This is a genomic window from Nostoc sp. XA010 (genome assembly GCF_020829625.1).
Lineage (GTDB): Bacteria > Cyanobacteriota > Cyanobacteriia > Cyanobacteriales > Nostocaceae > Nostoc.
In genome coordinates this window covers 1-115,343 of sequence record NZ_JAIVFX010000014.1, presented here as the reverse complement: position 1 = coordinate 115,343, position 115,343 = coordinate 1, and the positions used below count along the sequence as shown (strand labels likewise).

The window sequence follows — 115,343 nt, the reverse complement described above, 5'->3', positions numbered from 1 at the left end:
CGGTTAGTTAATGCTGGCGCTTTACCACGTCGTAACGCTCTTGAATCGGAAACTCAGTTAGCTCAAGCCAAAGCCGACCTTGCTAAAGCTGCCAGTCGTCGGGACGTTATCGAGGCAGAAAATCAGCTAAAACGCGCTGATTCATCCGTTCAGGTAGCAAAATCTCGTATCCAACTAAGTAATAGTATTTATCAAACTCGGCTTTCTCAATTGGGAACCCGCGCTGATGCTCAAGGACTTGTTACCGTGACATCCCCAATTTCTGGCAAAGTTGCCGATCGGGAAGTTACCCTTGGTCAATCATTCGAGGATGCGGGTGGGAAGTTGATGACAATTATTGATGACAGTCGTGTTTTTGCCACCGCGAATATTTATGAAAAAGATTTGAATCAGGTAAGAAGTGGTCAACAAGTAAGGGTCAAAGTTGCTTCTATACCTAATCGTACCTTTATCGGACGAATTACCCGAATTGCTTCTTTTGTGGAAGGGGAAACGCGAGTCGTACCAGTGCAAGCTGAACTAGAGAATTCTAGCGGAGTGCTAAAACCAGGAATGTTTGCAGAATTAGAAGTTGTTACAAACCAAACATCATCAGGCATATTAGCAATTAAGAGCGCGGCTGTAGTTGAAGGCAATGGCAAAAAACAAGTTTATGTACAAAATGGCAACGCCTATCAGCCTGTTGAAGTTACTTTAGGTCGAACCTCTGGGGATATGGTTGAGGTCAAAACTGGCTTATTCGAGGAGGATTTGATAGTGACAGTGCGATCGCCTCAGCTTTATGCTCAGTCTTTGCGTGGCGATACTAAGCCAAAAGTAGACGAACACCCGGAAACTCCTCGACAAACTACTAGAGAGCCAGTACCACTGTGGCTGCTGGGAGGAGGGGGAGCAGCATTAGCCACAGTAGCTTTTATCGGAGGTGCTTTTTGGTCTAGTCGTCGCACCAATCAACTTCAACTAGCCAGTTCTGTGCAAGTAGATGCATCGCCAGAATGGGTTGATAACCACCGTGCAGCTAGTGAAGATTCAGAAATCAAGATTCAGAAATAGTCATGCTGAGTGCGATTATTAAATGGGCGATCGCCCGTCGTTGGTTAGTTATTCTGGGTGCAATTGTCGTAACGCTTTGGATATTTCGGACAATTATCCAAATGCCGTTGGATGTTTTCCCCAGCTTTGCACCACCCCAAGTTGAAATTCAAACTGAAGCACCAGGATTAGCACCAGAAGAAGTTGAATCTTTAGTAACTTTACCAATTGAAAGTGCGATTAACGGTACTCCAGGAATCACAGCAGTACGTTCTTCTAGCGCGTCGGGAGTTTCCGTTGTCAAAGTAATTTTTAACTGGGGAAGCGATATTTATCAAGCTCGCCAATTGGTAACAGAGCGATTGCAACAGAGTTCTAGTAAGCTTCCTGAAGGAGTGGAAACGCCACAAATTTCCCCCACCACTTCCCCCATCGGTACTGTACTGCAATACGCCTTTACTTCTGAAAATACTCCTTTGATGGAAGTGCGACGCATTGTCGATTGGCAAGTAACAAATCGCCTTTTGGCTGTTCCAGGTGTTAGTCAGGTTATAGCGTATGGCGGCGATACTCGCCAATATCAAGTATTAATTGACCCAGAGAAGTTACAAGCCTTTAATGTCACTTTAGAAGATGTGCAGGAAGCTGTATCTGCTGCCAATGTTAATGCTCCGGGTGGCTATTTGATTACCCCCGATCGCGAAAAATTAATTCGAGGCATTGGACGGATTGAATCTATTGAAGAATTACAGCAATCAGCAATTACTGCCCGTAATGGTACACCTGTGAAAATATCCGATGTAGCTGATGTCCAAATTGGTGCAGCTATCAAACGTGGTGATGGCAGTTTTAACGGTCAAAAGGCAATTATTGTAATGATTAATAAACAGCCTCAAGCCGATACTCCTACTATTACTCGTGCCATAGAAGAGGCGATGTTAGAAATAAAAGCTGCTTTACCTAAAGATATTAATATCACCCCTACCTTCCGCCAAGAAAACTATATTGATTCTTCTATTGACAATGTTAGAGAAGCTTTAATTGAAGGCAGTATTATTGTTGCACTTATCCTGATTCCGTTTTTGATGAATTGGCGTAATTTAGCTATTTGTCTAACGGCTCTACCATTATCCTTACTAATAGGAGTACTATTACTAAATTTGCTAGGACAAGGTTTAAATACTATGACCTTGGGAGGGTTAGCAGTAGCAATTGGTTCAGCAGTTGATGATGCGATTGTGGATGCTGAAAATGTCTATCGTAACCTCCGAGAAAATAAATATTCTCCGAAACCGCGCCCAGTTTTAGACGTAGTATTTGACGGTTGTCAAGAGGTACGCGATTCGGTATTTGGAGCCACCATAATTACCATAGTTGTCTTCTCTCCAGTTTTTGCTTTGGCTGGTGTAGAAGGTAGTATTTTTATCCCAATGGGATTAGGGTATATGGCAGCAGTTATTGCTTCTAGTATCACAGCATTAACGGTGACTCCGGCATTATGTGCAATCTTATTACCTTACGGTAACTTGCCAGAAACCGAGCCTTGGATAGCAAGATTTTTTAAGAAGCTTTATCATCCCTTATTAACATTTTCTCTGCGACATTCTGGAATTATTTTAATCCTAGCTGCTGCTAGTTTAGTAGCATCTGCTGTAATTGCTCCCTCCTTTGGAAGAGTGTTTTTACCAGAATTTCAAGAGCAAACTTTGGTGAATACCCTCACTCTTTATCCTGGTGTATCTTTGGAAGCTACTAATGTAGCCGGAGAAGCACTTCAAGACGCGCTGAAGGGAGACTCTAGATTTCCCTACGTGCAGTTGCGTTCTGGACGTGCGCCTGGCGATGCAGATGCAGCAGGGGTGAATTTGGGACATTTGGATATTGAGTTGAGTAAAGCGGGGATGGAAGATAGGGAGGCGAGTATTAAAAAACTGCGGGAAGAGTTTGCTAAATTACCAGGGGTAGCACCGAATATTGGTGGTTTTATCTCTCACCGAATGGATGAGGTTTTGTCTGGTGTGAGAAGTGCGATCGCTATTAAAATCTTCGGTTCAGAATTAGAAGAACTCCGCATCATTGGGAGCCAGGTAAATGAGGTGATGAAAACCGTTAATGGTGTTGTTGATTTACAACTAGAGCCTCAAGTACCAGTCGAACAAATACAAATTAAGTTCAATCGTCAAGCCGCTTCTCGATATGGTTTAACAGTAGGAAAACTTTCCGAAATTATTGAAACTGCCCTCAATGGAAAAGTAGTTTCCCAAGTCTTGGAAAAACAACAAACTTTTGACTTAGTTGTGTGGTTAAAACCAGATTCACGTCAAAGTCTGGATACCATTGGCAATTTATTAGTTGATACTCCTGGCGGTCAAAAGATTCCCCTATCACAAGTTGCCATAATTAACAATGGCTCAGGCCCAAATACGATTAACCGGGAAAATGTTTCCCGTTTGATTGTTGTTTCCGCTAACGCTAGCGGTAGAGATTTGCGCTCTATTGTAAATGAAATTAGAGACAAAGTTAATCAACAAGTGCATCCTCCCTCTGGCTACTATATTCAATATGCAGGGCAATTTGAGGCGCAAGAACGAGCCACTCAGAATATCTTAATTTCCAGTGCGATCGCCTTTGTTGTCATTACAGTAATTATGTATCTTTCAGTCAAATCGATCCCTTCTACCATCATGATTATGATTAACTTACCTTTAGCATTGGTGGGAGGAGTATTTTCAGTAGCTTTGACAGACGGCGTTATTTCTATTGCTTCTTTAGTTGGCTTTGTCACTCTCTTTGGAGTTGCCACCCGTAATGGTTTGCTACTGGTGGATAATTACAATACCAAATTTGCGGAAGGCATGCCTCTTAAAGAAGTGCTTATTCAAGGTTCAATGGAACGGCTAAACGCCATTTTGATGACAGCTTTTACCTCTGCTTTAGGATTAGCACCATTAGTAGTTGAGAGTGGCCCTGGTAAAGAAATTTTGCAACCCCTTTCGATCGTAGTATTAGGTGGCTTGTTTACCTCGACAGCATTAACACTATTAGTTATTCCTGCTCTGTATTCTCAGTTTAGGAAGTTTCTGGCTCCTAAAAATACTATATTCTTACAAAATATTGATATAGCCAAAAGTCCAGTATTATAATTGGGCTTTTAGATTTGTTTATTATTTATTAACTGGAGTAAATCAATGATTTCACTAAAATCAAGTTTGATTCTTATAGGAAGTGTAGGGCTGATTTTTTTGGGAGCTTGTAGTAACCGTAATCAAGTAGCTACTACTGAAAAAAGTTCAGCTATTTCTACCTCAACTCCAGCTTTGCCTGCTGGCAAAACATCTAGCCAGCATGGTGAATCTAAAGGAGGTCAAGTTGTGGAAACAGGAGCCTATCATTTAGAGTTTGTAGCTGAGAAAGAAGCTAATGGAACTCACATGGATTTTTACTTACAAAAAGGAGAGAATCACGAAGCAATATCTAATGCCAAAGTAAAGGCTCAAGTTCAGACACCTGATGGAAGGCAAAAAACTTTAAACCTTGCTTATGATCGCGAAGGTAAACACTATACTGTTTTGCTCCCAGAAAAATCATCTGGTCAATATCAAGTAAAGATGCTTGTAGATATTGATGGCAAAAAAGTAGATGGTCGTTTTAGCTTTAATAAATAATATGAGAGTGTTGCTAGTCGAAGATGAGCCAGATTTGGGTTCGGCAATCAAGCGTACCTTGAACCTGGAAAAGTATGTAGTTGACTGGGTTTTAGATGGTGATGAGGCATGGGATTATTTAGAAAACCAGTGGACGCAGTACACTGTGGCTATTATCGATTGGATGTTGCCAGGATTGTCTGGGCTAGAACTGTGTAGTCGGCTACGAACACGACGTAATCCTCTGCCAGTTTTGATGTTGACAGCTAAAGATAGGATGGAAGATAAAGTTGCTGGACTAGATGCAGGTGCTGATGATTATCTGGTGAAGCCCTTTGGTATGGCGGAATTGTTGGCGCGGTTGCGTGCTTTGCAGAGGCGATCGCCTCAATTTCAATCCAAGGAGTTAACTGTTGGCAACCTGACTCTCGATTACAGCAACAGTATGGTTGTTAGTCAGAACCATCAAGGGGATAAACAGGTAATTCCTTTAACTAATAAAGAATTCCAGCTACTAGAGTATTTTATGAAGCACCCGCACCAAATTGTCACAACCGAACAGATTCGCAATCAGCTTTGGGAGGTGAGCGCAGAACCCGTTAGTAATGTGGTGGCGGCTCAAATACGTTTGCTGCGCCGCAGATTAGCTAATAGCGGTTGTGGGAATCCCATTGAAACTATGCATGGTGTGGGATATCGTCTTAATATCACCGATGAAAGTCCCCGCTCTTAATGAAATATTTGTCATAGATACTCATTAAATGAAACAGGAAATGCTTTTTATCCTAATCTTGCGGCAAAGCATAATTATGCAGCAGCTACCACATTACGGATGCAAAACTTTCATTAAAAAGTAAGACCAACTATAGCCATTATTTAAGCACTTTTAGCTGCGAGGTTTTATCGACGGTGGCGCATTTTATTACTGGTAAATACCCTAATTTTGCAACATCTTCAAAAGAACTTCTGGGCTGTCCATTTTATCCATCACGACTTCAATGAAAGCAAGTTGGTCGCGATTTTGTTCGGCTTTTTGCAATGCCGACTCCAACTCAGGCTCAGTGCTTACTTTAATACCCCAACCATTAGTAGCAAAAATTTCATGGAGCTTGTGATAATTCCACCGTTGAATGTCGTTATATGGCATGGTTGCACCGTGTATATCACGCTCTATAGTATATCCATCATTGTTAATCAGAAAAATAATTGGCTTCAAGTTATAACGTAATATTGTTGAGAGTTCTTGTGCTGTCATTTGAAAAGAACCGTCACCCACTAGTAGAATAGCTCGTCGTTGTGGTGCTGCGATACAACAGCCAAGTAATGAGCCAACTGAATAGCCAATCGAACCCCAAAGAACTTGCCCAACGAAGGTGCTTCTTTTTGGCAAAGGAATTGCTGAGGCTCCAAATAGACAAGTTCCAGTCTCAGTAACGATAATGTCATCTTCTTTGAGGAAATGAGCTAGGCTATACCAAAAACGCTGTTGTGTAATAAGCGCATCCGTTTTAGGATTGAAGGGAGTTGTGAAACCAGCATCCAAATTCTCCATCGCAGCCTTAAAGTCTAGGGTTTGAGCATCGCGGCGCTGCAAGCGTTTGCTTAAAGCAGATAACACATCTCGCATTGCTACATTGTTGTACAGCGCACGTTTAATCTTTAGATACTGCCCATGCACTTCAATAGTTCGATCTGGATCAAGTTTGGCAGAAAACTTTCCTGTGTTGAAATCAGTCATCAAAGCACCGATACTCAACACACAATCTGCCTCTTCAATACGTTTTCTGACATATTCCTCACTAGCAGCACCATTATATATGCCAATGAATTGTGGGTGCGTTTCCTCCAATAGCCCTTTTCCCATGTTCATAGTGGCATAAGGGTATCCGGTAGCTGCTAGCAACTCTCGCAATTCCCCATGCAGGCGCTCACGATCTACACCAACATCAGCAATAATTACTGGTTTTTGGGCTTTCTCCAGTATAGTTACACAGGCATCAACTGCCTCGTCTAAAGTAGCGCTCGCACTTTGGAACACAGGGAGTATCAATGAATCAGACGGTATAGCTACTTTATGTTGAGCAATATCCATCGGTATGGAGATGTAAACAGGTAATTTTTGGAGAAGACAGATACCTAAAACTCTATCAATTTCTGCTGTTGCATTCTCTATTGTCAAATATGCTTGAGCCGCCGTTACCTTTTCATACATTCGGGCGAAGAGAGAGAAATCACCAGTACCAAGCGTATGATGGACAAGCGCTCCGGATGATTGAAGTTTAGTAGCAGGAGAACCAGTAATTGCTACAATAGGAACGTGTTCGGCGTAAGCACCAGCAACACCATTAATAGCACTGAGTTCACCAACACCAAATGTAGTTACTAAGGCTGCAACACCATTGATCCGACCATAGCCATCAGCAGCGTAGGATGCATTAAGTTCGTTACAGCATGAAATCAACTCAATTTCATCCTGGTTAACAATAGAGTCGAGAAACTCCATATTGTAGTCTCCAGCAACACCGAAAATATGCTTAACGCCGAGCTGCACTAGACGAAGCACTAGGTAATCTCCAACAGTAAAATATGTCATTGTTTTAGCCTTCATTAATTTTCCTAGTATCTAAAATTTTCTTATAGTAGGTACAAAAAGATTGGTGCGTTAGATTTAGAATCGATAATTTCTAATTCTAAGGAACCAATTAATAAAATTTTCAGACTTCCACTAAGTTTATTTACACATTTACCTATTATTTTGTACAGGTTTAAACTTTTTATCATCTGCCATTGGTACAGGATGAACTTGGATTATTTTTGATAACTTAGCAGTTGTTAGTTTTCAAGGCTCTTGCCAAGGACTTTAGCCAAATAGAGTTTAGGGGGTATTGACAAGTTTGACATCCGAGGCAGACTATCACAATTATGAAACTAAACTCCATAATTTAGAACTGAGCAAAAAGTACAAAAACTGAAGCTTAGTTGAGATTTAGACAGTAGAATATCATCTCACCCATCATCTGGAGATATCCTAAAAAAAATCATAAATATATAGTCTCAAGTTCTTAAATACCAATTAGACAGCTAGGCGTTTGGAACCTTAATTCGCTCAATGATGTTTTGTTATGAATCAAAATAAACTCTTTAACTTAACGCGGGTACGCTTGGCTCTGTGGTATGCGTTTGTCATGGCTGTGATTTTAAGCCTATGCGGATTTGGCGTCTACAAAGCCGTATCTCATGCCCATTGGGTAGCATTAGATCGAGAATTGGAATCTGTCGCGGGAACGATACACGACAGTATTGAACTGAAACTAAAGCAACCTGGACGCATTGAACCAGTTGTACAACAGCTTTTACCAAATATTTGTGTACTTGGGGAAAGCTGTATTCAACAGCAGTCAAGTTCTAAAAGGCATATTCTCAGCGCCATCCATCAAGGCTACTACTATGTACGTTTTTTTGATAATTCAGGACGCTTGATTGCGATCGCAGGTTTTCATCCAGAGGGACTTTCTCTAGTCTTTAACAAGGAACTTTGGCAAACTCTCAAAGACAGTAAAGGCAATCCATATTATCAAATTTCTTTTGTACTACACACTCAAGACAATCGTGATTGGGGATACATCCAAGTGGGGCGAAGTCTGGAAGATTTCAATAGTTATCTGGATGCTGTTAAACTAATTTTAGCCGTGGGATTGCCTACAACGATGGTTGTAGTTAGTGTTGCTAGTTGGTGGTTAGCAGGATTAGCGATGCAACCTATCTATCAATCCTATAGACAAATCCAACAATTTACAGCAGATGTAGCACATGAGTTGCGAACACCTTTGTCTGCAACCCAAGCAACGGTGGAATCAGCCTTGTTGATGCCGAAACTAGATGAAGTCGAAGCGCAAGACATTCTAAAAACTATACAGCGTCAGAATCATCGACTTACTTCTTTAGTTGTTGATTTACTCCTCTTAGCTCGTCTAGATCGGCAACCTCTGCCATTACGACATGAATGTTGCTTAAATGATATTGTCAATGACTTAATAGAGGAATTTGCAGCGATCGCATTTTCTGCTCAGGTGACACTAACATCTGCAATCAGAGTCGAGCAACCTCTAAATATCGTAGGCGATTCTGACCAACTCTATCGTCTGGTTTCTAATTTAATTATCAATGCAATTCAATACACGCCACAATTTGGAAAGGTGACTGTTGTCTTAGATCGCAGTGAAAATTATGCTGTGATTCAGGTTCAAGATACAGGTATTGGTATTCCTCACCAGGAACTGACTCGGATTTTTGATCGCTTTTACCGAGTGAATAGCGATCGCTCTCGTAAAACTGGCGGTTCTGGATTAGGGTTAGCGATCGCTCAGGCAATTATTCAGTCACACCAAGGTAGTTTAAATGTGCAGAGCCAATTAGGTGAAGGTAGCACTTTTACTATTCAATTACCCTTAGATGTCACACCAATTTCCCAATTTAAATTGCTGTATCGTCGCCAGCCTAAATTTAAATAAAATTTTCTTACCAAACTTTACTCATATTCAAAATAAACCCAGGCAATACCGACTCGCCGCTTACACTATCAGGATTATCCAAACATTCCTCTGGGAATCCAGGACGATAAATATAAACTTTACGCTGCTTACGGTCAATCAACCAGCCTAACTGTATTCCTGGCTCATTCATATATTCTTCCATTTTTTCCTTCAAAGTCTGAAGGTTGTCGCTAGGAGATTTGAGTTCGACTACAAAATCTGGACAAATGGGTACAAACTTTTCTTGTTGTTTTGGAGACAGAGAATTCCACCGTTCTAGCTTAATCCAAGAAGCATCTGGCGATCTGTTTGCACCTGTTGATAGTTTAAATCCAGTACTAGAGTCAAAAGTTATACCTGTACTATCTTGTTCCGACCACACCCACAGCTGTCCAAAGATGTTGCCTCCACGGTTGCCTGTTGTCCCACCTGTAGGCGGCATAATTGATATCTCTCCAAATTTATTTCGCTCAATGCGTAAGTCACGATTCATCTGACAGAAATCAAAAAATTGTTCGTCTGTCATTTGCATTGATGACGGAATTTGCAAAACCAAAGGAGATGAAAACATCGGGATTTCCTCCAGCTTTAGATGCCTAGCCAACTGACTATATTCTCACGCAAAAAAAAACAAAGACACAAAGATATAACTTTGCGCCCTTGCTTTTTATCAGAAATCATTCTCAGATTTACTTGTTAGGCTGAGGAGTCATCCGCAGATAGGGTTTGATTTCCTCGTAACCTTTGGGGAATTTCTCTTTGAGTACTTCTGGATCTTTCAGCGAGGGGACAATTACTACATCCTCTCCATCTTTCCAGTCAGCTGGTGTCGCCACGCTGTAGTTATCAGTCAATTGCAGAGAATCAATCACCCGCAAAATTTCATCAAAGTTGCGTCCCGTGCTGGGAGGATAGGTGAAACTCAGGCGGAGTTTCTTATTGGGGTCAATTACAAAAACCGATCGCACTGTCACAGTCGCGTTAGCATTGGGGTGGATCATGTCGTAAAGCTCAGAAACCTTGCGATCCGCATCCGCCAAAATTGGGTAGTTGAGAGTGGTGCTTTGAGTTTCTTCAATGTCTCCCACCCAGCCTTTGTGAGATTCTACGTCATCAACGCTGAGTGCGATCGCTTTGACATTGCGCTTGTCAAATTCTGGTTTGAGCTTGGCAACTGTGCCGAGTTCTGTTGTACAAACAGGTGTAAAATCAGCAGGGTGAGAGAACAGCACAACCCAGCTGTCACCTGCCCATTGGTAAAAATCGATGTCGCCGTGTGTTGAGGCTTGCGTAAAGTTGGGTACTGTGTCACCTAGACGGAGAGCCATGAGAGATTCCCTGTAGTTAAAATATCATACGTGTTCTACTTTGCCATCATGACATAAAACCCCTATTCCCCAATCGGACTTTAGCGGTTTGAAACAAAATTTTAGGTTGTCAGCGCTCTCGGATAAGGAACGAGACAGACATAAAAACTATTGACTAAAGTACACATATATGATTTAAATTATTATGCTTTACCTACAGGTTTTTTTTATATAGAGAATTGCAAGTATCAGGGCGATAGCTGACTACAAGCCATTGCACGTCTAAACTTATTAAGTTGCAACATTTCCACATTATTGCAGAATTACGAAAACCTGTCGTCGCATAGATGCAATATTGTCAAAAGCTCATATACTGATTAAAACTTAATTTCTCTAAAGCAAATAGTGAGAATAAAGACTACAAATATGTTTATTATTTTTTAATTTTAAATTACTTATGATGATATTAATCTTTTTGGTTATTAGTGTTATCTTCAGCACAACTACGAGTTTTGTTTTTGGAGTTCCCTGGTTGATGCCGATTTTAGGTGCTGCTGTCCCCTATCCCATTTTCTTTTCAAAACGGTTCTAGCACCTATTTGGCAAAAACTGCTGTTGTCTGCGTTGGCTTAAATTCATTTGTTTGTGAGAATTTTTTGGTAGGCTTTGATTGTTTGCTTTGCGATCGCATCCCAGCTAAAATTTTCCAATGCATATTTTTGGGCGTTTAATCCCCGTCGTTGGCGTTCTGCGGGATTTTCCAAAGCTTCTTGCAGTAACTCTACCAGTACTTGAATATCTGTTGCACCTACCCAACCCGACTCACTATCACGTATCTGTTGACAAATATGCACTTGGTCAGAAATGACTACGGGTACACCTGCTACCATTGCTTCAGCTACAGCAATCCCAAAATTTTCGTAGTAGGAAGGTAAGACAAATAAATCAGCAGATTGTAGTAAACTAACTTTGAGTTCACCAGTGACAAAGCCAGTAATTGTAGTGTGCGATCGCAGTGGTGAATTTTGAATTTGGGATATTATCTTTTTTTCATAATCTGGATCTTGAGGATTTGTCCCAGCTAAGACAAAATGAAACTTATAACCAACCGCTAACAGCTTCTCTAGCGCCGGAATCAACAAATTTAACCCTTTTTTCGGGTCAATTCGTGACATAAACAATACTAAAGGTACATTCTCTGGTATTTCTAACTGATTACATAAATTTTTAACGGGTGATTGAGGCGGAATCACACCCAAGGGAATTACCAAATCTGGCGTAGATACTCCAAATCTTTCTGATATTTTAGCTTCTTGCTCGCTGGTAAAATGAATAGCTGCCGCACCAGCTAAATTTTGACGTTCTATAATTGCGACATAAACCTGTTTTAATTGTTTTTTCTTCCGTAAATCAGCCGGATCGAGAGTACCCAAAGGACGGAAAATATAAGGTAGCTTTTGCTGACGACACACAATAGCAGCAGCACTACTTATAGGAGAGAATAGAGCATGAATATGTGCTATGTCAAACTCGTGAGCATGACGTTTTAGCCAGTTTAATAAATCTAGGGAAAATTTGTAGCGACGAAATGGGGCACAACGAAAGTAAATTATTTCATAGCCATCTTGTTTAATTGGGCGATTTAAAGGAACATCCAAGGGTGCTTGACCGTTATCTCCATTACTATCAGTTGTGAGAATTGTAACTTCCGCTCCCTCTTTTACTAACGCTGGAGCTAATCCAAGTACCATTTGACTCGGCCCACCGTAAATTAGAGAAATTGAGGGAACAATTTGTAACACTTTCATTTTTTTGTCATTTGTCATTTTTCTTTTATCTTTCGTCATTTGTCCTTTATCATTCACTAATGACCAATGACTAATGACTAACGACCAACTCTTGATAAAACTCTAATTGCTGTTTAGCCAAAGCTTTATTTGTATATTGAATCATTGCTTTTTGATAACCCATTTCACCAAGAGTATGAGCAAAATCTGGTTTATTCATTAATTGAACTAAGCAATTAGCAAGAGCTTGAACATCACCTTCAGGGAATACTAAGCCAGCATCACCAATTACATAGGGAATTTCCCCAGAATCAGAACCAATTACAGGTACTTGGCAGGCCATCGCCTCAATTAGCACATGACCAAATTGCTCTTTCCAGCCAACAGAAGTTAAGGTTTTAAACTTGTAAGTTGTTTCTGAAGGCAGTACTAAAGTACTCATTAAATTGATATAGCTTACAACCTCATCGTGGGGAACACTTTCTATCAAGATTAATCGTTCTTCAATATTGTTTTCTGACGCGATTTTGATTAATTGACTTTGTAACTCTCCTCGTCCCAGTAGAAGTAATTTCCAAGGTTTATCTTTCAAAGTGATTAAGGCTTGCAAAAGCGTTAATAAACCCTTCTCTTGCACAAATCGTCCAACAAAACCTACAATAAAATCTTCTTTTTTAATATCCAACTTAGCTGCTAAGTCTGGTTGAGCTTTGGGAGTAAATAAACTTTCATCTATACCCAGTTGTGGCATAACTTTAATTGCCCCTTTATATCCCCGTTGCCGCAAAACTTCTGCTCCATCTTGATTGCCAGAAATAATGCCGTGGCTGTGATTGAGGTTATATTTTTCTAATAAAGCAACTGGTAATTTCAGATGATATGGTAAATTCCACCAAGTAAAAAATACATTTTTTGCCTTGAGTCCTAACAGCTGATTTAAGACAATCATCTGAGTATAAGCTAGCCCCCTAGATCCTTGTTCAACTTGGATGATTTGAGGACGAAATTCTTTTAACAAAGAGATTAAATCAGCACCAAAGGTAAGGAGTCCCTGATGATTTTGACTAAAATTATAAACGGGAACTATTTTAAATGTGCCTTCATCACGGTATTCAGTTTCAATAATTCTATTTTGTACACCACCGGGTTTCCAGCGCTTTGGGACTACAACTGTTACTTCAATTCCCGGTTCTAGTTGAGATAAAGCACGTAGTTTTTCACAGTTGAGGTCTACGATATAAGTGTGACTAGCAACTAATATTTTCATTAATATTTATTAGTTAATATTTATTCTTTGTCAGCTATCCTTTGGAAGTCCCTAACTCCTAACTCTAACTAAACTTGTTCATCCAAACGGCTGTAAATTTGACCATCGTTCCATAGTGATTGAATTACAGTACCCAAGGCTTTGAAAAAACCCAAAGTGTAGAAAATAGCGCGAGTGGCAATTTTGATGGGCGAACCGCTTTTGTTACAAGGTGGGTGTCCGAGAACGTGACAGTCAAATAAACGGGCGTATAAGCGTAAAGCTTGAGTAGCAGTAAGGTTTTTCAGCCCTAGTAGGAAATGGTTGTGATAAAAGGTGAGTTGATATTTGAGCGATCGCATACTAATATCATGACAACCCCCTGTTTCTTCGCCTAAATGCACCAAATGGGCCTCTGGATCGTACCAAATTTTATACCCCGTCTGTCGCACCCGCAAACAAAAATCTGACTCTTCGCGCACAGCACTACCGCGAAACCTCTCATCAAACCTAAGCCCATACTTAGTAAAGATTTCGCGGCGAAATGACATATTGCAACCCCTCGCTGTCAGTACTTGCTGGGGTTTGATGGTATGTACCAAATCAATATGATACCAAGCAATTCCTGGGTCCATAGCTTGGGGAGGCAGATATTCAATCTCTAAATCTCCTCCAGAATCACCCAATTTCATTCTGTCAAATACCCGACCGGCTACAGCCCCCACCTCTGGATTTTGTAGATAATTTTTCGCATGGGCTGCTAACAATCCTGGGGTTAGCTGAACATCATCATCAATAAATAATATTATTTCACCAGATGACCGCCGCACAGCATAATTCCGCGCTCCTGGCAAACTTGCCCAATCTAAGCGCAACCACTTAATTTTACCTGCCCCCGCCATCTCTTCTAGATAGGCTTGAATTTCTGGCTGGTGTTTTGCGGTTTGGTCTACCACTAAAACTTCAAAATTTGGATAGTCTTGTTTCAAAACATCTACAATACTATCCCGTAGGGCTTCCTCCCGACCATAAGTCGGGATAACCACAGTAATTAATGGCCAATTATCCATGATTTTTATTAAGTGATTTTTCTACTTTGATAATAACCTTATAAAAATTAGTTTTCATTTACTTAAATAAGCTACTATTGCCTTAATTTAAATTCAGTCAATAGCTAAAAATTCTTTATCCTCCCGCCGCTACTGCATAAAGCTCATCAAATAACTCATTTTGCTTTTCAGAGTTATGCACAATTTGTGCTTGAGCTAACGCTCCGGCACTTAAAAATTCGTAATGTTCTCGCTTATCACTTCTATCAAGAAATTGAATTATTTGTTGCAATGCTTGCTCTGCCAAATAATCATAAGTGCTATTTAAAATTTCCCAATATTCATTAGTTTTAGTTTTTTCTTCATACATCCAATTGCTCCAGTGCCTAATTTCATTAATTGGTAAGTTTAAAATATAGCCATTTTCGCCATGACGAATAAACTCTGGTAAAGCGCATACATTCGTTGTAATTGCAGGAGTTGCAACAGAAAAACCTTCAATGATACTATAACCATAAGTATCATGTAATGTCGCCATTAATTGAAAATGACTTTGCGATAATAACTCAATAACTTTGTCATTAGGAAGATTTTTATGAAAGACAACATTATTTAAATCCAATAACTTTAAATCCTCTACATATTTGGTTTTATCAGGAAAATCCGTCGGAACTCCTGAACCATATCCCAGATCGGAAATTATATGAAGAGTAATAGGTAAACCTAATTTTTCAGCTTTTTTAGCAAGTCTTAAAGCAACAACTCCGCCTTTGCGGGCAATGTGATTTCCTATAAATATAAGCTGGAGGTTTTGCTGTTGATGATAAAGTTTCGATTCGTTAACCCTTACTGGAAAGCTTGGATGGATTACATCCAATTTCTTACTTATTTTTTCTTTTATCTTCCAACCTTCTATCCGCTTAATTAATCTCAATTTGGCATAATCTGAGATAGCTATAAGTTTTTGGCAATTTTCTAGTGCTAATCGATTATTTAACAATTCATAAATTGCAGCTTCACCTTGATTTTGAGGATTTCTATATAAAAAACGATGATCCTCAAAGGTGATAAACCAAGGTTTGTTTGTATATAAAATTTTGTTGAAAGAATGAATAGCTTGGTATCTTCCCCATACAGGTTGGCACGCAAAAAAGCTGCTTAAAGGATACCAAATTTTTTCTATAGGATATCTGCCTGTGGGGAAAGGCTTGGGACGGATGAGTATATGTCGAGAATTACGAGGTAAATTTGGAATACTGAGGTGCTTTTGACCTACTATGATAACTTTTGCCATTTTTCTTTAATTTAAATTGTTTTTAGACGTTTTTTCTTATTTTTTTGCTCAGGGTTAGCATCTTCTATATCTTGTTTCTCCAGTTCTGGCAATTTAAAAAGAACTCCCGCAAAAAACCAATAATAGACAGCAACCGGATCAACATCCAGAGGATAGTAATAGGTGTTGTAGCTAATAAACAATATAAACACCCACAAAGCTGCTCCGTAACTGCGGAAATTACGGTTCTTTATGGAGCGATAGGTTTTAAAGCTAATAATTGTTAAACTTGTTACCAAAGCCAGAAAACCTAGCACTCCTATAATTCCAACTTCAAAAAGTACTTTGGGATAGTAGGTTTCCACTAGCTTAGTTTGACCCATTACGCGGGCAGAGTTAGTTGCTCGACCTAAGCCACTTCCTAATGGGCCGTCTACGTTTTTCCAATTTTCTTGAAATTGCTGAACGATAAAATCTTGAGGTGGTGAAGCCTCCCATCGACCTGTAAAACTCTCGGTTCTCTCTTGGACGACAGCAGGGTTAGTCACTATTGCTATTCCCAGAACTAGGGCAAGTCCTATACCTATGGGAATAAATCGTTTAAGGTTGCCAATTTGACCAGTGAGCAATAGCAAAATCCCGAAGCAGATTGGTACTAAAGCTAAGGCGATTCTCTGTCCAGAAATTACAGCATTGATAAAGACTGTCACTAAAGAACCTAAACCGACCAGCCGCCATATTAGGGAGGGGTCGGTGAAGCCGGTGGCAAAGGTAAAAAAGGTGCTAGAAATTAAGAACCATGCCCACTGCCAAGGAGCTACAAATGTCCCTGGTAGGCGAATGACTCCTTCTTCGGGACTATATAAGAGCGCTCCACCAAAATAACACCGGGCTTCTAATGATGTGACAAATAGGGCATTTCCTTCAAGACCTCTAGTGCCTTGACATACACCAGTTAGTAGTAACAGGTATTGAATAAATCCCAGCACGCAGCAAATCAGTATTAGGACAATCTGGAGGCGCGATAAAAATAGAAAATCCCGTTTATCACGAATTAGATAGTAAGCACAACCAATCAAGGGGACATAGCCTAAAAATACTTTTAGTCCCAGAATGCCCATACCTAATGGTATTTCTTGGGGTGCTTTTTCCAATAATCCCACGCTAGGCGGGTTAAACTGCTGTCCACCATTTACAAATAATAGTGTTAGCAGACTACAACCTAAAACAATATAAAGTGGAATTTTAATGCCTTGGGGAATAATTAGGGGTAGCCCCTGTTTACGGCAAGTCTGCCAAAGTCCAATTAAGGCTGGAACATAAAAGGCATCTTTAGCTAATTGGAGTATGGGATTATTGCCCAAATAGTAGGTGATAGTACCCCCAATAGGTACATAAATGATGAAGGTATATAGCGCTTGACGCGGGTATTTGTAGGAAAGGGATATGATAATTATCCCCAAGACACCAGAGATTGCTGCTTTAATTCCAGCTACGAAAAAAAGCACAATGCCAATGAAGACACCGCCAAAGGTGGCGGTGGTCAGTAAACTAATGAGTTCTTTACGTGCTTGGCCTGCTTTGCGTTTTTGAGCTAACTGTTCTTTGAGGTTAAGGGTAAAAGTTTCCTTTTTAGCCTGCTTTTTCGAGTTTTTAGATGGTCGGGATTTTGATTGTCTTTTCGGCATAATGGTGCTGTAGCCTATCACCCTCAGGGAAATATATTATAGTTGACAAACTTCTCTGGATTGCTGTAAGCCATACAATCCGAATTCATCCATAACTGATTGATTTAATAATTTGCGATTAAAAATGTTAAATCTTAATCTTTTTGAATTATCAAAAAGATTTTCTCCTGTATCCAATATATAAACTGCACCTGGGAATGGTAATGATTTAATAGGTTTTGCTCTATTATTTAAAATATCTCTGACTTTAGCGTGGTCTATATAATATCTATAGTATCCATAGCCACGATTATATTCTGCGGCTTCAGGCAAATCATTGAAATCATATCGGATAATGTTACAGCTGCCGCACATTTTATAAAAATTATTTCTTTTAATATATATGTAATTACTACCTTCTTGATATTTATAACCTTTATTTATAAACCATCCATTAGAATCGGGATATTGTTTAATAAATTTGGCTAGATTTTTACTAACACAATCGTCAGCATCAACTGTCATAGTGTGAGTGGGAGAAAATTGACGAGCATAAATCAATCCTTTTAATATTTTACGCCCTTTATCTGTATCTCCTTTTGCTACAGGGTTAGTTTCGTTGGGAGCGGAAAAATCAACTGTAATATATGTGATATGAGAATGAGTGAATTCTATTTGTGGTTTTTCGTGACAAACAACAATAACGTGAAAGTTTGGTGAAGTTTGATTGCAAACTGATTTAATGCATCTTTCAAATAATTGTGTAACACGTTCCCAGGAATTGGAAACTTTTGCACTTTTGAGTGGGATAACAAAAATAAGCATAATATTATCTTAGAATATATAGCTAAGAATCTCGAAATAAATAATAACACGTTCAGAGGAACGCCAGGACTGATTATCTTGACGCGGTGAGTTTTGTTGACAAGTAATAAATCGGGCATGATCTAACAATGCAAATACAAATGTCACAGCTTCTACAAATTAACCAGCTTTGGTCATTAGTAGAAGCTGTGACGTAAAATTGGCGCTTGTTAAAAGCTTAGATAATACCTAATTTAGTCCATCAGATGCTGTTGGACTTTTGAAACTAATTCATTTGTCCAGTAGTTGGTAAGTTCAGCATTGGCAGCTTCTACCATAACCCTGATTACTGGTTCTGTACCAGAGGCGCGAACCAAAATTCTGCCGGAATCACCCATTGCAGCTTCAGCAAGAGCGATCGCTTCTTGCACAGGTTGACAATCTTGCCATCCTAAACGGCGATCGCGATCGACAACTCGCACGTTTCGCAACAATTGCGGATAGGTCTGGAAGCTTTGATCTACTAATTCGCTAAAGGGAACACCCGCCTCTTTCACCAAAGATGCTATGTGTAATGCTGTTAATAAGCCATCTCCAGTTACCGCATAATGACGGCAAAGAATATGACCTGATTGTTCGCCACCCAGCATTCCCCCAGTCCGCAACATTTCGGCTTGTACGTATTGGTCGCCGACTGCGGTACGAATTAAGTTACCACCAATTTTTTGCCAAGCTTTCTCAAAGCCTAAGTTAGCCATAACTGTAGATACAATCAGGTTGTCTGGCAGTTGTTGGTTTTGTTGTAAGTGTCGTCCCCATAAGTAGAGAATGTAATCACCGTTAACTTGCCTGCCAGTATTGTCTACTGCTAAGACGCGATCAGCATCGCCATCAAAGGCAAAGCCGATATCGGCGTTGTGTTCTTGTACTGTGGCTGCAAGAATATCTAGGTGCGTGGAACCGCAGTTAACATTAATGCGATCGCCATCTGCTTCGTTATGCAAGGAGATTACCTCTGCCCCCATTTCTGTAAATACTGATGGTGCTAACCCGACTGCTGCTCCCCACGCCAAGTCTAAGACAATCTTCATTCCCTGAAGATTTAGGGCACCGTTCAAGGGTTTTTTCAATGCCTCGCTATAATGCCCGACTAACTCCAAACGTGAGTAATGCCGTCCGCAATTACTGATAGCAATAGGTGATATTTGGCCACGCAGTCCCGCTTCAATTTCTGCCTGCAATATTTGCGGTAACTTTCCACCATTGGCACTAAAAATCTTAATACCATTGTCTTCTGGGGGATTGTGGCTGGCAGAAATCATCACTCCGCCGATGGCATCACTGATGCTGGTCAGATAGGCAATGCAAGGAGTGGGACATAATCCCAAATACCAGACCTCTAATCCTGCTGCTGTTAACCCTGCACTCAAAGCCATTGCCAGCATATCGCTGGAGTTTCTGGAGTCCTGTCCGAGAATGACTGGCCCTACTTGAGTAGCATGATTTTGTAAAACAATCCCTGTCCAAAAACCAACTTGCAATGCTAGGGGCGCATTTAGTAATTCTCCGACTCGTCCGCGAATTCCATCTGTACCAAATAAGGGATTTGCTGGTAATGGAATTAAATTCAGTGCAAAACTGCTCTCAATCCCTTTGCTCAATGCATCAACTTTGGAAGCAGAATCCCCCGGAATGCCCGGTGTCCGAGTTATAGATGAAACCATATTTTTAAACACTCCACACAATCACACTGAAAAACAGCACTTAAGACTTTATTCAGCAATTTCGACATGCTTTTTCTCTTTAGAAATTCATTCTAGATTAAGCTACTATTACGTAATAATACGTAATTTATGCCGATGTTATTGTAAATCTTTGATAAAGTCAGTATTGGTTTTTACGTTATCAATAAAGCTTCCACATTTTAGCTAATTATTCTTTTTATGTATGCCCTCAACCTTAATCTTGATTTTTATCTGGATTAGTTCACACTTTGCAATGCTACTAACCAAGAACAAGCTGTAATAAATGTTGCGTGTGTTTAATCATAAGTGTTTTTCAGGAGAGCTGAGAATCAAAGCAAAATTCAGCTAATAACAACAAAAAAATCAAAACACCGGAATGCAAAGTTATATCCTCTTACCGTCATTTTTGTATAAAAAAATACAAAAATATGGCGACTTAAAAAATTTTAATATAAATCCTCATCAAATAGTTTTAAGGTAACGTTTTAATGGCTTTTTTAGCCGTTAGTGAATTTAAACTCCGACAGTTAACTTTTTAAAGTTGAGAAATTTAGTATGAGCAGCAATTTAGCAACCAAACTACGTGTAGGCACTAAGAAAGCCCACACAATGGCAGAAAATGTAGGTTTTGTCAAGTGCTTTTTAAGAGGAGTAGTCGAGAAAAACTCTTACCGGAAACTTGTTGCTAATTTCTACTTCGTCTATTCAGCGATGGAAGAGGAAATGGAGAAGCATAGCCAGCATCCAATTCTTTCTAAAATTAACTTTCCTCAGCTAAACCGCAAGTATACCCTAGAGCAAGACTTGGGTTATTACTTTGGTGCTAACTGGCGAGAGCAAATCAAACTATCTTCCGCAGGGGAAGCTTATGTAAAGCGCATCCGAGAAATATCTGCCACAGAACCGGAACTGTTGATAGCTCATTCATATACTCGTTACTTGGGTGACTTATCCGGGGGACAAATTCTCAAGAATATTGCTGTAACGGCGATGAATTTGTCTGATGGACAAGGAACAGCCTTTTATGAGTTTCCAGAGATTCCTGACGAGAAGGCATTCAAAGCCAAATATCGTCAAACTTTGGATGAATTACCCCTCGACGATGCTACCACCGATCGCATCGTTGATGAAGCTAACGCCGCCTTTGGCACGAACATGAAGATGTTCCAGGAATTGGAAGGCAATTTGATTAAGGCTATCGGGGTAATGCTTTACAATAGCCTCACACGGCGTCGTACACGCGGCAGTACTGAACTCGTCACAGCTGAGTAACTGTGTTGAGATTGCGGAGTATGGTGTGTGGAGTCATAAGTTCAGATAGCCTGATGAAAGATAATTCATAGCTGTTTCTGGGGAAAGAGCGATTGACGCTCAAAATGTTTAGGGGCAATAGCCTTGTGACTGCTTTTTATTGGTGAAAGCAAGCATGGGGAGATTGCCCCTCAATTATGTTTAATCAATACCAAATTCAAATATTACACCAGTTTCAAAACCCGCCATAGGTTAGAAACACTATGGCTAATAGCGAAAGTCCTCTCAAGAGGACTAAACTCGTTGATGGCAGGGATTTAAGCTATTAGACAGAGAATAAATTCTCTGGCAGGAGATTGGGCAGATGCAATATCTCAGCTAAACCTCAACTCAACAGTAGCGCCAAAATTTTCAGGCTTACCATAGACTTTCAGCTTAAAATAACTAAGTCAATCTTCAAACCAAGCTTAATCTCAGTATTTAAGTTTGTAATGCGTAAAACTTACCATACTGAGGACATCAGGCAAAAATATGGCTACGAAAATTCCTGTCACAGTGATTACAGGCTTCTTAGGTAGTGGAAAAACCAGCCTAATTCGCCACCTGCTACAAAACAATCAAGGACGGCGTATTGCCGTTATAGTCAATGAATTTGGCGAACTCGGTATTGATGGCGAATTATTAAAATCCTGTCAAGTTTGCCCGGAAGATGGTGAGGGCGACAGTAATATCTTTGAATTAACTAACGGCTGCTTATGCTGCACCGTGCAGGAAGAGTTTTACCCGATGATGCAAGAGTTAATCAAGCGGCGAGATAGCATCGACTGCATTTTGATTGAAACCTCTGGTTTAGCGTTGCCAAAACCATTGGTAAAGGCTTTTCGTTGGCAAGAAATTCGCAACGCCGCCACTGTGGATGCAGTAATTACCGTGGTAGATTGTGCGGCGGTAGCTGCGGGAACATTTGCTAGCGATCTAGATGCGATCGCAGCCCAGCGACAAGCAGATGATAGTCTAGAACACGAAACACCCTTGCAAGAACTGTTTGAAGACCAACTTGCTTGTGCAGACTTAGTGGTGTTAAATAAAATTGATTTGGTAGATGCCGAGACAAAAGCTAGAGTTGAGGAATTGATTAAGCAAGAGTTGCCCAGAGTGGTGAAGATTGTCGAGAGCAATGGTTCTCAACTAGATGCATCTATATTATTAGGATTCCAAGCCGCAGTCGAAGACAATTTAGATTCTCGTCCTAGTCATCACGATACAGAAGAAGACCACAATCACGACGAAGAAATTATCTCAACTAATTTAATTTTGGATCGTACCTTTGATCCAGAAAAGCTGCAACAGGAGTTAGAAAAATTAGCACAAGAACAAGAAATTTACCGGATTAAAGGCTTTGTGGCAGTGCCAAATAAATCCATGCGCTTAGTGATGCAAGGCGTGGGAACCCGATTTGATAAATTTTACGATCGCCCCTGGAAGCCCGAAGAGGCACGGCAAACCCGCTTAGTTTTCATCGGTCGTGATTTGAAGTCTTCCGAAATCGAATCACAACTTGTAGCTTTATAAACATACCCAGATTCCAGACTTTGTAAAATTTGTCGGGATTTATCTTCGGAAAGTTGCGAGTTATGAATCATTAGTTAATTCCACACTTTACAAAAGTATGACTATCTCTCAACTATTTAACGTTGCCAATCTTTTTGTCTTGCCTTTTTGGGCATTGATGATTTTATTGCCAAATTGGAAAGTTACACGGCAGATTATGTCATCATATTTGCCTTTTGTGCTGTTAGCTGGGGCGTATGTGTATTTGTTTATCAACAGCATTACGCCAGAAAATGCTCAAGCTTTATCGAATCCCCAATTAGCCGATATTGCTCGATTTTTTACAGATGAAACGGCTGCTGCAACGGGTTGGATTCATTTTTTAGTAATGGATTTATTTGTCGGTCGCTGGATTTATTGGGAAGGGCAAAAAACAGGTATTTGGACAATTCACTCCCTTGCACTGTGTTTGTTTGCTGGTCCTATGGGATTACTATCTCACATCTTGACTGACTGGATTGTTAAGACATTTTTCCCTAAATTTCAGCAGAATGAAACGGTGACAGTAGGAGAAAAAGCTGCATCATCATCTGGAACATAGATATATATAACAATCATAAATTCTTTGTGAAAAGCCACATCCCCGGCTTCTTTAAGAAGCCGGGGATGTGTAAATAATTAGGAAAAGCGGTGTTGGAGCCGTTTGCTACAAACAAATCACTCTGAAAATTACTACATGAACCCTCTAACTCAAGTGACTTGAAAATAATTAAGCGTTGTCGTGTCTATAGTTAGCATCTAACCAACAGCGTGGTAAAACTTCACCTGAAGGAAAAACGAGATTTTCTTTTTTAAAACTTTCAGGTTGCTGTTCTTCTTGACCTTCTTGGTCTTTTGCGTGAACAACATCATTATTTGGGTCAATTAATTCCTGAATCTCAACAATCTTTACCAATTCGCCACTATCTTTGACTTGTAAAAGCATAGAAATTGCCTCAATGAATTTGCATGAATGTTCAAAGCGAGTCTTAAAATAAACTCGCCTCGCTCAAATGTGAACCGATTTTGAACGCGGAGATTCCTTAGTTAAAGGAAATTTTTATCAGATATCTACACATAAATTAGACGAGATTCATCTGTGTGTATCTGTGGAGTTCATTTTTGTAAAATAAATACAGCAAATATATACCTAATATCGAAGTTAAAATCGAATCAGGGAATGCTGATTAATAAAATTGTCCAACTAAAATAATCTTGGTTTTAGCGATTAGAAATCACGTTGATATTTTTCTAGAATATCTACTAAATTCACTTGGCATTGCAGGGGTAGTAAATCGATTAAGGGAATTTCACGTTTCCCGCCGCCAATTTTTATTGGAATCGATGCCAAGACTTGTAAAACTCGGTCTTCATTTACAGCGTTGGAAGTAATTAAGGGATACAGTTGCTCGGCAACAACTGTATGCAGTTTGGCATTAGATAAATAAAGATGCCATTTGGCAACGTCTATGTAGACGTTTTCGCCAATTTCAGCTGCTAGGGCTTCTAGTAGTTCTGTGGTGTTAGTCTTAGCCATAAAAATAACCCTAAATTAAGAAAAAGTGCGAAATCTCAGGCTTTTTTACATTATGGCTCAATTAACAGCCTAATCCTACTACCAGAGGTTACAATCGCCCCAGCATGAGTAATCCATCTTCAGGTGGATTTTGGCGGAGTTTCGGTGTAGTTAGCGATCGCACTAATATAAATCAGATGCACCAACAATATTCCTGTCCAACTTAAAGTCACCCAAGGCAGCCACTCCCAAGTAGTGCTTTTCAAGATGTGGAAAAACCATAACCCAGAATTGATAGTAGCAGCGATCGCTACATGCACGGCAAAATTCATCCGGTCATCGATCTTGCGGTAATCAGGGTCTTTGCGATCGGGTTTGCGAGGCCAACGAGGAGGCATAAATATTTGTTACAGATTTAAATAGACCCTATTCATTCTAAGGTTTTTGTGGCATTGGTTGCTATTAGACCCTTACAACCAGTCATAATTGAACTGGAAGTCAAGAGCCTGTGGGTTAAATCCTATGACGATCTTTGAGCAAATAGACCCCGATCTCCTTTATCCAGATAGCGACGGCAAACCAATGGCAGACAATACAGAGCAATATCGTTGGATTGTCCTGATTAAGGAGAATTTAGAGATTCTGTTTGCTAATAATGATCGTGTTTTGATTGCAGGAGATTTGCTCTGGTATCCCGTCCGTTCTCGGCTGATTACACCCACTGCACCTGATGTGATGGTTGTCTTCGGTAGACCAAAGGGAAAACGTCATTCTTATCGTCAGTGGCAAGAAGATAATATTCCACCGCAAGTAATCTTTGAGATTCTTTCTTATAGTAATGATACCAAGGAGATGGAGCGTAAGCTGGAGTTTTACGATACTTATGGTGTTGAAGAATACTATTTATACGACCCTGAAAGTTTTCAACTAAACGGCTGGTTGCGGCAAAACAACCATTTGAATAAGCTATGGCAAATGGATGGTTGGCTCAGTCCCCGCTTAGGAATTAGATTTCAAACGGGCCTTGGAGAGTTAGAAATTTACCGTCCAGATGGACAGAGATTTTTGAATTCCCTGGAACTCAATCAACGGGCTGAACAGGCTGAGTTATTGCTAAAACAAGAACGTCAACGCGCTGAACAGTTGGCAGCATATTTGCGTAATCTCGGCATTGATCCTGATAATCTTCCATAATTGGGGAGTGAAATAGAGTAGCTTATTGCTCTGGCGGGGAATAATCTCCTGATTTACCGCCACTCTTACTGATTAAACGAATTGATTCGATTTGAATCGACTTTTCTAAGGCTTTTGCCATATCGTATAAAGTCAGAGCAGCCACAGAAACGGCAGTTAAGGCTTCCATTTCTACACCAGTTTCAGCTTTGGTTTTGACTGTGGCTTGAATTTGATAACCAGGTAGTTTGGGATCGGGTATGATTTCGACTGCGATTTTTTGCAAAGGCAACGGATGACACAGAGGAATTAAAGTGGCTGTTTGCTTGGCTGCCATAATCCCAGCCAATCTTGCAGTTGCCAACACATCGCCTTTTGGGACGTTTCCGGCTTGAATGGCGGCGAAGGTGGCTGGCAGCATCCGCACATTGGCTGCGGCTACTGCTTGGCGGACGCTGGGTGCTTTATCAGACACATCTACCATCTGCGCCTGTCCTTGGCGATCTAGATGGGTTAAGTTGGCAAAATTAGATGGAAAATTATCTTGCGCCATTTAGTTAGAACGTGTTAATATAGATTGTCGGTGAGGGCGTGTAGCTCAGTGGACTAGAGCACGTGGCTACGGACCACGGTGTCGGGGGTTCGAATCCCTCCTCGCCCGTTTTTTAAAGTTAAGAGTTGAAAGTTAGGAGTGATGAGTTAAATTTCATCACTCCTAACTTTTAGGTTGTTCAAGGCGTAGGCATCTGGAGCTAGACCTAGTGCAAAGCGGAGGGAGTTGGATAGGTTTTTGCTCGACTGGGTGAGGAAAAGGATAAGTGCAAGAGAAGTTATCACAGCACCATAGCCAAACATATCGCGGTAGCCTACAAGTTCTGCGATGATACCTAGAAGAGGAGCAGCGATCGCAATTCCCAAGTCAAGTCCAGCTATGCATATAGCAAAAATTTGTCCTCTTTCTTTGGGCAGTGAGCGGTCTGCCATCATCGTGACCATCATGGAGATGAGTGTACCACCACCAGCACCTTCAGCGATCGCAGCCAGTAAGAAAAACATCACGCTGTGAGCTTGCCACAGCAGTATTAACGCTAAAATGTAGCAAAAAATACCAAATGTTATAAATAAACCACGACCAAAGCGATCGCTTGCCTTACCAGCAAACACTCTGATACTAAAACTAGAAATTGCCGCAGCTGTAAAAAACAGTCCGCCATTGAAGTCCACATCGGTGGATTTGAGGAATAACGACACAAAAGTATGTACAGCACCGAGAGACAAACCTACCAACAACATAACTATTGTTGGAACTCTCACCCCTGGAGTGCCCAAAATTTGCCAAAAGTTGCGACCCTTTTCTTCAGTTTGCTGTTGTGTTTGCACTGGCGGATTCGTGACTTGTATGATCTCCAAGAGAGCGACAAAACCCAATTCGGCACAGAAGAGAAATAATATCCCGTAAGTACTTGTAGCTTCCAAATACCCACCCAAGGCAGGGCCAATTGCTAAACCAAGGGGTGTTGCTAAGGTCATGTAACCAATGATTTCGCCACGAGTTTCAGTGGGAGCTAAATCTGCGACTAAGGCACTGTAGCCAGTGGTAAAAGCGGCAACGCTAATGCCGTGAAAAATCCGCACCAAGATTAATAGCCCAAGAGATTGGGTTGCCAAGTAACCAAAGGGTGCGATCGCAGCTACTATCGTACCAATCAACAAGAGAATTTTTCGACCGCGTTCATCGGCTAACCGTCCCAGCATTGGGCGAGATAGCAATAACCCAATGGCGAAACTGCCCATCACAATCCCAATTTCTTGCTTACTTGCGCCCACATTATCGATGTAAAGCGGTAGGGTTGGTAAGAGCGAAGATATGCTCGACCAGAATAATAAACCTGCTGTAAATAAAACCAGCAGGTTGCGCCGCAGTTCGGCGTCAAAGGTATTAAATGCTTTCAAGGTAGATGTAATTTAATAAGGTTTTGTCATTTGTCATTTGTCATTTGTCTAGAGTCAACCAATATTTACTAATGACCAATGACTACTATTGTTACCTTACTTAACATTTTTTGCTACTACTTCTCGCACGCGATAGATAGGCCGTCCTTGGGATTCATGGTATGTACGCATGAGTAATTCTGCTAAAAGGCCGAAGCAAAACAACTGTACTCCAGTTACTAGCAGGAGAACCGCCAAAATCAGCAAAGGGCGATTGCCAATCATCTCGCCTAAAGCCAATTTAACGAAAGTCAAGTAAATTCCGATCGCAGTTCCCGAAACCATTGAAACCAAACCCAACAGCCCAAAAACATGCATTGGGCGGGTGAGGAATTTTTTCATAAATAGGATGGTTAACAAATCCATCAACACACGGAATGTCCGCCAAATCCCATATTTACTGCGACCAAAGCGACGGGCGTGATGGCGTACTGGTACTTCAGTAATTCTAGCTCCTTCAATGTACGCCAAAGCTGGTAAAAAACGGTGTAATTCCCCGTAGAGGTTCATATCTGCTAGGAGTTCTGCACGATATGCTTTCAGCGAACAGCCATAGTCATGAATATTTACGCTAGTAGTACGGCGAATTAGCCAATTGGCAATTTTGGAAGGAAGTAACCTATTTACAGCACCATCTTGGCGTTTTTGCCGCCAACCACTGACCAAATCGTAACCCTCATCCAGCTTCGCTAATAACATGGGGATATCAGCCGGATCATTTTGGAGATCAGCATCTAGAGTGACGATCGCTTTACCGACTGCATAGTAAAATCCAGCAGCCATCGCCGCAGTTTGTCCGTAGTTGCGACGCAAAATCACTGCCTTTAAATCTGTGCGGATTTGCGCCTGTTCTTTGAGAAAATCCCCAGAACCATCTGTAGAACCATCATCTACACAGATGATTTCATAATTTATCTGACTAGAAGATAAAGTAGATGCGATCGCTTCTAGTAAAAGCGGCAAACTTTCCACCTCGTCATGTATCGGCAGCACCACCGAAACATCTGGGACAATAGCCGAAATCGTCCCATTCTCTTCACTCAACCCTTGATCGATCAACCCACTCCTCATAAGCCTCAGCGCCCTCAGCGTCTCTGTGGTTCGTAACTCTTGATAACTCTACCAGCACCTCGCAGCTGCTGATAGTACGACTGACTAACAGCATCTCCCTGTTCCGAGAGAATATCAATGCCAATCCCATCCCGGCCCTGATCTTTCCCAGAACTATGAATGTAATAACCATCCGCCAAATAAAGCCCGACATGGGTTGCTTTTTGACTAGTTCCAAAAAATACCAGATCCCCGGCTGTTAATTCTGCAATAGTAATTGATTGAGTAAATCCTTCCTGCTGATAGGCATCTCTAGGTAGCCAAATACCCACCGAAGCAAACGCCGCCTGCATCAACCCAGAACAGTCATAATTTGGCCCAACCGTACCACCCCAAAGGTAATAATTGGATTGTTGCATCGCTTTTTGGGTAAAGGCGATGACCTCTGCTAGCAGTTTTTGAATCTCAGATTTAGAAAATGTTGCAGCCTGATAATGTACAGTAGCAGATTGTAATGAATCAAAATCTGAAAGGGATACCCATCCGGGATAGTCATCTTCATACAAATACACCTCAACCGCTAAATTTTGGTGATTTGATGTTACCCATAAATGTCTCCCAGATGCAGCTTGAGTTGCTAAACGCGTACATTCAGGAGAATCATATAAATTAAGGTCAGCAATACACTGATACTCCCCTGATTTTGGATTTTGGATTTTGGATTTTAGATTAAAGGACATTACTGGAGAATGATTTTTTTTAATAAAGACGAACAACTGGAAAATCTTGGTAATGGCATTTTAGATGCAACTTGGGCAGAATTTCCGACCTTAGCCCGTAATCAAATTGCCCTGACTTGGGTTGTTTACGATCCACCAGTGCGAGTAAATACTGGTGGGGCGCTGACTCCCAACGCTTTTTGGGATCATCCAGTCCGTGGTTTTACTTATCGTGGTGTTGAACGGATTTATCCCGCCAGTGTAGTCAAGCTATTTTACCTGGTGGCGGTAAACGAATGGCTAGAAAAAGGGATGACTAACACTTCCAAAGAGTTAGAACGCGCCTTGCGGGATATGATTGTAGATTCTAGTAATGATGCTACCAGCTTGGTTGTGGATATTCTGAGTGGTACCACATCAGGGCCAGAATTGCCAACCGGGCCCTTTGAAACCTGGAAATATCAACGTAATATTGTTAACCGCTATTACCAATCTTTGGGTTGGGAAGAAATGGAGACAATAAACGTCTGTCAAAAAACTTGGAGTGATAGCCCTTATGGACGGGAACGGGCATTTGTGGGAGAGTTACTGGAAAATCGTAATATGTTAACAACAAATGCGATCGCTAGGCTACTGCATAGTATTGTAGGTGGAGTGGCGGTTTCAAGTGCGCGATCGCAAGCAATGATGGCTTTACTGAAACGTAATCTCAACGATTTGCCCACTGACAGAGAGGAAGATCAGGTAGCAGGTTTTTTAGGCGGTGGACTCCCTGAAAATGCTCAAATTTGGTCAAAGGCAGGTTGGACAAGTCAAGTTCACCATGATGCCGCGTATATTGAATTACCAGAACAGCGCCCTTACCTCTTAGTGGTATTTACTGAAGGGAAAGCGCAAGCTAAGAGTCGGGATATTTTACCCTTTGTTTCTAAACTAGTTGCCGAAGCGATCGCTAGTCTATAATCCACTCCTGTAAACTTAAGTGAAATCGGCGGTTAGAAACCTCGTCTACACAGGCAAAACCGACCTCCGTGGGTTCAAACCCTCAATTTTTTTAGTACAGCTTTGCGTAAAATCGTAGCGTTTTTAATGCAAGGGAATGCATTGGCATTGTTAATCAATGCGTTGGCATTGTTAGTCAATGCGTTGGCATTGTTAGTCGATGCATTGGCATTGTTAGTCAATGCGTTGGCATTGTTAGTCGATGCATTGGCATTGTTAATCAATGCGTTGGCATTGTTAGTCAATGCGTTGGCGTTGCCAAATTTAATTGGCTACGAATTAATGAAATGCTGTACAAAGTCCGCTGAGGCGGACTTTGTTTGTGTAGCTGCGAATTCTATTACCTTAGCTATTTCAACTTAAATTCATCAAACTTCAATACTTCCGAATCAGGCTTACGAGTATCAAAACGATAACTACTTATCGTACCTGCCTCCGTATCAAAGATACTAAAAACCGTAATATCATTACTCGAAATATAAGGCATTGGCTTTCCATCTTCACCCAATAAAGGGGAAATTGTTGGCACTATCGGTTCTAACCCATTAGGATCGCCAAGCTTAACATAATCCTCTTGATATCCAATTGGCACTTCTCGCTTTCTATCACCCCAAGCAGCGCCGTAAGTATTACCCACATTAGATGTTTCTAGAAAGTGCATTCCACTCTGACTAACAAAGCGGTTCCACAAATGGGAATGCCCATAGAATACCAATTGCACATTAGCTGTTTCAAGTATTGGGATAACATCGCGGATAATGTAATCTGCATCTTTTGGGTACTCATAACGCACTGCTTTGATATTATTATCATCCCGTTCAATTATTTGAACTGGTTCTGTATAAGCAGGAACTATATTATCACCCAGAGTATGAGGTGGATGATGAAACATCACAACTTTGTATTTTGCTTGTTGAAACTCAGGACTGTTGAGTTCTGCCTCTAGCCAGTTGTACTGCTTGCTGCCTTTAGCGATTGGCTCATAAATCACCTGTCCATAACCCCAATCTTCAGGATTATTTAAATCCTTTTTGGCTTCTCGATATCTACCCTTATGCTTTCTACCTAAGCTAGGAGTTCGCCACATATTCGTAGCGTACAGTACTACCAAACGCACATCGCCAAAGCTGACTGCATAATATCTTTTTGCACCCTCTTTACTTTTTGGTAAAGAGAAAATCTCTTCATAAGTATTAGTATTAAAGGAATTATCTATTAATTTGTCTTGGTAGATTTTTTGAGCAATTGCACGAGGAATTGTATCATCAAATTCATCATTTAAACTCCCCGTCCTGGTAAATCGCCCCATCACCTCATGATTGCCAATGCAGGTAAACATGGGTGCATATTGAATTATTTGTCCACCAGTATAGGTTGTCTTTACACCGTCGTGCGTCATTTCATATTTAGCACGACCTTGTAAACCGGGAAATAACGCACCACCACTATTATCATCAAACCATTCTGAGGCGCGATCGCTGACATTGACTAAATCACCGGCAAACCACACTCCATCAACCCGTCCAACCGTTTCTACCACCTTTTGCAGATTTGCTGCTGTCATCGGCTTTAGCTGATGGTCAGAGGTGAGTAAAATTTTTAGTGGTGTATCCGGTTTTGGAGTAGCTGCGAGGCTAAAAACATCACTGCTAACAGTTTCGTCGTCTTCTCGCACACTTGTAATACGATAGTTTACCCGCAAACCAGGAGTTAACCCAATTACCTCAGCCTCATGCCGCCAAATGTCGCGTTGGACGGGTTTTTCATAAACTTGTCCGTCTTTGATTTGGTTTGCAACTCTTGAGTGTTGGTCTTCACGAGTGCGAGTGAGTTTGGTAGTATTTGCCTTAGCAGTTTGTTGAAGATTTTCGCCGTAGGTTACTGTATGATTAACACCAGCAAACTCAGTAAACCAAACTACTTGCACTGAGGTTTCAGTTGGTAGTTGCAAAAATGGGTCGGTGAGCAATTGGGGTGCTGATGTCATAATTCTTTGCCCAAATGAACGCACACTTAACACAGTAAAGCATATAACAAGCACAAGCATAGCTACCGAGAAAATTTTACGGCTGCGTAAGTGTCTGAGCATGAGTAACATACCAAATTTTTTAGAGACACCGACTGAACGCAATTTTATTATTACTCCCTTCCCGCTACTCGCCCATCTAAGCCTCCGGGGTACTCCCGCCACAACGATAAGTTTGGAAAAAAGGGAGGGAAACCACGATTCAAAAAGCGTGGTGATATAAGTTCATTTACTTTCCCGCGTGTCAATTCACCCAAAGGTGGCGCACATCTAACAGATAATATTCTCAAACTGTCCAAGATTAGTGAAATTGAGGTTATCTTACACCGCCCAATCCCAGATGGTTTCGAGATTAAACAGGCGACAATTATCTCTAAAGCAGATGGTTGGTATGTCAGCTTTTCTTTAGAAGATAAAACCGTACCCGATTCTTTACCAAGGGACGAAATTAAAACTGCTACTGGGATAGATGTTGGGTTAGAAAAGTTTTTGACTACTGCTGATGGACAAAGCATTGAAGTGCCACAGTATTACCGCGCATCTCAGTCAGTTTTAGCTCGTGAGCAACGCAAGCTTGCGCGTAAAGTCAAAGGATCTAATAACTACCAAAAACAAGCCATTAAGGTAGCTAGACTTCATTTGCACATTGCAAGGCAAAGAAAAGAGTTTCATTATCATGTCGCTCATTGGTTGATTAATTCATACGACTTAATTGTTTTTGAGAACTTGAACATTAGAGGCTTGGCTAGAACACGGCTGGCTAAGTCAATACTTGATGTTGCGTGGGGCGCATTCCTCCAAATTATGCAAGCAGTAGCGGTAAAACGCGGCAAGCTGACATTTGGAGTTGACCCTAGAGGCACAAGTATTAATTGTTCGAGTTGTGGTGAAAAGTCCGAAAAAACTCTAGGCATTCGTGTTCATAGTTGTTCTTGTGGATTGGTCATTGACCGCGACTGGAACAGCGCATTGAATCTTTTAAAGCGTGGGTCGGTTGGACTACCGATTCCTGGCTGCGGAGGCTTAGACAGTAGTCAGCCCCTGAAGCAGCAAGTCTCATTTGTGAATTTGAGATGCTCCCGCTACACTGCTTGCAGTTAGCGGTGAGAGTTGTCACGAACAATAAGGGTGTTAGGATATCTTTCACCAGCTGAATCTGACTTATGAAATTAGTTTGCTCCCAAAGCGATCTCAGTACAAATCTCTCACTCGTCAGTCGTGCAGTACCTTCACGACCAACTCATCCAGTCCTTGCCAATGTGCTGTTACAAGCGGATGCCCAAACTAACCAGGTAAGCTTAACAGCCTTTGATCTCAGCTTGGGAATCCGCACCAGCTTTAACGCAGAGGTATGGCAAAGTGGTGCGATCGCACTTCCTGCTAAATTACTTGTAGACATCACCTCTCGTCTTCCAGAAGGCGAAATCACTCTAGATGATGAATCAGCCCTCACAGGTGTTACACCCGGTGGAGAAGGGTTAATTGTCACACTCACACCCAAGAGTGGACATTACCAAGTCCGAGCAATGGGACCTGAAGAATTTCCTGAACTACCTGTAATTGAAAATACAGAAGTAATCTATCTCACTACCACCGCATTAATTGAGGGATTACGCGGCTCATTATTTGCTACTAGTGGTGATGAAACCAAGCAAGTACTCACGGGAGTGCATTTAACAGTTAAACAAGATACTCTAGAATTTGCAGCTACCGACGGACATCGCCTATCAGTGGTGGAAACTAGCAACGAGCGTCCTTTAGGTGGAACTAGTCAATTAGAAGTGACAGTACCAGCTAGAGCATTACGCGAACTACAACGAATGCTAGCTCATAGCGCCTCATCAGATGAACCTGTAGCTTTATATTTCGATCAAGGTCAAGTAGTGTTTGCATGGCAAAATCAACGCTTGACTAGTCGCACATTAGAAGGGCAATATCCTGCTTATCGACAACTAATTCCGCGCCAATTTGAGCGACAAGTTACAATTGAACGCCGACAATTTGTCAGCACTTTAGAGCGAATTGCTGTACTAGCAGATCAAAAAAATAATATTGTCAAGGTTAGTATTGATAGCGAAGCCCAAGAAATTACCTTATCTTGTGAAGCTCAAGATGTGGGCAGTGGTAGAGAGTCAATGCCAGCACAAATTTCTGGGGAAAATATTGAGATTGCTTTTAACATTAAATATTTGATGGAAGGCTTGAAAGAGTTACCATCTTCGGAAATTCAAATGCATTTAAATCAAAGCCTAACTCCAGTGATTTTTACCCCATTGGGTGGTTTAAAAATGACCTATTTAGCTATGCCGGTGCAACTTAGAAGTTAACTTATAGCGCTGCTAAGGGACTTCCAAATAAAAAAATACTCAAAAAACTAGCGAAACAACTCTCTCCTCCTTATTTCTCTGTGTTCTCTGTGTCTCTGTGGTTCGTTTATTTGGATAATTTATTTCTTGGAAGTCCCTAAATAATCTCCTCTACGGAAAATACTACTCTAAAACCACAAACCCTCAGTCCACCGTCTGACTCATTCCAGCTACGGCTAGCGCTGCGACACAGTTCTGCGTTGAAACTCCAAGAACCACCGCGTAGCACTCGGCGATTAATATCACCGCCAACTTCCCAAGCTGTTCCATCTGAGGGTGCGTCGCTGTAATTGTTGTGCCACGAATCAGCACACCATTCCCAAACTAGCCCGTGCATATCGTACAATCCGAAGGCGTTGGCGACTTCAAAACTACCGACGTTTGTTGTTTCTTTACGGAATTTGCTTTTTGGTTCGATAGTGCAACTGACTAACTCAGAGGTAATAGTTTCGCCAAAGTGAAAAGATGTTGTAGTTCCAGCCCGACAAGCATATTCCCATTCAGCTTCGCTCGGTAAACGATAGTCGCGTCCAGTTTTTTCTGATAGTCTGAGACAGAATTCTACAGCCTCATACCAAGATACGTTTTCCACTGGTCTATCTAAACCTTTGAATTTTGATGGATGGGGATTTAAAGCTTGTTTGACTTTGGGTAAAGCTGCTACTACTCTCCACTGTGCTTGAGTTACAGGAAATTTCCCCATAAAAAATGGTTCAACGGTAACTTTATGTCGAGGACGTTCGTCAGCATCTCCTTCAAACTCTGGTGAACCCATCATATAAGTACCGCCAGGAATCGATACCATTTCTAATGTGACAGATTTACCCAATTCTTCGGCAAAGAAGTTTGCATTACAACTCACGCGGTTTACTTCTCTACCACCTGTGTCTACTGTCACTACATCAAATTCAAAGTTTTCTAAGGGAGGTAATGGTATTATTACTTTTTGTGGTGGCGGCGATAAAATGGGTTGAGGCATCGAAACAATTTTTAAGGCAACAGGTTCAATGTTCAATGTTGCAAATTTCAAATCGTTGAGAACTTCTGCAGCTGTTTGGTACCTTTCACTTGGTAAATGTTTTAGTAATTTATCTAAAATTTTGCCTAAGTCGTCGCTGATACTAATACCTTTTTCTTGTAACCGTTCGTGCCACAACCACTTAGCGTTCATGGCATCATAAATAGGATCATTAATCTGTCCAGAAGCATCCTGCAAAGGCAAACATCGAGTTAAAAGACGCACACAAGTTACACCCAAAGCATACAAATCACTACCGTGACAAGCAAATCCAGCCATTTGTTCGGTTGGGGCATAACCAAGGGTATAAATTACTGTCGCTTGTCTTCCTATGCTGGTTTGTGTTACCTGTTTAGCACCGCCAAAATCAATTAATACGGGTTTTTGATCGCTTGCACGGCGGATAATATTTTCTGGTTTGATATCCCGATGAATGACATTATGAGTATGAATGAATTGCAGTACTGGCAATAAATCAGCTAAAAGTTCCCAAATTTGTGATTCACCATAAGTTTGTTGCTGAACTTCTTGTAAGAGAGTCTTTCCTTGAATAAATTCTTGTACGAGATATAAACTAGCACCTTGTTCAAAGTAAGCTAGTAATCTGGGAATTTGGGTATGATTTTCTCCCAGTTCATACAACCGAAAAGCCTCTTCTTTAAAAAATTCTGCTGCTTTGGTACGTTGTCCTGTTCCCTGAAACTGGGGGAAAAATTGCTTGATGACGCAAGGCGCGTTTAGTCTGTCTACATCTTCTGTAGCATAAGTTCTGCTAAATCCACCTTCACCTAAAAGTCTCAATACGCGGTAACGGTTTCTTAGAAGTTTGCCAAAGTTGCTTTGTCCGCAACTCACGCAAAATCTATTGCTATCAGAGTTGAATGGATTTGAGCAATTGGGATTTTGGCAGATTTGCATAATGAGGGGGAAATAGCATCTTCTCCAAAGTTAGCCCCAATATTATCTAATTGAAAACAGTTATGTAGAGAAGCGAACACGGAAGTTTATTCATGTGTTTATAGCGGTTTTCAGTTGAGTAGGTACTGAACCCCTCCCCGCAAGCGAGGAGGGAACTATGATAGGAAAAGCTATAAACTTCTTTCCAAACGAAGGCAGAAAGATGAATAAATCCTATATATTTGTTTATATTAGGAAGTTTATAAATATTAGTAAATATCAATACATGGGTATAACAGATGGAGAAAGATTACATTGAAACATCTCTTTTAATATAGCTTTTCTTTTCCACTCAAAAAAGTTCATGGAGAACCAAGTCATCCATAATATTGATTACTATTGCGAGTCTGATTTTCAGTTTTTATTCTCTCCAGAAATGCGAATTAATTCAGCTACAAGAGCAGCGATCGCAGATACTGAAATCAACATGACACTCAATGCGTTAATATCAGGCTTGACTCCGGTTCTAATCCGGCTAAAAATTTCCATTGGTAGGGTGTTATAACCGCTACCAGCAGTAAAACTGGCAATGAGAAAGTCATCTAAGCTGAGAACAAAGGCCAAGAGACAACCAGCTACAATACCAGGCATTAATTGAGGTAATAATACTTTAATGAAAGCTTGCGTTGGTGTAGCGCCTAAATCTAGTGCTGCTTCTTCTAAGTGGGGATCTAAATTGCTCAGTCGTGAAGCAACTACAAGTCCGACGTAAGCTAGACAAAACACGATATGGGCTGCAACTATTGTCCACAAACTCAAAGGTATGGCAAAGGCTGCTAGACATACTAGGGTAGCCACTGCGATCGCAATATCGGGAATAATCAATGGTAGGTAAGCAACACCCCGATACAATTTCTTACCAGGAAATTCGTAACGGGCCAACCCAACCGCCATTAAAGTTCCCAGTACTGCTGAAATTCCCACTGCAAAGCCAGCAACTATCATACTGTTTTGCAAAGCTGATAAGATGCGATCATCACTGAATAACTTGCCATACCAATCGAGAGTGAATCCTTGCCAACCTGCACTGTAAGGTGACTGATTGAAGCTATAAAAGCCAAGTACCAGTATGGGCAGATACATGAACACAAACATCAGCAGTGAGAAAACCGCCTGCCATGAGACACGCGGTTTTTTGATCGATGGAGAGATATTCACGTTTATATTTGATTTTTATTGATAGCAACCTAAAATATCATACTTAATGCAATAAGTCAATAATTTAATTCTCTTTTGTCCCTTATGTCTTCTGATAAACTTTGCAGCTTCTAGTTTAGGTAGCGATCGCACTTAAATATCACATTGGTGTAATCTTACATGTTTTTAGGGGCGCACAGATGTGCGTCCCTACCAAATCAAGCGCTCACCCCATTTTTCCAATGTCTTCGCCTTAACCCCTGGAACTCTTTCTAAGTCTTGTAAAGATGTAAATTTTTGTTGTTGACGGCTAATCACTATCCGTTGTGCTAACTTCTTACCCACACCAGGGAGAGTTTCTAATTCTTCTAAACTTGCAGTGTTAATATTTATTTCTTTAATAGCTTGTAGTTCACTTGATGAAGAACTTTTTATCTGTGGACACCGTGTTTGTTCTAATTTAATTTTATTTTGAATTCCTGGTGGTAAGCCGGGTTTAACTTTGGCATAAAGACGAGCAAATTCGCGCACATAATGGGCAGCAACTATGGGACTTTGAATAACTACAAGCGTCTCATCATTACCATTATTGGCAGCATCTGACCAATTATGAGAACCTGTAATTACTGTTTGATTATCAATAAGACCAAATTTATGATGTAATAAATCGCCTTTGGTTAACACAGGTACACCTACGGTTGTAATTGGATTTTGCCAAGGATGGTTATCAACTTCATATTTACATTTGTTACTAAGAGCAATCCCCATCATATCCAATGCCTCACTATAGGGACGATAGGCAAATTGTGGTTCAATTAGAGCGCGAATTTGCACACTTTGTTGATGACGTTTTTCTAAAATATTGGCAAGACGCTGCTCAGAAAAGACAAATAACGCCATATCAACAGATTTGGTTGCTGAATCTAACGTTTTGCCAATTAAACCATTACTACTGTTACTCCAGGGTTGAGTTGGAGAAGTAGGCGAAAACTGCACAGTAATTTGGGTGTTACCTAAAGTTATTTGTTGAGGCGATCGCATTGGTTTTTGCAAACTAAATTGACTATCCGGCTTACCTCCTGGGCCATCTCCCCACATAATGTTAAACTCTTCTGTAAATAAAGATGCTAATTCTGGGCTGTCAATCTGCAATAAGTTATTGGCATTGCCTAAACTGCTAGAATTTGTGAAATCACCATAAGTATCACTCAAAGTAAAATTGGCTGAAGTAATAATTACAATGCGATTATCCACAATCACAAATTTGTGGTGCATCAAACTGCTACCGCCTGAACCATCCGCTTGATCATCTATCCAGGGAATTTTGGCATTTTGCAAAATTATCAAAGCATCTCTTTGATTTATTTCTGGTTGACTAAGTTGATTATCTTGGTTAATATCGATAAATTTGCGAAATTCGTTGTAACGTTCCTGTTCTCTTTTATCTAACTTACCTACTTCAGCAGATGTTAAGCTGCTCCAAGGTCGGCTATAGGTGTTTTCTAAAATTATCCTGACTTTTACCCCAGCTTTTTGTTTATCAGCCAGTGCTTGGGCAACTTTGGGTAAACGTAATTCTTGCACCGCCACATCTACTGTAGACTTAGCTTGTGTAATAGCATCGACAATCTGTTTTTCTAAATCATCCCCAAGGCGAGTTTGCTGACGGTAAGGTTCCTTGTATTCTGAAGACTCAGAATGATTAAAGTAAACTTGAACTAACGGATCTTGTGGTATACGTGGCAGACGCTGATTGGAAGACTGGACTCGTTGACAAGCAGCAAGGGGAAATATCAGTAAAAAGATATATAAAAAATATCTTTGTCTAGAGATAAATTGCACTGTAATCTGTTAAAAGTGGATTGGGAGTAGACATATTTATCATTCCCAAAATTTTGTCTTCTTAATTAAGTAGAAAAATAACTTTCCAAATAAAGGGAAAAATCCACTGCTAAAGGCATTACAGAGATTTTTTCATGATTTGTCCACTCAAACTGTATATGCTGGCAAGATCAGCTATTACCAACGTGTATTCTCACCATTATCGGTTATATGCAAATTTATCTAGATTACAGCGCCACTACTCCGACTCGAAAAGAAGCGATCGCAGTTATGCAAACAGTCCTCACCGAACAGTGGGGCAATCCTTCCAGCTTACATGAGTGGGGGCAAAGGGCGGCAACGGTTGTAGAACAAGCCAGAGTCCAAGTTGCTGGATTAATTAACGCTGTCGATCCAGCATCAATAATCTTTACTTCTGGCGGTACTGAGGCAAATAATCTAGCAATTATGGGGGTGGCTCGGTTGTATGCTGTTCCTCAACATATTATTATCTCCAGCGTGGAGCATTCAGCAATTTCTGAAACGGTAAAGTTGTTAGAAATGTGGGGTTGGGAAGTTACGCGTCTATGTGTAGATATTAAAGGCAAAGTCAACCCTCTAGATTTAAAGTCAGCATTGCGACATAACACAGTTTTAGTTTCTATAATTTATGGTCAAAGTGAAGTTGGGACTGTGCAACCGATCGCAGAACTGGGTAAGATTGTGCGCTCGCATGGTGCTTTGTTCCATACAGATGCGGTGCAAGCTGCGGGACGCTTACCTATAAATGTGCAACAACTCCCCGTAGACTTAGTTAGCCTTTCGAGTCATAAAATATATGGCCCCCAAGGTGTAGGGGCGCTATATCTGCGTCCTGGTGTCGAATTGATGCCCTTACTGGGTGGTGGTGGACAAGAAATGGGACTGCGTTCTGGTACGCAAGCAGTACCGATAATTGCCGGGTTTGGTGTAGCAGCAGAGTTAGCAGCACAAGAACTGGCTACAGAAACACCACGATTGATTGAGTTACGCGATCGCGCCTTTGCCCAATTAGCTGAAATTCCTGGTTTAATTGCTACAGGTGATGGCTGCGATCGTTTGCCTCACCATATCAGTATGTGCTTAGAATACGCCGATGGGGAAAAACTCAGTGGTAAAACCTTAGTAAGGCAACTAAACCTTGCTGGCATCGGCATCAGTGCTGGTGCTGCTTGCCACAGTGGTAAACTTAGCCCTAGCCCGATATTGTTAGCGATGGGCTATTCAGAAAAAGCTGCTTTGGGGGGAATTCGCATTACATTGGGGCGTGATACGACTGAAGCTGACGTGGATTGGACAGTGATGGTGTTGAAGCAAGTTTTGCAAAGGCTAACAAGCGAATCATTAAAGCAACAGCTCCTTCAAATTCGAGTAAAGTAATAGGATGAATTCGCTAGGTCTTTCGATGATTGAGGAGAACGAGCTTCTGAAGGATATAGGTACTGTTAAGGATTACCTCACTTCATCAAACCGCACACCATTGTTCTTACAGGCTGACAGTTATGCCCTACTAAAGTTATTTCCTGCTGATTGTATTGATTGTGTAATCACATCTCCTCCCTATTGGGGACAAAGAGCTTACATTAATGGAGGAATTGGTCTTGAAGACAAGTGGGAAGACTATATCAATAACTTGCTTGGAATCTTCTGTGAAGTAAAGCGAATTCTTAAACCTAGTGGCTCTTTTTGGCTCAATCTCGGAGATACATATCAGCGTAAATCTCTGATTGGTATACCCTGGCGAGTTGCACTAGCAATGAGCGATAAACAAGGTTGGATTCTTCGCAATAGCGTCATTTGGAATAAAGTAAAAGGCGCACCTGATAATGCAAAAGACAAACTCCGAAATGTGTATGAACCTGTTTTCCATTTTGTAAAGACAGACCGTTATTTTTACGATGTTGATGCAATTCGCTCGAAGCCAAGACAAGCCAAGGTTGTCAATGGTTCCGTAGTCTCTGCAACAGGCGTTTCTGGTGTACGCTATCGTCGGCAAATTGAATTATCTACAGCGCTTAATGATTTGGAACGTACAAATGCTCTAAAGGCTCTTGGTGAAATATTACAGGAAGTGCGACTAGGTAAATTATCTGACTTTCGCATGATTATTCGCGGTCAGCAACGAACTACACACTCCGATTCAGCAAGGGTTTCTGGACGAGCGCGTGAACTTACTGAACGCGGCTTCTATTTTCTCAGATATCACCCAAATGGTAGTAAGCCTAGTGATGTCTGGGATATTTTGCCAGAAGATACTCAAAAACGGAAACTTCATTTTGCACCCTACCCTGAAGATATCTGTAAACTTCCGATTTTGGCTACCTGTCCACAATCCGGTGTTGTACTAGACCCATTTACAGGAACAGGTACAACAAATTTGGTTGCATTTCAACTGGGACGAAGCTCGATTGGAATTGATATTTCAGGTGAGTACATTACTGCTGCTCATGAAAGGTGTGGACTACTGTTATGACTAAAGTTATCGAATTGTAGGGGAATCCTACAAATCAATCACTTATCTGGAGTGATATTGCCTCTAGTCAAAACTGTCCTTTCCTATCTCGCAAATGTCTCAAGAATAGGAAAAGTGAGCCTGATCTGACTATCGGCTCATGCACAGTTTCTTACGGTAGAGAAGCCCGGAATATTATTATCTGTCCGTTTCGACTTCTTGAGCGTAGTCAAATCTTTACAGATTGTATTCATTTATTGACACTTCATGAGCCTGGTAACGAACTTCGGATTGTTCCTGAAATTGCAGTACCAGGAGGCAGCATAGATTACTGTCTTGCTTCTGTACGTTCAGGAAAAGTCATCGATTTTATAGGCATTGAACTGCAAACTCTTGATACTACTGGAACAGTCTGGCCAGAACGGCAACGTTTTCTCCAGCGTCATGGTGTTTCAGTGAGAGATGTGGATGTCGCATCGGGGAAAGGTTTTGGTATGAACTGGAAAATGACTGCAAAGACAATCTTGATGCAACTGCATCACAAAATTCACACCTTTGAACATCTCAGCAAACATCTTGTTTTGGTAGTTCAAGATTGCCTTATCGATTACATGCAACGAGAATTTTCGTTTGAACATATTCAAGATGCTCGTCTTGGAAATCCTATGCATTTTCACTCCTACGAGTTGCTTGCAGAAGCTTCAGGTTATCGTATTCAACTTACAAAGCGTTGGAGTACAGATGCGAATGGAATTGCACAGTGTCTTGGTTTACAAACTAGCCCAAGAGTCGAACTAGAAGTAATGTTAAGGCAAATTGAGGAGAAATTACAACAAAGTAGCTTGTTGTTTGTTGGACAGCCATTACCCGTTTCCACACATGAAGATGTTACTGATGACAGCTAAGGCAGAACCGAGTTCTACCAAGACTTTAAAACACAAGGCTACCAGCACAGTTGGTCGTGGAAAAGTAGTCAACCTCAACACCAACTTAAATTTTTCTGCATAGAATGATCAAAGCGTTGCTCTATATCTGGGTGATAGTCTCGAACATTACAACAATTGGGAGCAGCCTACAGTCATCGTTTCAGATGGAGCTTACGGTGTTCTTGGTTTTGAAGGAAACACTTCAGATCATATTAGATATTTTGCAGTATTTAGAGGCGATTCCACTACTTGTGAATGACTATTAGGTTGCGATCGCGCAAATGGCAACCTTAAACTTTCCTGGTAGGGTATTTTCGATGCTCTGATTTAGGTTTTATCTGATCGGCGCGTCGCTGAAACCCTTAAACAAGTTTTTTACCAACAGGTAAAATTTTGAGCCTGTCTTCTATGCGTAGGCGTAGCCCATCGAAGATATCGCACTTCTTCAAGAAATGGGCAAGCAGTCAGAGAATCACGACTCAGCAGTTTGTTTTACAAGGCTTCTTTGCTATCCTCTAAAAACACTGCCCAGAAATAAACCTATTAGTCTTCTACCCAAGAAAAGCCAATTCAACCAAAATGTAATGTGAATAGCTACTATTACCCAAAATACAACTTGGTATGAAACCTTGCTACTTTTGTGGCGTAATCTTCGTTGGGCGATGAATGCCCCCAACCATCCACCCATAAATTCACATAAATGTAATCTCTTTTCTGATATTCTCCAACGCCCCTGCTTTGCACGAGATTTATCATCCGCATACTGTGCAAAGGTAATAAAACTCATTACAGGATAGAGAATCAAAGGGATTGGGTTGAAAGTCGTAAATGCAAAATGTATTGCTCCCAAAGTCGGTAATAATGATAAAAGCAACACCTCAAATATTAAAGAAGATTTCGCTGTGGGTTTGAATGTTGGTTTCTCTATTACAGAAGGCGAAATTCCCAGTATAGGTTTGGATACAATTCCCTCAATGAAGGCGTTGCAAGCATGAACTCTTCCGTTTTTATCAACCCTTAGCTGATAGCAAATCACATCACCAACTTGTGGACGATGATTTGTTTCTTGGAGTGCAGTGATATGAAAAAAAACGTCTTGATTGCCCTCACTGGAGCGGATGAAGCCAAAGCCCTTGTCATCTTTCCATGTTGTTAGTTGACCTTTACGCAAAACAGGTTTCATAAAAGACGCTGATATTAATACTTTATTATTAAGATTCCCATATCAATACCAACAGACAACATCAATCCTGAACCTGTCTATAGATAACCTTCAAGTTAGGGTTTGCACACAATGTTAGATTCGCCACTGTAGTAAGCATTTCAGCTAGATTGCCGCTCTCGTAAGTCAATAAAGAACCCTACCCCCAACCCCTCCCCGCTCTTCGGTGGAGCAGACAAAGCATAGCTTTGGCGGGGTGGGGTTCTCCGGGTTGAATAAGTAATCGAGCAGATATGATATCAGAGGCGATGTCTACAACGGGCTACGCTTACGCAAAACCCAACGCCCATTAGAACCTTTATATCCTGCGGCTGATCATCATCGCCTGCCTACTCAATCAGAGCTAATACTGGAACAATGGGAGTAATGCTAAACCCACATAATAAACTATGAGTGAACTTCCCAATAGTCTTGAAGATGCGATCGCCCAATCTCGTGTAGCCGTCCAAGCTGCCCTTGCAGATGGCTGTACTCGCATACAAGTTGAGTTCCTGTTCCCAGAACTCAAGTTTATGCCGGTAGCGGAACAATTTCTGCCACTCTTTACAGAATATGATTCCCGTTTGAAGATTTTCTTTGCTGACGCTGGTGCTGCGGCTTTAGCCCGACGCGATTGGGGTGATGCACCATTTCAAATTTTGGATATTGGTACGGGAAGGGCTGCTTCTTTGCAGACAAAAATTCAACCAGAGGATGAAATTTTCTTATTCATCGCGCCCACTTCCGTAGAAGTACCGCAGTTAGAAAAGTTATGTGAAGTAATAGGCGATCGCCCTTTAGTTTTGTTAAATCCCCGCCTAGAAGATGCTGGAACTGTGGGCATTGGTTATACAGCGAGAAAAATCCGCGATCGTTTTCTCAGTACCATTGAATCTGCCTATTACCTCCGCCCTGTAGACGATGAAACCGCCGTGTATCGCTCCTACCCAGGACAGTGGGAAGTTTGGCTTGAAACCAACGGCGAATATCAAAGAATTGCCGAATTACCCAAAAGGCCATCGGGTGATGAGTTGGATTTCATCCTTTTAAAAGGACAACCGCAAATAACAACAGATGCGACACCTGCGAGAAAGCCCAATGTGTTTAAGAGTTTGCAACGTTTCTTAAAGGCATTGAGTAGTTAGTGGAACTTAGACAAAAAACACCCAGAAAATAGTCTCAAACCACATGCACGGTTCTTAGGGAAGTGCGGAGGGGCCACCCTCCAATCTTACCCGCTCTCTTACTAGCTGTTACCTAACTAAAAGCTACTGCTGCTGCCAGAATCACAGCTACTGCTGCTGCCAGAATCATTGCTACTGCTACTGCTGGAGTCACAGCTACTGCTGCTGCCAGAATCATTGCTACTGCTACTGCTGGAGTCATAGCTATTACTGGAATCATTTCCTCCAGTATTACCAACATACCAACTACTGTCGCTGTTAATAAAAGAGTTACCATTGCTTCTACGACTTTTACGGGAACTGTTTCTACCAGATGAAGTAGCACCTTTGATGAGAGCGATGAAGCCCAGTACAATCAGTAAAAATATAATTAAGCTCCACATAGTTTTTATCCTGAGGTAATGATTGCTATAACTAACTTCAATTTCTTTGGCTGTGATTACGAATTTTATCTAACTTGGCAAGCGCTGCCTCGATATCCTGCCACATCAACTCAAGATACAGCAGTTTTGATTTGCATGAAGTACAAAGCTATAGGTTTTGAGGCAGCAGGCAGGAGGCAGAAACTCTGTATATTCTGATTTTAATTCCTGCGTTTTGTACCTCACTTATGCTGTAGCCTATTACGAAGTTTAGTCTTTATCCCACAGCATAATCTGTATACTGCCGGATATAAGGCGGGTGAAATCCAACGACAATATCTTGTTTTGCTACTCCCATCGCCACTAATTGCTCACCAACATCCTCTTCTGTACCATTCCACTGAATCCAAATTTTGCCGTTTTTGATATCAAAATGCATCACAGGGCCAAAAACCCTATGTCTATTTTGCCAACCAATATATATCAATTGGTAATGGTCTTGTTCTCCGTCAAAAATTGTTTGAGCTTCAATTTCATTATTAGAGGAGACACGTTGAGCATATTCTGTAAGTAATTGCCGAATCCACTCTCGATATTTATCTAAATCTGCCATCGGATAATTTCCTCCGTTTCCACATCATAAACTATCAGATTGATTTGACTGCGCTGGATAATAGTTTTAATAAATGGTTTATTTAAAAAATCGTTATAAGTATTGATTGGCACTGCTAAATACAAAACTCGCTCAGAACCTATTTCTTCTAAAGCATATCGATAATTAATAAACTGTCCCACCGCAGTATGAAACTCCGAAATAGTTGAAGTACCGATGAAACTTTTAACTTCAACCGCGATTATTTGTCCCTCTCTTTCTGCTGCAATAATTCTTTCTGCTCCCAAATGAATGTACATATCGGTAATATTTTCTATGCGAATTAGCAAAGGGTCATGAGTAATTCGCCACCCGTCCTTTTGTAATGCCGATTTCACAATGTTGTGAAATTTATCTTTAGCTGACATAAACTGTTTTCTCAGCCTCTATGGGCATTCTAAATATATTTTTTGTTAAAGAGACGCGATTAATCGCGTCTCTACAATTTTTTTAATTCGCTTGCAACGGCGCATTTAAGACTTTCTCGATCCGATCGCGCGTTTCTAACAAGTGCGCTTTGGTGTATTCATCCTCGGAATTAACCCCCTTGAGTTTCTCATCTAATTGTTTTAATTTATACCATGCCAGAGTCCGGGCATCTTCTGGGACATATTCTTTTCGCAACACCATACCAGTCAAAATATCCAGGTATTGCCGTTGCAAGCCTCGCCGCAAACTGGCAATCTTCATTGGTTGACCTTTTGGTTTGATTACTTCTGTCCAGATATCTGATTGCAAAGTGTCAAATAGTTCCGGTAGACTCAGTGCATTTCCTGGCTTCGTTTTCAGTTCAATATCCTTGAGGCGAGAGAGGCGATCGCCTGAGAGTAAATCCCGCAACACAGAACCTTGCATGAACAGCACCAAGTCATGAATTGGAAAATCCAAACGACCAACTTGCGGAGTACTACCCCAATGCCGCCAACGGGAAGGTGCTAATTTATTCAGTAGTTCTGGTGAAAAGCTGAGAGCATCTTCTGCAAATAAATATTTTTGCAGCGTTTCTAAAGCCTGTCGTTGTTGTTCAACTGGTACTGGTTCAAATGGTAATCGTTGTTGGCTAACTCCAGAGGGTATTTCGCTGGGGTGGATGCGATAGAAAGACTGTCCACCAATGTATTTTGTGGTGTAATATATTTGCTGAAAATAGTTACCCAATACTGTGCTAAAACGTTCACTTACATCGCTGTAACTATCACCAGCCATTGGGTAACGCTTATCGAGACGTTCCCACATCACCCGCGAATTATTCAATTGCCACTGGGAATAAAGCAGGACATTGCCACTGTTATCCCAAGCATCAACAGTTGGGTCAAGGTCATACATATCTTCATCTGTGGAATAACTCAACTCTGGCTTATAAGATTGTGCAGCAATTTCTTCCAAAATTGGCTTTTCTGCTATGGGAGTTGATGTTTGAATTGGCATGTAGCCATACTTAATCGCCCATTCATCATAAAGTCCCACCATACTAGGAAAATAATCTCCCTGCTTTGTACCTTGAGGAGCAATATTGGGGGGAATATAGTCCATCACCGAAGTCGTCAGACCTTTGGTTTTGGTAATTTCCGTATTATTCATCTCGTTTGGTGCTAGCAGTGTACTACCACGGAAGTTATGGCGTAAACCAAGAGTATGTCCAACTTCGTGAGCGATGATTAAACGTAAATATTGATTGATATATTCTTTCACCTGGTCTGGAGTGGCCATGGTATCCGGTAGCAGTGACATTGCCAGCGAACCAAAGGCGAACTGGTTAGCAGCTTCCATCCCATAGCATAAATCGTACTCGCCTGCCATTTTCGATAAACGGCTTAATACGCCTTGTTGTGTTTGCCTCTGCTGGGGCACATTATTGTTTTTTGCATCTAAACCATTGGCGCAAAGTAGACGATTTTGCATCAAAGCTGATAGAGTAGTCCGATTTCCAGTTTGGCTAGGTTGGACGATTTTACGATATTCACCCTTAAGTGCCCGCACAAAGCTAGCATCTACGAGAATATCTGCATCCAAAATTTCTCCAGTCAATGGGTTAACGCGAGATGGTCCCAGTGCAAAGTAACCATCGACTGTGTTGATCCAGCGAATCGTGTTGTAGCGAATATCTCCTGGGTCCCATGTGGCATCATCCGGCATTTGGCGGACTTCAATTGCATCCTTGAATCCAGCTTTGAGAAAGGCTTTGTTCCACATTAAAACGCCTTCTTTCATAGCATCGCGGTACTCTACAGGCACAGCGTTATCAATCCAAAAGACAATCGGTTTTTTGGGTGGAGAAATAGCTGCTTTCGGGTCTTGTTTTTCCAAATGCCAGCGATTGATATAGCGGACAAAAGAATCGCCGCGATCGTCTTTCGATAAATCTTGGTAGGCGGTGATGAAATAACCGATGCGATCGTCAGCAAGGCGCGGGCGATAATCTTTATCAGGTAGTTGGGAAAGACTGTAGTGGACGCGCAAGGTATAACCACGGTTATCAGCTAACGACGCAAAGCTTGCCGCTTCACTGTCACCCTTACCGTCACCAGAAAAATTTAAAACTGACTCAATTTCTAAGTTTTGGGGAAAAGCTTTAGCAGTACCAAAATAAGATTGGTCTGTGGTTGCTGGGACTCCTAAACTTGCAGATAATCCACCTAAATCTGTCAGTAGCAAATCTCCTAAGTCGATAAGAAGAGTTTTGCGTTCTGGATGAATACTTTTAAGAGAAATGCTGTAGAGAACAGAATCACTAAAAGACCGAGTTAGCGATCGCGCCTGCGGATCTCCCTCACGAGTGCGAAAATTAACATTGCGGATCACAAAGTTTAATTTATCATCTACCCGTTGGAAATAAAACAAAAAATCTTGCAGAGGCATACCACTGTAAATACCCCGTTCGCCAATACCCGATTCTAGGGTTGCTGTAGCTAGGTAATTTTTATTGAGTTGCTCTGGCTTAATTTCTAAATAAATTTTATTCTTTTCTTTATTACGATATAAAGTAAACAATCCCCCTGACTTTTGGGTATCTTTGATAACTTCATCAAATGGCTCTAAATCATCCTTTGCTGGTGTTTTGCTAGGTTTAGGCTTTTCTGCGGGTTTTGCAACTTGCAAGAATGGTTGCTGTCCTGCTTTTTTAAGGTCTTTTACTACCCAAATAAACGGTTGAGGCTGTGCGTATTTATTCTGGTTAACCACCCAAACTTGCCCTGACGGTAGCTTCTTTTCTTGAGGAATATTGATATTATTTAGCGATAAAGTTGAGGTTTTAGTTGAAGAAGTTTCTCTTGTTAACTGACTATTGGATTTCTCTCCACTTTTAGCTGTAACTACGGCTTCTACAACCCTCACAGCCTTCTGGTTGGCTGACAATGTATCAATGTTAACAGACGGTGACTTAGCACTAGCCGTTGCTATTCCTAAAAACAAACTATGTAACAAAATTATATAAAAAGTTAATCTGTTCTTCATCCCCTGTATCCCCGATAGTTATTTCGTAGTTAATTTTTAACTTTTGCAAAGCTATATAGGCTGCTTTTTGCCGGTTCTCTTAGATGCTTTAGATCAAGAAGTAAAGTTATACTTCAATTTTAGTTGCCATTTTTCCGCAATGTTCACGCTGTTATACAGTGGGATTTTTTCTAACAATTGCAACTCTCACAAACAGTAAATATTATTTTTACATCAGACTAGTAAATATTGTGGGAAAAAAGCATAGCAAATTAGCTAAAGGCGGAAAATTACTTGATTTTTGAAAGATTTTTTCTGAGCACACTTTATTTTATCAAGAGGAGAAGCTTGAGGTTACGACGGGTTAGCGAGAAGCCGCCCTCCAGGAACACCACGAACTTGGTGTAACCCATCGGAGATATCGTCAACCCATGAGATTTTTCGTGTAGTATTTATTGATACTATTAATTTTTGGCAATGGCAAGGAAACTAGCATAAAGAAATTTTTAATTCAGAATTCTCAAAACAGTAATTTAAATGTAACAACGGACACAGAAATGTCAACATATTTATCTCAAGTTTGGCAACTGCTGAGAAATTATGTGAGGGATATAAGGTTAGAAGAGATGCCAAAGACCACATCTGTAAAAACCGAAGCAGTTTTACCTCTAGGAAAAAGTATTAAAGAACCTTATAAAAGTGTTAAATTTGCTCAAGATAATTTACAGGAAGATTTATGGTCTCAAAGATTGCAAGAAAGCTTAGAAAAATGGACAATATCAAAGAGTGGTTTGACTTATAAGATCGGCGATGGGACATCAGACACACTACCTTCTGCGTTCTGCTTTAGAGTGTGCGATCGCCAGATGCATGAAGAGATTTATGATTTACTGGGCAATGGAGCGTTAAAACCAGAAATAGTCAACCAACTGATGGAATTAGTTGTTGGTCAAAAAATTCGCCCAGAACTGCTTTTTTGGCGGCTAGAAGATTTTTATCATCGCTGGTGTCAGGGAGAATTTATCGATAGGACACCAGATGATAACCTACCTCAGAAAACAATGTTAAAGCTAGCGGCGCAAAATATTGCGATCGGGCTGAGACAGGTTGACATATATACAGGGCTAAACGTACTAATTTTACTGTTAGAGTTACACCGCTACGCCCAAGAGCGAGATCAACTCAAACAAAAAATCACCTTCTATCCATCTGCTCAACCAGACACAGACAATTTTTTCACATCCCAACTGCTCCGGGTCATCAACTATAGCGATGCCCTGGAAATCGGCAATTTTAGCAGTATAGTCGGGCAATTTCTCAGAGGCGGCAACTTTAAGGGTGCTTACCTGGGCGATGCCAACCTGACTGGGGCAGACTTTAGGGGTGCTGACCTCAGCCTTGCTTATCTTGGCGATGCCAACTTAACTGGCGTAAACTTTAGTGGTGCTAACCTTAGCGGTGCTAACCTCGGCGATGCCAACCTGAGTGGTGCCAACCTTAGCGGTGCAAACCTGACTGGTGCCGACCTCAGTAGCACTAACCTTAGTGGTGCAAACCTTATTTGTGCCAACCTTAGCCGCGCCGACCTCAACCGCGCCGACCTTAGCAGCACCAACCTCAACCGCGCCGACCTCAGCCGCGCCGACCTCAACCGCGCCGACCTCAGCAGCACTAACTTTAGCCATGCCGACCTAAGTAACGCTATCCTTTTCGGTGCGAATCTGAGTGAAGCCAACCTCCGCAGTACCAACCTTAACCATGCTGACCTCTGTCGTGCCGACCTCAGTGGTGCTGATTTGAGTCACGCCATCCTTAACGGTACTAACCTTAGCGACACAATTCTTTTCAGTACCAACCTTAGTGATGCTATCCTCATCGCTGCTGACCTCAGCTATGCCAAACTTAACGGCGCCAAGCTTAACGACGCCAGACTCAACGGTGCAATGTTCTTAGGAGCAGACCTCAGTGGTGTAGACCTGAGCCGGGTAATCCTCAACGAAGCCGACCTCAGTGGGGTGATTCTTAGCGAAGCCGACCTCAGTGGTGCCGACCTCACCGACGCTATCCTTTTCGGTACAGACTTCAGTTATGCCAACCTTAACAATGCTAACCTCAGTGGCAGTAACCTCAGTGGTGCTATCCTCAATGGTGCGGATCTCAGCCACAGTAACCTAAGTTATGCCATTCTCGGTGGTGCTGACCTCAGCGATGCCAATATGGAAAAGATGACCTGGGGTAAAAAGCAGCAGTGGGATGGTGTGCGGGGATTAGAGACAGCAGTTAATGTGCCGGAGGCGTTGAAGGAAGAACTGGGGTTAAATTGAGATGACGGGGTTAGCTAACAGTAAAACCCAAGTTTTAAACAGCAACTTCCGAGTTCCGAACACCAACTTCCGAGTTCCGAACACCAACTTTCAAGTTCCGAACCCGAGTTTCCGAGTTCTAATCTCAAAAGATGGCGATCTCAGCTTGAGTAATGACCAATACTACCTCAAAATCAGTTCTGAGTATGCTAAGTGTACATCAGAAGCCTGTTCCCGCTTGCTAGAGTGTGAGTAGTTCACGTAAAATATAGTGCCATTGTTGCAGCAGTTCTCATGACCTCATCTGCGTCTTTTGACACATTAGAGTCTTTACAGGCGGATATCGCTGAATTGATCGTTCGCTTACCGACATTAAAAAATCGGCAATTTATTCAGCAAGCACTTGCTACTATTGTTCGTCTAGCTGATACCGAAATTGAACGTCTCGATTGGAAAATCTTGTCGGCTGCATTAGCAGATATGGAACGCGGTTTTCAGCTTTTCTATGATTACCGACACGTTCGCAAAGTCACCATCTTTGGTTCTGCTCGTCTAGCGCCAGATACGCCAGATTACCAAATGGCGCTTGAGTTTGCTCGCGCTGTTTCTCAACTAGGATTTATGGTGATGACCGGCGGTGGCGGTGGAATCATGCAGGCGGGTCACGAAGGGGCTGGGCGAGAAAATTCTTTTGGATTAAACATTCAGTTACCCTTTGAACAGGAAGCGAACCCGTTTATAGAAGGTGATCCTAAGCTAGTTCACTTCAAATATTTCTTTACCCGCAAGCTGTTTCTCCTGAAAGAAAGTGATGCTGTAGCCTTGTTTCCGGGAGGCTTTGGTACTCAAGATGAAGCTTTTGAATGCATGACATTAAGCCAAACTGGCAAATTTGGCCCTGTACCTCTAGTTTTAATTGATCGCCCTGGTGGTGATTACTGGCGGTCTTGGAGCGAATATGTTGATAAGCAACTAGTGCAAAATGGTCTTGTCAGTCCTGAAGACCCCAGTCTTTACACAGTGACAGATAACGTGGATGTGGCTTGCGACGCTATTACGCGTTTTTACCAAGTTTATCATTCCTGCCGATATGTAGGTGGGAAGTTAGTCATCCGTCTGAAGACAGATATATCAGACGCTCAGGTAGAGCAACTCAATGCTAATTTCAGCGACATTATTATTCAAGGACGGATTGAAAAAAGTCAGGCATTACCTCAAGAAGCACAAGATGAAACTGTTGAACTACCCCGACTCATTTTGTACTTTAATCAACGCGACTTGGGACGCTTGTATCAGATGATTGCCACAATTAACCGGATGGGTACTCCTTTACCAGAGGATGCAGCGCATCCAGAAAGAAAGTAAATATTAACTAATTCGTAATTCGTAGTTTGTAATGACGCTCTCTACGTTCGCGCAGCGTGTCGCAGACAGACACTAAAAGCGTAGCTTGCTTCTCTGTAACGAGTACACGGACTCCTTTGTGCTTAACGTAATTTTAGGGTTTGAGTCCCGTATTATATTCTAGAATTGCTGCTTTATTAGTCGGGGTATAAATCCTTAACTAATTCAATTACGAATTACGAATTATCTTTTTCTGAATTATTTTTATGAGATGCGATCGCTTCATACCTGTCCATAAAGTTTTCTTATAACTAATTCATATCATTGCCTCAGCTAGAGATTTTTTATTCCATGTGGCTATCTTCATCAAGAATGGGCATTTTGGCATTGTCAAAGAAGCCGCGAAAACAATATGATTCACCCTACTTACAGATGAGAAAAACAGCAGTTATCATGACTCAATGCTGATTCTTGTAAAAAAGCTTGTATATTAGCACAGTAAACACTGTGTCACATCTTAACAGAGGAATAAAATATGCTGGAATTATTGGGTTCAGGTTTGGTGTCGCTCTGGCTAGAGATGGCCGGGGTACAAATCAAACCTCTAGATGCCTTAGACGCTTTGACTTGGCAAAGTAGCCCTGGCTTAGTTCTTGCGCCTGATCCTAATCCAACTGGGGCTACTACGGTGCAGGAATATCTGAAACAGCTAATAACATCGAAACTGATAGCGCAAAATCTGGCCCAGAGTCAGGGAATTTGGATGCAGTCGGGGCCGATGCTGATGGCAAATCACCAAGGTACAACACCTCTGCCAGCTGCCTCTTTAACCAAAATTGCTACTTCATTAGTTGCTTTGAAAACCTGGGGGCCAGACTACCAATTTGATACCTTAATCAGTGCCACTGGGCCAGTGGTAAATGGCGTTGTACAAGGCGATTTGGTAATTACTGGTAATGGCGATCCGATGTTTGTTTGGGAAGAAGCGATCGCTCTTGGTAATACTCTCAATAAAATGGGCATTAAGCAGGTAAAGGGAAATTTGCTCATTACTGGCAATTTTGCCATGAATTTCCAACGTCAGCCGATGCTAGCAGGTATGATGCTCAAGCAAACACTAAATCGTGCGAGTTGGGGCCGCCCCGCTATTTATACACACTCAATCATGCCCAAGGGAACGCCCAAGCCTCAAGTTGTCATTGCTGGTGCAGTGAAATTTGAGGCGCAACCAAACCCTCGACAAACTTTGTTACTGCGTCATCGCTCATTGCCCTTGAAACAACTAATCAAGGAAATGAATGTTTACAGTAATAACGATATGGCAGAGATGCTGGCAGACTCAGTGGGAGGAGCAGCTGTAGTACAATCAACTGCTGCTCACCTTGCGAGAGTGCCACAAGTAGAAATTCAGTTAATCAATGGTTCTGGATTAGGGCCGGAAAATCGCATTTCTCCTAGGGCTGCTTGTGCCATGTTAATGGCTATTCAAGGGGAAGCAGCAGCCCATCAACTGAATCTGGCTGACTTGTTCCCCATGTCTGGATTTGATCACCGGGGGACACTACACGCCAGACACATTCCCCTTGCGACTGTGATTAAAACTGGTACCCTCCGGGATGTGAGCGCTTTAGCGGGAGTAATGCCCACACGCGATCGCGGTTTGGTTTGGTTTGCTATTATCAACCGGGGGACAAATGTCTGGGGTTTGCGGACTGGACAAGACCAGTTGTTGCAAAGTGTTGTAAAACAATTACAACTACCTCTAACCGTTCCTGTTGCCCTCACTCCCCACTCAGCCATCAACTCTTTACCCCAGCTAGGCGCAGCTAATCGGAATGAAATTTTATTCAAAAGTTAGTTCATCTATAATTCACCATTAAAACAGAGAGTAAGCCTGTCTCATTTGCAATCCAAAAGTTTTATTGATGGGTAAAAACCGAACTTGTAAAGGGTAAATGTCCATAATAGCTTTTGGGTTAAATTTTCCATTAACTTGATTATAGGTAGTTCGCAAAATGCTCTAACCCCATCATTGGGGAGAGCAGGCGAAACCTGAAGTAAAAATAACTGTAAATAGATTTGTCACGACTAAGCAACAATTAAGCTTATAAATCAGGTTGTGATTATGCGATTTCTCAAATTACCCAGGTCTTTACGCCAACTCAGTACTCATATTTTAGCGATCGCGCTAGGAGTTCTGCTAACCGTTAGCACATTGCAAGTGTTGCCCTCCCAAGCCGAACCAGCACCCATAGTAACTGCTGGAGATAGTTCACAACTGATTGCCCAACGGCAATCACCAGGCACTGCTGCGATCGGTAGCACTAGTTTTGTCACAGCAGCAGTGAATCGTGTTGGCGCAGCAGTTGTCAGGATTGATACTGAGCGCACAATTACTCGTCGCGTTGATCCATTTATGGAAGACCCCTTTTTCCGCCGGTTTTTTGGTGAAGGTTCCCCTCAACAGATCCCTTCTGAGCAGTTACGCGGTGTAGGCTCAGGTTTCATTCTTGACAAGAGCGGGTTAGTTCTAACTAATGCTCATGTGGTCGATAAGGCTGATAAAGTAACAGTCCGGCTCAAAGATGGTCGCAGCTTTGAAGGGAAAGTTCAAGGTATTGATGAAGTCACAGATTTGGCAGTAGTCAAAATTAATGCTGGTAGCGATTTACCAGTCGCGCCCTTGGGTTCTTCTAGTAATGTCCAAGTAGGAGACTGGGCGATAGCAGTTGGTAATCCTTTGGGATTTGATAACACCGTTACCTTGGGAATTGTCAGTACCCTCAAACGTTCCAGCGCCCAAGTCGGCATTAGCGATAAACGCTTGGATTTCATTCAAACAGACGCTGCCATTAACCCTGGTAACTCTGGCGGGCCACTATTGAATGGCCAAGGTGAAGTGATTGGCATTAACACAGCCATTCGTCCTGATGCGATGGGTATTGGGTTTGCGATTCCTATTGATAAAGCTAAAGCGATCGCCACACAATTGCAACGTGATGGGAAAGTTGCTCATCCCTATTTAGGCGTGCAAATGCTAACTTTGACACCCGATCTTGCCAAGCAAAATAACACCGATCCCAATTCTCCTATTCAGATACCAGAAATTAATGGTGTTTTTGTAATGCGAGTTGTCCCCAATTCTCCAGCTGCATCTGCGGGTATCCGGCGCGGGGATGTAATTCTTCAAGTTGATGGTAAAGCTATTACCAGTGCTGAACAATTGCAGAACGTTGTGGAAGACAGTCGTCTTGGTCAAGTATTACAGGTGAAAGTCCAACGAGGTAATCAGACACAGCAGCTTTCAGTCCGCACAGCCGAGTTGCAAAATGCTTCTTCTTAAAAGGGCAATATAGCCCAATACGGTTCAGTTAAGGATAATTGTAGGTTGGGTTTCACTTCGTTCAACCCAACAAATGCCCGAAAATGTTGGGTTTCGTTCCTCAACCCAACCTACGCAAATTTATTTTTCTGGCTTAACTGAACCGTATTGCAATATAGCCGATTTTAATAGTGTGGAATAGTAGGGGCACAGCAATGCTGTGCCCTTTGTACATTTTGTATAGCAACCTTATAGTCTATCTGGTCTAATCCTGCAATAACATCTTGGGCTGACTGATACCGAAATTTATTTGTATAGAAATTTGTTAAGGACACACCAGATCACATTATCTCGGCAGAGAAGCAAACTGACAAGTCAGTGCTTGTGCATAGCTTACCCCCGTAAGCATCGCTCTACCACCGATTCAAAATGCCAACAAGTCGTAAAAATCATTTAATCATTTAGCAACAATTAAAACTAGACCTTCACGGGCTAGTATTCCTTCAGGAAAGGCAGATTTAACATCGACTTGAACCTGATCAAGAAAATCATCATGGTCATCTGGGTGATGATGAGAAATGGCTAGCCGTTTAACGCCAGCATTCAGAGCCGCATTCACCGCAGCTTGCCAAAGCAAATCAGCAGAGTCATGGTTGTGAGATGTAGGCGGAGTGTAAGTTGCATTGGCAATCAGCAAGTCAACACCTTGAATGAACTGTAAAATCCGCTCTCGCTCCACTTGATCGGCATTCTGGTGCAAATCCGTGACGTAGGCAACACTATAATCTTGCCAAGTAACTCGGTAGCCAACTGACCTCTGAGTTTGATTAATCAATGCAGTTGTAATGATGACATCATCTAGCTTAACGTCACTGTCTGGAGTGAGATTGTAAAACTGCAATTCCGACTGCATTACCTGTAAAGGGTAAGGAAAGTGTGGCTGGAGCATCTGATCGTAGAGACATTGTTTGATTGAGGCTCCATTTGATGCAGCTGTGCCGTAAATATGGAAGCAATTTTCCCCAATAAATGCTGGAGCAAAAAAAGGAAACCCTTGAATTCTATTTGATTGGCAGTTGGTAAAAAATAAATGGGCTTCTAGTGGCTGTTGCATTTCTTGCCAAGTTTTACCCAGTATGCGTAAGCCAGTACCGCCATCAAAAATCAAGCGTTTCCCAGCTACATGCATTTCTACACAAGCAGTATTACCACCATAACGACTGGTATTGCTACTTGGAGTGGGAATCAAACCTCTTACACCCCAGAATTGCACGATAAATTCACCTGCTGGGCTACTCGGCAGGGTAGATGACTTTTCAGGTACGTAGCTCTGGGAATCCGACAACTCAAAATTTGACATTTTCCTTGAAATTAGACCTTACTGAGCAGATCATCATAGTGCCGCACTTCTAACAGCCTGTTTTTTTCGTCCACAATAACTACCGTAGGAGAGTAACTTTTTAACTCTTCTGGAGTGAACTGCCCGTAAGTCATTATAATCAAGCGATCGCCAATAATGCCTAGACGTGCCGCACCTCCATTTAGCTCAATTATTCCTGAATCGGCTGGAGCCGGGATCGCATAAGTAATAAAGCGCTGACCGTTGGCATTATTAACTACTTGCACCTGCTCATAGGGTAAGATGCCAGCTTTTTCTAAAAGCATTTCATCAATGCTGATACTACCCACATAGTTGATATTCGCTCCCGTAAGGGTGCAGTTATGAATTTTTGCCAAAAGGAGAGTGCGCTGCATTTGAGTTTGGGGTTGGTGGCAGATTTTAAAATCTGTAACAAGCGAAAGTTATAAAAGTGAGGAGTTAGGAGTGAGGAGTTAGAAATAAAAATTTATAACTCTTAACTCATAATTCTTAACTCTTAACTCCTAACTTTCTAACTCTCTAACTCTTCTATTATCCTCTATAAGCTTTGACGGATTTTTCTACTAAAGCTGCAACTTTGTCCACATCTTGCCAACCGAGAATTTCAGTCACCTTTTTTTCCAAATTTTTATAACTACGGAAAAATTCGGCAATTTCATCTAAGCGGTGTGGCGCTAGGTCATTCAGGGATTTGACCTGAGTGTAGCGCGGATCTTTGTCAGGAACACAAAGGATTTTTTCATCGCGATCGCCACCGTCAATCATCTCCAAAAAGCCAATGGGTCGTGCGGCAATCACACAGCCTGGAAAGGTTGGCTCATCAATTATGACCATACCATCAAGGGGATCGCCATCATCTGCCAAAGTATTGGGTACAAAGCCATAGTCATAAGGATATTGTACCGAGGAATAAAGTACTCGGTCTAAAGCAAAAGCTTCTAATTCCTTGTCGTATTCATATTTATTTTTACTTTTGCCAGTAATTTCAATCAGAACGTTGATTAGACCAGGTTTCGGTTGGGCAGGAATACGAGATAAGTCCACAAAAAACTCCTCTGATAACAATGGCTCATGGGGGCACTCAGTCAGCTTCGCTCCCCGTGTAGAATTTTAGGGCAATATGGATCTCTTCCCAACGTATTCATTTTCATTTCACAAGATAAAGCATTGGGAAAGAGGAGGCAGAAGTTCTTTAATTTTGAATTTTGAATTGATTTCTCCCTGATCCTCCCCTGCTCCCCCTGCTCCCTCATCCTCCCCTGCCTCCCATGCTTCCCTCATTTCCCTCATCTCTGCCACTCCTAATTGAAATGGAAAAAGCGTTGTGAAGAAACTTCACAACGCTTTTTCCAAGAGGGTATTATTTTCTACCATCCTTAATTGCTGTTGGAGGGATTTATTTCTGCCCCTACTCTGTCAAGACAACTGAAATCTGGAGTCACACAATAAAGATTTCAGCTTATTCTTGATGAAATACATCCAAATCTAGAGAGATTGTCTCAAAATCAGTTTTCTCCTTTTTTGTAGCTTTTCTGCTGGTGAAATGCTACTGGAAAGCTTTATCAATCTTGACTTCCTTTAAAATTTTGAACCAGGGGCTGCTGGTTATTTGGAACATCAGTTGAAGAATAGTGGCCGATAACAAATACGGGTAAAATGAGAGTTAACAGAGCGATCGCAGTTCCCACAATGTCTGCCAAACGTTGGGAATATGTGTCGGTATTGGCAGACTGGCTATTTGAATTCATACAAAATTGAAGTTCTTCGTAATGCTGTGTAGGTCTACTCTCTGATTGAGAGTGTTAATTGCTATATTAGCTATTTTTAAACTGTAGAATGTGTAGAATCCTACAATCTAAACCAATTCTCTAACTGTCATAAAAGCCTTTTTATACATGGAGTCCTTAATACAAAGTTACAAGTAAACAAATCATGTTTTATTTTGTAATTAATATTTTCAGATGTTTCCCTGTATGGTGTAATGGTTCGCATACGCAAAGCCAATGTTGACAGCATCATAAATTACATTTTTTCGCTGTTTAAAGATTAATTAGCAAAACATATTTGTCTGATACTTCATCATTATAACATCTTAAAACGCCTTTGATAAGGTCATTTTACTGTAATTGCTAATTTGTGATACAGGACACAAAACAGCAATTGCACTGATAAATATTTAGTGCTTTTGATTGTTATACAGTAGTTATACACAAAAAGATTTGACGCTAGACAAGAAATGGATAGGAATAATTTTGTAACCAAGGATAGCTACGGAATAAATACAGATGCATAAACTGCGTGTGCAGTATGGATTCAGTGATACCACTAAACAGATATTTTATAATTTAAATTTTAAAGCTTTTTGATATCACAGCAATTTTGTCAATCTATATATAGGTAGATTTAAAAATATTGTAAAAGGTGGCGTAGAGGTGTAGGAGTTATCGCCAAACTTTGCTCATGTCTGAACAAAATACCCAATCCCAATTTCCAGATTCTAAATCCGTATAAGTATTTTGGATAACAAATTAATCAGCTAAAAAAACCGCCACTAACTATCATAGGGCGGTCTGGATAAGCAATCGGAGGGTAATTACAGATTACTCTGCTAATAAATCAAATTGCTGTAACGAAGTTTGCATTAAATTGGGGAGCCGGGAGTAGGGATTAGGTATGGGTTTATTCTCCCCTTGTCTCCTTCATTTCCTTAGTACAGTGGGCGCGGAAATAAACATACCCTTCTCCTATCGGAGACGCTACGCGAACGGGTTCACCAGTCGCCTGCGGAGGGAAACCCTCCCGCAGCGCTGGTTCACCATTTCAAATGGCGCAAAAGCTTGGAATATAATTCTTTTGACTTTTGACTTCTGCCTTCCGCCTTGCGGTACTACTCCCTTCCATAAACACTCATTGGTTCCTTGATAAATCGGGTATAAAGATGCTTAAACGTAGACTTAATGACGCGGGGCATACCAAAATCGATGGGCATTAACTTGTCTGGTAGCCGCCAATCTTCTATTTTTAATAAGTCAGGATTTAAATGCGGAAACTCTATGTCAGCTAGTTCTGGACAAACTCCTAGCCTTTGGGAAGCTGCAACTGTGGGCACTTGTTCAGGAGGAACATTGAGGATTTCTATCATTGCCCGATCTAAGGCAAATATATCTGATGCGGCCGCTAAAATTCCCAGTTGGCGAGGTTCACCATTACTGGGACCATTTCCTTCATGACCGATGATGCCATCTAATATGGTTAAGTTAGGGTTAATTGCCCTGGCAGTTTCTACTAACATTTCACCAAATCTATTCGCATCTTTTCCTGCTTCCATGTGCCACCAAGCTTTCATTTTGCCGGGAACGCAACCAAATAAGTTTTTTACGCCCAGTGTTAATGTCAACTGCATGTGTGATTTCACTTTAGGTAAGTTAATCACTACATCTGCTTCCATTGCTTCTTTAGACAGCCGCAGATGGTTAAAATTGTCACTAATAGTTTGGTAACGCTGACCGTGAAAATCAATGATGGGAAGATTGAGTTCTTCTAAAATCGGCAGATAGCCGTTTGCTACTGCTACGCCTCTGGCACTGCCAAAAGCAGGACTATCGCCCAAAAATGGCTTACCGCCAACTTCAATTACCATCTGGGCAACTTCGTAAACTAGTTCAGCACGGGTGATACACTCTTTACCAGGACGCGTACCTGTAAGTAAATTCGGTTTGAGTAAGACGCGATCGCCTTTTTTCACAAACCCTGCCATACCTCCAAAAGGTTCCAGGAGAATCACTAAGGATTCTCGTAAAGCCTCTCGTTCGTAAGATGTAGCCCGAATAAGACTAACAGATGGTTTTTGAGTCTGCATAGATTAAATGGGGAGTGGGGAGTGGGGAGTGGGGGAGATAGGGGAGAAGCAAGGGAGCAAGGAGCAAGGGAGAGAAGTTTTCCCCTCTGCCCCCCGCACCCTGCCCCTCTGCCTCTTTCCCATGCCCCATAATCTATTATTCTGTTCTGAGCGGTAAGATACCACTCATTTGTTCTAGATTTAACACTGTAGCTAAATCTGCTTCACTCATCAATCCGCGTTCTAAAACAATCTGCCGTAAAGATTTACCAGTTTCTAAAGATTCTTTGGCGACAGCTGCGGCATTTAAATAACCAATATGGGTATTTAGTGCAGTTACTAAAGCTAAACTACCTTCGGCATAAGCTAAACAACGTTCTTGGTTCGCAGTAATTCCCTGGATGCAGCGTTCGGTGAGTGCGCCGATAGTATTACCCAGAATTTCGATACTGTGAATCAAGTTATAGGCAATTAGTGGCATCATCACATTTAATTCTAATTGTCCGGCTTGTGCGGCTAATGCGATCGCACTGTCGTAACCCATCACCTGAAAACACACCATTGATGTCATCTCTGCCATGACTGGGTTATATTTCCCTGGCATAATCGAAGAACCGGGTTGCACTGGAGGCAGTTGAATTTCTTTCAAGCCTGTTTTTGGCCCCGAATCCATTAGCCGCAAATCGTGAGATATTTTGACTAAATCTTGCGCTAAGTTGCGTAAAGCACCGGAAACATTTACAAATGGGGCCATACTTTGCATGGCTGCCATAAGATGGGGTGCAGGTTCTAAAGGAGTATCAATCAATTCTGAGAGAACTTCTACCACACGGGCGCGATACAAAGGATGAGTATTTAACCCCGTTCCGGCTGCACTACCTCCCAAACCCAGCACCATCAAATCTCCAGAGGCGGTGTAAATCCTATTTTGATGTTCTGTAAGGATTTGCGCCCAAGCCCGAAAATTCTCACCCAAACGCACGGGTACTGCGTCTTGTAAGTGGGTTCTGCCAGATTTGACGATATCTTGAAATTCTACAGCTTTGTTTTCTAAAGATGCGATCGCACCATCTATTGCTGGGTGTAATGTCTTGGATAATGCCAATAATCCACCAATGCGAATTGCGGTAGGAATCACATCATTGGTAGACTGCCCATAGTTAACGTGGTCATTGGGACTAACACGTTTGTAATTGCCCTTTTCTTCACCAATAATTTCTAAGGCGCGATTTGCCAAAACTTCGTTGATATTCATGTGGTGGGATGTTCCAGCACCCGCCTGATAAACATCCACGACAAATTGATCCCGGAACTTCCCAGCCAAGATTTCATCAGTTGCTTGGATAATCGCCTGACTAATATCTTGGGGAATGCAATTTAGTTCTCCATTCACAATTGCTGTAGCTTTTTTAATGATTAATCCAGCATCTACGTAGGTAGCTAAAGGCTTGATGCCGCTAATAGGGAAGTTTTCGATAGCCCGTAGCGTTTGAATGCCGTAATAAACGCTACTAGCAATTTGACGATCGCCCATCGAATCGCGTTCGATGCGGAATTGAGAGTCTGTGTGTTCAGTCATAGTATTGTTTTAAGAGAGCTACAGAAAACAGATTTTCCCACGCAGCCACACTCAGATACACTAATCTGCATAGATTTTGCATATTTGCTTGGCTGCTTGTTGTTTTACAGTTGTTAATTTTGAAGTTTGATTTTTGAATTCCCTATGACCATACCCAACTGGATTACCTTCTCTCGTCTATTGGGGATACCATTTCTGCTTTACGGTTTATATAATCCCACACCTCAAGCTCAGTGGATATGTTTGGCGATTTTTCTCATTGCTGCATTGACTGATTGGTTAGACGGCTATTTGGCGCGAAAACTCAACCAAATTAGTGAATTGGGTAAGTTTCTTGATCCCTTAGTGGATAAACTTCTGGTACTTGCGCCGTTACTGGTTTTTATTGAACTAGGAAAAGTGCCAGCTTGGGGAGTGTTTTTGATTTTAGCGCGAGAATTAGCGATCGCTGGTTGGCGGGTGAATCAAACGACGATTACGGGGGCAAATATTTGGGGTAAACTCAAAACTGTTAGTCAAATAGTTGCGATCGCACTTTTGATTGCGCCTCTGGGTGAAGGGTGGAAAACTCCCTCTGTGATTGCCTTTTGGGTTTCTGTCGCCTTAACTTTAATATCTGGGGGTATTTATCTATTGCCGCAAAAAGCTAGAACTCATGAAACGACAATATAATATTGTAATTTAAAAAATGATTCAACAAAATTTTGTAGGAGTTCTGAGGTATAGTTCTTATTCTTAACCCCTAATTCCTAACTCCTAGCTTTTTTCATGCCATCCAAAATCTTACCACCGCCCCTAAAACCTGGAGACTTACTACGAGTAATTACCCCTAGTGGTGCTTTGCGAGAATTTGAGGCATTAGAACAAAGTGTAGAAATTTGGCGATCGCGTGGCTATCGAGTAGAAATCACCCCTCAGATAGATGACAAATGGGGTTATCTTGCTGGTAAAGACGAAATCCGCCGTAACCAACTAGCAGCAGCATGGCAAGATCCTGATTGCCGTGGTATTCTTTGCGCCAGAGGCGGTTTTGGCAGCACCCGTATTTTAGAAGATTGGAATTGGCCAAACTCAGTGGTTCCCAAGTGGCTCATAGGCTTTTCTGATATCACAGCTTTATTATGGAGCCTTTATACAGCAGGAATTTCCGGCGTTCACGGCCCGGTGCTGACGACTTTGGTAGATGAGTCAGATTGGTCAATTGAGAGATTATTTGATTGGGTAGAAGGTAACTCTTTCGCCCCTCTCAAAGGTTGCGGTTGGGGTGGGGGTGTTGTAACAGGCACTTTATTACCAGGCAATCTCACAGTCGCTACTCACCTTTTGGGTACACCAATCCTGCCACACCTGGATGGTGTAATTCTGGCGCTGGAGGATATTACAGAAGCACCTTATCGGATTGACAGGATGCTGACACAGTGGCGTTTAAGTGGTGCTTTGTCTCAAGTCTGCGGTATTGCTTTAGGCGGTTTTACTCGCTGTGAAGCACCGCCAACTGTGTCTAGCTTTAGTGTAGAAGAAGTATTGCGCGATCGCTTAGGTGATTTGGGGATTCCGATTGTTTCTGATTTACCTTTTGGTCATGATAGCCCAAATGCTGCGTTACCAGTGGGTATAGAGGTAATTTTAGATGGAGATGCGGGAATATTAGCGATAGCGCCATAGTTGAGCGCAAATATTGATTAGTACTATATCAGTTTCTCAGAATTTTTTGAAACCACTCTTCGGTGCGATCGCCCATAGCTTCTAAAGAGTATAAAGTTTCTGCTTGATGGCGACAAGCTTGGCGGTCAATTTCATCCAAATGCTTAATCGCTTCTACCAAACCTTGAACACTATCAGGTTCCACCAAAAAACCAGTTTTGCCTTCTTGGACAATTTCTGTTAAACCACCTCGACGGTAAGCAATTAAAGGTACTCCACAAGCAAGCGCCTCTATTGCTATATTGCCAAATGCTTCTATCCAACGAGGAGTTACTAAAATTGCTCGACATTGGCCTAACTCTTTTTGTAGCTCGACCGTTGGTAAAAATCCTACATATTCTATGGGAGCATCAGGGTATTCTTGACAAATCTTTTCCCAATAAGATACATCCTGTTTTAACCCGAATATTTTGAGTGTAATGCCAGTTATTTCTGCTGCTGCTACTGCATCTTCTAACCCTTTTTCAGGAGCTATCCTACCTACCCATGCCAAGCTCTGAGTTGGTTTGGGGCAAAATTGATAAATAGATAAATCCAAACCATTTAGCAGACAAATACACCGTTCTGCAAAGGTAAAAGTTGCTGCTTGTGTTTGGGTGTAAACACCGATAGTACTGGGAAAATTGATTGCTACTTGTTCAATAATCTGATCCATTGTATCTGTTAAAGAACCCATACTGATAAAATGTGCGATCGGACAGTTAAAAAATGGTGTTAAATATAGTGGCAGCCAATCATAAGCAAAATTTACAATCAAATCATAATCTGCTTGCACTTGACGAGCATAATCCCACATATTCGCTAAAACAGAATTTTTATGCAGCAAAATTGGATCACTACGACTCTGATTTTGCGCTGGTATCTGTATTAGTTCTCCGGTAATTTCTTTAATAGGTAATGAATTGCTGATAGACCCTTGCGGTGCAACAATTTCTAATTTATGTCCTCGCCACAGCATCTCTTTAGCAAGATTATATAGGGTCAACTCTACTCCGCCTCCCAATCCTGAACCTAGCGGGCCCATTGGGGTAGACATAAATAATAATTTATGGTGCATTTTTTGGTACATTTACGTCGTTAATGTATTTTTATAAACATCATTTTTTAACCTAAACAACATAGCTCATTGGGTTTTGCTATGGCTCTACCCCAAAGATATGCAATTAAATTAAACTCTGCTTACGGTAGCAGCGAGTTGTAATTAGGTAAGGGTGAAAAACCTCTAAGAAGTGACTCTGAAGTGTATGAAAAAATGCTTCTACTACTTTAGGATCATCTAAATGAAAAGGGTATTCTTGATTAAAACCTTTAAAGAAATACCAATTCACTATCATCTTACCATCAGAGTTCAAAGCTTGATAAAATTGCAATAACTGCTGGCTAGGATCTAACAAATGCTCTAAAACATCAAAACATAAAATCGTATCAAATTTCTCTTTTTCAGGCATTTCAAAAACAAAAACTATTTTTTTGTCCAGTCCCATTTTCTCAGATCGATACTCAACAAAATCACGATTTATCGGATTAATATCATAATAGATTACTTGCTCAACTTGTGGGCAAAGAGCAGCGCCAAGAGCATGAGTTCCTATTCCACCACCAAAATCTAAGACTCGACCTTGGGCAGAATCTGCAATCAAGCGCAACATATCTCCAATATACTCATGACTTGACAGATGCCAAGCCCCCAATTCAAATAAGTAAATTTATCCTACTTTATCACGATAGAAAGCACTTGCTTCTTGCCAATTAAAATCTTTATGTCCTAAGTTTTTTATTTCCTCTTGTCCTACTGCTAAGTTTGCCTCTGTGGTTTCCGGATCTAAATTTAAAAAACCTTGTAGATAATGTTTTAATTCAAATGAATTTTCTAAAAAGCTACTTAAGAGAGAAGGCGTGGTAGAGTTTACCATAAAAGAATTATATTGCAATCAAATCAACGTATTCTATTTTAGAATAAATGTATACCACTTTGATTTATTACCCCTCGTAAACATTGAGACAGAATTTGGCATGAAAGCTACCCTTTTCCAACCCCAAATTCAGAATTTTTCCCGCCAGTCAACCAATTATACTTGGCGGCTTTCGCTGATAGTAATTATTCTGAGTATATTTTTATATGGTTGTCAGGGGACAATCCAAAAGAATGATAAAGTAATTCATTTGAATCTATGGCAATCAATCAATCCTCCTGCGAATCGGGATATATTTAATAAACTAGTAAATAAATTTAATCAGACTCATACTGATATACAGGTGGAATCTATCTTTATAGGCCAACCCCAATTACCAAAAATATTAACAGCAGTTGTGGGCAATGCGTCTCCAGATATTCTGTCATTCGATCCTCAATTGACCGGTCAGTTTATGGAACTAGGGGCAATTCGTCCTTTAGATAAATGGCTGGACAAATTTCCATTAAAGTCGGAAATTAGCCCCAACTTATGGGAGGAATTAAAATTAGATGGTCATCTTTGGTCAATTCCACTCTCCACTAGCAATATAGGCATTTTTTACCGACCTAAACTTTTCCAAGCTGCGGGAATTACACAAATTCCTAAAACTTGGCAAGAGTTGAGGGAAGTTGCTAAAAAATTGACCATAGACCGGAATGGCGACAATCGACCCGAACAGTACGGAATTTTACTGCCTTTAGGAAAGGAAGAATGGACTGTTTTTAGTTGGTTCCCTTTTTTATTGAGCGCTGGCGGAGAGATTGTAACAAATAACCATCCGAATTTGACGAATCCAGGTGCGATCGCAGCCTTACAATTTTGGCAAGACCTATTAAAAGATGGTTCAGCAATCCTTTCTTCACTAGAGCGAGGTTATGAAGAAGATGCCTTTATTGCGGGCCGCGTTGCAATGCAGATCACAGGCCCTTGGACTTCTATCATGAAGTCTAATGTTGACTTTAACGTATTCCCTATACCTGCGAGTGTCAAACCTGCTACGGTAACAGGCACTGGAAATATGTATTTGATGAAGAGTACACCAGAAAGAGAGCAAGCAGCACTCAAATTTTTAGAGTATGTTTTAAGTGAAGAATTTCAAACAGAATGGGGTATAGGAACGGGTTTTTTACCAGTTAACATTAAATCTGCCCAAAGTCAGGCTTATCAAGAAATTCTCCAGCAAAAACCTGTTTTGAAAGTCTTTATTGACCAGATGCCTGTGTCAGGTTCTCGACCAATCATTCCTGGCTATAGTCGTTTATCTGACAGTTTAGGTCGAGCCATCGAAGCCACCATGCTAGGAGCATCTCCAGAAACAGCGCTTAAACAAGCTCAAGTAAACCTCGATTCAATTTGGGATTCCCTATAATTTAGATGGAATCTAAAATCCATAACTAGCTTAATTTTGATTAACCAGAAATTCCACTCCGGCGATGTGAATTTCTTTTCAAGGTACATAAGCCAATTGCTGGTATAATTCCCAAAATTAATGCAGTAAATACTTGTCCACTCCAATACAGTATAAAAGTACGGTTGGCTTCTGGAATCAAATTTTGCACAACAAAAATCAACCAAATCAAAATAGTGATCAATAAGAAAGAGATTGAGGGTAAAAAGTTCCACCACCAAATGCTTGTTGTGTATCGCCTCAATACCAGCCACTGGCAAAGCCCTAGCCAAATACCAGAAATAATATATGCGATCGCAGACAGAAATCCAAAAATAAAAGTCTGCTCAGGAGATATTTCATTTAACGATATGGCAATACTTGAAAGATAGTTAATCCAGGCTGTAGAAACGCCGTTAGCAATCAGCCAACCTACACTAGTAGCAAATATCCATTGCCAACCCGATAAATATCGGTAAAGGACAAGAGCTTGATCGGCAGCAAAAATCACAGCAAATATAACATTGCTGAGACTTCTGACCAAAATGCCCCATGTTTGTGGTTGGATTGCAACGCTAGGTGAGGTTTGGAGAATAATTTTCTCTAAGGCGATACTGGCAACGCCACCCACAACCCATCCGATCAGGGTCATTAAGGTAAACTGGATAAAGAACCTCTGTCGCTGCGATCGCGGAATCAAAAACTTTCCTGGGTTAGGCTCATTATTAGCAGATGCAACATCATCGGGACTGTTAGAGTCAGTTTGCATAGGGAGTTAAGGGAGTGGGAAGATGAGAAAGCAGGGGAAGGAAATTAATGACTAATGCCCAATTCCCAATGCTCAGTTCAATATTGATTCTTGTTTTATCCTATTTCTCACTCCTTAGTCCCCACTCTCCACTCCCCATTCCCCTTTTACTCCAAACCTGCTGAAAAAGCGTAATCCCAGAATGATAAGCTAAACAGTGGCATAAAATTATGACTTAGGATGAAGTGATAAATGGGTGTTTATTCAACGACTCCTCATCTCTTACGGGCTGCTCGTGGTGAAGTAGTAGATCGTCCCCCTGTATGGATGATGCGACAAGCGGGACGATATATGAAAGCATATCGAGACTTAAGAGAAAAGTATCCTTCCTTTCGCGATCGCTCCGAAATTCCAGAAGTAGCAATTGAAGTTTCCTTGCAACCCTGGAGAGCTTTCCAACCAGACGGAGTAATTTTATTTTCTGATATTGTCACCCCATTACCTGCTTTGGGCATTGACATGGATATTGCCGAAGGTAAAGGGCCAATCATTCACTCGCCCCTCCGCACTCAAGAACAAATCGATGCTCTGCATCCTTTAGAACCAGAAGCAGCTCTACCATTTATCAAGACAATTTTGCAAGCGCTACGTTCGGAAGTAGGCGATAAATCAACGGTGTTGGGCTTTGTGGGTGCGCCGTGGACGTTAGCAGCTTATGCAGTGGAAGGAAAAGGTTCTAAAACCTATTCCATCATCAAAAACATGGCATTTTCAGATCCGACGATATTGCATCAACTGTTAGCTAAATTAGCAGATGCGATCGCTATCTATGCCCGCTACCAAATTGACTCTGGCGCTCAAGTTGTGCAAATGTTCGATTCTTGGGCGGGTCAATTGAGTCCTCAAGATTATGACACCTTTGCTCTCCCCTATCAAAAGCGAGTTTTCCAGCAAGTCAAGCAAACCCACCCCGATACACCTTTGATTTTGCTAGTTAGTGGTAGTGCAGGTGTGTTAGAAAGAATGGCACAATCTGGCGCTGATATTGTCAGTGTAGACTGGGCAGTGGATATGGCAGACGCACGAGCCAGATTAGGTAAGCAAGTCAAAGTTCAAGGAAATCTTGACCCAGGCGTGCTATTCGGCTCTAAAGAATTTATCCGCGATCGCATTCTTGATACCGTTCGCAAAGCTGGCAATTGGGGCCACATTCTCAATCTCGGTCACGGTGTCTTACCAGAAACTCCCGAAGAAAATGTCGCTTTCTTCTTTGAAACAGCAAAAGAACTGAATCTTGCAGGAGTTAAGGGTTAGAAGTTATGAGTTATTAGTTATGAGTTAGGAGTTATGAGTTATAAAGTTATCAGTTGCAAGGTGCAAAGTTATCTTTTATTCTTAATTCCTCACTTCTAACTCTTAACTTTATTAATAATTCCTAATTGGGAACTTTTAACTTAATTCTTAACTCCTAACTACTAACTTATTAAAATCTTAGTATGAGCCAGAAACGGATTTTAGTGACTGGTGCAAGTGGTTGTGTAGGTCATTATTTAACAGAAGCCTTAATTAAGGAAACAGATCACGAACTGTATCTGCTAGTCAGGAACCCAAATAAACTGCAAGTTGATATTAAGGTACGTTCGGGTATCAACGTTTTGCAAGGTGATATGCAAAATATTCGCCAATTTGCCGATTTGCTATCCACAATTGATACGGCGGTACTCACAGCCACAGCTTGGGGTGGTGATGAGACATTTGATATTAATGTCGTCAAGACTATAGAGTTGCTGGAACTGCTAGATCCAGAACGTTGCCAGCAGGTAATTTATTTTTCGACAGCTAGCGTTTTAGATCGGTACAATCAACCATTAAAAGAAGCCGGGGAAATTGGGACAGATTACATCCGTTCCAAATATGACTGCTTACAGAAAAAAGAAAAATTAGCGATCGCACCCAAAATTACCACAGTATTTCCTACTGTAGTTTTGGGTGGTGATGCGAATAAGCCTTATTCTGCTGTCACATCTGGCATTCCAGAAGTGACGAAATATATCAATTTGATTCGCTTTTTAGAAGCAGATGGCAGTTTTCACTTTATCCACGGACGAGATATTGCCAGTGTCGTGCGATATTTAATTGACCATCCTGCCAATAATCAACCACGTCGGCTTGTTTTAGGTCAAGCACCGTTAACTGCTAATCAAGCAGTGAAACAAGTTTGTGCTTATTTTGGCAAAAAGATTTACTTTCGCATTCCCATATCTATAGCATTGGCTAATTTGATTATTGTTCTGTTCCGCATTCGGATGGCCGCTTGGGATCGGTTTTGCATGAACTATCGGCATTTCACTTATGAGAAATTCATCAATCCTGATAGTTTCGGCTTGCCAAATTATTGTGCAACCATGAGTGATGTTTTAAAAATTAGTGGCGTTAAAAGTAAGTAAGTGGATCAGCCCCAACTCTTGGAGACGCTGTTCGCGTTCGGGGATGTAAGAATTCCCGTCCCTAGTTGCCCATTTGAGGCAAAAATATCAATGGTAAAATAAAACAACTTTAATAAAAAGTCAATAACTCTTTATTTTCGTTAGAGTGGGATAACAATCAAAGTGTGAGGATTGATACTACATGCGAATCTTGTTAGTGTATCCAATATTTCCCAAAACCTTTTGGTCTTATGAAAAAATCTTAGAATTAGTCAATCGCAAGGTTTTATTGCCACCTCTGGGTTTAGTAACAGTAGCCGCGATTCTGCCCCAAGAATGGGAATTCAAGCTGGTAGATCGCAACATCCGTGCAGCAACAGAAGAAGAATGGGCATGGGCAGATGTAGTAATCCTCTCTGCGATGATTGTCCAGAAACAAGATTTACTTGAACAAATCCAGGAAGCCAAAAAACGTGGCAAGCTAGTCGCAGTTGGCGGCCCCTACCCAACCTCTGTACCTCACGAAGTTGAAAATGTTGGTGCAGATTTTCTGATTCTGGATGAAGGCGAAATCACTTTGCCCATGTTTATTGAGGCAATCAAAAGGGGAGAAACTTCTGGGACTTTCCGCGCTACAGAAAAGCCTGATGTGACAAGCACACCAATACCCCGCTTTGATTTATTAGAATTGGATGCTTATGACATGATGTCGGTGCAGTTTTCGCGCGGGTGTCCGTTCCAATGCGAATTTTGCGACATTATTGTTCTCTACGGGCGCAAACCACGCACTAAAGCCCCAGCACAACTTTTAGCAGAGTTAGATTGCCTCTATGAATTGGGTTGGCGGCGGGGTGTGTTCATGGTAGATGACAACTTTATTGGCAACAAGCGGAATGTGAAATTGTTGCTGAAAGAGTTAAAAGTCTGGATGGCAGAACACAAGTATCCCTTCCGATTTGACACTGAAGCTTCAATTGACTTGGCACAAGACGCAGAAATGTTGGAGTTGATGGTTGAGTGCGGTTTCTCGGCGGTGTTTTTGGGAATTGAAACGCCGGATGAGGATAGTTTGCAAATGACTAAGAAGTTTCAAAATACTCGCAGTTCTCTAACTGAGGCAGTGGAAACCATTATCAAAGCCGGATTGCGCCCAATGGCTGGGTTTATTATCGGTTTTGATGGCGAAAAAGCAGGTGCAGGCGATCGCATTGTCCGGTTTGCAGAACAAGCAGCAATTCCCTCTACTACCTTTGCCATGTTGCAAGCGTTACCTAACACTGCGCTTTGGCATCGCCTGAAAAAAGAAGGACGACTACGGGAAAATCAAGATGGCAACATCAACCAAACAACATTGATGAACTTCCTGCCCACCCGTCCTCTGGAAGAACTTGCACGAGAATATATTGAAGCATTTTGTACTTTATACGACCCAGTAAATTACTTGGATCGTACCTATCGCTGCTTCTTAATGATGGGTTTGCCAAGTTGGAAAGCGCCAGCAAAAATGCCAGAGTGGGTAGTTGTGAAAGCGCTGCTAATTGTAATTTGGCGACAAGGAATCAAACGAGAAACCCGTTGGAAGTTCTGGCATCATTTGTTCAGTATTCTCAAGCGTAACCCTGGAGTTATTGAGCATTACATCTCTGCTTGTGCCCACAATGAGCATTTTCTAGAGTATCGGCAAATTGTCCGCGATCAAATTGAAAGTCAGCTAGCTGAATATCTTGCACAAGGTGCAGAAACGCCTTATGTGCTAGTGAAGGAAAAAGCGGAGGAAAAAGCGGAAGCGGTAGTCAGTTAGTTTCATTGGAAAATAACAAGTGATATTATCTCCGCTTGATTATTTATTAAGCCTTAAGAACCCCACCCCACCAAAGCTGCGCTTTGTCTCCCTGGCCCCTAATCCCCAGAGGGGGCCCCGAGTTCCCGGCAAGCGGGGAGGGGGTTGGGGGTTGGGTTCTTTTATTATGAATAATTTGGCGGACATGATATTATCTACCGCGATCGCGTTCTAAGTCATCAATCACTTTTTGCAAATACCAGTCGTCTGACATGCCAGGATGGTAATCCTGCTTCTGCTGAATTAATCTTTCGGCAATTTCCCAATATCCGCCAACCATTCGCAAAAGTCGCTGACGTAGTAGGTTATATTTTTGCTTTTTTGACTCTGGACTAAATTTTTGAATTTTTTCTAAGCTACTTAAGACTTGTTGATAATTTCCCCAGTCTTCTTGTTCACAAAAAATACTCGCCGCCCGTTGATAATCTTCTAAGGCATTTTGCATTTCTTCTGTGCAAGTATAGGCAATGCCGCGATTATAGTAAGCTTGAGCATCATCAGGATTGAATTGCAGCGCTTGGGTGTAATCTTGAATTGCACCGAGATAATTACCCATTGCTCGATAGGCATTGCCTCTGGCAATATATACTAAAGGATCTTTGGGTTGGATCTGGAGTGCTTGGTTGAGGTCTGCGATCGCTCCTTGATGATCGCCCAATATAGAACGCGCTTTACCTCGGTTGCGATAGACAATGGCATCTTGAAAATCTAATCGCAATGCTTGATTAAAATCTGCGATCGCTTCTCGATAATTACCCATTTTGCAACGCACAACCCCACGACAACAGTAAGCTTGGGCATCTTGTGAATCGGCTTTTAATACCCAATTTAAATCAGCTAGTGCCTCTTGGGTATCTCCCTTTTCAGCCTTTTCTAATAATTGCGTGAAATATTCATTTGTGGATAAAATGGGCGCATTTGGAGAACGTGATTGCTGTACAACAGGTAATTCTTGGGGTTGTAGCTGTTTAATTTGTTCCAGACACAGACGACAATTGTCTTTATCCTGTTGTTGCAAATATAATTGTGCAGCTTTTTTAAAGCTAGCGATCGCGTCTTGAATATAACCCTGTTTGCGCCGCACTATCCCCCGTAGATAATAAGCTGAAGCATAGTTAAGATTGAGACGAATAGCGCGTTCAATATCATCTAGCGCCCCCGGTAAATTTTTCAGCGCCACCCTTGCCAATCCACGGCAATAATATGCCTCTACACTCTCAGGATTCAACTTCAGAGCTTCGGTATAATCTGAAACAGCCTTAAGGATTGCTCCTGAGTCATAATATGCCAAACCCCGTTGCAAGTAAGCTTCGGTAAAGTAAGGTGTCAGTTGTAAAGCATGGTTAAATTCCTCAATTGCTCCAGCGTAGTCTTTTAGCCTAGCCTTTTCCAATCCTCTATTGTAGAATTCGTCATTCATGGCATTTGTTTGGTTGATTCAGTTAGTTGAATTCCATCACACTTGTTTCCTAGCCTAACCTATACACTTACCCTTAATATTTTTAAGTATTCAGCGTGCCTTTGCTTCCTTCTCGTGTATTAAAAAATGTATCAATAAAAATTTGTGGTTACTCTATCAGGATGATTATTTACAATTCCAAATAAAAAATTGGGGAAATGACTACATTCAATTCCCCATATCTCTCAGATTGTAAAATATTTACAGTTAACTAGAATTATTCTGAAAGTAAGCTAGGAGAAGTCAGTACAAAAATATCCCAACTTCCTTGAGCATCAGTTTGTGGTTTGATGGGATTGGCGAAATGGAAAAACTCATGGTCGTTGACCAATAATAGCTCCCCCGGATTTAGAACTTTGCTAAACACAGGTTTTTCTCTTTTGGCAGTATATAGATGTGTTTCTCCACCTTGAATATTATCTCTACTGACTGAAAAAACGCCAATAAAATCAGTTCCATCTTGATGGATACCTTCAGGGGCTGGACTACCAAAATTCTCTGGCGAACAAATAATTCTAATTTGATGAACTCCGATTTCAGCTTCAGGATGAAGTTTACAAGAATCACTAAATGCTAAGACAAGATTTCTAAAAATATCGAGTTCTATGAGTGCATCATCTAATTCTGCAAACTCTCTTTTTAAGTCGCCCAATAATGGATTATAGTCTTTACTTTGAAAGAAGTAGCCATGAGGTAATTTGATTAACTCATTTCCAGAAACTGTGAACCGAGATAATCTCCTCGAACGAAAGTTGCCTTTGATATAAGGGTCAATAGGCATATTCTTAAAAAATGGCTTGAAACCTTCTAGATTTATCGAATTTACCTTTCTTAGAGTAAACAGAAAAGCATATTCTAATTCCGTTGCTGTCCACACTTTTTGTATAGGATTTACCTCCTTGCATGTTGGAATTCTCCCGGATTTTTCTTTATGGGAGGATTATAATACCTAGTATATGGTACTTTTTATTACTATGTTGTTAATTTGACTACAAAAAATGACACTTTATGATATAGAAAATTACTCAATTTCTGCCACAGGGCGGAGTAGTTGCTGAAAAGATTTGCTGTTGAAAGGTAGGTGGGTAAGGAATCGACGTATATTTACTAGCAGCAACAAGGTTTTATAATGATAGATTGGCTTTACCGTTACCCGCCTTTGTATCCTGGTATTTTACTCAAGCGTTACAAGCGGTTTTTTGCTGACGTTCAACTTACTTCTGGCGAAATAGTGACTGCACATTGTCCAAATACAGGGCCAATGACTGGAGTATCAACTCCCCAAAGTGCGGTACAGCTTTCCAAAAGTGATAATCTTAACCGCAAATTGGCTTACACTTTAGAACTAATTCAGGTACATGACAACGAGCCGACTTGGGTAGGCATAAATACTTTTTTGCCCAATCGGGTGATAAAGCTAGCTTTGGCGGAACATCTGTTTCCAGAATTGGGCGACTATAGCCAAATCAAGGGTGAGGTGGTTTATGGGTTGGATAAAAAAAGTCGAGTGGATTTTTTCTTAACGGGGAGTGATGAGGAACGCCCGATTTATTTAGAAGTGAAAAATACAACTTTGTCTGAGGGGAGACTAGCTTTATTCCCTGACACCGAGACTACAAGAGGACAAAAGCACTTGCGAGAACTAATGGCGCTATTACCTCTAACTCGTGCGGTGATGCTTTACTTTATCAATCGCAGTGATTGTACAGAGTTCTCGCCTGGCGATCGCACAGATCCTATATATGGTAAATTATTACGCGATGCGATCGCTCTCGGTTTAGAAGTCTTACCTTGCCGTTTTGATATTTCCCCCGAAGGTATCCGTTATTTGGGTTTGGCAAAACTAAAAATTTGATTACACCTAATTAAATCTAAACCCATGAAACAACAAATCCATCTAGACAGTATCTAGATGGATTTGTTGGTAGTTGGTGTTTACTAAAAAACATTCAACCAGACTGTAATAGAGAAAAGACTACAGGTAGTCGCCGCCCCAGAAATAGCATTAGCTATTCTGACGTTTGCTTATGCAGGAATCAAAACTGTGTCAATTACGTGGATGACACCGTTATCAGCAGCAACATCTGCCGCTGCAACAGTTGCATCATTGATTTTAACGCCATTAGAAGCGTCAATTTTTACATCTGAACCTTCAACTGTTGTAGCTGTCTTTAGCTTAACTACATCAGCAGCTAGTACCTTGCCTGAGACTACATGATAGGTCAAGATTTTGGTGAGCTTAGGAATATCTTTCAGTAATGCGTCTACTGTACCTGCTGGAAGCTTATTAAACGCTTCATCAGTAGGTGCGAAGACGGTAAATGGCCCGGGGCCTTTCAGTGTATCTACTAGACCAGCTGCTTGGATTGCTGCAACTAGTGTGTTGAAAGAACCATTACTAACGGCGGTATCAACTATATCGGGCATGTGATTTACCTAGTTCTGTGTAATCTGTTACAAATCTAAACTATTTATTTAATAAAATCTATCTATCGTTAGACGTATGCCGAATAATTTTTTTTATTGATATCATAAATAATTGTCTATATTTTTATACAAATAGAGAATTACATATATATTATCTGGGCGGATGAGTTACCAGCACTTCTAGGATGCGTAGTTTACCACCACAGGCATCGCTCCTTTTTTATACAGAGGCAGGAGCGATCGCTATACAATGTCAATAAAAAAAGTACCTCAACATAATTAATAATTAGTAATTCATGATTTAAATCAGTCTTTTTTGACATTATTAGCATTCAACTTTCAAATAATGTTTGCTTAATTTCATAAATGCGATATAGAGGTATTGACAAATACAGTAGCTCTAAACCGATTGTGAGAAAATAATAAGGGTGTAAATTTAACTAAGTATTGGGTGCAAAATGTAGAGGCTTTCGCTAACTGAATTGAACGAAACCTAGCGAAAACCTCGTGAAATCAAAGGCGCATTTACACACAAACTTATAAGGTAATCAAAATGACTTACGATTCAGAAGATGTGCAAAAAATCCTTCAAATAGCACTCGCTCGTAAACAGGAAGGTGGATTTTCACGAGAACAGCTTATAGAAATGGCATCTGACTTAGGTATCTCTTCTGATATTTTGGAAGCAACTGAAAACAAGTGGTTAGCTCAAGAAGAAGAGGAACGTTTGCGACGCACATTTAATACTTTCCGACGCAGAACCTTTAGGGCAAATTTGGTTAGCTTCGTAGCGGTGAATTTATTCCTTATTCTTTTGAATCTAATAACTAGTCCTAGTTATTTTTGGGCTATTTTTCCAGTATTAGGATGGGGGTTAGGACTATTTTTTCATTGGTGGAGTGTTTATCAGAGTAAATCAGAGGGTTATGAAATAGCTTTTCAGAATTGGCGTGCAAAAATTTAACTTTTATCTAAGTCTTATCTACTTTTAAGAATGGAGATGCCAATAAGATGCTTTAAGTTTCAAAAGCAATGGGTTTATCTAACCTTTACTCATTTTATGATCGGAATGCGATTTGATTTTTGAAAAGCCAGTTGACTGAAAGCTTGCTAAATCAAATTTCGGTTCTTAATATACTCCGCAAAACTCAAATCGGATCGGCGGGATTCCCGCCGATTTAGCCATTGGTACTAATGACTCATGACCAATGACTTGAATTGTCGTGAAATATTAAGTTGGATTCCTATAATCTTTTGAGGCGATCGCTTCATTAGTAACTGTGGCGGAAGCTTGCCTGTTGTTAAGCCCCAACTCTTGGAGTCGAGAGTAATCTTTCACCTAGAAATGGAGAAATTTCCGTACTTGATACTTTGCTCACTCCACTACTGGATAAAATTCTCTTACTCCTTGGATGAATTTATCTTTAATAGTCTGCAAATCTGCTTGGGGTAAGGCTTTCCACTGCTCCAGTGTTGCCCCAAAAATGATGAGGGTAATTTCTGTGTGGTCATTGAGGCTAATCCAAACCTCTTTAGCGAGAAATCTAGGATATTCAGCCAGCCCTATTGTCGAAATTTATGCGTCCTTCTGAATAAAATTTTCCCTTAAATTGAAGACAACCTTAAACTTAAGTCGTTCTATAAGCACATCCTGTGATCTCTGTGTTTGCTAATTTGCCAAAATAGAGATGTAGGCTAGAATAACCACGCTTTTAGCATAGCTTGATTTCCTACACTCAGGAGCAATGATCGGCTGGTTTGAAATAATTTAAGAGGAAGGCAGTATGGACAGCAACAACTGGGTGCAACAGCTTATGATGGTGGGTCTTGGCACAACATCTTTAGTAGCAGAAAAACTGCGCCAAGTCAGCGATGATTTAGTTAAAGACGGTAAGCTCAATCCAGAGCAAGCCAAGGCAGTTATAGATGATATTGCCCAGCAGTTAAAGTCGGAGCAGGGAAACTTAGATGTTCAAATGCAACGGCAAATGCGAAATATGATGCAAGATTTGGGGGTAGCTCGCCAGTCGGAAGTGGACGAACTGCGCGGTAGAATTGACCGTTTAGAGCGTCAATTGCGCGATTTAGAAAATAAGCTTTGGCGTTAAGATGTCCTTTCTGATTTAAACTAATTGTGTCCTGTTGGTAATGTTTTTGCCAGGATACCTAAGTAAGGAGAACTGATTTTGAAACCAATTTTCCTCAGCGTGGCGTTCATGCTGGCGTGTGTTGTACTTTTGGCTGTAGGGCAAGTAGGCAGTAAACAGAATACTGCCATTGCTGCCGAGTTAACCCAAACGCTGACAGCGCCCCCAACTGTAACTGAAAATAATACTCTAATTGCGAGCAATACTATGTCTGATGCTAATGCCGTAACCACCCCCTCTGGATTAAAGTATGTCGAGTTAAAAGAGGGGACTGGGGCGACTCCTCAACCTGGACAAACGGTTGAAGTTCACTATGTCGGCACTCTAGAAGATGGTACTAAGTTTGATAGCTCACGCGATCGCGGCCAACCCTTCAGTTTTAAAATTGGCGTTGGACAGGTAATCAAAGGTTGGGACGAAGGACTTAGCACCATGAAAGTAGGCGGTCGTCGTCAGTTAATCATCCCCGCAGAGTTAGGTTATGGCTCTCGTGGTGCTGGTAATGTGATTCCGCCTAACGCCACTCTGCTATTTGATGTGGAATTGCTCGGAGTTAAGTAGAAGCTAGGATATGGGGCATAGGGCATAGGGCATGGGGCATTGGGCATTAGTTATCCTTTTTCCCCGTGCTTCTACTGCTTCCCCTGCTCCCTCAGCCCCCACTGCCGATTCAATGGTTAAATTTTTAAATTTTGAAACTTTGTAAACTGTGGGTTAAATAAAAGTTTCGCAGTACCAGTAGGCCCGTTGCGATGTTTAGCTATAATCACTTCTGCAATGCCGCGATCGGGAGTATCGGGAGAGTAATATTCATCGCGGTACAACATTATTACTAAATCCGCGTCTTGTTCAATACTTCCACTTTCTCTCAAATCAGATAACATCGGACGCTTGTTAGTACGTGCTTCTACCCCTCGGCTTAACTGAGATAGAGCAATAACTGGTACAGATAATTCCCGCGCTAAACCTTTGAGTTGACGCGTAATTTTTGACAATTCTTGTACGCGATTATCACCTGCTCCTTCCATCAATTGCAAGTAATCTATTACAATTAATCCTAATTCAGTTCCAACTTCCGCTTGCAGTCTTCTTGCCTGACTACGCATTTGTGTAACTGTAATATTCGGCGTGTCATCAATATAAATCGGCATTTCAGAAAGGATACCAATAGCACGGCTTAAAGGTTCCCACTGTGTTTGGCTCAGGCGGCCAGTTCGCAAATAACTACTTTCAATTTGCGCTTCACTAGCTAATAAACGTTGCGTCAGCTGCTCTTTTGACATTTCCAAGCTGAAAAAAGCAACTGGTAATTTATAAGAAGCGGCGATATTATGAGCAAGGTTTAAGCAAAATGCTGTATTGTGTACACAGATATCATTAGCAACAAAATTATGTGTTTCTGGGATTGTTAAGTCATAAACTTGTTTGCATCCCATCGATTCAATGGAAACTATTTCATCCCAGTACACATCACTCGCTGCTAACTGTTGAAGTAGCGAATTTTCTAAAGTATTTGCTAATATCCAAAGCCTTTCTCGTGTTAAAGCACGTTTCCCAACATGGATATTTGAATATCCTTGAATTCCAGCACGTTGAGCTAAAAGAGTCCAAGGTTCATTACCTTTAGCTGTTGTTATCTGTTCCCAAATTTCTATTGGAATAAGGTCACGATTAGTTTGATATCTCTTTTTAGCTATTGCATCTGCAACCTTAGTTAATGCCTCTTCTTTGCCAAAAATACCAATTTCTGAGATAAAATTTTTGATACTCTGGGCATCAGTAATATCTAATTGCCAAGCTTGTCTGCGAGTGTCTTTATATTTCACAGAGCGTTTTTTCAGACTGGCAATAATTCCAAATCGCAATAACAAATGTTGTATTTGTCTAGCTAATTTTTCGCTGACAGTACAGTAGCCTAACTGCGATTGACCGCTTGTAAGTAATGTAGCCCATCCATCGGTTGCAAATAAACGATTGAGGAATAAGGAAACTTGCGATCGCTCCAATTTAAAAATGACTTGCGGAATGATTTTGGCATCAGCTTTTTTGCCCCATAGCCCTATGTTTTCCAACCATGTTGTTAAAGGATTCTTTTGCCCTTGAGACATAGCTGCATAGAGTATTGGGGTGCGTTCACTCTTAATTTCTATCCTAACTTTCAACTTGGGTGAAAAGCTGGTAACAGCGTATGTGAAATCATTTTGGATACGAGAGTTAATATTAGTAAATTCTGGTGTTGAATCTGTTAAGCACCCATCACCTATGAAATATGCCAATAATTTAACTTCACACTCGCGGATAGTTTCTGTACCAAATACATTAAGTTTACGAGCTACAGCAATTTTATCCCCTACTCTTAATTCTGAAAGTTGTCGCCATCCATTGAGGGTTAAATAAGGATGGGTGATAGTACTTTCAATATATCGTCCTAAGCGAGTAGTAACACTAAAAACTGGTTTAATGCCGTCATTAACAAAGGCTGAAGCTTGAGTTAGATGAAACTTCCAATCATTTCCTAAAGTTATTAACTCAGCTTGCCGACGATGGTATATTTCTTTAATAGTTGAGATACTCCCGTCACTCAAAAGTATTTCCGCATTTTCATGCAAGCATTTCCCCATTGATGGGCGGCCCGCGACAATAATCAAATCAGAACGCTGAAAGCCGCTAGTCATGGCATCTAAATCGTAAAATCCGCAGGGAATACCTGGTAAGGCGATGCCTTGATTTCGATCTTCAATATCTTGGAAATTATTAATTAGAGTATCAGAAATGTGAATTAAACCCGATTGGGGACGCTCTTGAGTAACGCCAAAAACTTTCTGTTCTGCCTGATCTAAAACCTGTGGTAATTCGGTTTCTGTCTCGTAACCAAGATGTACAATTTCATTGCCAGCTTTAATTAACTGTCGCCGCAGGTATTTGTCCATCACCAACCCTGCTAAAGCGTCGATGTTGACGGCTGACACTGTGCGGTCTACCAGAGTTGCTAATTTATTCCTACCGCCAATGCGGGCTAGTATTTCATGGTCAGTCAGCCAACTTGTGACTGAAAGTAAGTCTGTGGGTTTACCTTGGGTGTGGAGCCTCACAGCTGCTTGATAAATATCTTTGTGAGCGCTAATGTAAAAAGCTTCTGGAAGGAGGCGATCGCTAACTCGACTAATCGCTTCTGGATCTAGTAAAATACCCCCCAAAATCGCTTCTTCCGCCTCAATATTTTGTGGTGGGAGGCGATCGCTACCATCGCCTTGAAAACTCAGTGCTTCAGCCATAAACGATTTTAGTTTTGAGATGAAAGCTATTTGAGAGTATGGGGTTGGGAGTATGGGGTTGGGAGTTAGGAGTTAGGAGTTAGGAGTTAGGAGTTAGGAGTTAGGAATTGTTTATGACCCCTGCTCCCCCTGCTCCCCCTGCTTCCTCATCTCCCTCATCCCCCTCATCCTCTCATCTCCCCCTGCTTCCCCTGCTGTCTCCTAGCTAGCGACGACTTGAATATCGACTTGTGCTGCTACTTCCAAATACAGCTTGATTTCGGCTTGATAAGTACCAAGGTGGTTAATATCGGGGATGGTAATTCCACGCCGATCGATTTCTTGACCGGTGGCTGCCTTAATTGCATCTACAACATCTTGGGTAGTGATAGTACCGAAAATTGCTTCGTTTTCACCAACTGGCTTGGCAATTGTCAAGCTGCCAACTTTTTCCAAAGATTCTTTTTGCTCAAGAGCTTGTTGCCTGAGTTCTAATTGCCGTTGACGCTCTTGCTCACGACGGCGTTCTACTTGCTTGAGAATACCAGGAGTGGCATTGGTTGCCAATTTTTGGGGAATTAAATAATTACGAGCGTAGCCAGGAGCTACTTCCACTAAATCGCCAGATTTTCCCAGCTTGCTGATATCCTGATTTAAAACTAACTGTACGCGTTTCGCCATCGTTTTTCCTGTAAAATCTGATTAATTCGGGTTTGGGTAAGATAGCTCACAATGTCAGTGCTGTATTCCAAGCTTCTTTGCCTATACCCTAAAGCTTACAGATCGTAGCGAAAGGAAGGGTGCGATCGCAACTATTAGAGAAAATTGAATGAATTGGGGAATGGGGAGATGAGGGAGCAGAGGAGGTAGGGGAAGCAGGGGAAGAATAATTAATAACAAATGACAAATGACTAAAAGTTATTTCTCATGTCCCGTATCCGTGCAAAGGTTTGGACTCCATCGCTACTCTTAACGGTTGATTGTAATGATTGCTGATCCCAACGTAAAAAGGGATTTGTTCGCTTCTCCACTCCTAGCAACGAGGGGATGGTAGCTTCTCCTTGGCTACGGTAAGCTTTTACTTCATTGAAGCGTCTTTGTAAGTCGTCATTGTCACCATCAACAGTTAAGGCAAATTGCAGATTTTTTAAAGTGTATTCGTGGGCACACCAGATGCGTGTATCATCGGGTAGAGAGCGCAGTTTGCTTAAAGAGTCTACCATTTGGCTCGGTGTTCCTTCAAACAAGCGACCGCAACCGCCAGAAAATAAGGTATCGCCGCAAAATAAGTCGCCTGTCTCACCAGCTTTTTCTGGGGGAAAGTAGTAAACGATGTGAGCGCGGGTATGTCCGGGAACGAAGATAACTTCAGCTATGCGGTCTGCAAACTCGACGCGATCGCCTTCTTGCAAAAACACCTGTTGACCGGGAATTCTACCACGATCCTCCGCTCCTCCATAAACTATCAGTTGGGGGAATTGTTCTATTAGTTGCTTATTACCACCCACATGATCGTTATGGTGGTGCGTGTTAAAAATTGCTACTAAATCAGCTTTTAATTCTGCCAGTTTCTCTAATACTGGTAGAGACTCCGCCGGGTCAACAACGGCGGCAATATTTTGTTTATGGTCGTGTAGCAAGAATATGTAGTTATCTGAGAGTGCTTCCAGACGGATTACCTGCATTACCTTTGCCTCCCTTACAACATAGATGTTTGGTATCGAGTAGCAATCTTAATTCTAAGCAAGTAACTAGCCTACTTAGATAAATTATTGTAATTATTTATACGAGAATTAGCACAAATGTAATGCTTCATTAACAGTTATGATAATATACAACCGTAGTTTTACCGTAAACATACCATAAGAAAGCAAAATTTATCTGGATTTGTCCGTAAATTTTCTCTGGAAATAACTGCAAATATAAAGTTAGATTTATCTGATTATTTCCTACTCTAAAAATAGCAAAAACTATATTTGATTATAGTGTATATTTCCTTTCATCTGCTAGGTTTAATATAATTTAAATTCTATTATGTTTATAACTTGGTATTTTAAAGCTTAAGTCAATATTATAAATTTTTCTTTTTGAGGTTTTATACATGTTAGTAATCTCGGCAAAATCTGGACAACTAGGCAACAGATTATTATTATCTGCTCATTTTATGGCATTTGCATGTGAAAATAATTTTACGGTTTTAAACCCAGCATTTGAAGAGTATGCTGATTTTTTCGAGTCAACATCTCAAGATTTTTTATGTCGCTACCCTTCTAGTAAACTTTCAATTGCAGGAAATAAATTACTACGCAAATACTACTATAAAATAAACCGTTATTTAGCTGAAAGTGGACGTTTTAACACAATTGAGATTAAGCGTAATCAGCCCTTTAGTTGGAGCAATTTAAGCATTACAAAAGAGTTGAAGCCAGAAAGTATCAACTTTTTTCAAGGGTGGGTATTTCGTGATGGATGGTTTGTAAATGATATATCAAGGTTACAAAAACATGGGGAAAAAATTCGTGCTTACTTCCAGCCTCTAAAGAATTATCAGTTAAATGTAACAAAACTCATATCGAATATTCGTAGCCAGACTGATGTGCTCATTGGAGTCCATATCCGTCATGGAGATTATCAAGAACATCAAAATGGCAAATATTTTTATTTAGTTGAAGAGTATTTAAAGGTTATGGAATCAGCACGAATGCTATTTCCTAATAAAAAAGTGACGTTTTTGATTTGCTCAAATCAGAAGCAAAATGACGAATCTTTTCAACATTTATCTTATGTTTATGGCAATAATCATATAATTGAGGATATGTATTCTTTAGCTGAATGTGATTATATTATTGGCGCTCCTAGTAGTTATAGTATGTGGGCATCATTTTACGGTGAGCGACCTCTCTATATGATTAGAGATGTGAATAAGACTTTAGAAATCGAAGATTTTATTCACTTTTATCAATGGCAAGGAGTTTTTTATTATAACGAAGACTGGAGTAAAAGTTTTTGGGAATGGACACATTAAATTATCTTGACGGACTAGGCTTAAAAGTAATAATTATTTAACTTATTTATGAAAGCACAAAATAGAGGGTTTATTACAATTTTAACTGGGCTTTACTCTTTTCAAGATTGTATTCATTTTTTAGCGGCAGTTAGGAAGTTTCATCAAGAGCCGATCATTATTTTAATTGACCAAGTTCCAATAGTTCTTTATCCCTTGCTAAAGGCGTTCAAAAATGTAATTTTAAAGCCAGCGCCTGCAAATGAAAATACTGTTTTAGCGTCAAGGCAAGCAAAATTGGCTCTATATGCAGCCTCTGAGTTTGATAAAACAATTTATCTAGATTCAGATATTTGCTTACTTTCTGATATCAACGACGTATTTGAGTATTTGGATGAGTATGACTTTTTGTTAACTGAAGATGTGCAACCTTCTATTCTGAAAGCTACGAATTTATTACGTGGTAACCAAGAAGAACTTTTGCCAAATGTTTTGCCAATTCTGCAATCAGTAGGTTTACCATTACAAGCAGATAGTGTGCAGTATAATGGCGGGTTTATGGCTTTTCGGAAAACAAAAGTAACCAAGGTATTTTTTGAAGAATTTCAACATTATTTTGAGATTGTCAAAAATAACCAAGATAAATTACTCCTCAAAGATCAAGGTGCTTTTGCTTCTGCGATCGCATCTGTACGCCCTAATATGAAAATACTACCACCTACCTATAATTATCTCAGCAAATGGGAGGATGCTTATAATATTCAGGATAAAATTAAAGTTCTTCACTGTACCTATGCTTATCGACCTCAATATGCTAAAAACATTACCCGTTCTTTCTACACCAGGGTATTTGACAAATTTGCTAAAGCATTTTTACCCAATCAAGTTACAAATCCCTGGCGCAAAAAATGACATCTTCTGATGAATATGTGCACAAGCCTTTTTCCTGTATTACATTATGAATAATTTTAAATATTTATCAATATTGAAATTGCAAATTTACAGGAGGAAACATCAAAATTGAAAGTTTCATTAATTGTTGGTGATTTATCTGGAGGGGGTAGTATTCGAGCATTTTTACTAGCTCAAGTACTACAAAGTCTCAATTATGAAGTAGAGATTGTTGGTTTTATTTATGGTAAAGAACTATATGCTATTCCTCCGTCTGGCATTTCAGTTGTTTCTCTTCCAGGTACAAATTATCCAGAATTTCTGATATCTGCTCGTCAACTTTTGCAAAAAATAGATGGAGATATTATTTATGCAGTAAAACCCAAGTTTACAAGTTTTGGCCTATCGCTACTGAAAAAATTTATTGGTCGTCGTCCTTTAATTCTAGATATGGATGACTGGGAACTCAGTTGGCACGGAGGTGATGAGTGGAAATATCGTCCTAGTCTTAAGCAATTTTATCGTGATTTTTTCAAGAAAAATGGCGCATTAAAATTTCCAGATCATCCACTGTATCTCAAATGGATGGAAAACTTAGTAGCAAAGGCAGATGCAGTAACAATAGATACTGAGTTTCTGCAAAAACGCTTCGGTGGTGTTTACGTACCTAATGGTAAAGATACCGCAATGTTTGACCCCCAGAAGTATGATTCTGAGACTAGCAGAACGGATTACGGCCTTTCTGAGTATCGAATTCTCATGTTTCCTGGGGCACCACGACCTCACAAGGGGGTTGAAGACATTTTAATGGCGCTCGATTTGTTGGATGAGCCAGATTTAAGATTAGTGATTGTGGGTGGTAGTCCTTACGATGATTATGACGATAAATTGATTCAAAAGTGGGGGCGTTGGATTATTAAATTACCAAGGTGCCCTGTAGAATTAATGCCTAAAATTGTAGCATCTGCTCACATTGTAGTTGTTCCCCAGCGAGATACTTTGACTGCTCGCGCTCAGTTCCCCCTAAAGTTGACAGATGGAATGGCAATGGCTAAACCTGTACTATCAACGTGCGTTGGAGATATTCCCAAAATTTTAGGTAATACTGGTTATTTAGTCGAGCCTGCTTGTCCTGAACAGCTTGCTAAACAAATACAATTGATTTTTCAGAATTTAGAGTCAGCAGAGCAGCAAGGTATCAAGGCAAGAGAAAGATGTGTGGAACTCTATAGCATAGAGACTATGGCTTCTGTGCTCAAGTCGGTAATTGCTCGGTTATAAATCTTGATTGGGATTTGATTTATTTGATGATGAGTAAATTTGACAAGTAAATTGTGAATAATATTAATACATTAAAGTTGCATAATAATACCCAATGTCTACCAGAAAACTATTACTAAGATTTGCTAAACCCTATCCAGGTTTAATTCTGCTAACAATATTGTTAGGATTTTCTGGAGCCTTATTTAATGGAATTAGCACAGCTTTAATTGTGCCAGTAATTTTAAAAATTGTTGGGCAAGAAGTAGATTTAAGTTCTGCCCCTCCCATCCTAAAAAGGTTGATATCTCCCTTTGATAATACCCCAGAATCTTACCGGATAGTAGTAATGGCTGGGACGATTTTATTCACAATTTTTTTAAAAAACTTAGCTACTTATGCCAGCGCCTTGGCATCAAGTTCTTTAACCCGAAAGCTAACATCAGATATGCGCGAAACTGGGTTAAAGCTATTATTAGAAGTTGATATAGATTATTATGCCAAAACAAAGGTTGGTGATTTAATCAACCGTCTTGGTGGAGAAATTGGTCGGGCTGCAAGTGCTATAGGTAGTACGGTCAAGATAGTTATCCTGGGAATCACAATTTTAGTTTTTGTCGGGTTATTACTGTCAATTTCTTGGGAGTTGACAATTGCTTCTACGCTTTTGCTGTTCTTAGTGACGTTAATAAATCAGTATGCCATTTCTAAGTCGAGAACTTTTGGTAAACAGCTTAGTGAAATGTCTAGAGCATATTCAATCTCTGTGCTGGAGACTTTGAACGGAATCCGACTGGTAAAGGCGACGGGAAATGAAGAAAAAGAATATCAACGAATTCAAAAATTAATTCGCGATCGCGAGTTAGCAGATTTCCAATCTCAGGTTAATTCAGAAGCGATTACACCTTTGAGCGAGGTAATGGGTATTACAGCTTTACTGCTGATTGTACTTTTGAGCAAAACCTTCTTTGCTGGCCAGGTTTCCTCTCTTTCCACCGTACTTTTAACATATCTATTAGTGCTGCTGCGAGTGCTGCCATTAATTTCTCAGTTAAATAGTATTCGCAGTAACTTTGCCAGTACCGCCGCCAGTGTAGATGTGGCAAATGAATTTTTAAGTCTCAATGATAAGCCGTTCATGCATAAGGGTAAGCTTCCCTATACAAAATTACAAAAGGGTATATCTTTTAATTCTCTTCGCTTTGCCTACCCTGACCATGAAAAAATGGTACTCAAAGATGTAAGTTTATTTTTACCGCATGGCACGACCTTAGCATTAGTAGGCAGTTCTGGTGCTGGTAAATCCACATTAGCAGACCTTTTGCCCAGATTTTATGACCCAATCGCTGGCAGTATTACCATTGACGGTACTGATTTGCGGGAGTTTGATGTTGTATCGCTGCGAAAGCGAATGGGGATTGTTAGTCAAGATACTTTTCTTTTTAATGACTCGGTGCGAAATAATATCGCTTATGGGCGAGAAGAGGCTACAGAGGATGAAATTCTGACAGCAGCCAAGCGGGCAAATGCTTATGAGTTTATTAGCAAATTGCCTCAAGGATTTGACACCTTGATTGGCGATCGCGGCGTGATGTTATCTGGTGGACAAAGGCAAAGATTAGCGATCGCCCGCGCATTGCTCCAAAATCCAGATATTCTGATTTTAGATGAAGCCACCAGCGCTTTAGATACCGTTTCCGAACGCTTAGTACAATCTGCACTTGATGAATTGAGTCGCGATCGCACAACCCTTGTAATTGCTCACCGCCTTTCCACAGTCCAAAAAGCCGATCAAATTGCCGTATTAGATCAAGGACAAGTGGTAGAAGTAGGAACTCATGATGAACTGTTACCAAAAGGTGGGTACTACTCACGTTTGTACTCAATGCAATTTAGCGATCAGCCTAAGAAAGACTTAATTCAGACAAAAATTTTTAAGGCAATGCGCCTAAACTCAAAGAAATTTGTTGAACATCCTGAAGCCGCTACTAAACACAAGCAAAGCTTGCTCCGCATCTCTCACGAAATTCGGACACAGTTGAACTCAATGATTGGGTTCCTGCACTTGTTACTTGATGATTTAGTAGACAATTCCCAAGAACAGCAGCAATTAATTGAAGATTCTTACAAATCAGCTTGGAGAATTCTCAACACCATAGATGTTTTTGAGGATGTTATTAACTTGCAACTAAATGAAGAATTTATCTCAATTTCTGAAGAAAATCAAGATATTATAAGCAGCTATTATCAGACATTTAATCATCTTTCTAATGAGTTTCGGGCTTCTCTGAATCTCATACTTGGCTCTCTCCGCTCTCTAAGTGATAATTTGATATACACCCCAGAAGAACAAAAGGGATTAATTACTGAAAGTTATGAATCTGCTATATCTCTGCTCGAAAACTTAGAAAAATTTGAAAATAGTATTAATATCTAAATTTATGAAAAACCCTACTTTTAAAAAGCACTATATTTTTTTCATTGGTGAAGAGTTGCCGCAGCCAGAGGCTCACCTAGTGCAGTCTACAAATGCAGCTAACGGCGCTGCCAACTTGGGATACTCAACAGTTTTGGTATATCCTGAAAAAGGAGCAAAAGCTATTAACCCGGCTAATTTAGCTCATCCTTTTCAACCGAGAAAAACACCAACAGAACTGATCAAATATTACAACCTCCATGACAAGTTAAAAGTTGCTCCTTTACCTATGCCTTGGCCGATTGACCATTTTCGGAGCAAATTTACTGACTCTAACACCATTGCCAGCAAGTATTATTTACCATTTCACATACTTCCAACTACTAAAATTGTCCACAGTCGCAACTGGAATTTTGTCAAAGCTGCCATCAAAAATGGCGTTCCAGCAATTTATGAACACCACCACCACGAAGACAAACCGTTTGAGCCAGAAATTGTTAAAAATCCGCTATTGCAAATTGCTGTCACCGTTATAGACACCATCCGCGAAAGCATGATTAAAAATGGTATGCCACCAGAAAAAGTGATTACACTGCACAATGGTTTTAATCGCTTATTTATGGAGAGACAACCAGAAAAAGCAGCAGAATGGCGCCAAAAACTATTGCAAGACGAAAGCCAAAAATTGGTAGTTTATGCGGGGGCTTTACAGCAATTTAAAGGTATTGATCTATTAATTGATGTAGCTCAAGAAATGCCTAATGTGCAATTTGTTTGTGCAGGTGGTAAGCCTAAAGAAGTCGAATATTATCAACAATTGGTAAAAGAAAAACAAGTTCATAATATTAAATTTCTGGGCTATATATTACATAATCATTTAGCCTCTTTGCTACAAGCAGCCGATGTTTTAGCTCATCCTCATTGTTCGGGAAAAGCGGCAACTTTCACATCTCCCTTAAAGCTGTTTGACTACTTGGCTTCTGGAACTCCCATTGTAGCAACAGAAATTCCTTCATTACTTGAGTTTCAAGATACTCACTCAATTGCTGCTTGGTGTGAGCCAGATAATCCCAGCAAATTTGCCGAATGTCTAAAGCGAGTTTTAGAAACTTATCCCAGAAAAATAGAAGGTTATCCAGATAGTATCAATTTTGTTAAGCAGTTCTCTTGGGAAAATAGAGCAGCAAAAATCCTGAGTTATGTTGATGAATCTCTGTTACCCCAACTTGTTGTATAAGCAAAAAAGAATGATATTAGGGAAAATAACTAATGAAAATAATAACTGACTAATAAATAAAATGACTCTTACAACTGTAGGCATGATTAGCAGCTATCGAGGTTTAGAAACTAGAGCCGATTGGCTATGGCAACAAACTCCAAATCAATTTGGAGTTTGGGGCAATATCCAAATGCAAGCATTAAAAGCCAAACCAGATTTTCTGCTGATGTATCAATTTGATTTTCCCCAAGCAGCGCCACCAACATCTTGGTTAGATAGTTTTCGTAAACGGCAGCAAAAATCAGTAGTAAATGTTGATTCTCTACTGCGTGGTCTAAGTAAAGAGCGGATTATTTATTTACTAAGAGAACCGCCTCTAGATGAAATTATAGAAATTACTAATCATAATTACCAAGAAGCCAAAAAGTATTGCGGTTACGTTTCTGGTCCAGATGATTTTGCCCCTATTCCCGACTATATGCCTGCTATTTGGTATCACTCAAATTCATTTCAAGATTTAAATGAAATGCTACCTCCTGAAAAGGTTGCTCCATGTAGTTGGATTACTTCAGGAATTAGCCGCACTGTCAACCATCGTCAGCGTTTAGACTTTTTACAGTCTCTACAATCTAGTGGTATTAAATTTGATTTATATGGGCGTAACTTACCACAATGGGCGAAAAAGTCAGGAGAACTGGGTAATAAGTGGTATGGCATGGCACCATACTATTACAATCTAGCAATTGAAAATTATGCTGATAATAATTGGTATGTGAGTGAGAAACTTTGGGATAGTTTACTTGCCTGGTGTCTACCAATTTACTATGGGGGCCCGGCTGCTGATAAATTATTGCCACCTGGTAGTTTCTTGCGATTACCTAGTTTAGATGAAAAAGGCATTGCCTACATCCAAGAAGTGACAGCTACACCTGATGCTTGGTATGCTGCCAAAGATGCGATCGCAGAAGCACGTCAAATCATTTTACACAAATTAAATCTGCTTAACTGGTTGTCAAACTTCGTTGATCAACACTCATAAATTATGAATGGTATTTGTACCCTTGGCAATGATTATGTTTTCGATCAACTGGTGGCTCTGCTCAACAGTATTGATGTTATCTTGGGACCGAAAACGCCTGTTTGTATCTATCCTTTTGATGATCAGACACAGCGAATCGCTGATGAAATAGCTAAACGACCTAATGTATTTCTTTACGATAATCAAGAATCAATTAATCGCTGGGATGAATTTATGATCTCAGCAGCACCAGAACGATTGAATCGCAGTAAATTCCGTTTGTATGGCGCTCACCGTCGTTTTTGTGCTTTTGATGGGCCATTTGATAAGTTTATCTATTTAGATGCAGACACTTTGGTGATGAACTCTCTGGCGGCGGTGTTTGAAAAGTTAGATAATTATGATTTTGTTGTCTACGATTTTCAATTTAAAGATGTTAGTAAAATATACAATATTAATTCTCCCAAATTACTAAAAATTTTCGAGCGAAAGCGCATTGATTCTGAAATATTTTGCTCAGGCTTTTATGGCTCAAAGCGGGGCATATTTAACTCAGAACAAAGAAATTTGCTGATATCCCATTTACAAAATGGTGAAGCGGAAATTTTGTACGAAGGGGCTGGTGAACAACCACTGATAAATTATATGGTAATGAGGTCTAATCTTTCTATTTATAACTTTGCTCAACAATTACCAGATAATCAAAAAACTGGATGTTCTGCCACATCTAAGCACTTTGAAGAACGAGAACATATTCTCTATGACAAAGGCAATCGATTAACTTACATTCATTATATTGGTGTTCCTCCTAATATCAATAAAGCAGTATGTGCTGGAGAAAATATTGAGTTCCCTTATCGAGATTTATTTCTCTATTACCGTTATTTACACGAACCAGAAAAGCGTCCAGTCTTTACAAATTCTCCCAAAAATTATAATGACGCTCCAATATCAAATTTACTTATAAGAGCTTTGCGAAAACTTAGGTTAATTAACCAAGGATAATTTATGACTAGGGGTATTTATATTGTTGCCAATGACCGGGTTATTGATAATGCGATCGCTTTACTCAATAGCATTCGTTACTATGACCCAGAAGTTACCGTTTATCTCATACCTTTTAATGAAAATTATCACAAGGTAGCAGAGCAGCTTGCTACCTTACATAAAGTGCAAATTTTTCCAGATTTAGAACTTATTGATAAATTCACCAAACGCATCGGAGAAATTTTTGATCGAGATTTCCTTGCCTTACCCAACAAAATGCGTAAACTGGTGGCGTGGTTTGGCCCTTTAGATGAGTTTATTTATATTGATACAGATATTGTGGTTTTTGAAAAAATCGTTGACAACTTAGACAAGCTTTCAGAAGTTGATTTCTTCTGTTGTGATTACCATCATGCCAATGACAAGCTGCGAAATATCTTTTCTACATTTGTGAAAGAGCAGCAAATTTTTTCAGACGCCCAACTTGAAGACGTTTTCAATAGCGGGTTTTGGGCTTCGAGAAAAGGAACTATTACCGAACAGCAGATGGACGAAGCTTTGCGCGAATGTGCTGCACATCGGGAATATTTCGATTTTTCTGAAGGAGTTACAGATCAACCAATTTTAAATTATCTTGTTCTCAAGTTGATTTCCAACCGTGGTAATCTCGTCAAAATTCCTGGAGGAGGGCCTGGGAGTTGGGCAGGTTCGCAAAATTTCCAGCAGCAAGACTATGCCCTTTATGACCGAGGACAAAGACTAAAATATCTGCATTGGGCTGGCACACGGATGAAAACTGGTAGTCCCTATTGGCAATTGTGGGAACATTATCGCTATCTCCATGAGGGTAAATTCGCCTTTATCCCCAAACTGACTCGCCGTTTATTTCCCTTTGTTTCTGCCCGTACTTAATATTAGGAGTATCCCAATGATTGATGGCATTTACATCCTAGCCAATGATGTCGTCTATGACCAATTAGTTGCGTTGCTCAATAGTATAGAAGGTAATGCTGGTAGAGAAATTCCTGTTTGTATAATTCCATATAATGAGCAGTTAGACAAAGTAAAAGCAGAGATTGCATCTAGAGATAATGTCACCTTATTTGAAGACTTTAATTCCATCGCTTATTGGGATAACTTTGCCACCCAGATATGGAAAAATTATCCTAGAGCACAAAAAACTTGGCGAGGGTGGGGCTTTCCAGAACTCTATCGGCTGCCAATGCACCGCAAATTATGTGGTCTGGATGGCCCCTTTGATAGATTTATTTATTTTGATGCAGATACCTTGTTAATGGGGCCTGTAGATTATGTATATGAAAAATTAGATGCCTATGATTGGGTAGTGAATGATTTTCAATATAAGTCTGATTTAAAGTTTGTTTTTGATGGTTCGTCAGAGCAGATGCAGCAAGTTTTTAACTCAGATAACTTGCAATCTAGAGTATTTTGTGCTGGTTGGTTTGCCACCAAAAAGAATATTTTTTCTCCAGCTATAAGAGCTGACTTTCTCGACAAATTAATAGCGGGTGAAGCTGAAGTAATGTGTTGTTTAGGCCCTGACCAATCTTTATTTAACTACATGGTATTGAGAAGTGGAATTCTATATTATAATTTTGCTTGTCATGACTGCAAACAGTCAACTGGTAATCACTGGAGTTCTCAATTTGATGTAGTAGAGAACATCCTTTATGACCAAGGACGGCGGCTGACATATCTGCACTATATGAGTATAAATTCATCAAACTTTACTCACCTTTGCGCTGGTGAAGATGTTAATATTCCATATCGAGATGTGTTTTTGCATTATAGATATTTAAAGTCGCCAGAACAAAGACCCACAAGCTTTAAGCGTCAAAGTCCACTAATACGTCTGCAAAAGACTACTACAAGTTTTTTCAATCAAAAAGTCAACAATATTAAGCTGAACTATCGTAATTTTAAAGATAAAATTACTTAATAATTGAATAATTTTAAAATTAGAAGCTTTTACTCAATTAGCTAGCATGCGAATCATCTCAACATAGCTTGGCAGCAACTTATCCCAACTAAAACGCTCATAAATGAATTGATGACGCTGATAAAATTTAGATTTATCTCCATTTTCGGATAGTATTTGAATAATTAAATCTGCCAAACTTCCTTTGTGTGTAAAATCGCCAAAACACCCTTTATTTTCAAAGGTGTAATTCTCAAGATGCTGAGGAGCAATTTGTTGTATAAGGTCACAGTTGGCAAAAATGGGAGACTTTGCTCCTAGTGGGTCACCATTACAAAAGAGTAATTTATAGCTTTGCTTGGTAAAACGCCGCCAATACGCGAGGAAATTACCAATGTCGTTATCACTAAAGTAAATTACATCTGGTTTCTCTGTTTGGATATGTGGTATAAGACTTAAAAAAAAGGATATTTGCTCTACAAAATAGGCACTGGTTTTAGTGTACTTAGCTATCCTACAGGCTGTTACAGTATGACGGGGTAAATTCCACAAAGAAACTTCTTTTGTTTTTGCTTTTCCACCACCTTTAAAAAGGATTATATCTAGAGAAGGTTCTTTTGATAGTGCCTGAAATGCTTGTTCGGCAAAAGACTCATACCCCCGCATAACCTGACCAAGACCTGTACATATCAAAAAAACTTTAAGTTTCATGATTTTAATCTTTAGTTACAAATAATATATTTCAAAAAATAGATATACAATTTCTAGCGCTTTTCGCATGTAGTGCAATACACCTTGATAAGGGAAAGGGGCTAAACTAGTGTATTCCATCGACATAAAAACTGCTGTAATTATTTCAAAGCGGAAATACCTTGCATCTGTTGATTAGCGGTAATAAAAATTAAAGTTACTTAATGTCGCAAGTTTTAAACATAAAGAACGATAGTAATAACCAGTAAACTTATTTAGTTTACGTACCAGCTTTTGTAAAATTGAATTTTGGCGGTACTCAATCGCTTCGTGCTGTTGAAAATATATCAGCGTTTCATCTGGATTTGCTTGTCCCTTTTTAATTTTCTGGCGTTCTACCCAATCCTTGAAATAAACAATACCGTCCATAGCATCCCATCGAACTGGCAATCCAGCCTTAGCAGCAGCTAATCCTATTGCATAACCCTCAGCACCATAAAAACCATTTAACTCGCAGTAAAGTGCAATGGTTTCCCAGTGCTTGATAAATTCGATTTCACGCCCATCTTGCCTTGTAACTACAAATAACATTTCCATCACAAACTGGATATTAGTATCTTCTAAATCCAGGTCTAGCTTTTGTGCTAGCTTGCTCAGAATGTCCAAATCTCTAATTCTATTTGGTTTATAAGCATCATTTACGGAATTAATATATTCTTGATTGTGTTTGACAATACTGGTACAACTTCTTGCTGTTATACCAGGAAGCCATTTTGTGTCTGGTTGTAACTTATCTAATATTCTGATATCTGCATCAACAAATATACAAGTATTAAACAGTGATATTGCTTTGGCAATTACAAATCTTTTGTCGTGGTAACAGCCAATACTCTGTTGTTTATGTTTAAATGCTAAAACATTAGGATGTTTTTTAAATTCTTGTGGCTTATCTGTTAAAACAATTAAGTACACTCCTGGAGAATGTTTTTCAATATCCTGAGCTAATAGTAAAGCATGAGAGCGATATCTTTTACCCAAAGCTAAACTACAAAAACAAACATCTGCTTTTTCTTGGTTCATCAGGTTTTATTTTTTAAATAAAATTTTACTGAAACTAACATCAAAAATACGTTTAGAGATAGCAGTGTTATACAGCTTGCTCCGATTTCAATCAAACACTATATTTACATATGTAATGTGGGTATTGACTACTGTAATGATACGTATTATTATCCGATTACTAAATCCCATTCAAGCTCTAACAGATGTGAAGACGTGATTAATTGTATCTCTACAAAGCCTTAACAAATCCTCATACCAGAAGTATAAAAGCTCACCATCAATGGTGAGCTTTTAGATTGATTTGTATATTAGTAAAGTGTCCTATATACCAATACAGTTTAGTTAATCAGAATTTAACCATATTGTTTTAAATCTATGGCATAGAATCTAAATCTAGAGATTGCATACCTTCGCGTTCTATAAAGGTCATCATACTTCCCAACTGCAACCAAACTAATAAACAAGTAAACAGACTAATTGGTAGACCCACTCCTAAAGCTAAAGATGTGGGAAAGCCAAATATTGCTAATCCTGAAGACAAAAATAGACAAGTACCACCAGTTATGCCAATAAATGGCACAAATAATTCTTTCAGTGAAGAACGCGGTTTAGTATTTTCTGTGCGTTCACTTGGCCATTTCTGCATAATTACTTTCAAAGTGCCAGATAATGCTAAACCAGATGTTAATGCTGTCAGAAAGCCAACAAGTAACAGAAAATAAGGCGGTTGCAGAGGAAAATAGTACATGAAAACTCCTGATTTATATTAAAGATTTTTTAGTTTTTGTTTGTTGACTGGTTCCCAGCAAAAGGGGCAAGAAATGTAGTTTTTGGCAGGATAGCAGCTGCGCCTTGTCTGGATAAGTCTGTTAAAATGTCGATCGCTACATTTAGTAAACGATCTGGTTTTATGTCATCTTTAACCAGATTCCACAGGCGTTGAACATCTTCGGTATGGAGGCGGTCATCTTCGGTAAGAGCAAGCACTAGCTGTCGCCGCAGAAATTTGCCTTCTTCTGAGATTAAAAATTGGAACCCCATTTGGGCTGTAGGCAAGACATCAAAGTTGTTATCGGTACGAGCGATCGCAATTAAATTTTCTAAACGCTGCCACTGAAATTTACCATCTTTGAACAACACATTCAATAATCGTCGCCGTAATGCGGGCGATTCCCCTGTCAGCAACCGCCGTGCTATATAGGGATAACCCACTTCAACAATTTTGAAATCTGGGTTGAGGCTAAGGGCAATACCTTCTTGAGTCACCAAGGAACGAATAATCAAAGCAAACTTCGCCGGGACTCGGAAAGGATATTCATACATCAGTTCCGAGAATTCATCGGTAATAGTTTTGAAGTTAAAATCCTTGACATTTTTGCCAATGGCGTTTCCCAGCACCGCTTCTAATGCTGGCACAATCGGACAAATATTTGTGTCTGGAGTCAGAAATCCTAATTTTACAAAATCTTCGGCTAAGTCGGTGTAGTCTTTATTCACCAAATGGACTAGCGCATCCACCAGTGTTTCTTTAGTGGTTTCCTCCAACTGATCCATCATGCCGAAGTCAATATAAGCCATCCGACCATCGGGTACAGCAAACAAATTGCCGGGATGAGGATCAGCATGAAAGAAGCCGTGTTCTAAAAGCTGTTGCAAACCTGATGTAACGCCAATTTGGATAATCGCTTCTGGATCTAAACCTGCTTCCCGGATGCGTTTAGTATCTGTCAACTTGAAGCCGTCAATCCATTCCAGGGTTAAAACGTGGGTATTGGTATAACGCCAGTAAATTCCTGGAACTTTAACTTGGGGGTCGTTGCGGAAGTTGCTAGCAAATTTTTCGGCGTTGCGGCCTTCATTTATATAGTCGATTTCCTCAAATAGCTTCGTGCCAAACTCGTCCACGATTAAAGTTAGATCGTGACCGAGATTGAGGGGTAACCAGGGAGCTACCCAACTCGCCCCCCAGCGCAATAAATAGAGGTCGCGGGTGAGAGTTGGGCGTAAGTTGGGGCGTTGCACCTTCACTGCGACTTCTTCGCCGCTAATTAGACGACCACGGTATACTTGACCCAAGCTAGCTGCTGCTACTGGGCTAGGCGACAGTTCGCTAAAACTTTCATGAATGGGACGGTCGAGTTCAGTTTCGATAATTTTGTAAGCGATCGCATCATCGAAAGGTGGTAACTGATCTTGTAACTTGATCAGTTCTTCTAGAAAATCCTTACGTATTAGGTCAGGCCTGGTAGAGAGGGCTTGACCAACTTTAATAAAAGTCGGGCCGAGGCGGGTGAGCAGTTCTCGCAGATGTATAGCTCGTTTACCCTTGTTCTGCTCAACTTTATCTTGCCATTCGTCCCACTTAAGACTGAGGAAAAATCCCGCAAAAGAGGAGATAATTCTCAGGAGTCGCCCCCAGGCTAGCCAGGGACGGTAACTATAGTAGCGAGCGATCGCCTCTGGATTATAGAGTTTTAGCAGAGCAGGTTGATACTGACCCACGCCTTTATTTGCCTCTTCAACTGAAAAATTTACAATGATTGTTTTTCTCCTAACCCACAAGTTAGTTGCAAGTTCAGGATAGCGGTAGTCTTTGATCTAAAACAACTAGAACTCTACCCTTTTGGGATACTGTTCGCGTTGATTTTAGCTTATGTTACTGCCTAAGATTTGTTTATCTTTTTCTTAATTATACTTTATAAAACTACAACTACTTATCCAACTTTCAGATGATTTTATCTTTTCTTAACTATTATTTATAAAAATATATTTATCTATGTCTGATTATGCAAATTTAAATAAACTGCGATCGTAAGTAACTTTATTTACTAACAGTTATATGGAGTAGTAGTACTATTACTGTCTTGAATTTAATCTTCGTTACCATTCCCGCCTCGGAACAAATTCCAAGGCTAATAGCTTGCATTCCTCTCAAGAGGACTAAATACAAAATTTTCAGCCATGTAGAAGGTATCTTATAGCGGTTATCAGTTGAGTAGGTATAGAACCCCACTCCCAATCCCCTCTAACAGCAAGCGAGGAGCTTGCTCTTCATCTCATTCGATTAGGAAAAGCTATATGTAAAAGGGAAAATTTCAGTCCACTTGAGTGGACTTTAGCTATCAGCCCAGAACTTAAGTTCTGGGTGAGATATCGGATAAGGGCGACACTTTGACTGTTACAAAAATGTGGGTAACGACAATGCTTTATTTACGCCGTGCTGTACTAGTACGCAACGGCAGAAATAGAGCAACCGTTTAGAATGCCTAAATAGCTTATTCCATAAGACTTTTGACTTTTGACTTCCGCCTTGCGGTACTAGTCCTAGAATTGTATAGTTAGGTGGAAGAATTAACCTGTGACTCATAACAGAATTATTATTTATAAGTACTATAAAATTGGTAATTGGTAGTGATTTTGCCACACTTACCAATTACCAATTAGCTACTTTTAACCATCGTGCAATGCTATTTAGATTTTGCCTCCAAGTTTTCTAAACGGCTTCTTAATTCCTGATTTTGTTGTTTGAGTTGGTCGAAATCCTCACGCAATTGACGCAGGGTTTTTTCTGAACCAATATTCTTTTGCACTTTAGAAATTTCTTCTTCAGCATAGCGACGTACACGGCCATCGGCTGTTTGTTCAACTAGCGATCGCAAAATCCCCACTGCTTTAGGTGTTTCCATTTGTCCTAATGCTGCGGCTACCGACACTTGCGTTAAAAAGAAGGTTTCTTTCGCTAGTTCTGTCAGTTTTTCTAAAATCCGTTCCAAATTAACCGGACTTTGACCTACAGAAATCTTTCCTAAAGCGCGAATTGTGGCTAAACGAAGAGGTTGTGGTATACCGAGTTTGGTGTATTCGATTAGCAAATTTAAAGCTGCTTCCGAGGTTTTGAATTCAGCTAAACCAGCAACTGCACCACTCCGCACTACTTCATTCCAACCCGCCTTCTCTTCTAAAACCGATTTCAACAGCTTTAGTACCTTGTCTTCCTTGGGTTTCTCTTCCAAGTTTGCCGATGCGATCGCCCCGATCACACGAGAAGCTGCTGCTTCCACGTAGTAGCTAGAATCACCCTTTTGCACTAACCCTCTTACAGCTTTATAGCTTTCAGCAGTTTTAATTTGAGCAAGTGCTTCCACTACAGATCGTCGCACGTAAGCATTTTTATCTTTTAACCCAACAACTAAGCCATCAAAGGCTTGGTCTAAATTGATTTGCGCTAGTTGTTTCGCGCCTTCTACACGCACACCCCACAATGGGTCATTTTTTAGCGATGTAGATAGTGCTTTTGTTGCTTCTAATCCACCTTTTTTCGCTAAAGCTTCTGCTGCGTAAATACGTGAAATCGGGTCGGGATCAAATTCTAACTGTGCTTTTAACTCTGATATTGGATACTCCAAAGTTACTGTCTTCAGATAATTATTTTCAACATCAAAGCTGATAAATTGAGGTTTATTTTCTAGGGGAAAGTAAAAGCTTTGTTCCCGTTCATTTATCCGCACTACAAAACTTTTTAGTCGTGAGTTAAAAGTTAGGAGTTTGGAATTATTTTTAACTCCTAACTTCTCACTCCCAACTTCTTCTTGTTGGGTATAGCCAAAACCAATAGGTATTTTTAAATCAAACAAATCCTTACTGCCATTTGTACCTTCAGCAGCTTGGGTTTGAGTTACCGTAATCTTTGCTAATTTAGCATCCCCATCCCAAGAGTAAGCTACTTTAAAATCGGGATGACCACCACGAAAAACGTATTGGTCAAAGAGGAATAAAAGATTACGTCCGGTAGCCTTTTCAATCGCCCTGAGTAAGTCTACTGTTTCTACAGTTTTGTGGGCATTATCTTGAACAAATGTTTGGATAGCCTGCCAAAACAACTCATCTCCTAATTGGGCCCGAATCATGTGATAAACACAAGATCCTTTTTCGTAAATGTGGCGATCGTAAAGCTCAATAGCTTCCCGGTAAACATGTGTTACCATTGGACGGCGATAGCGACTACTATCTTCACTTAAGTAACGACGAGCTTCTAATAAACGATAATAAGCTGCTTCTTGGAGACTATATTCCTGTTCTGTCCACATCACCTCAGAATAAGAAGCCATCCCTTCCTTAATCCAAGCATGGGACCAATGTTTAATCACCACCAAATCACCAAACCACTGGTGCGCGAGTTCGTGGACGACTAAACTTTCAGTATTGCGGTTATCTAAAGCAGCGCGTTCATCCAACAAGCATCTATCTGTTAATAGTGTTGTGGAGGTGTTTTCCATCCCGCCAAAGATGAAATCATCGACGCAAACCTGGGCGTATTTCGGAAAAGGGTATGGATAGCCATACTTTTGGCTCAAAAATTCGATCATGCGGGGAGTTTTGCCCATGCTGCGTTTAGCATCTTCCTCCCGTCCCTTTTCTACATAGTAGGTGACTGGTTTACCGTTCCACTCATCCTGAATTTCGGCAAAGTCACCTATTGCTAAAGTCATCAAGTAGGTAGGATGAACTTGTTGCTGTGACCAATGGTAAATTTTGTAATCACCATCTTCTATGGTGTTAATCAATTCACCGTTGGAAATCGCCACGAGAGGGTTGGGGACACGAACGCGAATTTCTGAAGTAGACAATTGTCCTGGGTAGTCAAAGCAGGGGAACCAAAAGCGAGAGTCTTCGTCTTCTCCTTGAGTCCAAACTTGAGTTGGCTTGTTTGGGTAGTGCTTGTCTGGTTGAATAAAGTAAAGACCGCGTTGCGGTTTTGCCACTGAATAGGCGATCGCAATCAGCAAGCGTTTACCAATTTGAGTAGCCTCAGAAAGTTGGATAGAAAGCTGTTCCCCGTCGTAGTCAAAATTTTGTGGCACCTCGTCCACTCGCACAGACTCGATATTCAGGTTGACAGCATCCAAAGTCAAACGGTCAATGCCATTACGGATTGGTAAGAGGCGAATGCTACAATTGCCCTGATAGCAAAGCTTTGGTATATCCAAGCTGAGATCGAGAAAAATATGCTCTACTTGTCCGGGGCGATCGGGGTTGTAGTGTGGTCTTGCTCCCGGTAACTCAAAAGGTTTGTGTACGTTATTATCTGTATCAAAATAAGACTTCGACATTGATCCTTACTGACCTTGTAATCCTGAAAAGTCTGGCTTGGCTGGACGTAGTTAAGCAAAATAGCGGTGTCTAAATATATTTCCCAAATCAACAGGGCATTATGGAGGCGAGAATTCCCTTTTGGAATTGGGGGATTAAAATTAATCTCACCGGAATTTCTGAAGGTCGGCTGGCGATCCTTGGACTTTTTTCCATATCCCTCCCGCATTTACTTTTACTGATGTTTTGCACTTTTTTGTCATCCAGTCAAGAGTCTCTTGCACCTCGATAACTTTTTATTAAGTACAAACACTCCTAATTATTCTTATATAGGACTCCGATTTGATTTTTGAAAACATACTGAGACTGAAAAGCCCGTTTCTCAGGGTTTTATCTGAAATTTTGCTCACAAATCAGACAGGAGTCCTATAACTTAGGATAGCTTGCCTCTGTTGAGGAGGCTATTTTGTTTGAAATGAACAGCATATCATTTGCCGATTCGCTCCCCATCTCCTGGAAGTATTTTTTAGAGTAATTATTTTAGACTGCTAGCTTATAGGACTACTAATTTTATCAGTAAATACCGATCAATGAGCGGAAATTATTAATAAATCCGAAAACTCTACAGTGACACTTGTATAAATCTCGGTGACAATCTGAGCAAAAGAGGATAACAAAATGCCTGAAAGTAAATCCAAATTTCTCATTCCTGCTGTTGGTGCTGCTGTACTTGCCGCAGGAGGTATAGCAGCTTATACGTATTTTAAATCCCCATCAGGAGCTAGCTCAGACGCTCTAGGCAGCGCTAAACTAGTACCTTCAACAGCATTGATGGCAACTTATATTACTACTGACTCTCAAGGCTGGTCAAAGTTACAGCAGTTTGGCACTCCAGAAGCACAAAAATTAGTGGCAAAAGGTCTGGAAAATTTCAATAAGCAAGTGTTCAGTGACAGGAACGTTTCTTATGAAAAAGACATAAAGCCTTGGGCTGGTGGTGTAATGATTGCTGTATTACCACCTAATCCTGTTAAACCAGCGCAGTTGAAAGTACCTAATTCGCCAATCAATGTACAGCAGGAATCAAATATCTTGATAATAGTGGGAATCAAGGATAAACTCAGCGCCTTGAATTTTGCTAACAAATTAAAGTCACAAAAAGGAGTTAAATTTCAGCAATCTGACTATAAAGGTCAAAAAATTATTGAAACTACAGAAAAAAGCAAGCCGACATATAGCGTAGTTTTAAATAATAGTCACGTAGTATTAGCACCCGAAAAGCAAGCTATAGAAAAAGCAATTGACACCTTTAAAGGAGAGTCTTCTTTTGCCAGTAAAGAAGGTGCAAGCAGTATTCTTAACAAAGGAGTGGATGTCAAAAACAGCCTCGCCCAAATTTATGTACCAGACTATGCAGGCATGGTACAGCAATTAGCAGCCGGAAGCCCGCAGACAAAGCAGTTACCTCCACAAGCTCTGGCGCAGCTCAAGCAGATAAAATCTGTGGTGGCGGGTATTGGTGTTGATGATGCGGGAGTGCGGGTAAAAGCGATCGCTAATTTAGATCCACAACTCAATAAATTTCAGTATCAATCAAGTTCTGGAAATATAGTTGGGCAATTTCCCACTGGTACCTTTGCTCTGATTAGCGGAAATGGCATCAGCCGTGGCTGGGAAACCCTGGTAGCAGAGTCAAAAAATTATCCAGAAATGAAGCAAGGTCTTGAACAGGTGCGAGGACAATTGAAATTTGTCAATATTGACCTGGATAAAGATATTTTTGGCTGGATGAATGGGGAATTTGCCTTTGGTGCGATTCCATCTAATCAAGGGGTGTTAGCAAATGTTGGTTTTGGAGGTGCTTTAGTATTTGATACTAGCGATCGCAAAACTGCCGAAGCCACTTTGACAAAATTGGATACTCTTGCCAAAACACAACAAATCAACGTCGCCAATACAAATATCGGTGGGAAAGACGTAACGGAATGGCAAATCCCCAGACAGGGAGCTTTATTGTCACATGGTTGGCTCGATCAAGACACTGTATTGGTGGCTCTTGGTGGCCCAGTTGCTGAAGCGATCGGCGATCGCAAGAATCCATCTCTCGACAATAGCGATACCTTCAAAGCCGTTATGGGTTCTTTGCAAAAGCCCAACGGCGGCTACTTCTACCTGGATATGGACAAAACTCAAACTGTGCCCTTGATCAAGAGTTTAATCTCATCTGATGCCAACGCTATCACCATCCTGAGTTCCATTCGTGGTCTTGGTTTTACCGCCACTAGCCCTGATAAATCTACCAGTGAATTGGAGATGTTGTTAGCTCTCAAGCCTACTGCAAAATAGGGAATGAGGCATTGGCATTGGGCATTGGTTATTAATTCTTCTCCACCCTACTTCCCGTGCTTCCCCATTCCCCACTCCCTATTCCCCAAAATGTTTTTCAATTTGCATCTAGACTCGCCTCCAGTAACTATGTCATAAGTAGAAAAAGCTGTTAAATGCAAACTGATTTATGACCGTTGCTGTAAATACTACTCCTGGCTTCGCTTCCCGTTTGGTAAATGGCGTACTGGCAATTAAACCTTTAGCCAACCTAGCCAAACATCAAGCTAGACAAATGATGATTAAACGTGCCGAAAGAATTGGCGTGCCTTGGACGCAAGAAGTCGAAACACTACAGGCGCGTGATTGGAAGGCTGATCTAGCTCAAGTAGAAAATCCTCAGCTTTCCTACCCAGAATACTATTTGCGGTCATTCCATGCCTATGAAGGTGGAAACCTAAGTTGGAAAGCCGCTTGTGAGCTAGAAGTTGCTGCTCGTACTGTCCATGCCGGAATTTGGCAAGATGCTGGAGCAGAAGGAGATGCTAAACTACGCCAAAGTTACCACGATATCCTCAAAGTGCAAATTCCCAATCAACCCCAAGACATCCTCGATGTGGCTTGTGGTGTGGGTTTGAGTACATTTACCATGCAAGAAATTTATCCTCATGCCAAAATTACAGGCTTGGACTTATCTCCCTACTTCTTAGCCGTTGCTAATTACCGTGCCCAACAACGTCAAGCTAAAATAAACTGGCTTCATGCCCAAGCGGAATCTACCGGGCTACCTGATGCCTCTTTTGATTTAGTTTCCATTTTTCTTATGTGCCACGAATTACCACAATCGGCAACCCGACAGATTTTAGCTGAAATGCGGCGCTTGCTGCGTCCGGGTGGCTACTTGGCAATCATGGATATGAATCCAAAATCTGAAGTTTACAAAAAAATGCCAGCCTACATTTTGACTTTGCTCAAAAGTACTGAACCGTATTTAGATGAATATTTCGCTTTGAACATTGAACAAGCTATTGTTGAGGCGGGTTTCCAAACTCCCATAATCACTAACAATACCCATCGTCACCGCACAGTACTTGCTCAGGTGAGTGGTTGATTTCTCTCTACTGCTCTGGGCAGGAATACCACCTTTGCTGGTGCTAGGCTACTACTACTGTCGAGTGCCATTTGCTCCACCTCTGTTAAAGTTGCTGATGTTCTTTATCATCGGCGGAATATCTGGTATCTTAGCCCTTAGCCTCGAATGGATTTTTGAAATTATAGTCAACAGGGTTGTAGACTGGCATCAGATCAAGCTATGTCTGCCGACAAGTCGGTGCGCGTCTACACTTCCTGGAATAGCGTTGCGGCAGCTTGTGGAAGTAGGCCCAATTGAAGAAGGCTGCAAGTTTGTAGCGGTTGTTGTCCCAACTTTCTTTTTGCAACGCAAGTATCGATTATTTGCATCTACCGTTTTCCTCTTCACCATAGCCGTTGCCCTTGGATTTACTGCCGAAGAGAATTGGATTTACCTTTTCCACGATACAGCGTCAATTCTAGACCGTATAATCGGTATGCCAGTCCACGCGATGTTCTCTGCTCCTTGGGGATATGCTTTAGGAATTTATATTTCCTCGAATACTCGATTAAATCGAGACAAAACATTCATTTTTAGGGCTTGGCTAAATTCTGTAATCTGTCATGCCCTAGTTAATGTTTTATCAAGTGCTTGGCGTTACTCACTACCTTTAGGTTTCCTGAGTTATGGTTTATTCCCATTTCTCTTGTGGATGTTTTGGCGACTAGAACAATTACTGCGAAAAGTGCAAGGCAAACCCGCCATTACCGTAATCTCAGGACATACGCCCCAACACCGTTACTGGCAGAGGAGTTTAGTGCTGTTTACCCTCGTACTGGGTGGAAATGCTATTTTTGGGCTGTTTCTTTTAGCTAGGATTCTTAGTCCCTTAAGTCCGTCAAAGCTTTTTGATCCTGAGATTTTGTGGTTTATAATTAGTCGCTTTTCACTAAATCTCTTTTTCGGAGTTTTAGCCTGGGGCATTTATCGCTATTTGCGACATTCCGCTCGTCGTCGGTATTTTTAAAATATGATTTAGAAAAATGCTAGGGGGTTTCTATGCAAACAACTCCAGTGCGTTGGACGACTGCTGATTTAGAACTATTTGCTGGCGATTCTCGTTCCGAGACACTTCGTGAACGCAGAAATCGCTATGAGATTATAGATGGAGAACTCTTTGTGACTAAAGCACCTAACTGGGATCATCAAACGAGTTGTGTCAATATTGCTACAGTTCTTAAGATTTGGTCAGATGAAACTGGTTTAGGTCAGGCTGCGTAGATGCGGAGCAGCTTGTCGTCAGACATCGCACCTGGAATTATTTTCTCACATTCTGACAATGTGATCCCTGATGTGGTGTGGGCAAGTCATGAACGCTTAAAAAACTTACTAGATGAAGCTGGACACCTCACGGGCGCACCGGAGTTAGTTGTAGAGGTTTTATCCCCCGGTGAAAAAACCAGAAACGCGACAAAGAAACAAAGCTAAAGCTGTATTCAGTCCAAGGTGTTCAAGAATATTGGATTTGCGATTCTATACAGAAGAAAGTTGAGATTTCTCGCCGTGAACAGGCTGCATTAAAGTTGACAGCTACTTTATTCAGTCAAGATGAGTTAACAAGTCCTTTGCTACCTGGTTTCAACTGCTTAGTTAGTAAACTTTTTTAGTTGGGCATTGGGGAGCCAGTGCGTTGGGCGGCTCTGCCGACTTGTTCGCTCTTAGCGTCTCCGACAGGAGAAGCAACTGGCATCATGGGGATGATATAATTCCCTATGCCTAAATTTTCAATTACCTAAATCCTTGCTAATACTGGCTTACTCGCGGCTGCACTGACTGAATTTGATTCAGATTCAGTACAGTAGATTTCGCAGGAGTTATTGGGACTTTCAATCAGTTTCACTTTGTAAAGTTTAGCTCCCAATTCTTGAATAGGCGATCGCAGTAAATTACTAATATAAAGTGCGATATTTTCAGCAGTGGGAACAACTTCAGCAAAGTAGGGAATGTCTTTGTTTAAAAAGGTGTGATCGAATGGCTCAACCACATAATCTTCTATTACTTGGTTCAAAGCACCTAAATCAACAATCATCCCTGTCCGTGGGTCAATTTCCCCTTTCACAGTGACTTCTAAATGATAGTTGTGTCCGTGACCGTGGGGACGAGCGCACTTGCCATAAATCTCAGTGTTTTCTTCGTTACTGAGGTTTGGGTGAGCTAGCCGATGGGCGGCGCTAAAGTGAGTACTGATGCTGAGGTAGGCTTCCATTGCGTTTCCCATATAATCTGCCCAAAGTTCAGGATGTTCAAATAACTGTACACGGACTAAAGGCAAGTGTGGTGCTAGTCGCTGCCAAATAATCCGTGCAATATTCTCAGTGGTGGGCAGAGTTTGTTGAAATTCTCCCCACGCATCGTTGAGATAAGAGAAGTCCAATTGACTGGTAACTTCCCGTTTAATTACGTGTTTCACATCAGACAAGTTCAATACCATGCCATATTCATCCAATTCCCCGGCTAGGGAGATGAATAAGACATAATTATGTCCGTGTCCCGGAAATCTTGAGCAAGCACCAAATTTCTCAATATTCTCAGCTTCACTCAGTTCTGGCAGCCAATAACGATGACTTGCCGAAAACTGGGCGCGGCGGTTAACAATACATTGCATGAGTACACTATGAGCAGAATTTAAAATTTCTTAATCTTTCTCTATTTCCAGCATAAACTAATTTCTTAGTCATTAGTCATTAGTCATTAGCGCTCTTTTATTACTCTCGTCAGATTAAATTTGAAACGCTATTTTGCCGTTAGTCCGCTCAGGCGGACTACCCTGCGGGAAGCCGCAAAGCGTCTATGTTTGTATAGCCGCGATTTCTAATCGCTTGGATTATTCTCTCTCCAGAGTCATAGAAGAGCGTTAGTCATTAGTCATTAGTCCTTTGACGTGCAACGAAATTGAGCCATCATGCCCAATGCCCCATGCCCAATTCCCAATGCCTATGTAACAGATGCTTGTGCCTCACAGTGTAATCTCGTAGCTATGCGGAATAGTTCATGACCTGTGTGTAAATAACGCTCATCGTAATTCAAAGGAAAATAACCTAGTTCATCGAGTCCATCTCCTACTTGATCGAGGCTGTAGTAAAGGTGAGCGGCTGTTCTTGCTAAACTAGGGGGATTCGGTAGAGAGCGAAAAGTAATTTGTGCTTGCTTGAGGTCGTCTCGACAGGCTTTTAAATATTCCTGAAATTCATCTAATAACTCATCATCAAAGGGATCAGCAGCTAATTGCTCCATTTGTTCTTCTAACGAATAAAGAATCGTACAAAGCAACCGATTTACTGGTTGGTAAACTTGGCGCAGCCATTCCTCAACTTGCTCGTCAACATCGCGTCCAGTTTTTCGTATTGTCTGGTAATGCTTTTGTGCGGATGCTGTACGCTGTTGGCGATCGCTATTTAATTTTTGAGAGTCATTTTGCAGTTGTTGGTCATAATTGCGGCGATTTTGGTTGTCGCCTAAGACTTCATAAGCTGCATTGATGCGGATTATCTGCTCTTGATCGGCACTTTCCTGATTGCTGTCAGGATGAAATAACTTAACCAAGCGGCGATAGGCTTGCTTAATCTCCGCAAGGCTTGCACTTGGACTAACTTTGAGAGTTTCGTAATGGTTAGAAACGTGCTTATTGACCATTAATTCAATTTATCGTTAGCTGATGCTAGCGGCTAACCTTGTTTCCAGGTCTTGGAACAACGGTGTACTCAAATATCTCTCACCAAAACTGGGCTGAATCATCACAATTAAACGTCCCTTATTTTCTTGACGTTGGGCGACGCGAATTGCTGCACATAAAGCTGCTCCACTGGAAATACCAGATAGTAGCCCTTCTTCTTTTGCCAAACGCCGACTATAAGCGATCGCTTCTTCATCGGTGACGGTAATCACTTCATCAATCAATTTTATCTTGAGAACTTGGGGAATGAACCCAGCGCCAATTCCTTGAATTTTGTGTGGCCCTGGTCGTCCCCCAGATAAAACTGGGCTATTGGATGGTTCAACAGCGATCGCCTTAAAACTAGGTTTGCGTGCTTTAATCACTTCTGCTATACCAGTGATCGTACCACCTGTGCCCACCCCTGCCACGATCATATCTACTTGTCCATCGGTATCTTCCCAGATTTCAAGAGCTGTAGTTTCCCGATGCACTTTTGCATTGGCAGGATTGCGGAACTGCTGCAACATATAAGTATTTGGCGTACTATTAACGATTTGTTGCGCCCGCCCAATTGCCCCACTCATGCCTTCCATCCCTGGCGTTAGTTCCAGTTCTGCTCCATAGGCCCGCAACATCGCCCGTCGCTCCGAACTCATTGTCTCTGGCATTGTCAAAATTAATCGATAACCTTTAGCTGCTGCTGCCATTGCTAGGGCAATTCCTGTGTTTCCAGAGGTAGGTTCTACCAATACTGTCTTTCCAGGAGTAATCAGCCCTTCTTCTTCGGCGGCGTTAATCATACTCACCCCAATCCGATCTTTGACTGATGCCGATGGGTTCATACTTTCCAATTTCACCAGAATTTTTGCAACACATCCTTCTGTTTGGGGAATACGGTTCAACTGCACTAGGGGTGTACGACCAACCAGTTCTGTAATGTTACGAGCAATTCGCATAATTTAGCCCTTAGTTATTAGTCAAAAGTCATTTGTCATTAGTCAATAATAAAAACAAAAAGCCCCGCCTAATGGCGGGGAGCAATAAAGTTCAAAATTATCCGTGGATAGTCAACATTCTAGAAGGTGAAAGTTGTTCTGAGCGTACCGATAATCGCATCATCGTTATCGCTATTTTGACCAGGAGAAGTCAACCAGATTACACCAGGGGTAACAGAGATATTATCTGACACCCGATACTTGTAGAAGCCTTCAAAGTGATATGGTATATCGTTATTACCACCAAAACCTGGGCGGTTAAAGGAATAGGGTTCTGCACCAGCAAAGACACCTAAAACGTTACCCTTTTTACCAAAATCAGGTAAGGCTACGCCAAGACCATAGCTCCAAGCTTCATAATCATCATTTATACCAGAGCCGGTGACATCATGGTAAGAGACGAAGCCACTAACTGACAGTTTGTCGCTGGGTCTAAACGCAGCCGACACACCGTAGGAATTGCTGGAACCTGTGCCCAGTAGAGTGTTAGCTTGTTGAGTACCTACTGCAACAGAAGATGCAAAAGCGTTGTTTACGTTTGATGAAGTACCGGAGTCAAACAAGAAACCGCCTGCACTATATCCGTGGACGTAGGTAGCAGCTAAAGCCAAGCGATCGCCAACACTAAAGTTCAACTGTCCAAGAGCTGCATAGTCGCCGTTGGTCAGACCTGAACTAATACCAGGATTATTAGCATCCGTTGCTAAGTAACCCGCAGTGATTGAGCTATTTCCTAGAATACCCTGACCTCTACCAAGGGGTAGATTGAGCGCTATACCTGCACCACCACCAATCCGATAGATGGGGCTTTCAGAAGCAAAGGTAGATAAAGCACCGTTACCCCCATCAGTTTGATCAAAAAAGTAAGGGTTATTAACGGCTGCATAATGGCTGTGTCGTCCACCACTAGCTGCTAAGTAAACGTTGGCTGGGCCTATGGGAGCTTCATAGGTCAAACGATCTATATTGACGCTGTTGTTACCACCCTGATTACCAACTTGAAACGTTTGTGTACCTTCAGCAGTAGCGAGAGGACCACCAGCGTTATCAAATTGTGTAAAGGCTGCTGCATTACCTGCTGCTAGACGGGTATGTAAAATGTCTCTACCAGTGAAGCTGGTTTGCAAGTCTAAACGTACCCGATCTTGGAAGACGGTGTTGTTGTTGTCACCAGTGGTTCCCCCAAACACATCACTAACTGCAAAAATGGCTTCACCGACTAGTTTTGTGGTGGTGGAGAACTGATTCGCTTCTAATTCAGCAGTCCGCGCTTCTAAGGAATCTACGCGACCGCGTAGAGTTGCCAATTCTGCGGAAAATTCTTCTTGTAACCGTTGTAAGGTAGCTAAATCTTGTTTGGTCACCAAGTCAGCTGTTGCTGTGGCAATCAATTCGTTAACCCGATCCAAACAGGCATTTAAACCAGCAGCAAATTCATAACGGGTCAAAGCACGATTACCGCGATAAGTAGCATTTGGGTAACCTGCAATACAACCATAACGCTCAACCAAGGACTGCAATGCTTGGAATGCCCAGTCAGTGGGTTGTACATCAGAAAATTGAGAAACCGATGTTACTTGAGACTGAGAATTATTTTGGTTGCCTTCGTTGCTGTAGCGATTAACTTGATCAATGGTTGTTTGAGCCAATATTTCTGGCTGTTGGGTAACTTCAGTTACACCTGGTTGTGCGGCTGGTGATACTTCAGTGGTTTTGTTTGGAGCGGCCATTGCTGTTGCCGAAACTAACAATGTTGCTCCCAAAACTGCTGGGCTAACCACTAAGGATTTCCACAATATATTAGACATCTTCTCTACTCCTCACACCTTGTTTAGATAATTGTATTCGTTGCACCTAAAATCTCAAAAATGCGACATCTCATTGAAACCTGTGGATAAGGCATAGTTGCCACTACTACAATTTTAGTTTTTGCAAAGCTAATAAACGATTAACTTAGGGTTAAAAACTTATGTGATTAACTTATGCAAAAACATATCTTTATATCATAACATTATAAAACATCGGATCTAAATGACAAGATTGAAGTGATCGCCTTAAGAACTGTCACACATAATTATCTAAATATCTAAGCAGAGAGTACACTTTAGGGCATTCGCTGGTTACGCAGGCTACATCGCTCCAAGCTTAGACACTTAGCAGATTGTGACTAAAAATCTCTTCTTGCACTTAGCCTTACTAAAATTCGCGTACCAATTAAAAATTAAAACATACTGACTCAGCTATACAAATTTAGGCAAAGCCTTTATGCGGGATAGTTTATCTGCTATTGCGATCACAAACACCCGCTTCTGAATCAAGAGTTTTGAAACCAGCCCATTCCAAACCAAAACCTGTACTTCTAATTTTAAAGCTTGCTGAACCCTGCGTCTCACGTCGCTGTGACTTCCAGTTAACTACTTAAAGATGTCAGAATCAATTACTTAGTTAATTTGGGAAATCGCCTGCGCTAAATCAAAGTCAGCCTGCGTCAGCCCACCTGCATCATGTGTTGTGAGGGCAATCTTCACTTTGTTGTAGGAAATCTCTAAATCTGGATGATGTCCTGCCGATTCCGCAGGCTCCACCAGCTTATTGACAAACTCAATTGCTTGGATAAAATCCTTGAATGTGCGGGTAATCTCTAAGTTGGAGCCTTTAACAGTCCAACCGGGCAGAACCTTTGCACTTTCTTGAATTTCCTCCTCAGTGAGTAGTTGTGCCATATCAAAAAATTCCTAATTGTATTATTTGGGCGACATTATATATTTCATTAGATAAAATCCCTTTTATTCTCCATAGAGAAAGTATGCGAGGATCAACTCAAGCATAATGCGTGTGTGTATATTTAAATCCGACTTAATGAATACACCCTATTGCTCACATCTAGTCAGAACCCAAGGTTTGATGGAAGATATTTTTATTTTTAATCAAAGTTAAAAAAGTTACCCACAAAAAACTATCCGCTCTGAGTTAGATAAGATAATCTATCTCAGAGCGGTCTAGCGGGTCTTCAGGTTGCAACCAGACTGCCGGAAGGAACTCCGAGCTTGCCTAGCTACTTGAGCTAACTTAGTATCTCAATGATAACTAAGGCTAACTTTTAGAGAACAGCCCCGGCACACAGCCGGCTAACTGCAACCTGATGACCCATGCATTTACTACTTTCTATCATGGGCATCACCTCCTTGTTGCCTAAGCGGTCTTAGTCTCAAAAGGGCAGAGCATTTGCTCCGGGCTTATAACCTTCATCTAATATAACACATAAATTTAGAGATATTAACGATATAAAAAAAATCCCCCACCAAAAGGCGGGAGATGACTGGAGAATGGGGAATATTGACACTTTATTGGCTTATGCAAAAAAGATTATTTAATCTAGTTAGTGTCAATTTTCGGCAACCACAACCGTGATTTAAGTCATGGTCAGCTTTCAATATTAGAGAGCGTTACCGCGAGGTAGAACTTCCTCAGGGAATACAAATTGTTCGTGGGGTTGATCTTGAGGAGCCATCCAAGCGCGGATACCCTCGTTGAGCAAAATGTTTTTGGTATAGAAGGTTTCAAACTCCGGGTCTTCCGCCGCCCGCAATT

The 115,343-nt window shown here is 40.9% G+C and carries 96 protein-coding genes, 1 tRNA gene and 4 pseudogenes (1 of these 101 running past the window's edge); 47 read left to right on the top strand and 54 right to left on the bottom strand.

What is annotated here, in order from left to right; translation table 11 throughout:
• The 4 genes in view from LC608_RS20655 to rppA are tightly spaced (at most 45 nt apart) and all read left to right on the top strand, a layout consistent with a single transcriptional unit that may run on beyond the window.
• Nucleotides 1–1,053, top strand: partial view of an efflux RND transporter periplasmic adaptor subunit gene (locus LC608_RS20655; RefSeq protein ID WP_229555296.1) — the 3' portion only. It extends 573 nt beyond the left edge of the window; 1,053 of the gene's 1,626 nt are visible here — the last part of the coding sequence; its start codon lies off the left edge, out of view; the stop codon is at nt 1,051–1,053.
• A 2-nt stretch (nt 1,054–1,055) separates the two neighbouring features.
• A complete protein-coding gene (locus LC608_RS20650; RefSeq protein ID WP_229555295.1) occupies nt 1,056–4,175 on the top strand; it encodes an efflux RND transporter permease subunit in 3,120 nt (1,039 codons plus the stop codon).
• A 45-nt stretch (nt 4,176–4,220) separates the two neighbouring features.
• Nucleotides 4,221–4,697: a hypothetical protein gene (locus LC608_RS20645; RefSeq protein WP_229555294.1), complete on the top strand. Its 477-nt coding sequence runs from the start codon at nt 4,221–4,223 to the stop codon at nt 4,695–4,697.
• Between the two features lies 1 nt (nt 4,698).
• On the top strand, nt 4,699–5,409 hold the full coding sequence (rppA, locus tag LC608_RS20640) for a two-component system response regulator RppA (protein WP_229555348.1): 711 nt from the start codon (nt 4,699–4,701) through the stop codon (nt 5,407–5,409).
• 204 nt (nt 5,410–5,613) lie between these two features.
• On the opposite strand, the gene LC608_RS20635 is transcribed toward rppA, so the two are convergent.
• Nucleotides 5,614–7,269, bottom strand: a complete 1,656-nt coding sequence (locus LC608_RS20635; protein ID WP_229555293.1) for an alpha-keto acid decarboxylase family protein — start codon at nt 7,267–7,269, stop codon at nt 5,614–5,616.
• Between the two features lie 529 nt (nt 7,270–7,798).
• Here LC608_RS20635 and rppB point away from each other — a divergent pair.
• Nucleotides 7,799–9,187, top strand: a complete 1,389-nt coding sequence (rppB, locus tag LC608_RS20630) for a two-component system sensor histidine kinase RppB (RefSeq protein ID WP_229555292.1) — start codon at nt 7,799–7,801, stop codon at nt 9,185–9,187.
• A 7-nt stretch (nt 9,188–9,194) separates the two neighbouring features.
• Here the strand turns inward: rppB and LC608_RS20625 are convergent, their stop codons facing one another.
• The 9 genes from LC608_RS20625 to glmM all read right to left on the bottom strand — a co-directional run bounded on the left by LC608_RS20625 (nt 9,195) and on the right by glmM (nt 20,065).
• Nucleotides 9,195–9,779 carry a Uma2 family endonuclease gene (locus LC608_RS20625; protein ID WP_229555291.1) on the bottom strand — a complete coding sequence of 195 codons (585 nt, stop codon included), beginning with the start codon at nt 9,777–9,779 and terminating at the stop codon, nt 9,195–9,197.
• A gap of 118 nt (nt 9,780–9,897) precedes the next feature.
• On the bottom strand, nt 9,898–10,536 hold the full coding sequence (locus LC608_RS20620; protein ID WP_114085723.1) for a peroxiredoxin: 639 nt from the start codon (nt 10,534–10,536) through the stop codon (nt 9,898–9,900).
• 614 nt (nt 10,537–11,150) lie between these two features.
• Entirely contained in the window at nt 11,151–12,323 is a 1,173-nt protein-coding gene (hpsP, locus tag LC608_RS20615) for a hormogonium polysaccharide biosynthesis glycosyltransferase HpsP (protein WP_229555347.1), read from the bottom strand.
• A gap of 70 nt (nt 12,324–12,393) precedes the next feature.
• The gene (hpsO, locus tag LC608_RS20610; RefSeq protein WP_229555290.1) at nt 12,394–13,569 is read right to left on the bottom strand and encodes a hormogonium polysaccharide biosynthesis glycosyltransferase HpsO; all 1,176 of its coding nucleotides are present in this window, start codon (nt 13,567–13,569) and stop codon (nt 12,394–12,396) included.
• 68 nt (nt 13,570–13,637) lie between these two features.
• Nucleotides 13,638–14,618: a hormogonium polysaccharide biosynthesis glycosyltransferase HpsN gene (gene hpsN / locus LC608_RS20605; RefSeq protein ID WP_229555289.1), complete on the bottom strand. Its 981-nt coding sequence runs from the start codon at nt 14,616–14,618 to the stop codon at nt 13,638–13,640.
• Nucleotides 14,619–14,733: 115 nt separating this feature from the next.
• Nucleotides 14,734–15,891, bottom strand: coding sequence for a glycosyltransferase family 4 protein (locus LC608_RS20600; RefSeq protein WP_229555288.1), 1,158 nt, complete (start codon nt 15,889–15,891; stop codon nt 14,734–14,736).
• An 11-nt stretch (nt 15,892–15,902) separates the two neighbouring features.
• Nucleotides 15,903–17,558, bottom strand: coding sequence for a hormogonium polysaccharide biosynthesis protein HpsL (hpsL, locus tag LC608_RS20595; RefSeq protein WP_229555287.1), 1,656 nt, complete (start codon nt 17,556–17,558; stop codon nt 15,903–15,905).
• A gap of 36 nt (nt 17,559–17,594) precedes the next feature.
• Nucleotides 17,595–18,362 carry a glycosyltransferase family A protein gene (locus tag LC608_RS20590; RefSeq protein WP_229555286.1) on the bottom strand — a complete coding sequence of 256 codons (768 nt, stop codon included), beginning with the start codon at nt 18,360–18,362 and terminating at the stop codon, nt 17,595–17,597.
• A gap of 233 nt (nt 18,363–18,595) precedes the next feature.
• A complete protein-coding gene (gene glmM / locus LC608_RS20585; protein WP_229555285.1) occupies nt 18,596–20,065 on the bottom strand; it encodes a phosphoglucosamine mutase in 1,470 nt (489 codons plus the stop codon).
• A gap of 576 nt (nt 20,066–20,641) precedes the next feature.
• On the opposite strand from glmM, the gene LC608_RS20580 reads away from it, so the two are divergent.
• The 3 genes from LC608_RS20580 (at nt 20,642) to LC608_RS20570 (ending at nt 23,489) form a co-directional block, all read left to right on the top strand.
• On the top strand, nt 20,642–21,358 hold the full coding sequence (locus LC608_RS20580; RefSeq protein WP_229555284.1) for a heme oxygenase (biliverdin-producing): 717 nt from the start codon (nt 20,642–20,644) through the stop codon (nt 21,356–21,358).
• A gap of 510 nt (nt 21,359–21,868) precedes the next feature.
• Nucleotides 21,869–22,909: a cobalamin biosynthesis protein CobW gene (gene cobW / locus LC608_RS20575; protein ID WP_229555283.1), complete on the top strand. Its 1,041-nt coding sequence runs from the start codon at nt 21,869–21,871 to the stop codon at nt 22,907–22,909.
• A 97-nt stretch (nt 22,910–23,006) separates the two neighbouring features.
• Nucleotides 23,007–23,489 (top strand): ABA4-like family protein, encoded by a 483-nt coding sequence (locus tag LC608_RS20570; RefSeq protein WP_229555282.1) that lies wholly within the window; start codon nt 23,007–23,009, stop codon nt 23,487–23,489.
• A gap of 168 nt (nt 23,490–23,657) precedes the next feature.
• Here the strand turns inward: LC608_RS20570 and LC608_RS20565 are convergent, their stop codons facing one another.
• The 3 genes from LC608_RS20565 to LC608_RS20555 all read right to left on the bottom strand — a co-directional run bounded on the left by LC608_RS20565 (nt 23,658) and on the right by LC608_RS20555 (nt 24,841).
• Complete coding sequence (locus LC608_RS20565; protein WP_229555281.1) at nt 23,658–23,873, bottom strand: acetyltransferase; 216 nt, start codon at nt 23,871–23,873, stop codon at nt 23,658–23,660.
• Between the two features lie 282 nt (nt 23,874–24,155).
• Nucleotides 24,156–24,464 carry a DUF3181 family protein gene (locus tag LC608_RS20560; RefSeq protein ID WP_229555280.1) on the bottom strand — a complete coding sequence of 103 codons (309 nt, stop codon included), beginning with the start codon at nt 24,462–24,464 and terminating at the stop codon, nt 24,156–24,158.
• 119 nt (nt 24,465–24,583) lie between these two features.
• Complete coding sequence (locus tag LC608_RS20555) at nt 24,584–24,841, bottom strand: 2TM domain-containing protein (protein ID WP_229555279.1); 258 nt, start codon at nt 24,839–24,841, stop codon at nt 24,584–24,586.
• A 124-nt stretch (nt 24,842–24,965) separates the two neighbouring features.
• Between LC608_RS20555 and LC608_RS20550 the strand changes: the two genes are divergently transcribed.
• On the top strand, nt 24,966–25,637 hold the full coding sequence (locus LC608_RS20550; RefSeq protein ID WP_229555278.1) for a Uma2 family endonuclease: 672 nt from the start codon (nt 24,966–24,968) through the stop codon (nt 25,635–25,637).
• A gap of 22 nt (nt 25,638–25,659) precedes the next feature.
• On the opposite strand, the gene moaC is transcribed toward LC608_RS20550, so the two are convergent.
• Complete coding sequence (gene moaC / locus LC608_RS20545) at nt 25,660–26,169, bottom strand: cyclic pyranopterin monophosphate synthase MoaC (RefSeq protein ID WP_229555277.1); 510 nt, start codon at nt 26,167–26,169, stop codon at nt 25,660–25,662.
• A 34-nt stretch (nt 26,170–26,203) separates the two neighbouring features.
• On the opposite strand from moaC, the gene LC608_RS20540 reads away from it, so the two are divergent.
• Nucleotides 26,204–26,277: transfer RNA gene (locus LC608_RS20540), tRNA-Arg, on the top strand.
• Between the two features lie 38 nt (nt 26,278–26,315).
• Here LC608_RS20540 and LC608_RS20535 read toward each other — a convergent pair.
• The 3 genes from LC608_RS20535 to LC608_RS20525 form a co-directional block, all read right to left on the bottom strand.
• A complete protein-coding gene (locus LC608_RS20535) occupies nt 26,316–27,569 on the bottom strand; it encodes an MFS transporter (protein ID WP_229555276.1) in 1,254 nt (417 codons plus the stop codon).
• Between the two features lie 96 nt (nt 27,570–27,665).
• Nucleotides 27,666–28,679, bottom strand: a complete 1,014-nt coding sequence (locus LC608_RS20530) for a glycosyltransferase family 2 protein (RefSeq protein WP_229555275.1) — start codon at nt 28,677–28,679, stop codon at nt 27,666–27,668.
• Between the two features lie 14 nt (nt 28,680–28,693).
• The gene (locus tag LC608_RS20525; protein WP_229555274.1) at nt 28,694–29,398 is read right to left on the bottom strand and encodes a C40 family peptidase; all 705 of its coding nucleotides are present in this window, start codon (nt 29,396–29,398) and stop codon (nt 28,694–28,696) included.
• A gap of 9 nt (nt 29,399–29,407) precedes the next feature.
• Here LC608_RS20525 and LC608_RS20520 point away from each other — a divergent pair, with 9 nt between their 5' ends.
• Both LC608_RS20520 and LC608_RS20515 read left to right on the top strand, forming a co-directional pair.
• Nucleotides 29,408–30,340 (top strand): serine hydrolase, encoded by a 933-nt coding sequence (locus tag LC608_RS20520; protein WP_229555273.1) that lies wholly within the window; start codon nt 29,408–29,410, stop codon nt 30,338–30,340.
• A gap of 126 nt (nt 30,341–30,466) precedes the next feature.
• Nucleotides 30,467–30,742: a hypothetical protein gene (locus LC608_RS20515; protein WP_229555272.1), complete on the top strand. Its 276-nt coding sequence runs from the start codon at nt 30,467–30,469 to the stop codon at nt 30,740–30,742.
• Here LC608_RS20515 and LC608_RS20510 read toward each other — a convergent pair.
• Complete coding sequence (locus LC608_RS20510; RefSeq protein ID WP_229555271.1) at nt 30,729–32,366, bottom strand: metallophosphoesterase family protein; 1,638 nt, start codon at nt 32,364–32,366, stop codon at nt 30,729–30,731. The two genes, LC608_RS20515 and LC608_RS20510, sit on opposite strands and share 14 nt — an antisense overlap.
• Before the next feature lie 258 nt (nt 32,367–32,624).
• Between LC608_RS20510 and LC608_RS20505 the strand changes: the two genes are divergently transcribed.
• Entirely contained in the window at nt 32,625–33,506 is an 882-nt protein-coding gene (locus LC608_RS20505) for a transposase (RefSeq protein ID WP_229555346.1), read from the top strand.
• A gap of 62 nt (nt 33,507–33,568) precedes the next feature.
• Nucleotides 33,569–34,732, top strand: coding sequence for a DNA polymerase III subunit beta (dnaN, locus tag LC608_RS20500; RefSeq protein ID WP_229555270.1), 1,164 nt, complete (start codon nt 33,569–33,571; stop codon nt 34,730–34,732).
• A gap of 136 nt (nt 34,733–34,868) precedes the next feature.
• On the opposite strand, the gene LC608_RS20495 is transcribed toward dnaN, so the two are convergent.
• The 3 genes from LC608_RS20495 to LC608_RS20485 form a co-directional block, all read right to left on the bottom strand.
• The gene (locus LC608_RS20495; RefSeq protein ID WP_229555269.1) at nt 34,869–36,707 is read right to left on the bottom strand and encodes a bifunctional serine/threonine-protein kinase/formylglycine-generating enzyme family protein; all 1,839 of its coding nucleotides are present in this window, start codon (nt 36,705–36,707) and stop codon (nt 34,869–34,871) included.
• Nucleotides 36,708–37,100: 393 nt separating this feature from the next.
• Nucleotides 37,101–37,904 carry an ABC transporter permease gene (locus tag LC608_RS20490; protein ID WP_229555268.1) on the bottom strand — a complete coding sequence of 268 codons (804 nt, stop codon included), beginning with the start codon at nt 37,902–37,904 and terminating at the stop codon, nt 37,101–37,103.
• Between the two features lie 189 nt (nt 37,905–38,093).
• Nucleotides 38,094–39,725: a DUF655 domain-containing protein gene (locus LC608_RS20485; RefSeq protein WP_229555267.1), complete on the bottom strand. Its 1,632-nt coding sequence runs from the start codon at nt 39,723–39,725 to the stop codon at nt 38,094–38,096.
• A 210-nt stretch (nt 39,726–39,935) separates the two neighbouring features.
• On the opposite strand from LC608_RS20485, the gene LC608_RS20480 reads away from it, so the two are divergent.
• From LC608_RS20480 to LC608_RS20470, 3 genes are all read left to right on the top strand, one after another.
• A complete protein-coding gene (locus LC608_RS20480) occupies nt 39,936–41,123 on the top strand; it encodes a cysteine desulfurase family protein (RefSeq protein ID WP_229555266.1) in 1,188 nt (395 codons plus the stop codon).
• A 4-nt stretch (nt 41,124–41,127) separates the two neighbouring features.
• Nucleotides 41,128–42,216: a site-specific DNA-methyltransferase gene (locus LC608_RS20475; RefSeq protein WP_229555265.1), complete on the top strand. Its 1,089-nt coding sequence runs from the start codon at nt 41,128–41,130 to the stop codon at nt 42,214–42,216.
• 236 nt (nt 42,217–42,452) lie between these two features.
• Nucleotides 42,453–43,100: a hypothetical protein gene (locus LC608_RS20470; protein ID WP_333783579.1), complete on the top strand. Its 648-nt coding sequence runs from the start codon at nt 42,453–42,455 to the stop codon at nt 43,098–43,100.
• A gap of 529 nt (nt 43,101–43,629) precedes the next feature.
• Here LC608_RS20470 and LC608_RS20465 read toward each other — a convergent pair.
• Complete coding sequence (locus tag LC608_RS20465) at nt 43,630–44,304, bottom strand: cold shock and DUF1294 domain-containing protein (protein WP_229555264.1); 675 nt, start codon at nt 44,302–44,304, stop codon at nt 43,630–43,632.
• Nucleotides 44,305–44,732: 428 nt separating this feature from the next.
• On the opposite strand from LC608_RS20465, the gene LC608_RS20460 reads away from it, so the two are divergent.
• On the top strand, nt 44,733–45,467 hold the full coding sequence (locus LC608_RS20460) for a DUF1995 family protein (protein ID WP_229555263.1): 735 nt from the start codon (nt 44,733–44,735) through the stop codon (nt 45,465–45,467).
• A gap of 112 nt (nt 45,468–45,579) precedes the next feature.
• On the opposite strand, the gene LC608_RS20455 is transcribed toward LC608_RS20460, so the two are convergent.
• The 4 genes from LC608_RS20455 to LC608_RS20440 form a co-directional block, all read right to left on the bottom strand.
• Entirely contained in the window at nt 45,580–45,831 is a 252-nt protein-coding gene (locus LC608_RS20455; RefSeq protein ID WP_229555262.1) for a hypothetical protein, read from the bottom strand.
• 314 nt (nt 45,832–46,145) lie between these two features.
• Complete coding sequence (locus LC608_RS20450) at nt 46,146–46,481, bottom strand: XisI protein (RefSeq protein ID WP_229555261.1); 336 nt, start codon at nt 46,479–46,481, stop codon at nt 46,146–46,148.
• On the bottom strand, nt 46,469–46,888 hold the full coding sequence (locus tag LC608_RS20445; RefSeq protein WP_229555260.1) for a XisH family protein: 420 nt from the start codon (nt 46,886–46,888) through the stop codon (nt 46,469–46,471). Before LC608_RS20445 ends, LC608_RS20450 begins: the two co-directional genes overlap by 13 nt.
• Before the next feature lie 82 nt (nt 46,889–46,970).
• Nucleotides 46,971–49,976, bottom strand: a complete 3,006-nt coding sequence (locus LC608_RS20440; RefSeq protein WP_229555259.1) for a zinc-dependent metalloprotease — start codon at nt 49,974–49,976, stop codon at nt 46,971–46,973.
• A gap of 536 nt (nt 49,977–50,512) precedes the next feature.
• Here LC608_RS20440 and LC608_RS37615 point away from each other — a divergent pair.
• Nucleotides 50,513–51,460: pseudogene (locus tag LC608_RS37615) on the top strand (pentapeptide repeat-containing protein); the annotation flags it as partial.
• On the opposite strand, the gene LC608_RS37610 reads toward LC608_RS37615, so the two are convergent.
• Nucleotides 51,358–51,576: a hypothetical protein gene (locus tag LC608_RS37610; protein ID WP_374108418.1), complete on the bottom strand. Its 219-nt coding sequence runs from the start codon at nt 51,574–51,576 to the stop codon at nt 51,358–51,360. The pseudogene LC608_RS37615 and the gene LC608_RS37610 sit on opposite strands and share 103 nt — an antisense overlap.
• Between LC608_RS37610 and LC608_RS37605 the strand changes: the two are divergent.
• From LC608_RS37605 to LC608_RS20415, 5 genes and pseudogenes are all read left to right on the top strand, one after another.
• Nucleotides 51,500–52,279: pseudogene (locus tag LC608_RS37605) on the top strand (pentapeptide repeat-containing protein); the annotation flags it as partial. The gene LC608_RS37610 and the pseudogene LC608_RS37605 sit on opposite strands and share 77 nt — an antisense overlap.
• Before the next feature lies 1 nt (nt 52,280).
• Nucleotides 52,281–52,514 carry a hypothetical protein gene (locus tag LC608_RS20430; protein ID WP_229555257.1) on the top strand — a complete coding sequence of 78 codons (234 nt, stop codon included), beginning with the start codon at nt 52,281–52,283 and terminating at the stop codon, nt 52,512–52,514.
• 38 nt (nt 52,515–52,552) lie between these two features.
• Nucleotides 52,553–53,623, top strand: coding sequence for an LOG family protein (locus LC608_RS20425; RefSeq protein WP_229555256.1), 1,071 nt, complete (start codon nt 52,553–52,555; stop codon nt 53,621–53,623).
• A gap of 514 nt (nt 53,624–54,137) precedes the next feature.
• Nucleotides 54,138–55,460, top strand: coding sequence for a D-alanyl-D-alanine carboxypeptidase (locus LC608_RS20420; protein ID WP_229555255.1), 1,323 nt, complete (start codon nt 54,138–54,140; stop codon nt 55,458–55,460).
• Between the two features lie 267 nt (nt 55,461–55,727).
• On the top strand, nt 55,728–56,945 hold the full coding sequence (locus LC608_RS20415; protein ID WP_229555254.1) for an HhoA/HhoB/HtrA family serine endopeptidase: 1,218 nt from the start codon (nt 55,728–55,730) through the stop codon (nt 56,943–56,945).
• A 436-nt stretch (nt 56,946–57,381) separates the two neighbouring features.
• Here LC608_RS20415 and LC608_RS20410 read toward each other — a convergent pair whose 3' ends face one another.
• The 6 genes from LC608_RS20410 to LC608_RS20385 all read right to left on the bottom strand — a co-directional run bounded on the left by LC608_RS20410 (nt 57,382) and on the right by LC608_RS20385 (nt 63,722).
• Nucleotides 57,382–58,284 (bottom strand): MBL fold metallo-hydrolase, encoded by a 903-nt coding sequence (locus tag LC608_RS20410; RefSeq protein ID WP_229555253.1) that lies wholly within the window; start codon nt 58,282–58,284, stop codon nt 57,382–57,384.
• Between the two features lie 11 nt (nt 58,285–58,295).
• Nucleotides 58,296–58,679, bottom strand: a complete 384-nt coding sequence (gene panD / locus LC608_RS20405; RefSeq protein WP_229555252.1) for an aspartate 1-decarboxylase — start codon at nt 58,677–58,679, stop codon at nt 58,296–58,298.
• Between the two features lie 157 nt (nt 58,680–58,836).
• Nucleotides 58,837–59,349 carry an inorganic diphosphatase gene (locus tag LC608_RS20400; RefSeq protein WP_100901064.1) on the bottom strand — a complete coding sequence of 171 codons (513 nt, stop codon included), beginning with the start codon at nt 59,347–59,349 and terminating at the stop codon, nt 58,837–58,839.
• Between the two features lie 518 nt (nt 59,350–59,867).
• Nucleotides 59,868–60,053, bottom strand: a complete 186-nt coding sequence (locus tag LC608_RS20395; protein ID WP_229555251.1) for a hypothetical protein — start codon at nt 60,051–60,053, stop codon at nt 59,868–59,870.
• A 1,139-nt stretch (nt 60,054–61,192) separates the two neighbouring features.
• Nucleotides 61,193–62,164 carry a DUF362 domain-containing protein gene (locus LC608_RS20390; protein ID WP_229555250.1) on the bottom strand — a complete coding sequence of 324 codons (972 nt, stop codon included), beginning with the start codon at nt 62,162–62,164 and terminating at the stop codon, nt 61,193–61,195.
• Nucleotides 62,165–62,300: 136 nt separating this feature from the next.
• On the bottom strand, nt 62,301–63,722 hold the full coding sequence (locus tag LC608_RS20385; protein ID WP_229555249.1) for an aspartate ammonia-lyase: 1,422 nt from the start codon (nt 63,720–63,722) through the stop codon (nt 62,301–62,303).
• Between the two features lie 144 nt (nt 63,723–63,866).
• Here LC608_RS20385 and pgsA point away from each other — a divergent pair, with 144 nt between their 5' ends.
• Both pgsA and LC608_RS20375 read left to right on the top strand, forming a co-directional pair.
• On the top strand, nt 63,867–64,394 hold the full coding sequence (pgsA, locus tag LC608_RS20380) for a CDP-diacylglycerol--glycerol-3-phosphate 3-phosphatidyltransferase (protein WP_229555248.1): 528 nt from the start codon (nt 63,867–63,869) through the stop codon (nt 64,392–64,394).
• Between the two features lie 96 nt (nt 64,395–64,490).
• Complete coding sequence (locus tag LC608_RS20375) at nt 64,491–65,387, top strand: LD-carboxypeptidase (RefSeq protein ID WP_229555247.1); 897 nt, start codon at nt 64,491–64,493, stop codon at nt 65,385–65,387.
• Between the two features lie 28 nt (nt 65,388–65,415).
• Here the strand turns inward: LC608_RS20375 and LC608_RS20370 are convergent, their stop codons facing one another.
• From LC608_RS20370 to LC608_RS37325, 3 genes are all read right to left on the bottom strand, one after another.
• Nucleotides 65,416–66,462, bottom strand: coding sequence for a glycosyltransferase family 4 protein (locus tag LC608_RS20370; protein WP_308189903.1), 1,047 nt, complete (start codon nt 66,460–66,462; stop codon nt 65,416–65,418).
• Between the two features lie 127 nt (nt 66,463–66,589).
• Nucleotides 66,590–67,117 carry a class I SAM-dependent methyltransferase gene (locus tag LC608_RS37330; RefSeq protein WP_374108417.1) on the bottom strand — a complete coding sequence of 176 codons (528 nt, stop codon included), beginning with the start codon at nt 67,115–67,117 and terminating at the stop codon, nt 66,590–66,592.
• 15 nt (nt 67,118–67,132) lie between these two features.
• Nucleotides 67,133–67,339: a hypothetical protein gene (locus tag LC608_RS37325; RefSeq protein ID WP_308189901.1), complete on the bottom strand. Its 207-nt coding sequence runs from the start codon at nt 67,337–67,339 to the stop codon at nt 67,133–67,135.
• 100 nt (nt 67,340–67,439) lie between these two features.
• Here LC608_RS37325 and LC608_RS20360 point away from each other — a divergent pair, with 100 nt between their 5' ends.
• Nucleotides 67,440–68,750, top strand: a complete 1,311-nt coding sequence (locus LC608_RS20360; protein ID WP_229555245.1) for an ABC transporter substrate-binding protein — start codon at nt 67,440–67,442, stop codon at nt 68,748–68,750.
• A gap of 40 nt (nt 68,751–68,790) precedes the next feature.
• On the opposite strand, the gene LC608_RS20355 is transcribed toward LC608_RS20360, so the two are convergent.
• The gene (locus LC608_RS20355) at nt 68,791–69,537 is read right to left on the bottom strand and encodes a hypothetical protein (RefSeq protein ID WP_229555244.1); all 747 of its coding nucleotides are present in this window, start codon (nt 69,535–69,537) and stop codon (nt 68,791–68,793) included.
• A 231-nt stretch (nt 69,538–69,768) separates the two neighbouring features.
• Here LC608_RS20355 and hemE point away from each other — a divergent pair, with 231 nt between their 5' ends.
• From hemE to LC608_RS20340, 3 genes are all read left to right on the top strand, one after another.
• Nucleotides 69,769–70,830 carry a uroporphyrinogen decarboxylase gene (gene hemE, locus LC608_RS20350; protein WP_229555243.1) on the top strand — a complete coding sequence of 354 codons (1,062 nt, stop codon included), beginning with the start codon at nt 69,769–69,771 and terminating at the stop codon, nt 70,828–70,830.
• Nucleotides 70,831–71,012: 182 nt separating this feature from the next.
• Nucleotides 71,013–71,963 carry an NAD(P)-dependent oxidoreductase gene (locus LC608_RS20345; protein ID WP_229555242.1) on the top strand — a complete coding sequence of 317 codons (951 nt, stop codon included), beginning with the start codon at nt 71,013–71,015 and terminating at the stop codon, nt 71,961–71,963.
• Between the two features lie 181 nt (nt 71,964–72,144).
• Nucleotides 72,145–73,743, top strand: a complete 1,599-nt coding sequence (locus LC608_RS20340; protein ID WP_229555241.1) for a B12-binding domain-containing radical SAM protein — start codon at nt 72,145–72,147, stop codon at nt 73,741–73,743.
• A gap of 190 nt (nt 73,744–73,933) precedes the next feature.
• Here the strand turns inward: LC608_RS20340 and LC608_RS20335 are convergent, their stop codons facing one another.
• Together LC608_RS20335 and LC608_RS20330 are read right to left on the bottom strand one after the other, a co-directional pair.
• The gene (locus LC608_RS20335) at nt 73,934–75,202 is read right to left on the bottom strand and encodes a tetratricopeptide repeat protein (RefSeq protein ID WP_229555240.1); all 1,269 of its coding nucleotides are present in this window, start codon (nt 75,200–75,202) and stop codon (nt 73,934–73,936) included.
• 256 nt (nt 75,203–75,458) lie between these two features.
• Nucleotides 75,459–76,127 (bottom strand): 2OG-Fe dioxygenase family protein, encoded by a 669-nt coding sequence (locus tag LC608_RS20330; RefSeq protein WP_229555344.1) that lies wholly within the window; start codon nt 76,125–76,127, stop codon nt 75,459–75,461.
• A 243-nt stretch (nt 76,128–76,370) separates the two neighbouring features.
• Here LC608_RS20330 and sfsA point away from each other — a divergent pair, with 243 nt between their 5' ends.
• Nucleotides 76,371–77,096 carry a DNA/RNA nuclease SfsA gene (gene sfsA, locus LC608_RS20325; protein WP_229555239.1) on the top strand — a complete coding sequence of 242 codons (726 nt, stop codon included), beginning with the start codon at nt 76,371–76,373 and terminating at the stop codon, nt 77,094–77,096.
• Nucleotides 77,097–77,266: 170 nt separating this feature from the next.
• Here sfsA and LC608_RS20320 read toward each other — a convergent pair whose 3' ends face one another.
• Entirely contained in the window at nt 77,267–77,668 is a 402-nt protein-coding gene (locus LC608_RS20320; RefSeq protein WP_229555238.1) for a fasciclin domain-containing protein, read from the bottom strand.
• A gap of 553 nt (nt 77,669–78,221) precedes the next feature.
• On the opposite strand from LC608_RS20320, the gene LC608_RS20315 reads away from it, so the two are divergent.
• From LC608_RS20315 to LC608_RS20300, 3 genes are all read left to right on the top strand, one after another.
• Nucleotides 78,222–78,632, top strand: coding sequence for a 2TM domain-containing protein (locus LC608_RS20315; protein ID WP_229555237.1), 411 nt, complete (start codon nt 78,222–78,224; stop codon nt 78,630–78,632).
• Between the two features lie 820 nt (nt 78,633–79,452).
• On the top strand, nt 79,453–79,776 hold the full coding sequence (locus LC608_RS20305; protein ID WP_229555236.1) for a phasin family protein: 324 nt from the start codon (nt 79,453–79,455) through the stop codon (nt 79,774–79,776).
• Between the two features lie 78 nt (nt 79,777–79,854).
• Complete coding sequence (locus LC608_RS20300) at nt 79,855–80,376, top strand: FKBP-type peptidyl-prolyl cis-trans isomerase (protein ID WP_229555235.1); 522 nt, start codon at nt 79,855–79,857, stop codon at nt 80,374–80,376.
• Between the two features lie 116 nt (nt 80,377–80,492).
• On the opposite strand, the gene dnaB is transcribed toward LC608_RS20300, so the two are convergent.
• The 3 genes from dnaB to gloB form a co-directional block, all read right to left on the bottom strand.
• Nucleotides 80,493–83,090 carry a replicative DNA helicase gene (gene dnaB / locus LC608_RS20295; RefSeq protein WP_229555234.1) on the bottom strand — a complete coding sequence of 866 codons (2,598 nt, stop codon included), beginning with the start codon at nt 83,088–83,090 and terminating at the stop codon, nt 80,493–80,495.
• Between the two features lie 201 nt (nt 83,091–83,291).
• Complete coding sequence (gene rplI, locus LC608_RS20290) at nt 83,292–83,750, bottom strand: 50S ribosomal protein L9 (RefSeq protein WP_229555233.1); 459 nt, start codon at nt 83,748–83,750, stop codon at nt 83,292–83,294.
• Nucleotides 83,751–83,980: 230 nt separating this feature from the next.
• A complete protein-coding gene (gene gloB, locus LC608_RS20285) occupies nt 83,981–84,754 on the bottom strand; it encodes a hydroxyacylglutathione hydrolase (protein WP_229555232.1) in 774 nt (257 codons plus the stop codon).
• Between the two features lie 416 nt (nt 84,755–85,170).
• Between gloB and LC608_RS20280 the strand changes: the two genes are divergently transcribed.
• The 9 genes from LC608_RS20280 to LC608_RS20240 all read left to right on the top strand — a co-directional run bounded on the left by LC608_RS20280 (nt 85,171) and on the right by LC608_RS20240 (nt 95,824).
• A complete protein-coding gene (locus LC608_RS20280) occupies nt 85,171–86,094 on the top strand; it encodes an alpha-1,2-fucosyltransferase (protein ID WP_229555231.1) in 924 nt (307 codons plus the stop codon).
• 48 nt (nt 86,095–86,142) lie between these two features.
• On the top strand, nt 86,143–86,985 hold the full coding sequence (locus tag LC608_RS20275; protein WP_229555230.1) for a putative nucleotide-diphospho-sugar transferase: 843 nt from the start codon (nt 86,143–86,145) through the stop codon (nt 86,983–86,985).
• Nucleotides 86,986–87,093: 108 nt separating this feature from the next.
• Entirely contained in the window at nt 87,094–88,245 is a 1,152-nt protein-coding gene (locus LC608_RS20270; RefSeq protein WP_229555229.1) for a glycosyltransferase family 4 protein, read from the top strand.
• Between the two features lie 94 nt (nt 88,246–88,339).
• A complete protein-coding gene (locus LC608_RS20265; RefSeq protein ID WP_229555228.1) occupies nt 88,340–90,661 on the top strand; it encodes an ABC transporter ATP-binding protein in 2,322 nt (773 codons plus the stop codon).
• A gap of 4 nt (nt 90,662–90,665) precedes the next feature.
• Nucleotides 90,666–91,877 (top strand): glycosyltransferase family 4 protein, encoded by a 1,212-nt coding sequence (locus LC608_RS20260; RefSeq protein WP_229555227.1) that lies wholly within the window; start codon nt 90,666–90,668, stop codon nt 91,875–91,877.
• A gap of 61 nt (nt 91,878–91,938) precedes the next feature.
• A complete protein-coding gene (locus LC608_RS20255; protein ID WP_229555226.1) occupies nt 91,939–92,898 on the top strand; it encodes a glycosyltransferase family 10 domain-containing protein in 960 nt (319 codons plus the stop codon).
• Nucleotides 92,899–92,901: 3 nt separating this feature from the next.
• The gene (locus tag LC608_RS20250; RefSeq protein WP_229555225.1) at nt 92,902–93,882 is read left to right on the top strand and encodes an Npun_R2821/Npun_R2822 family protein; all 981 of its coding nucleotides are present in this window, start codon (nt 92,902–92,904) and stop codon (nt 93,880–93,882) included.
• A gap of 3 nt (nt 93,883–93,885) precedes the next feature.
• Nucleotides 93,886–94,776: an Npun_R2821/Npun_R2822 family protein gene (locus LC608_RS20245; RefSeq protein WP_229555224.1), complete on the top strand. Its 891-nt coding sequence runs from the start codon at nt 93,886–93,888 to the stop codon at nt 94,774–94,776.
• Nucleotides 94,777–94,792: 16 nt separating this feature from the next.
• Nucleotides 94,793–95,824: an Npun_R2821/Npun_R2822 family protein gene (locus LC608_RS20240; RefSeq protein ID WP_229555223.1), complete on the top strand. Its 1,032-nt coding sequence runs from the start codon at nt 94,793–94,795 to the stop codon at nt 95,822–95,824.
• A 33-nt stretch (nt 95,825–95,857) separates the two neighbouring features.
• Here the strand turns inward: LC608_RS20240 and LC608_RS20235 are convergent, their stop codons facing one another.
• From LC608_RS20235 to LC608_RS20215, 5 genes are all read right to left on the bottom strand, one after another.
• Nucleotides 95,858–96,514 (bottom strand): hypothetical protein, encoded by a 657-nt coding sequence (locus tag LC608_RS20235; protein ID WP_229555222.1) that lies wholly within the window; start codon nt 96,512–96,514, stop codon nt 95,858–95,860.
• A 174-nt stretch (nt 96,515–96,688) separates the two neighbouring features.
• Nucleotides 96,689–97,573, bottom strand: coding sequence for a hypothetical protein (locus LC608_RS20230; protein ID WP_229555221.1), 885 nt, complete (start codon nt 97,571–97,573; stop codon nt 96,689–96,691).
• A 355-nt stretch (nt 97,574–97,928) separates the two neighbouring features.
• Nucleotides 97,929–98,303 carry a hypothetical protein gene (locus tag LC608_RS20225; RefSeq protein ID WP_229555220.1) on the bottom strand — a complete coding sequence of 125 codons (375 nt, stop codon included), beginning with the start codon at nt 98,301–98,303 and terminating at the stop codon, nt 97,929–97,931.
• A 29-nt stretch (nt 98,304–98,332) separates the two neighbouring features.
• Nucleotides 98,333–100,057 (bottom strand): AarF/ABC1/UbiB kinase family protein, encoded by a 1,725-nt coding sequence (locus LC608_RS20220; RefSeq protein WP_229555219.1) that lies wholly within the window; start codon nt 100,055–100,057, stop codon nt 98,333–98,335.
• Between the two features lie 965 nt (nt 100,058–101,022).
• Nucleotides 101,023–103,665: a M1 family metallopeptidase gene (locus tag LC608_RS20215; RefSeq protein ID WP_229555218.1), complete on the bottom strand. Its 2,643-nt coding sequence runs from the start codon at nt 103,663–103,665 to the stop codon at nt 101,023–101,025.
• Between the two features lie 658 nt (nt 103,666–104,323).
• Between LC608_RS20215 and LC608_RS20210 the strand changes: the two genes are divergently transcribed.
• From LC608_RS20210 to LC608_RS20195, 4 genes and pseudogenes are all read left to right on the top strand, one after another.
• Nucleotides 104,324–105,991 (top strand): DUF3352 domain-containing protein, encoded by a 1,668-nt coding sequence (locus LC608_RS20210; protein ID WP_229555217.1) that lies wholly within the window; start codon nt 104,324–104,326, stop codon nt 105,989–105,991.
• Nucleotides 105,992–106,160: 169 nt separating this feature from the next.
• Nucleotides 106,161–107,081, top strand: coding sequence for a class I SAM-dependent methyltransferase (locus tag LC608_RS20205; protein ID WP_229555216.1), 921 nt, complete (start codon nt 106,161–106,163; stop codon nt 107,079–107,081).
• Nucleotides 107,074–108,069, top strand: coding sequence for a PrsW family intramembrane metalloprotease (locus LC608_RS20200; protein ID WP_229555215.1), 996 nt, complete (start codon nt 107,074–107,076; stop codon nt 108,067–108,069). Before LC608_RS20205 ends, LC608_RS20200 begins: the two co-directional genes overlap by 8 nt.
• A 32-nt stretch (nt 108,070–108,101) precedes the next feature.
• Nucleotides 108,102–108,709, top strand: a pseudogene (locus tag LC608_RS20195) (Uma2 family endonuclease).
• A gap of 125 nt (nt 108,710–108,834) precedes the next feature.
• On the opposite strand, the gene LC608_RS20190 reads toward LC608_RS20195, so the two are convergent.
• From LC608_RS20190 to LC608_RS20165, 6 genes and pseudogenes are all read right to left on the bottom strand, one after another.
• A complete protein-coding gene (locus LC608_RS20190) occupies nt 108,835–109,707 on the bottom strand; it encodes a 6-carboxytetrahydropterin synthase (protein WP_229555214.1) in 873 nt (290 codons plus the stop codon).
• Between the two features lie 329 nt (nt 109,708–110,036).
• The gene (locus LC608_RS20185; protein ID WP_229555213.1) at nt 110,037–110,735 is read right to left on the bottom strand and encodes a J domain-containing protein; all 699 of its coding nucleotides are present in this window, start codon (nt 110,733–110,735) and stop codon (nt 110,037–110,039) included.
• Nucleotides 110,736–110,750: 15 nt separating this feature from the next.
• Nucleotides 110,751–111,713, bottom strand: a complete 963-nt coding sequence (gene cysK, locus LC608_RS20180) for a cysteine synthase A (protein WP_229555212.1) — start codon at nt 111,711–111,713, stop codon at nt 110,751–110,753.
• Between the two features lie 119 nt (nt 111,714–111,832).
• A complete protein-coding gene (locus LC608_RS20175) occupies nt 111,833–113,560 on the bottom strand; it encodes an iron uptake porin (protein ID WP_229555211.1) in 1,728 nt (575 codons plus the stop codon).
• 633 nt (nt 113,561–114,193) lie between these two features.
• On the bottom strand, nt 114,194–114,475 hold the full coding sequence (locus LC608_RS20170; protein ID WP_229555210.1) for a 4a-hydroxytetrahydrobiopterin dehydratase: 282 nt from the start codon (nt 114,473–114,475) through the stop codon (nt 114,194–114,196).
• A 713-nt stretch (nt 114,476–115,188) separates the two neighbouring features.
• Nucleotides 115,189–115,343: pseudogene (locus LC608_RS20165) on the bottom strand (photosystem II D2 protein (photosystem q(a) protein)); the annotation flags it as partial.

Coding starts and splice junctions, on each gene's coding strand:
- LC608_RS20650 (WP_229555295.1), top strand. CDS start 1,056: ATGCTGAGTGCGATTATTAAATGGGCGATCGCCCGTCGTTGGTTAGTT.
- LC608_RS20645 (WP_229555294.1), top strand. CDS start 4,221: ATGATTTCACTAAAATCAAGTTTGATTCTTATAGGAAGTGTAGGGCTG.
- rppA (WP_229555348.1), top strand. CDS start 4,699: ATGAGAGTGTTGCTAGTCGAAGATGAGCCAGATTTGGGTTCGGCAATC.
- LC608_RS20635 (WP_229555293.1), bottom strand. CDS start 7,269: ATGACATATTTTACTGTTGGAGATTACCTAGTGCTTCGTCTAGTGCAG.
- rppB (WP_229555292.1), top strand. CDS start 7,799: ATGAATCAAAATAAACTCTTTAACTTAACGCGGGTACGCTTGGCTCTG.
- LC608_RS20625 (WP_229555291.1), bottom strand. CDS start 9,779: ATGTTTTCATCTCCTTTGGTTTTGCAAATTCCGTCATCAATGCAAATG.
- LC608_RS20620 (WP_114085723.1), bottom strand. CDS start 10,536: ATGGCTCTCCGTCTAGGTGACACAGTACCCAACTTTACGCAAGCCTCA.
- hpsP (WP_229555347.1), bottom strand. CDS start 12,323: ATGAAAGTGTTACAAATTGTTCCCTCAATTTCTCTAATTTACGGTGGG.
- hpsO (WP_229555290.1), bottom strand. CDS start 13,569: ATGAAAATATTAGTTGCTAGTCACACTTATATCGTAGACCTCAACTGT.
- hpsN (WP_229555289.1), bottom strand. CDS start 14,618: ATGGATAATTGGCCATTAATTACTGTGGTTATCCCGACTTATGGTCGG.
- LC608_RS20600 (WP_229555288.1), bottom strand. CDS start 15,891: ATGGCAAAAGTTATCATAGTAGGTCAAAAGCACCTCAGTATTCCAAAT.
- hpsL (WP_229555287.1), bottom strand. CDS start 17,558: ATGCCGAAAAGACAATCAAAATCCCGACCATCTAAAAACTCGAAAAAG.
- LC608_RS20590 (WP_229555286.1), bottom strand. CDS start 18,362: ATGCTTATTTTTGTTATCCCACTCAAAAGTGCAAAAGTTTCCAATTCC.
- glmM (WP_229555285.1), bottom strand. CDS start 20,065: ATGGTTTCATCTATAACTCGGACACCGGGCATTCCGGGGGATTCTGCT.
- LC608_RS20580 (WP_229555284.1), top strand. CDS start 20,642: ATGAGCAGCAATTTAGCAACCAAACTACGTGTAGGCACTAAGAAAGCC.
- cobW (WP_229555283.1), top strand. CDS start 21,869: ATGGCTACGAAAATTCCTGTCACAGTGATTACAGGCTTCTTAGGTAGT.
- LC608_RS20570 (WP_229555282.1), top strand. CDS start 23,007: ATGACTATCTCTCAACTATTTAACGTTGCCAATCTTTTTGTCTTGCCT.
- LC608_RS20565 (WP_229555281.1), bottom strand. CDS start 23,873: ATGCTTTTACAAGTCAAAGATAGTGGCGAATTGGTAAAGATTGTTGAG.
- LC608_RS20560 (WP_229555280.1), bottom strand. CDS start 24,464: ATGGCTAAGACTAACACCACAGAACTACTAGAAGCCCTAGCAGCTGAA.
- LC608_RS20555 (WP_229555279.1), bottom strand. CDS start 24,841: ATGCCTCCTCGTTGGCCTCGCAAACCCGATCGCAAAGACCCTGATTAC.
- LC608_RS20550 (WP_229555278.1), top strand. CDS start 24,966: ATGACGATCTTTGAGCAAATAGACCCCGATCTCCTTTATCCAGATAGC.
- moaC (WP_229555277.1), bottom strand. CDS start 26,169: ATGGCGCAAGATAATTTTCCATCTAATTTTGCCAACTTAACCCATCTA.
- LC608_RS20530 (WP_229555275.1), bottom strand. CDS start 28,679: ATGAGGAGTGGGTTGATCGATCAAGGGTTGAGTGAAGAGAATGGGACG.
- LC608_RS20525 (WP_229555274.1), bottom strand. CDS start 29,398: ATGTCCTTTAATCTAAAATCCAAAATCCAAAATCCAAAATCAGGGGAG.
- LC608_RS20520 (WP_229555273.1), top strand. CDS start 29,408: ATGATTTTTTTTAATAAAGACGAACAACTGGAAAATCTTGGTAATGGC.
- LC608_RS20515 (WP_229555272.1), top strand. CDS start 30,467: ATGCAAGGGAATGCATTGGCATTGTTAATCAATGCGTTGGCATTGTTA.
- LC608_RS20510 (WP_229555271.1), bottom strand. CDS start 32,366: ATGACATCAGCACCCCAATTGCTCACCGACCCATTTTTGCAACTACCA.
- dnaN (WP_229555270.1), top strand. CDS start 33,569: ATGAAATTAGTTTGCTCCCAAAGCGATCTCAGTACAAATCTCTCACTC.
- LC608_RS20495 (WP_229555269.1), bottom strand. CDS start 36,707: ATGCAAATCTGCCAAAATCCCAATTGCTCAAATCCATTCAACTCTGAT.
- LC608_RS20480 (WP_229555266.1), top strand. CDS start 39,936: ATGCAAATTTATCTAGATTACAGCGCCACTACTCCGACTCGAAAAGAA.
- LC608_RS20475 (WP_229555265.1), top strand. CDS start 41,128: ATGAATTCGCTAGGTCTTTCGATGATTGAGGAGAACGAGCTTCTGAAG.
- LC608_RS20465 (WP_229555264.1), bottom strand. CDS start 44,304: ATGAAACCTGTTTTGCGTAAAGGTCAACTAACAACATGGAAAGATGAC.
- LC608_RS20460 (WP_229555263.1), top strand. CDS start 44,733: ATGAGTGAACTTCCCAATAGTCTTGAAGATGCGATCGCCCAATCTCGT.
- LC608_RS20450 (WP_229555261.1), bottom strand. CDS start 46,481: ATGGCAGATTTAGATAAATATCGAGAGTGGATTCGGCAATTACTTACA.
- LC608_RS20445 (WP_229555260.1), bottom strand. CDS start 46,888: ATGTCAGCTAAAGATAAATTTCACAACATTGTGAAATCGGCATTACAA.
- LC608_RS20440 (WP_229555259.1), bottom strand. CDS start 49,976: ATGAAGAACAGATTAACTTTTTATATAATTTTGTTACATAGTTTGTTT.
- LC608_RS20430 (WP_229555257.1), top strand. CDS start 52,281: ATGACGGGGTTAGCTAACAGTAAAACCCAAGTTTTAAACAGCAACTTC.
- LC608_RS20425 (WP_229555256.1), top strand. CDS start 52,553: ATGACCTCATCTGCGTCTTTTGACACATTAGAGTCTTTACAGGCGGAT.
- LC608_RS20420 (WP_229555255.1), top strand. CDS start 54,138: ATGCTGGAATTATTGGGTTCAGGTTTGGTGTCGCTCTGGCTAGAGATG.
- LC608_RS20415 (WP_229555254.1), top strand. CDS start 55,728: ATGCGATTTCTCAAATTACCCAGGTCTTTACGCCAACTCAGTACTCAT.
- LC608_RS20410 (WP_229555253.1), bottom strand. CDS start 58,284: ATGTCAAATTTTGAGTTGTCGGATTCCCAGAGCTACGTACCTGAAAAG.
- panD (WP_229555252.1), bottom strand. CDS start 58,679: ATGCAGCGCACTCTCCTTTTGGCAAAAATTCATAACTGCACCCTTACG.
- LC608_RS20395 (WP_229555251.1), bottom strand. CDS start 60,053: ATGAATTCAAATAGCCAGTCTGCCAATACCGACACATATTCCCAACGT.
- LC608_RS20390 (WP_229555250.1), bottom strand. CDS start 62,164: ATGCAGACTCAAAAACCATCTGTTAGTCTTATTCGGGCTACATCTTAC.
- LC608_RS20385 (WP_229555249.1), bottom strand. CDS start 63,722: ATGACTGAACACACAGACTCTCAATTCCGCATCGAACGCGATTCGATG.
- pgsA (WP_229555248.1), top strand. CDS start 63,867: ATGACCATACCCAACTGGATTACCTTCTCTCGTCTATTGGGGATACCA.
- LC608_RS20375 (WP_229555247.1), top strand. CDS start 64,491: ATGCCATCCAAAATCTTACCACCGCCCCTAAAACCTGGAGACTTACTA.
- LC608_RS20370 (WP_308189903.1), bottom strand. CDS start 66,462: ATGTCTACCCCAATGGGCCCGCTAGGTTCAGGATTGGGAGGCGGAGTA.
- LC608_RS37325 (WP_308189901.1), bottom strand. CDS start 67,339: ATGGTAAACTCTACCACGCCTTCTCTCTTAAGTAGCTTTTTAGAAAAT.
- LC608_RS20360 (WP_229555245.1), top strand. CDS start 67,440: ATGAAAGCTACCCTTTTCCAACCCCAAATTCAGAATTTTTCCCGCCAG.
- LC608_RS20355 (WP_229555244.1), bottom strand. CDS start 69,537: ATGCAAACTGACTCTAACAGTCCCGATGATGTTGCATCTGCTAATAAT.
- hemE (WP_229555243.1), top strand. CDS start 69,769: ATGGGTGTTTATTCAACGACTCCTCATCTCTTACGGGCTGCTCGTGGT.
- LC608_RS20345 (WP_229555242.1), top strand. CDS start 71,013: ATGAGCCAGAAACGGATTTTAGTGACTGGTGCAAGTGGTTGTGTAGGT.
- LC608_RS20340 (WP_229555241.1), top strand. CDS start 72,145: ATGCGAATCTTGTTAGTGTATCCAATATTTCCCAAAACCTTTTGGTCT.
- LC608_RS20335 (WP_229555240.1), bottom strand. CDS start 75,202: ATGAATGACGAATTCTACAATAGAGGATTGGAAAAGGCTAGGCTAAAA.
- sfsA (WP_229555239.1), top strand. CDS start 76,371: ATGATAGATTGGCTTTACCGTTACCCGCCTTTGTATCCTGGTATTTTA.
- LC608_RS20320 (WP_229555238.1), bottom strand. CDS start 77,668: ATGCCCGATATAGTTGATACCGCCGTTAGTAATGGTTCTTTCAACACA.
- LC608_RS20315 (WP_229555237.1), top strand. CDS start 78,222: ATGACTTACGATTCAGAAGATGTGCAAAAAATCCTTCAAATAGCACTC.
- LC608_RS20305 (WP_229555236.1), top strand. CDS start 79,453: ATGGACAGCAACAACTGGGTGCAACAGCTTATGATGGTGGGTCTTGGC.
- dnaB (WP_229555234.1), bottom strand. CDS start 83,090: ATGGCTGAAGCACTGAGTTTTCAAGGCGATGGTAGCGATCGCCTCCCA.
- rplI (WP_229555233.1), bottom strand. CDS start 83,750: ATGGCGAAACGCGTACAGTTAGTTTTAAATCAGGATATCAGCAAGCTG.
- gloB (WP_229555232.1), bottom strand. CDS start 84,754: ATGCAGGTAATCCGTCTGGAAGCACTCTCAGATAACTACATATTCTTG.
- LC608_RS20280 (WP_229555231.1), top strand. CDS start 85,171: ATGTTAGTAATCTCGGCAAAATCTGGACAACTAGGCAACAGATTATTA.
- LC608_RS20275 (WP_229555230.1), top strand. CDS start 86,143: ATGAAAGCACAAAATAGAGGGTTTATTACAATTTTAACTGGGCTTTAC.
- LC608_RS20265 (WP_229555228.1), top strand. CDS start 88,340: ATGTCTACCAGAAAACTATTACTAAGATTTGCTAAACCCTATCCAGGT.
- LC608_RS20260 (WP_229555227.1), top strand. CDS start 90,666: ATGAAAAACCCTACTTTTAAAAAGCACTATATTTTTTTCATTGGTGAA.
- LC608_RS20255 (WP_229555226.1), top strand. CDS start 91,939: ATGACTCTTACAACTGTAGGCATGATTAGCAGCTATCGAGGTTTAGAA.
- LC608_RS20250 (WP_229555225.1), top strand. CDS start 92,902: ATGAATGGTATTTGTACCCTTGGCAATGATTATGTTTTCGATCAACTG.
- LC608_RS20245 (WP_229555224.1), top strand. CDS start 93,886: ATGACTAGGGGTATTTATATTGTTGCCAATGACCGGGTTATTGATAAT.
- LC608_RS20240 (WP_229555223.1), top strand. CDS start 94,793: ATGATTGATGGCATTTACATCCTAGCCAATGATGTCGTCTATGACCAA.
- LC608_RS20235 (WP_229555222.1), bottom strand. CDS start 96,514: ATGAAACTTAAAGTTTTTTTGATATGTACAGGTCTTGGTCAGGTTATG.
- LC608_RS20230 (WP_229555221.1), bottom strand. CDS start 97,573: ATGAACCAAGAAAAAGCAGATGTTTGTTTTTGTAGTTTAGCTTTGGGT.
- LC608_RS20225 (WP_229555220.1), bottom strand. CDS start 98,303: ATGTACTATTTTCCTCTGCAACCGCCTTATTTTCTGTTACTTGTTGGC.
- LC608_RS20215 (WP_229555218.1), bottom strand. CDS start 103,665: ATGTCGAAGTCTTATTTTGATACAGATAATAACGTACACAAACCTTTT.
- LC608_RS20210 (WP_229555217.1), top strand. CDS start 104,324: ATGCCTGAAAGTAAATCCAAATTTCTCATTCCTGCTGTTGGTGCTGCT.
- LC608_RS20205 (WP_229555216.1), top strand. CDS start 106,161: ATGACCGTTGCTGTAAATACTACTCCTGGCTTCGCTTCCCGTTTGGTA.
- LC608_RS20190 (WP_229555214.1), bottom strand. CDS start 109,707: ATGCAATGTATTGTTAACCGCCGCGCCCAGTTTTCGGCAAGTCATCGT.
- LC608_RS20185 (WP_229555213.1), bottom strand. CDS start 110,735: ATGGTCAATAAGCACGTTTCTAACCATTACGAAACTCTCAAAGTTAGT.
- cysK (WP_229555212.1), bottom strand. CDS start 111,713: ATGCGAATTGCTCGTAACATTACAGAACTGGTTGGTCGTACACCCCTA.
- LC608_RS20175 (WP_229555211.1), bottom strand. CDS start 113,560: ATGTCTAATATATTGTGGAAATCCTTAGTGGTTAGCCCAGCAGTTTTG.
- LC608_RS20170 (WP_229555210.1), bottom strand. CDS start 114,475: ATGGCACAACTACTCACTGAGGAGGAAATTCAAGAAAGTGCAAAGGTT.